Here is a 115,343-nt window from a genome sequence, read left to right as displayed (position 1 = left end):
ATTAGTGGTTAATAGGAATCACCACAGCCGCACCTGCTATACCATCTGCGCTGCTTACCTTCACTTTCAGCTGGCCGCTGGCATTCTTAGCCGCTTTGACAATCACCTGTGCCAATCCGTTATAAGCCGGCCTGGTAAGGCTTTTAAAAGAAATTAGAGAAGTAGCATCACCGTTATCTGTTGCCACAATTTCACCAGGTCCTTCTAACTGGAATGTCAATGCCGGATTGGATCGTGGTACCATATTTCCTTTAGCATCACTCACCTGCACGGTAATATAGCATAAGTCTTCACCATCGGCCTTAATACTGCGGGTTTCCGGCTTTAGCATAATTTTCTCTGCCTTGCCTGTGGTACGAATGGTATCATTTGCCCAAATCTTTCCGTTCTTATAAGTCACCACATGGATGACACCAGGTGCATACTTCACGCTGTCCCAAACCATCCTGAAATCCTCTCCTGCTCTCTTTTTACGGATCCCCTGACTTTTACCATTCAGGAATAATTCTGCCTGATCGCCGGAGGTATAAACCTGAACGGGAACGATAGAATCCACTCTTTCAGGCCAGTTCCAATGCGGCAGTAAATGTGCCATTGGCATTTCCGGACGCCACTGCGCCTGATAGCTGTAAAATCTGTCTTTGGGAAATCCGCATAAATCAAGGATACCGAAATAGCTGCTGCGGGAAGGAGGATTTTTTTTCTGCAATTCTTCCAATGCCTGCTGCAATTCTTTTCTTTTGGAGGTATCTGTTCTGAAGTTCAGCAGATTTGTTTCGTCAGAATTAAATGGCGTAGGTTCTCCCAGGTAATCAAATCCTGTCCAGACGAATTCACCCAGTAAGCGGGGATTTTTATGCAGAATCCTGAACTGTGTATCCGGAGAGCATCCCCAGCCAGGCCAGGCATTATCATAGGAAGATACCTGCCAGTTGTTGAATTTTTGGTTATGGAAGAAATATTCCCCTCTTGAACTTACACAGGAAGAAGTTTCGCTACCGATGGTGGGCATATCCTGGTAGCGTGGATCTTTGTCCCATTCTGCCTGGCGTCCGAAGAAGTAGTTCACACCCATGAGGCCAAGTGCAGTGGCAGCACCACTTTCCCTGCCACCATCCGGATCGTTGTAGGCATTGGATACCGGCCTGGTAGGGTCTTCTTTTTTAACAATATCTGCCAGCATTTTCGTCATAGCGGTATCGCGCTGGTCCATTACTTCGTTGCCTACCGACCAGATGACAACACTTGGATGGTTGCGGTCGCGGTGTACCAACGCCTGCAGGTCTCTTTCATGCCATTCATTGAACAGTTTATTATAATCGTTTTTGAGTTTTTTGTGCAACCACACATCAAAGGCCTCATCCCAAACCAGGAAGCCCATTTCATCCGCCAGCGCCAGCAGTTCAGGGGCAGGAGGGTTATGGGAAGTACGGATAGCATTGCAACCCATACTTTTAAGGATTGTCAGCTGACGTCTTAAAGCGGTATTGTTGATCGCTGCACCAATGGAACCCATATCATGATGCAGGCATACACCTTTAAATTCAACCCGCTTTCCATTCAACAGAAATCCGTTATGTGCCGTAAATTCAATCTTCCTGATTCCAAATACAGTATTGAATACATCCCTGGTTCCCTTATCATCCGTTACTATTGTCTGGGCAATGTATAAATGCGGATGCTCCAGGGTCCAGCGTTGCGGCTGTCTGATCAGGATACTGGAAGCCACATCCATTGAATCATTTGCGTTCAATTGCAGTGGCAAATTACTACCTGTTGCTATCTTTTTGCCGATCTTTTTTCCGTCTGCCGATTCATATATGGCGGTTTGTACAAATGCTTTCGTTGATGCATTACCGTTATTGGCAACGTTTACCTTCAGGCTAACGTTGGCATTACCACCGGTGGTATCAGCAGTAGTGATGTAGGTACCCCAGTGCGAAACGTGTACCGCATTTGTTTTCACCAGCCATACGTGCCTGTAGATACCGGCGCCGGGATACCACCTCGAATCCCAGTTTTCAGTATCGAGTCTTACCGCTACCACATTCTTTTTACCGGCATGAATGTAGGGTGTAATATCCATGCGGAAAGAGCTGTAGCCGTAAGGCCAGGTACCTACATATTGTCCATTCACCCATATTTTGGCATAGGCCATGGCGCCGTCAAAATCGAGGAATATTCGTTTATCCGTATCTGTTAATGGTAGTGTGAAATCCTTACGATACCAGCCGATTCCTTTCCAGGGTAACTTTCCGGTTTTTCCTGACAGCTCTATCCTGAAAGGGCCGGCTATAGCCCAATCGTGCGGTAAGGTAAGGGGCTGCCAGCTATTATCAGCGTAATCAAAGGCTTCTATACCAGCAGGTTCTTCCAGCCTGGTGCCTTCCGGCTGCAAGCCAAATCGGGCAAAGCGCCAGTTATCATCAAACTTTTCTGCCTGGCTATTCCCTTCTCTTACAATAGCAGATTGGCCGCTGGCAAAAAAACCGGCCAACAGCATTCCGGCAACACAACAAATTTTCCTAAACATATGCTATATAACATTATAATGTTCACTGCAAACAGCCATAGTAGCTGGTGACTGGCGCCACCAACATTCAACCAACACAACTGCGCTCAATTTCCTACTATTTTCCTGTTTTAGCTAGTCGTTAATTGTCGGATTCCGGTGCTATATTAGCCGGAAACATAGCATAATAAAGGGTTCAGGTATAGCGGGAAGTTTAATTACACCAAACCCTGCAGCTTCACATACTGTAATAACATAATCGTCTTTCCATCTTTTATCTCACCATTGGCTATCATATCCATCGCTTTATCTATGTGCAGTTCCATTACTTCTATCTCTTCCTGTTCATGCTCCAGTCCGCCCCCATCGCTGATTTTCATTGCCGGACTATATTCCGCCACAAAAAAGTGCAGCACCTCGGTTACAGATCCCGGCGACATATACGCCTCAAATATTTTGCGCACATCATGAATACGGAAACCGGTTTCTTCTTCGGCCTCTCTGCGGATACAGTCTTCCGGCTCGTTTTCATCCAGTAATCCTGCGCAGGCCTCTATCAGCATACCGCTGGGGTTTCCGTTGATAAAGGAAGGCAGGCGGAATTGATTCGTCAGGATAACGTGGCTGTTGGCGGGGTTGTACAGCAGGATCACGGCACCATTGCCGCGGTCATAGGCTTCGCGTGTATGCGTCTGCCATCCGGCATTTCTGGTTTTATAGTCGTAGGTTACCTTATACAGTGTGTACCAGTTATCTGATAAGACTTCTTTAGCAATTATTTTTACTTCGGGTTGCATATAAATGATTAAATTTGATCAATTTTGATTATTTTTATCAAATATAGATTAAAATGGGATATCCGGAGAGAAAAAGAAAGATTCTTAAAATCCTTGACAGAAAGGAAAGCATGGAAGTGCAGGAAATAGCAGATGAGCTGGGCATTTCGGCGGTAACCATCCGCAGGGACTTACAGCAGCTGGCCGATGAAGCACTGCTGATACGCACGCATGGCGGCGCCATGAAAGCACCGGAGAAACATCCGTTTACCGCTTTTGATGACAAAGAAAGCGTAGGCGTCTCCAGGAAAAAACATATAGGCAAACTGGCAGCAGCACTGGTAAAACCTGGTGATACTATTTTTATGGATTGCGGCAGCACCGTATATACCATGTGCCCTCACCTCAAAGACATCTCTCCCTTACGTATCATTACCAACTCCCTGCCTGTGGCAGCGGCTTTCATGGACATACCAGGTATACAGGTAAACCTTGCAGGCGGCGAAATGGACGGCAGCCGTAAAGCCATTCATGGCGACAGAGCTATCGCACATATCAACAGCTACCACGCAGATAAAGCCTTTATCGGCACGGATGGCCTGTCGGTGAAAAATGGGCTCAGCGCCTTCAGCGAAAAGGAAGCAGGCATCAGCACTGCCATGGCCGGCAGCGCAGACAAATTATATGTATTGTGTGATTCCTCGAAAATCGGAAAGGATAGCTACCTGAAATTTGCACCGCTATCGGTATTGACAGCCCTGGTGACAGACAAGGAACTCAGCGCCACGCAGGCCGCACAGCTGAAAGGAAAGGCAGTAAAAATCATTCATTAACAAACATCATCATCTACATAAAAAAACTACTTTATTAAAATATCCAGGACATTCCTTATCACTTCGTTTTCTTCATTCTTCCGCCAGATCAGGTACAGCGGCACTTCAAATGGTAAGGGTACAAACCGGACGCCCGGATAATTAGCCAGGGAATAAGAATATGGTATAACGGAAATGCCTAAACCCTTTTTGACCAGGCTCATGATCACTGATCCAAAGTCCGACTCAAAACGAACCGCCGGGTCAATCCCATAGGCAGAAAACACTTCTTCCATCTTCATACCAAAGGTTTCCCCATCTGTAAAGGTGGAGAGAATAAAACGCTCCTGCTGCAAGGTTTCCCGCGTAATATCAGCTGCAGCAACTATCGGATGGGCGGCAGGTACCATCAGCGCCAGGCTGTCGTGCCGTATGAGCACGGAGGTCAGCAACTCGTCTTCGTGCTTATGTCTGCTATAACATAAATCTATTTTAAAGGCCTTCAACATCTCTATTTCCTGGGAATGCCTGATCTGTACCAGTTCCACCTTGATCTCCGGGTATTCTGCCGTTACGCGCGCGAGAACGTCGGGTAAAATATCATAGGTAATCGACCCGGGATGATTGATGACAATATCTCCACCCTCTCCTTTATGAATTTTACGGGCATAGAGCGCCGAGGCATTCACCTGATCGATCAATGGCTTCCACTGCTGCTGCAGGAACTTCCCGGCAGGTGTCAGCTCCACCTTACGGTTGGATCTGTTAAACAGGGTCACCTGCAACTCGTCCTCCAGTGCTTTGATCTGCCTGCTCAATACAGACTGCGTAATGTTGACCTTGTAGGATGTCCGCCAGTAGTGCAGCTCCTCTGACAATTGCAAAAAATATTCTATTTGTTGTATAGTCATGCCAATTGATGCATTTTTTGCATCATTCCATTCAAAAATAGCATTTTTCAGCATTAAAAGCCGAAGTAGCTTTGTGGCAGAAAGAAACAGTAAAAGCGATCAAAGATGAGCTATCATATCAGGCCCTGCGAAGAAACCGATCTGGACAAACTGATTCAACTATGTGCAGCACATGCCGCATATGAACAGGCAGCATATACGCCAGACGGCAAAAAAGAACGGCTACACGAAGCATTGTTTGGCAACGACAAGACATTGAAATGCCTGGTTGCTGTTGTGGATGATGAAGTAATAGGTTATGCTACCTATACCTTCGACTTCTCTACATGGGATGCCCAACAGTTTGTTTACCTGGACTGCCTTTACATTGAGGAGGCATACAGGAACCTGGGCATAGGCAGGATACTGATGGATGAGATCCAGGCTGTAGGACATAGCAACAACTGTGTCAATATGCAGTGGCAAACTCCTGACTTCAATGAACGGGCCATCAGATTCTATAAACGCATCGGAGGCATCGGCAAAAACAAAGTACGCTTTACCTTACCGCTATATTAATTCACTTCAATCATGGAACCAATACAGATCGTACCTATCACCACAGCGGACGTACCTACGCTGCAATCCATTGGCAGGAAGATATTCTTCGAAACCTTCTCTCCTCATACCTCTGAGGAAAATATGGCACAATACCTGGAAGAAAAATTTTCGATAGAACAGCTGACTAAAGAAGTGAATACTCCAGGCTCCTTCTTCTATTTTGCACAACTGGAAAACCAGGTAATTGGTTACCTGAAACTGAATACCGGCACCGCTCAAACGGAAGAACAGGCCGACAGCGCGTATGAAATCGAACGCATCTATGTGCTCAGTGAATACCATGGCAGGAAAGTAGGTCAGATATTAGTAGAGAAAGCCCTGGAGATAGCCTTGCAGGAACAAGCGCCTTTTGTATGGCTGGGCGTTTGGGAAGAAAACCACCGTGCCCTGAATTTTTACAGGAAAAACGGATTTGAACCCTTTGATACACACGTCTTCAAACTGGGAGAAGACATTCAGACAGATATCATGATGAAGAAAATACTGGCATGATGAACAGGAAGACTACCTTTATATTATTACTGATACTGGGTACCGCCTTTTGGGGTATCTCTTTTCCCGTTACCAAAATGGCGATGGGAAATATTTCGTCTTCAACTTTCCTTTTCTACCGTTTTCTGTTTGCCACCACAGCGCTGTCTATTGCGTTGTCTAAGCAGCTGAAGCTGATCACCCCAAAGGTTTTCGCAGCCGGTGCCTCGCTGGCGCTGCCGCTGGCCTTCGGTATTATCTTCCAGACGATGGGGATTAAACGCACCCCTGCATCGCAGTGCGCCCTGATAGCAGGGAGTTCAGTGATCATTATTCCGGTAATAAAACTGGTGTTCTATAAAACATCGGTAGACCTGAAAGTATGGGCAGCAGCGTTCATCGCGCTGGCAGGCCTGATGATCATCTCCCTGAAAGAAAATTTTGCTATTGGCCTGGGTGATCTTTTTACCATTATCGGTGCTGGTGGGTTTGCAATTTATTTAATACAGGTAGAGAAATACGCGAGTACAAAAAACATCCTGCCTACCATTATCCCCATGTTTGCTACCTGCACCGGGATTGCAGCGGTATGGGCCCTGTTCGACCCTTCTGCCAACTGGATGCCTTCCACCCATACCTTCTGGATGGGAATAGGCTACTGTGCCCTGTTTTCGACAGCTTATATGTATACAGTATCCAATATGGCACAGAAATATATCAAGGCAGAAAAAGTAGCGATTATCTATCTGTTTGAACCGGTATTTGCCGCCATAGCGGCCATTTTCATCCTGGATGAAAGTCTGACATGGCGCCTGCTGCTGGGAGGATGCCTTATTTTCCTGGGCACCATTATTTCAGAAGTTAACTTCAGGAAGATAACAAAAACGACTAAACGAAAAGTAGACGACAGTTCGCTGGAAGAGGCCACCGCCATGGCCAATTAACAATTGCATGCTCCGTACCCATAAGGCGATGGAGCATGCAATCTATACTTTAATAGTTACTTAATTCTTCATCCAGGTCGCGGAGAAACTCGCCTAATGTCACTATAAATCCGGCTTTGGCATCTACCGGAAACACACTTACCAGGTATTTATTTTCTACAATCAGCGGTATCAGATGTTCTTCAAATTCCTCCAGTGAAAGGGCTATCACCTCAAAGGCTGCCCAATCCCCATTGTTTGACAGGCTTGCATATTCCGCCGCACTCCATACAGGTATTGCCTTTTCCTCTCCTACTGTTACCAGCGCCAGATTATCATCATTTTCCAGCACATAAACAGCTTCCCCATCAGCAATCCATTTCATCGTATACTGGTATCGTTCGTATGGTGGCAGCTTAATGACATTTTCCAACTCTTGCTGTGATATCTTCTTCATAAGCACTTACTATCGGTTTACCTGCAAAATAACGGAAGAATGGTATTAAAAAATCTGGAAAAACAACATTTAACTTTCTTTATATTTAGCTGATTTAATTACCTGATGATGACGTTTCTATATACAGCCAGAGCAAGATTCGATAAAGAAAGTGAACCTGACCACAGCCCCTGGACGAAGTACATTCAATGGAGCCGGCTATACCAGCTCACTGAACTTGTTTCTATGGATACCTGTCTGAATGAAGTATTAGTGGAGCCTGACCGCGACAATGATGATGATTGGAAGGAATTCGTGTTTAATGGCTACGCTGAAACGGGATGTTTCAAAACCCTTGAATATGTATTAGCTAAAACTGATACGAATAAACGTTTCAACCTGTTAACAGTCGTTATTCAACCTGAATCAGATTGTTCCCTGATTCAGCTGGACAACTACGACTTCCTCGGATATGACCTGATGGACGATTATTATGATACCAGCGCACTAAGTAACTGCAGCGGATTTGATGAAACATTTCTGCCATCAGAATTAAATAATTATGGGCTGATCAGTGACTATGAAAAAGCATGTTCGATATCGGATCGACTTTATGAAAACAATCCCGGTGAAGACCATGCAGATACGAATATTGTTGCTATCTGGCGACACCGGACAATAGGTTGGTGAATCAATCGCTCTTTAAAAATAATAAATACTATGCAACTTATCTCCCTAAAAAATTTTATTATAAATGGCTACTGGGGAAGCATTACGCTGGGGAGCTCTATCGATAGTGTAATACAGGAATTAGGAAAAAATTATGATTATACAGATTGTGGTGAGACACAGATCATACAATATGGATGGTACGAATTTTTCTTCCGGACAGATACCCGCAAGATATTTGGCATTCAAAACGATCATCTGATATCAGATTGCAGCAACCATGCTGATATGATTGATTATCAGGGCGAGCATTGGAAATTGGACACCTGGTTCCTTCGTCCGCAACAAAACATTACATTTGAGCAGGTTGTCCAATTACTACAGGATACCGGCATTCCTTTTAGTATCGAACCAGCCTATGCCGGATGCGATGAAAATATTATCAGATGCGTGGAAAGTATGGTGAGTTTTGATTTTGTTAATGAATATAGTGAACCGGTATTCGACAAGAAAGGTGAGCTGGTCAGCAACTCACCTGTAATTGCTATGCAACAAAAAGATTATTTCCTTAATGGTATAAGGTTATTTAATTTGGTATAAACTATGGCAACAAAACGAAAAACATTACCCAAAGATTTTGAAGAACAATTAAAAACCAAAAGCCTGCAGGAACTGACTGCCATTTTTGATCAGTGTTCCCTGGAGGCGACCGGCGGATACAATAAACAGACCGCACTGGCATTTGATGGTTGTCCACATGAACTGGCGGCATGGCTGATTCAACAGGGAGCAGATCTCCATACCCCTGATCTTTATGGAAATACCCCATTGCACAATCGTGCAGGAAGCCATTTTGGGAATATTGAAAGCCTAATAACGCTGGGAGCTGATGTAAATGCCAATCCGGACAGCAACGGTACACCCTTACATGCCGCCGCTCAGGCGCATAATGCCAAAAACACCACCATATTACTGCAACACGGCGCGATAGCTACATTAGTGAATAAGTCCGGGCAAACACCTTTGGAAGTAGCCCTGAATACCTGTAATAATATTGACATCATCCATACAGCCAGTATCTCCAGGAACTACCTGGAAGCAGGTATTAAAATTACCGAAGAGATGAAAGCTGCTGTATCTCGTATCGGGGAAAGGTTTGAGTTCCACCGGGCAAAATTTAACAGGGAATCTGTAGAAGAACATAGTAATGCATTACAGGAATTATATGTTCTGTTTGGCACCAAACCTATACCCAAACGCATTTTGCACGATGGCATATCTCCCATTACAACAACAGCAACAACCTGGCAAAAGCAACACGAGGAACTCTGGACATTATTGGTACCTTCAAGTGGCGCCGCAGATTCCATCCAGGGCGAGGTAATCCGCATTACCGGGCGAATTGGTAACGAGCTGGAAGGCAATGGAGGTATCAACTGGGATGCCGATTTTAAAAAAATGGCACAGGCACTGAATGATTATCTATCCCAGGGCACACCGCTATCGCCAGCTGAACTAACTGAGACGCAAGCACTCGTGGAACAGGTAATAAAAAAATCCGGAAACACCGCCCGGTTAAGTGAATTGGCTGTAAACTGGGTCAAATCAAACCCCACGCCGCTACGTCTCCCAAATGTCAGTTACAAACGCTAAACCGGTACGGTTCTTTTCACGCTCCTGAAGAGTGAGACTAGTCCGCTTTTCAGCCATTTTTTCCGGCCAAAAGTTAAGCAACCGTTAAGCCTCAAAAAAAATTACTTATTTAAATTCCAATTTTCAATATATTTATACATTCCCCCGGGAGTCCTTAGAGAACCAAATGAGAATAAGCCACATCATGTGACATGAATGCTGAACTCCAGGGTATTGGAACCATTTCTATCCGATTTCTTTTGAATTCCAATTTCTCTAAAACACAATACAGTGCAAACCATCACGGAAACGGCACATCAGGTGCAACTATTTGATTATGCCCATTGGACAGCTCAGCTCCCTGCGCTTAGCAACGAATACCAGGGTGCCAGTCCTTATCCTCACATTGTAATGGAAAACTTCCTCAACCCCGATGTCCTGAAAGAGTGTGTGCGGGAGTTTGACAAACTTAATGAAGGCGATGGCTGGATCAATTATGTTCATTATAATGAAAACAAAGCCGGACTCAATAACAAAGACCTGTTACCGGCAACCATCCAGCGAACCATCAACGAACTGAATTCCCCTGAATTCCTGGCGTTCCTCAGTGAACTGACAGGTATTGAAGGCCTCATGAAAGACGACATGATGGAAGGCGGTGGCATACACCAGTCTAAAAGAGGCGGCTTCCTGAATATCCATGCCGATTTCACCGTTCACCCTCACCACCGTAACTGGCAACGTCGTGTAAACGTACTCGTTTACCTCAACCCCGACTGGGAAGAAGAATGGGGCGGCAAACTGGAATTATGGGATACCCAGATGCAGGCATGTGAAAGAAAAGTACTGCCCATCTTTAACCGCTGCGTAGTATTCAATACAGATGCCGATTCCTATCACGGTCACCCGGAACCTACCAACTGTCCGGAAGACAAACACAGAAGGTCAATCGCGCTCTACTATTATACCGAAGAAGCGCAGCCATACCGTCGGGCTACCCACTATATGACACGTCCGGGAGAAGAAAAGAAGAAATTTATGGTGAAACTGGATAACACCATGGTGGCGGTTTATACAGACATCAAAGGTATGCTGGGGTCTAACGATAAAATCATCAGCAAAATCCTGCGTTTCTTTTCACGCAAGAAATAAGAAACCACTAAAAATAAAAAAGGCGTCTCTACTTTGCAGAGACGCCTTTTCTTTGTTTATTTCTGACTGAGCACCTTGTTACCCGTTTCTACCTCCCGTTTCAAAAACACAAAACCATTTTTCCGGTATAGCTCTTTCAATTGATCATATTGTTTATAATTCTCTACCCTATCTACCTTAGTCACAAAATACACCGGTTTGTCGATATTTCCTGTTAACAACCAGGCCTCATCATAGGAGTGCTGATTAGTCGGCTTTTCTTTATGGGTATAAAAGAAATGCCCATAGCTCCAGTATCCCAATGTGGTAACATAACAATCCTCTCCCTGTCGCTGCTCGAAAAATTCGATCGCTGCTGCCTGTGAGTATTTCTCTACTTTAGGGACGATGATCGCTGCTGCGAGGAAGATAACGATTCCTGTTCCTACAAAATAGGTAGCTGCCGCCTTTAAATATTGCTGTTGCTTCAGCTGGCGCCAGCCTATGACAAGCGCAACCAGCAGCAGTATACCCACAATACCTTCCCAGCCGCTCCATTTCACATCAGCCGCCATGTTGGCCTGTGCAAAAGTATCATGAACGTAAGGAATCAGTTGTTTGATATTTAAAGCAATCACTGCAACCGCAAGTATTACCACGCCAATGATTGTTCCAAGGATACTTGCAGAAATACCTGCATATTTCTTATAATCCATTTCCTTAATATCCCACTTATAAAAGGTGTAGGCAGCCAGGAAAGAGATCGGGAACCAGGCCAGCGAAGAATAATGGATAATGCGCGATTGTACAATGGTAAACAGGATCGTTACCACCCAGAACAATAACAGCATCCAGATCTTAAAATCTTTATCCGCCTTGCTGCTGTAGCGGCCTTTAAAGAAAGCCGGTATGGCAAAGAGAGAAGCCGGGAAACAGCCGATGAGCAATACCACAAAATGATAGCCGAAAAAGCCTTCCTGTCCGGCATCATGCGTCGTGAACAGGCGGTACTGATATTTCAGGAATTCCGTAATAAACCAGGGACCATTCTTTGCCGTTTCATACCCATACCAGGTTACTGTCACCAAAGCGGTAACAACCAGAAACAACAACGCATGCCACCAGTTGAAAAAGAACCTGAACCTGTTATATACAAAATAACATCCCAGCACCAGCAGGAACACCATCAGTGCCACCTGCCCCTTGGTAAGAATCGCCAGGCCCATAAAGACACCTGCCCATACCGTATAATATACCGGTTTTTTGTCCAGCCCTTCTTTTTCAAATCCATTCCGCTTCCAGTTGTACAGAATGAAATAATAGAGTGATAAGAAGGTAAACAGATTAAACCATGGGTCAATAATACCTGACTTAAAATACATATTGGGAAACAGGGATCCTCCGAAAGCCAATGCCCACAGGATACCAAATTTCCTGTCGTACAACCGGGTACCACATATGTACAGCACCACCAACGTTACGATCCCGCATAAGGCGTTCGGAAAACGGGCTGCAAATTCATTGATGCCGAATATCTTCATGGATATGCTCTGCATCCAGAAAAACATAGGCGGTTTTTCCCAAAATGGCTTGAAATTGACATAAATCCGGGTATAATCATCCAGTTTCAACATTTCCCTGGAACATTCAGCAAAATTTATTTCGTCCCAGTCAAATAGATGAACCCTTCCGAGAAAAGGAATGAAGAAAAGCGCCGCAATCACTGTCAGCAATAGGATACTCGAGAGTTTGGTTGTACGCATATGCCAATTGTGTAAAAGATAGTAATGAACAAATATAAATCCATTAACTATCAATTACAAATTATCAAATCTGTACCAAAACGCTATACCGAACAACCCGGAGGAACCATCGTCCTATTTGTTAACCAGCGAATCCTCCAGATTTATTACCCGACGTTGTGCATGTATAAACCCTTCCAGCTGTTTTGTACCCGGCAGCTTATCCCGTTGATACTTTTCAATGACGGGCAAAGTCTTTACTACTTTTACCATAATATAAAGGTCTGAAATCCTGTCCTCGTTCCTGGTAATGGTATCCATTAACGAATGATGCCTGGCACTAAAGGTTTTGTAATGTTTTTCACTGTCCGCCATCATTACCTTTAACTTATCCCGCAGCACGGTGTCCTTCATTTCTGACATAGTCCTGGCAGCATATTGATAATAGGCCGCTATTTTATCATCATACCCCCTAAATGAGGCCGTTGAGTCATCCTTGCTGCTGTTAAGGTCCTTCATCCCTTCTTCCAGCCTGGCTAAAGTGCTGTCTTTTTCTGCCAGTTCCATATAAATGCTCTCAATCAAATCATCAGGCCCTCTTTTGGACAAGATTTCATAGGATGATTTACCCTTATCCTCCAGGGCTTGGGGAGTCTGCGGCGGAGGTACCTTCTCCGGGCGGTTACTATCGCAGGAAGCCATTCCGAATACTAAAGCGAATAGGAGAAATATTCTGAGTGTCATATTAGAGATATAGGTTTTAAGATAAAATGTGACAATTAAAATAATATAAAATTCAGTTGGCCCGACACCTTAAATAGGGCAAGATAAATTTCTGCATACCTATTCCACATTTAACACTACTTTAAATGTACTACAGGATCTCCTCAAATGTCCGTAAACAGGCCATTTACACTTACAACGCTCCAATACCGGACTTTGATTGTCACCAGCAGGATATTAACTTGTGTTAAGTCAAAATGCACCGCTCTTACCAACAACCAGGAGATAAATTATTGACACTGTCTACCTTTTTTACTAATTAAAATTTAAATCGAATCCCCATACCCAAATGCAGTTACACATGATGAATGCAATCCGCTATACTATATTAAGTTCCACATTGTCACTCTTTCTGTCGGTACCCGCTATTGCCCAGCTAAAAGAGGTAAACGTAAATACCAGCGAAGTACAGACATTAAGAGTGGATCCTTTGAGCGCCAATGGCGGCAATGCCGCTGATATTTTTGAGGAAATAAAATATATCCCTTTAGAAACTACTCCCGAAAGTCATTTTGCCCAAATCGGTCAGCTGATCCTCATTCATGGACGCTATGTAATCTTAGACCCATCCACAAACTGTATCCTGATCTTTACGGAACAAGGGAAGTTCATCGCCAAAATAAAAGGTAAGAAAGATCTGCCAATACTTAAATTCCAGGTCAACAGATGGCGACATGAAATAGTATTCAGTAATGATTTTTTTGAAACACTTTCCTTTTATAGCCTGGATGGCACTTTTATCAGAACTCAGGAAAATAATGACCCGAAAAACACCGGCGTACTTAACTTCTGGTTTGATTATATTGCAGCGAATACCGTACTTAGTTACGACACCTACCGCGATACCAAACCAGACTCCAAATTTTACAGGCCTTATTCCAGATCATTAGTCCGTTATGCCAAAGAAGACGGCGCTGTTACGGCGACGGGATTTCCGTATAGTGAAGCAGAAGCAAGTATTGACGCCAGTTATACGCCAATGGCTCCGCTGTTTTACACAGGCAACGACACCACCCGTTTCTTCGCCAAACCGTACACCTACGATATCTACACGATATCTCCCAATGCCATTGTCCAGAATTACCATATGGTATTCCCGGCCAGCATGTCATGGCCAAATGACTTCTTAACAAATAACCAATTATATTCCAAGAGGATAAAATTCACACAAACTCATCCAAACATTATTGCCGAACTGAGTTATGTCTATAAAGTCAAGGATAACCTGGTATTCAGGTTATGGTTAATGGAGCATGGAAAAGAAAATTTTTTAATGCTAAACCTCGTATCAGGTAATCTTATTGCATATCAGCACATCTCTCCGGATATTTCTTCCTACTACCTACCACTGTACGACGAAAATGAGTTTATACATTTTGGTCTGAATTACTGTGATGGCACACATATTTATACCTGGCTCACCAGCCACAGCATGTTCGATGCTTATAAAAACAACCAGGAAAAGCATATTAAATACAATGACGAATTATCCGCCTACTTCTCCAAATCAGGAAAAGACGATAACCCCGTTATTGTACGGCTTAAATTAAAGAATGAGTTGTAATCATACTTATCATCGCTGAATGAACATCATCCGACTTATTACTGTACCGACGTTGCTACTATGCTTTTCCTTTAAATTATATGCGCAACAGAAAGATTCATCTGCCGTCATTACCAATGCCGGCAAAGCGACAGGACTGGTATTTGACCAGCAACACCACCATGTAATGCAGGCCGCTACTGTTTCTATCTACCTGGCAGAAAACGCAAAACTGCTACGCTTCCAGCTAACAAATAACTGGGGCAAATTCAATATAGACAACCTACCTGTCGGCAAGCCACTACGGCTTGTCGCCAGTAACGTTGGCTACAAATCTGCCACGAAAGACTTCATTATAACTGACACCATAAAACCTCATTCCTTCGATACGATCGTCGTAGAGCGACAGACAACAACCTTAAAGGAAGTAGTTATAACGGAGGCACCGCCACCTATTCAAATGCGTGGCGACACACTGGAATTCAATTCCGCCGCCTTTAAACTCGACACCAATGCCGTCGTAGGCGATCTGCTCAGAAAACTGCCAGGAGTAACCGTTTGGGGCGATGGCGCTATCACCGTAAATGGCAAAAAAGTCAGCAAATTATTTGTAGAAGGTAAAGAATTCTTTGGAGGTAATCCCAATATTGCACTGAACAATCTTGCTAAAGATGCAGTAAAGAAAATTCAGGTGTATGAAGATAAATCCATTCCTGACAAGGTGGACAAAAATACCTACATGAATGTTGTGTTGGGGAAAGATAAAAAAGATGGATATTTTGGAAAGATAGGCATAGGACGAGGTACCGGCCAACATACCGATGCTACCGGAATGATGAACTACTTCTCCCCTAAAAGCCAGGTGACAGTCGGCGGTGTTTATAACAACGTAAATAAAACTGCCGGTAACCTGGAAGCATTGACAGAACAAGCTTCCTTTCAGACAGATGAAGCCCGTAATCAATACCTTGCCGATTTCAGAAAACCAGGAAAAACAACCTTCTCCGCATTCGGTGCCACAGCTGCATACGACTTTGAAGACCATATAAGTAATCCTGCCGACAGCAATCTGCTACAGGCAAATTACTACTTCCATAACGGCAATACAGACATCACTCAGGCAACGCAGTCTGCCACTAAGATTGACGCAAATAGTACACGCTATCAAAACTCCAACTTCATCAATCATAATAATGCCGATAATCATGCCATTAACGGGAATTATCAGCGAAAAAAAGATTACGTCACCTTTACCGCTGATGTCGATGTCAACTATAGCAATACCGGCATGCATGTGATGCAGCAGGATTCCACCTTCAATGCAGCAAACACGCTAAAAAGCAACAGCTTTGATCAGCAGGACAGCAAAGCGGAAAGAACGAATGCTACAGGCGAATTCAGTCTCAATACCAAAAGATACTGGACAGGAAACGGCAGTGTACCACATTCGACAGACATGGACCTAACCTACACCTTTAACAGGCAGACCAGTAACAACACGAATACCCATCAAAATACATTTCTCTCCGACGACTCCGCTGCTAACAGAAAAATTGACCGGCTTTACCAACTTAAAAGTACGATCAACTCCCATGTAATTAAGTCAGTCATCAAAGGCTTTAATAAGCGCTGGAGATATTATCCTTTTGTTGACATCGACATCCTGAATCAACTTTCATTTCAGCAAAATGATAATAATAACATCGTCAGCGATAACCAACAAGGAAAATATCAGGTATATGAAGCGCTGACAAATATTAACAGAGAACGGAAATGGGACTACCAGACAGGGCTGAATATCGGGAAAACAATTACTAAACGCTGGGCCGGTAGTTACAGAAAGGACCTGACGATTAACCTCACTGGAAAAGTGCAATTCTTCAATCTGGACAATAGCTCGCAGAAAGACTTTCAGCAGATCAGTCGTTTCTATTCCTATTTCATTCCTGCTGTCAATATTAATCGTATTTTTGATCGTACAGGGTTATTTACCAAATCCTATTTCTTCAACTATAACACAACGGTCAGATTCCCTACCTTACAGGAACTTGTACCGCTGGTCGATGATATCAATGTTTACTACGTAGAAACAGGCAACACCCGGTTAACACCTGCCTATACACATAACTTATCATTTACGTATCACTTCAATAACAAATCTCCCAATGAATTCCGTAACGATTTACAAGCTGGAGCTGTATTTACAAAGCATGTAATTACGGGTAATGATTATATTGATAGTCTGGGAAGAAGTAATCATCACCTCATAAACGCTGATGGCAGCAATAGTTACAGACTGAACGACCATTTCGCGAAAGCATTTAAACTTGGTAACAGCCAGTTCCAATGGAGCACCGGCATCTCCTTTAACTATTCGGAAACGCCAGCGGTACTAAACGGGGTCAGTTATAAATACAAATCGTTGTTCAGCATATTCAGTACAGACCTGGCTTATGATTTCAATGATATATTAAAGGTGAAGATAGGAGAACAATATCAGAATAGTCAAAGCAAACAACATGATCTATACCACTACAACACCAAAAACCTGGTATTATTCTGTAATGCTACTCTAACTGTCATGCATAAACTGACATTACATACCAATGCTGATATTAACTCACTGACAACTAATTATACAGGCAACCAGGTTTTCACCATATGGAATGCTGATATCGCTTACAGATTGCTGAAAGGCGCCAATGCTGAGATTAAATTTGCCGCACTGGACCTCCTGCATCAGAATAAAAACCTGATCAATACCGCCATAGGAAATACGCTTTCCAGTCAGACGGTGAATACATTGCAGCAGTATTTTATGATTAGTGTAGCATATTACCCGAGGATGTTTGGGCTGAAGCGGAAAAAGGGTTAGTTATTGGATGAAAGATAATATATCCCTGATGCATCTATAAAGACCAGGGATACTGAATTTAAATCCCCTACCTTCGCCTAAACATCTTCCCCATGAGTTTCTTCAACAGAAAAACTACCTGGACAAATACCGAATTCATCCCCTTCAAGTTATGTATTGCCAGTATATACGTGATCGTTGGCGCTTATTTTCATGAATTCTTCAGCAGATATTATATCCTCTGGTGGAGCATTTTCGCAGTCACTGTTATCTGGACGGTTGCGCTGTGGCTGAAAAAGATGAAGCAAGACAAATAACTCTTCAAGACAACTTTCCATGGATTCTATCCTGATCTTTATTGCTAAAGCAGTACTTTAGCGGCATTCCTATTAATACCTGTACACATGAAAAAGCTACTGATCGCCGCCACGGCCGCCCTTCTTGTATCCGCTTCCGTATATGCCTATACGAACTACAGCAGCAAAACCGCTGCCGCTACCTGTACCGGGTCCAAAAACTGTAATGCCTGCAAAAACTGCAAATACTGTAAACATTGCGCCAAAGAAGGCGGTAGCTGCGGCGTATGTAAATAACTGATACCTTTCATGTAAAAGTCACCCTACTTCATTGCATTCAAAGGCGCAAGGCCTTATATTGCAGTAACTTAGTGACTATGAACATGAAAAAATTCAGAAACGCCACCATGGCGGCCTTACTCCTATGCGCCGCTACACCTGGCAATACTTTCGCCCAGAAAAAGCCCAATATTATTGTCATTTATGCCGATGACCTGGGTTATGGAGACATCAGCTGCTACGGCATGAAGAAAATCCATACCCCCAACATCGATAAACTGGCGCAGCAAGGCGTCCGGTTTACCAACGGCTATGCCACCAGTGCCACGTGTACGCCTTCCCGTTACGGCATCCTTACCGGCCGTTATCCATGGCGACAAAACAACACCGGCATCGCCCCCGGCGACGCTCCACTGATTATCCCCACCAATCATAAAACCTTACCCGGCATGCTCCAGGATGCCGGCTATAAAACCGCTGTCATCGGCAAATGGCACCTGGGCATCGGTACGCCCGGCACCACCACCAACTGGAATACCGAACTCAAACCAGGGCCACTGGAAATAGGCTTCAACTACGCCTTCATCATGCCGGCAACGCTGGACAGAGTACCCTGCGTGTTCGTAGAAAATCACCAGGTGGTAAACCTTGACCCTGCCGACCCTATCACGGTCAGCTACCAGTACAAAGTAGGCAACGACCCTACCGGTAAGGAAAACCCGGAAAAACTACGTATGCGCACGGACCCACGCCAGGGACATGATCAAACAATCATCGACAGCATCAGCCGCATCGGATGGATGACCGGCGGCAACAACGCCAGATGGAAAGATGAAAATATCGCCGGCATCATCACACAGAAAGCCATCAACTTCATCGGAGAAAATAAACAGCAACCCTTCTTCATCTACTTCGCCAGCGGCGATATCCATGTGCCACGGTACCCGCATAGCCAGTTCAGAGGCAAAAGCGGTATGGGACTCCGTGGAGATGCCATCCTGCAGCTCGACTGGACCGTAGGCCAGATCACGCATGCGCTCGACTCACTCGGACTTACACAAAATACCATGATCGTATTCAGCAGCGACAACGGCCCCGTACTAAATGACGGCTACCTGGACCAGGCCGCCGAACTCGTGGGCGATCACAAACCCGGCGGCCCGCTCAGAGGTGGCAAATACAGCTCCTTCGAAGCAGGTGCCCGTGTACCGCTGATCGTTAAATGGCCCGCAGCCATTAAGCAACCACTGGTCTCCGACGCGCTGATCGGTCAGATAGATTTCTTTGCCTCCTTCGCCGGGCTGACCCACCAAACCATCGCCGATGGCGACGCCCCGGACAGCTTTGATATGCTGGCACAGCTATTGGGCAAATCCAAAAAGAGCCGGCCGTATATTATTACGCAAGGTGGCCCGCTGTCGATCATCATGGGAGACTATAAATATATCACCCCGTCTAATGGCCGCAAACTGGCGGAAGACGTGAATATTGAGCTGGGCAACAATCCACAGCCACAACTTTATGATATCAGAAAAGATATCTTCGAAACAAAAAATCTCGCAGCCACAGATACCGCCAGGGCCAATGCCATGGCAGCAAAACTTGCTGCAGTAAAGGCCGCCAGCGGCAGCAGATAATATCATCTACCTCCATCCGCCGGTAAAATATAATACCGGCGGATGTTTGTTCTACGCCCCCTATATCTCTCCTGCTTATTCTATCGCCCGCTGATCAACCTTTTCAAGGGCTGGGTTGTTTTCTTTCTGGCACTGGTGACCACGACTTTGCTGCGACAATGCCACCGCCTGAAATAGATTAACCCTATTTCGTTATAAGATTAATCGATTGTAACTATATCTATAAAGTCCTAATTTCGGTTTCCCAAGACAGTTAGCAATCTGGCTGGTCCGAACAGGCCGAGGTCAGGAAAATTATTTCACTTATAGAATAACCTTTTAACAATGGAATCTAACGACATCAGCAAATGCCCTTTTCATGGAGCAAAAAAACAAGCCGTTGCCGGCGGCGGAACTACTAACCGCGACTGGTGGCCAGAGCAACTAAAGCTGAATGTGCTTCGTCAGCATGCTCCATCCTCTGATCCTATGGACAAGGATTTCGACTATGCCGAAGCATTTAAACAGCTGGACCTGGAGGCTGTAAAAAAAGACCTCCATGCTTTGATGACTGACTCACAGGATTGGTGGCCTGCCGATTTTGGGCACTATGGTCCATTGTTTATCCGTATGGCGTGGCACAGCGCAGGTACCTACCGCGTAGGTGACGGCCGCGGTGGCGCCGGAGCCGGACAACAACGCTTCGCCCCGCTCAACAGCTGGCCGGATAATGTTAGCCTGGATAAAGCCCGCCGACTCCTCTGGCCTATCAAACAAAAATATGGTCGCAACCTCTCCTGGGCCGATCTCCTGATCCTTACCGGCAACATCGCCCTCGAATCAATGGGCTTCAAAACCTTTGGCTTCGCCGGCGGACGCCCGGATGTATGGGAACCTGATACCGACGTTTACTGGGGCGCAGAAACAACCTGGCTCGGCGGCGATATCCGCTACGCAGGCGGTGATGAAGGTGTTGTAAAAGATGGTGGTGTCGTAATTGCTGATGATAAAGGTGATGGCCAGATGCACGGCCGCAATCTCGAAAATCCACTCGCTGCTGTGCAGATGGGTCTTATATATGTAAACCCCGAAGGACCGGACGGTAACCCCGATCCTATCGCCGCGGCGAAAGATATCCGCGATACCTTCGGCCGCATGGCCATGAATGATGAGGAAACCGTTGCCCTCATCGCCGGTGGCCACAGCTTCGGTAAAACACATGGCGCCGCTCCTGCAGACCATGTAGGCAAAGAACCCGAAGCCGCAGGCCTCGAAGAACAAGGCCTCGGATGGCGCAATAGCTACGGCTCCGGCGTAGGCGCCGATGCCATCACCAGCGGACTCGAAGTTACCTGGACAAAAACGCCTACCCAATGGAGCAACAACTTCTTCGAAAACCTCTTCGCATACGAATACGAATTAACCAAGAGCCCTGCCGGTGCTAACCAATGGGTGGCAAAAGATGCGGATGATATCATCCCGTTTGCTTTCGATGCTTCCAAAAAGCATAAGCCTACCATGCTCACCACTGACCTCTCTTTAAGATTCGATCCTGCATATGAAAAGATCTCCCGTCACTTCCTTGAAAATCCGGATGCGTTCGCAGATGCCTTTGCACGTGCATGGTTTAAACTGACCCACCGCGATATGGGCCCGCGTGCCCGCTACCTCGGTAAAGACGTTCCTTCCGAAGTGCTGATATGGCAGGATCCTATCCCTGCAGTAGACCACCCGCTGGTTGACAGCAAAGACGCAGAAGCACTGAAAGCTAAAGTGCTGGCCTCCGGACTCACCGTTCCACAGCTGGTATCTACAGCCTGGGCTTCTGCCTCCACTTTCCGTGGCTCAGATAAACGCGGTGGCGCCAATGGCGCTCGTATCCGCCTGGCACCACAGAAAGACTGGGAAGTGAATAACCCGGTGCAGCTATCCAATGTGCTGGACAAACTGGAAGCTATCCAGCAGGAATTCAACAAAGCACAAACTGGCGGTAAAAAGATCTCCATCGCTGACCTGATCGTACTCGCTGGTAATGTAGCGGTAGAAAAAGCGGCTAAAGATGCCGGCACCAACATCACCGTGCCATTTACCCCTGGCCGTATGGACGCTACCCAGGAACAGACGGATGTTGAATCTGTTGGCCACCTGGAACGTGTAGCCGATGGTTTCCGTAACTACCGCAAACGCTACTCCCGCCTGGTTTCTACAGAAGCCCTGCTGGTAGATAAAGCACAATTACTTACCCTCTCCGTTCCTGAAATGACAGTGCTGGTAGGTGGTATGCGTGTACTCAATACCAATGCTGATGGCTCTGCCAACGGCGTATTTACCAAAAATCCAGGCACACTTACCAACGATTTCTTTGTAAATCTGCTGGACATGAACACTGCCTGGAAAGCTGCTTCAGAAGATAAAGAACGCTACCAGGGTTATGACCGTAAAACCGGCAAACCTAACTGGACAGGCACCCGCGCCGACCTGGTATTCGGTTCCAACTCCGAACTGAGAGCAGTGGCAGAAGTATACGGCAGCGGCGATGCAAAAGAAAAATTTGTCAAAGACTTCGTAGCAGCATGGACAAAAGTGATGAACCTTGACAGGTTTGATGTGAAGAAATAAGTCTGATTTATTAGCAGATAATCTGGTCTGGCGGCGGGTATTATACCTGCCGCCTTTCTTTTATGCAGATGCCTGTGTTATTTTATTAATTATTATTGAGAGAAATCACCTTTAGATGAACCGATGCCTATTATTACTGAGCAGCATTTTATTCTTTTTTTTAGACAGCCACGCCCAACAGACAGTTATAGGCCGGTCGCTCCCTTCACAGCCAGATACGCTCAACGTCCCGGAATACTACATGGATGGGGTGAAATATCCCTCCATTGAGGCCATGAAGGTAGAACCTAATGATCTTTGTGAGTTTAGGATAGAAAAGAAACCGGGATCACAAATCCTTTATGGCACAGGCCCCGATTCATGCAAGATGGTCATTTTGATCACAAGGCCTTATGCCCGGCAACAAGCCTGGGAGAATATTTCCGCACTTTCACCTGCCTACAGTAAGGTTGTTCCAACAGCGGCGCAAGCGCTGAACGTAGTCTATATCGTCAACGGCAAACTGGAATCAGGGACCTGCCTGAATGCTCCACGAGAGGTTAACAAAAAGAACCTAATCAGCATCTCCATTATTAATAAAGACAAACTGCAAAAGAAATATGGGGTAATGGACAAAGATCACGGTGTTATCATTAAATACCGTAAAAATGCAGCCACCAGGCATTAGGCCGCATCATGCTTCGTCCAGCGTAATGCTTTCACATCATACCCAAGCGCTTTGGCTTTGGTAAGAAATCTCATTTTTACATTTTCCGGAATAGTGGTTGTGCGGGAGAAGATCCACAGGTAGTGCAGGCTATCACCGGCTATCAGTGCATAATCATAGGCATCGGTGATATCGATCACGTTATGACCTACATACATGAAAGGAAAGAATGATATCATGAAACGGCCTTCAGCCTTGTCTTTCACGAATTTCGCCTTGCCGTTGAAAATCTTCCATTTCTTCAGGGTTTCATCAAAGCCTTTGCTGTCTACTTCTATTTTCCCACCGGGTTTCAGTGAATAGGTGCTGCTGACATTGTTCATGTGGCTTTCAAACCGGTAATCCAGATGAGCCAGCTCATACCAGGTACCCAGGTATTTTTTAAGTATAAAAGGCCTTACCGCAGTAGCGCCTTTAGGAATGGAAACACTACGTCCTTTTACATAGAGGAATACTCCTGCCGCCAAAGCGGCGCCAGTGAGTAATTTCCGACGCATAATCATGGCTGTCCCAATTAAACTTTATGATGATCCCGGCACTGCGACTCTCTGCAGCTGCCGGCTATTTTTGTTGTAATTACTTACTTAAAAATGAAAGGATAACACCCGTATTTCGTACCGTAATGAACAACAAATTCCAATTTACTTTGCAAAGGTAAAATTCTCTTGCTGAATATCTTCAAACCATTTTCCATCTGCCGATTTTGTAAATACCAGCGCCTCCGTATAGGCCGCTGCTTCCCGGGCTGTCAGCTGATGACTCCAGGAAACCCGCTTTGCCGGCTGATTCCCCTTCCCGGTATTTTTATACTCGCCATAGTAAACGGTTTGCTCATTCTGCGGATTACCCCAGTTGTCCCAGCCCGCAGCCTTGATACAAGCCGGCAGCTCACAACGGAGAAATACCGTTTTGGCGTCACCGCGCCAGGGCCTGCCCAGACTCACCGCCGTTACGCTGCTATCGGCTGTTACCTTGCAGTCGGCAAACACATAGCCATAGGCATTTCCTTTGGTGGTACTGGCTGCCGTGATAAATGAATTAGCCTTACAATGAATGCGGCAGTTGCGGAAATACGCTGTAGCCGGCCCAAAGATAAAGTCGGTGGTACCCTCAATGTAGCAGTCTACAAATAATTGCCTGGACTGTTCTCCGCCGGTAAAAATCGTATCCTGATGCCCCAGGAACCGGCAGTTGCGGAATACTGCCCTGTCTGCATCCACATACAAGGCCACCGCCTGCCCTACCGGCCCTGCGGCATTAACGAAAGTGATATTCTCTGCCAGGAACCTGTTACCGGAAATTTTAGCGGTAAAGCTGGTAAAAGTAGTCAGCTTACCGCGGCCGCTATAGTCGTTGAAGGTAATAATCGTGCTGTCCACGCTTTCGCCCACAAACCGTACATCCGTATTCGTTGCCGGCAATTCTATCTTCTCATTATATACACCATTTTTAATATACAGCACGATCGGCATCAGCGGATATACCCGCATAGCATCAATGGCATCCTGGATATATTTAAAATCGCCGGAGCCATCTTTCGCCACTGTAAATTTATATTTATACTGATGCGGGTTAGCTGTTTGGGCACTGGCAACAACAGCACAAATGTTAATCAGGCATAATAAAATGGTAATACGAAGAAAGAATCGGTACATAACGTGGCATTTTTTTTATAACTGCCTAAAATAAGGATTAGGAAGATAAAAATGAAGCCCGTAGCAGGTTTGTTTTTAGAAAGATGTTAACGGCTACATTCAAATCCTTCCCACAATGCATGATCATAAACTTGCCAGCTGCTATCACTGATCAGTCGCTTATATACATACTCCCTGTCTCCCTGCATGCGATAATATTCCAGTGTATCTATACCGGAATTATCTTCCATACTCGCCGGTGGCAACATTCTAACGCCTTCCCGTAAGATAAGTGAATCATCTTTCCAGACATATTCTTCTTTAAAAAAAGTCGAATACCAGCTACCAGCCCAATAGGCACGTACTACATGCAATTCAGGCACATAAGTAAAATTCGGATGTTTACAATGTGGGTAAACTTTCAATGATCCATTGGCGTCACTCAGCACAGGTACGCCTACATAGTTGCCATTGGCCGGCTCGCCGGATACCAGCAAATCCGTATAGCCGTCGCCGTTCAGATCCGTGGTATCTATCCACCCTCCGAAATACCGGAAGGGCAGCGTATCAACCAACCACCATTGGCTGTTCTTACGGAGGAGCATACACGTAGTATCTGACTGATAGATACCTACGAGATCATGCTGCCAGCGGTATACCCGCAAATAAGCGCCGGACGTATACCCTACCAGTGTATCGGTAGTTATATCACGCCACAATCTGTTCAAACTATCTGGTAATGGTTTGAGTGTAAAAGTTTCAGGCATGGCAGTGCCATGGCAGGCTGCCAGGTACAGCGCTACAGCCAGCAAAAAGCGTTTCATAAGTATTGGGAATTATTTAGAAGCAGAGGGATTTATCTATCTGAAAATTGGTGGAAAATAATTGTAACAGAACGTTACGGAGGAGATAATAATTCAGGTAGATAATTTAGGAGGAGACGTCGATGTTTGTGTAACAAAATGATAATAGCAACCTGTTATCTTCAGGAGAATATACAAATGCAACGCGCGTGCAATTGCTTGACCATGGCCTTCTCTGGCCAGGTACATCGGATAGGAAATCATAAAGGGAGAATGTAATTCAAGGTATGTATTTCTTTAACATAAAAAAAATCTTACTGCAAAAACAGTAAGATTTTTTTTATGTTATCAATACGATCAATGCTTTACTATCAACCCCTGTTCCGGCACATACTTATCATACTCCATCTGTTCAGCAATTTTCTTCGCCACCTCTTCACCTCTCAGCCGCGCCACCAGGTGCAATGCGCCGTCTATTCCTGCTGAAATACCGGCAGTGGTAATCACTCTTCCATTATCTACATATCTTACATTATCCAGCACCTTAGTACCAGGCAACATATTTCGCAGATGCTGGATACTATTGTGAAAAGTAGTGACAGTAAGCCCGTCAAGTAACCCTGCATGTCCCAATACAAAGGCGCCCGTACATACCGAAAAATAACCTTGCGTCTGCGCATCCCTCGACTTGATCCAGTTAATCACCTCAGGGTCTTTGCCGGCTACTTCATCATCGCCGCCAAAAATGGCAAAGAAATCTGCCGCCGGTGCATCGGCAATGCTATAATCAGGAACCACTTTCATAATACGCTGTACGGTAACGGGAGACTTCGTTTTGCCTACCGTAAAAATATCGAAACCGGCATAGGAAAATACTTCCATCGGCCCTGCGAAATCCAGCACTTCTGTGCCTTCATAAAGGTAAAAGCAAATACTATATCGCTTAGGCTTCGCTTCTTCCGCCTTCTTATCTATCAGCTTCATATGACAATGCGGACAAACACCCGGTTTTGTGAAAGTAAGCGTATCACAGGCACCACAGGGCGGACAAACATAAACAGGGCCCTTTTGCTGCGCCAGCGCCCACAAAGGAAAACATAACAAAAAAAAGAGTAATCGTTTCATATAGAACTATTGTGTCCCAAAGGTAGGAGTGCCACCACCTATAAATAAGGACAACCACCAGTCAAATCAGGCCAACCTTCCCCTACCCGCCTGTTTCGCCAGCAACCGAAGCTCACCCTGACTGCTGATACCACTGGATTGCGCCACCCACGATAACTTGTGACCTTCTTTCAGCAGCTGCAACGCCTTTTCCTGGCGCAGCTCTTTGATATACTGCCCGATGGTAATGCCTGTCACCGTTTTAAACAGGCGGGTCAGATTACGGGAAGAACTAAATACCAGTGCTGCCAGATCATCAATAGTTATTTTTTCAGGCAGATGATGGGCAATATAGTCCTGCACCTGATGGACCTGGTGATTGATATGCTGCCGGTGTTGCAGATGCACGCTCTGTTGCGTAGCAGCCCCATCTCTGCGTATATAGATGACCATATCCTTCGCTACCTTGTACGCGAAAGCAGGGCCATGGTCCTGCTCTACCAGGTACAATGCCAGGTCAATACCGGTGGAAATCCCGGCACTGGTAAAGATATTGTCACTCTGCACGAATAGCCTGTTTTCCAATACCTGCGCTTTAGGGAAATGCTCCTGTAACGCAGCAGTATACCCCCAATGTGTTGTACAGGGCCGCCCGTCCAGCAATCCGGCTACCGCCAGCGCAAACGCTGCCGTACATACGGAACAAACGGTGGCTCCGGTAGCAGCTGCCGCCTGTACCCATGGTATCCATTTCATATCATCCGCATGGTTCCATTTAGACAGGTCCATGCCTGCCAGCATAAGTATATCCGATGACGTGATGGTGACAGCCTCCAGTGGCTCCAGGTTGGTAAAAGATAGTCCGCAGGACACGCCCGCCTGCGGATACGGGGACACGTACCGCAGTTCATATGGCTGTCCGCAGCAGCCCGACTCATAAAACACGGTTACAGCCCCGGCCAGGTCCATCAGGTGTACCTGGTCAAACAGAAAAAATATTACCCTTCTGGTTTCCATAAGGCTAAGATAATTAAGTTAAATGCGTCTTAAATCATTTGACTGCATATTCGCTACATTCATTTTTACCTTACTTTGGCAGTACATTTCCCCTATAACCCTGGCAGCAGTATTCACAATATCAATAACTGGTTTATGCGTTACCTCGTATTTTTAACCACCTTATTAACCCTGGCCCGTTTTGCCGACGCCCAACCCGCACCGGATTACCATCAGCAGCTTACTGTCATCGAACAGCAAATGGACGATGCATGGGCTACCTGTGATGTCCCGAAGATCATGAGCTACTATGCCTACAAAGCCGTACGGATGCCGGAATACAGCCATACACTTTATGGCCGCTCTGCTATTGAAACCTATGTCAGGGCATGGATGGATTCCGCCAAAGTGAGTAACTGCCAGCATGAAATAATAGATATCCAGGTGCTGAAAAATCACCTGATAGAAATAGGTAATGCCAAAGCCACTATTCTGCTGGGAAAAAATGAACCCTACCTCTACGAAACCAAATACCTGCACGTCTGGGATATTTCCAATCCGCAGCGGCCGGTGCTGATCGCAGAAATCCAGGGCTCAGTAAAAGACCTTGCCAGGAACGTATTACCAGCTATCAGCATTCTGCAGAAAGCTGTTCCCTCCCCTTCTAAAAGCAGCTTACTGGAACGCATCAACGAAAAGAATGAAATTTTTGCCCGTAACGTCATGACTGCCAACGGTGCCGCCATGGGCGCACTCTATACAGCCGACGCCATCTATATGCCCTATTACCGCAACCTGATCAGCGGCCGGGAGGCTATCAGTAACTATTATGTAGAACATGAAAGTCCAACCGTCACCAAAGACCATGTTAACATCGGTATTTCTTCCCTGATAGACCTGGGCGATTTTGTTATCGCCAACGGATTCTATCATGTGCACTGGAAAGCTGGCAGCAGCGAAGGTGATGTGGATGGGAAAAGTATCAATATATGGAAAAAAGATGGTGGGGATTATAAGATGTTCAGGCAGATGGTCGTGCACGATTAATCGTGCTGATAGCCCTTTCTGAGTATAGGTATATGTACGAAATAATAAAACAATGCACCGGCAAAATAGGCCGCTACGTCCATCCAGTCGCCGGTATACACCGATGATAGCCGCGGCATGATTCCTTCAAAAACGACGGATGTATAAAGCGCAATAAACAACAGATATCCCAGCGGGTAATGATAATCATCTCTCCTGACGATTACCCCGGCAATAAAAGCAGCACTTATATGCGCCATTACAGGCACCGCGATGAAGTCTGTCAGATGGTTATTCAGCCATCCGGTGGGCACGTGAAAAGCACGGCATAAATGAATGATGCCCCAGCAAAGCAGGTAACCCAGAAACAACGGGTCTGTCCATCTCTTCCAACTCATAATACAAAGGCGATGGCTGTTACCAGCAGTAAGCTGACGCTACCGAACATGATGGCAAACAGGATAAACCCCGAATTCTTTAGCGTACGCATCCATACAGGATCTGATTCTTTTACCGGTAAAACGCTGTTACGCAGGCGTTTCAATAAAGGTATCTCCTTTTCTCCGGCCTTCTCTGTTGACGTTTCCATAATTGTAATTTTATACTTTAGGACAAATGTACTAATTTTTATTAAAACTACCATTTATCGGACAAGAAAAGAAAATGGGCAAGTGCTTAATTATAATTTTTCATTTTCGATTTCCTGTATACAAGGAAGAACTCCTCACTGCCACGCCTATATTAAAAAAATAACGTTTCATGAGTCAGAAACTAAAAAAAAATATTAATGCACTTGAAAATGATGGAGGAAGCTACTATCTTAGTAGTTACTAAAAAACTGCTTGTAGCCATAGTAAATCATAAATACTACCAGAAGTGATAAGGAACAGATAAAATCCCTATTGCCAAAGTAAGGAACAACCCTATTGGGATGGTGTTTTGAACACATGATGACCTATGCAACCAGATCTGCTTATGTTTTAATTATTTGCTTGAGTAATAGAAAATCTATAAGGAAGATGTATTAAAAGCTGACTTTAAATCTGTAATTCCTGGCAGCAGGAACCGAAAATCAATTATTTATCAATAGCTGTAATTACCTGTAGCAACAACGATTGTAGCGCTACTAATGCTCCTATGCTGATAAGTACTAAACCGTAACCAATTATCACCAATTCTAAAACGTTTACCATGAGAAAAAAACTCAGGTTATTAACGATCCTGTCGTTAATAGCACTGTCGCTACCCCACCTGGTGTATGCACAGCGGGTAATTACCGGCACCGTTGTTTCCAGTGAGAAGGAAGCCCTGCCCGGTGTAACCGTTCGCATAAAAAGCAACAACGTCAACACCAGCACAGATGCACAGGGCCACTATTCTATTAAAGCCAACCCTGGCCAGATACTGGAATTCTCTTTTATAGGATACAAAAGCCAGACGGTGGCTATTGGCGGCGTTAATAAAATAGATGTTATACTGGAATCTTCAGAAACAGGACTCAACGAGGTAGTTGTTACTGCACTGGGTATCAAAAAGGAACGTAAAGCCCTCGGATACTCCGTACAGGAAATCAAATCCGGTGAGCTGATGAAAAACAAAGATCCCAACCTCATCAACTCATTAAACGGTAAAATAGCTGGCGTAAACATCACTAACTCCGGCGGTGCTCCCGGCGCATCTGCATCTATCATCATCCGTGGCGGTACCTCCCTCGGGCGCGATAACCAGCCACTGTTCGTGATCGATGGAGTACCCATGAACAACTCCACCGGCCAGGGTGATAACAGTGCCTTCGATGGCTCTGTCAACCTCTCCACCACCAACAGCAACCGCGCTATGGATATCAACCCGGAAGATGTGGAGTCTATCTCTGTGCTGAAAGGCCCTGCTGCCGCCGCATTGTATGGCCTCCAGGCAGCGGCTGGCGCGATCGTTATCACGACCAAAAAAGGTGCGGAAGGAAAAGCCATTATCTCCGTAACCCCACGCTATACTTCCAATAGCGTTAACAAACTTCCCAAACAACAAAGTAAATATAAACAAGGCTCTTCCTATACCGGCACTTTCAACGACCAGTCGGCTTTTTCATGGGGACCCGAATTTGCACCCGGCGAAAAAGTATATGACAACATGGGCGACTTCTTTCAGACCGCCCACGCTTTCGATAATAGCTTTAACGTTTCCGGGGGTACGAAAAACAGTAAGTTCTTCCTGTCTGCCTCTAACCTGAAACAAACAGGTATTGTGCCTACCACTTCCTACGATCGTTCTTCTGTACGCTTTAATGGCGAACAGGTGGTTGGCCGCTTTACTTTTGGCGCGAATGCTACCTATGCTATCAGTGAAACACAGAAAACCCTCACCGGCAGCGGCTTATGGGGATCCGGAGGTACTGGTTACATGGAAAGCATCATCATGTGGCCAAGAAATGACAACATGAAAAACTGGCTTAATCCGGATGGAACCAAACACCGCCTGATCCCGGGTATATCCCTGGATGATGATAATGACAACCCTTACTGGCTGATCAACAAAAACCCGCAGGCCGACCAAACCAATCGCTTCCTGGGTAGTGTATACACCAGTGTAAAAGTTACCAACTGGCTGGATGCAACCTATCGCCTCGGCCTCGATAACTTCACCACTAATTTCAGAAGTCTCACCAGCCCCGGCTCTTCTGTGAAGCTGGCCTGGCAGAATGGTATGCTGTCCGAGTCCAACAAGCGGTACAACTTTGTCAGCGGTAACTTCATGCTGAACTTCCATAAACAGATCAGCGATTTCGACCTGAGTTTACTACTGGGACATAATACCGAAGATTATAACACCAGAACTATTTCAACCCGTGCAGAGAACTTTATCATGCCGGGACTCATTTCGCTGAACAACGCTTCCAATGCGAACAGATACGCCTACGATAAAATCAGCAGAAAAAGATTAATGGGCATGTATGGTGAATTCCGCGCCGGATACCGGAATATGCTGTATCTCGGCATTACCGGCCGTAACGACTGGAGCTCTACCCTCCCGCTGATGTACCGCTCCTTCTTTTACCCAAGTTTCAGCGGCAGCTTTGTCTTCTCTGAGCTAATGAAAGATGATCCTATCTTATCCTTCGGTAAAGTACGCGCCTCATGGGCACGTGTAGGTAAAGACACCGACCCGTACGTAACAAGCACCGCACTGATCGGCCCTGAATTAACTATCGGTGGCGGTTACCGCAATGACCTGACACAGGGAAACCCTAGTCTGCGCCCTGAACATACCGATTCCTATGAATTTGGTACAGAAATGCGCTTCCTGAAAAACCGTATCGGATTCGATTTCACCTGGTATAATAACAGAAGCGTAGACCAGATCGTTTCACCAAGGGTAAGTAACGCTACCGGCTATATCCTGAAATCTGTAAACGCAGGTCTGATTGAAAACAAAGGAATAGAGCTGACAGTAACAGGTACGCCCGTACGTAAGGCGAACCTCAGCTGGGATGTTACGCTGAACCTCTCCCATAATACCAGCCGTGTAAAACAACTGCCTGGTGCTATTAACATCCTGTATGTCACTGATGTGCAGGTAGCCAATGCAAAACCAGCCTCTTTCCCTCAAGGCTATTTCATGGGACTGAGTGGTTCTAAATGGGTAACCGATGCTGCCGGCAACCTGATCCTGGATGCTAAAACCGGCCTGCCAACAACAAGTACAGATCTTACTTCCCTTATAGGTAACAGGGAACCTAAACTGATTGGTGGCCTGAATAACAGCATCACCTATAACAACTTCAACTTCAGCATGCTCTGGGATGTCCGTGTAGGCGGCGACGTTTACAATGGTACCGAATGGCTGATGACCTACTACGGCCTGAGTGAAAGAACACTGGATAGAGGGCAGTCTGAAACCTTCACCGGCGTTGCGTTGAACCAGACAACCGGTAAATACGAACCCGTTACCAAAACGGTAGTAAAAGATGAAAAGTATTACAGAGATTATTATCTGAAAAATGCACCTTTCTTTGTTGAGTCAGTTAACTGGGTACGTTTACGCTCGGTATCCCTCACCTACGCAATGCCAGCTAAACAGCTGAAACGCATCCCTTGGCTGAGAGGCGCTTCTGCAACTGTTTCCGCCACTAACCTGCTGCTGTTCACCAACTACAAAGGGATGGACCCTGAAACCAGTGCCGCTGGCGCAGGTGTTACAGGCTCTGGCTCTGCAGGCTTCGACTATGCCGGTGTTCCTGCCACTAAAGGATATGCTGTTGGCTTAAACTTCAAATTCTAAATCCCGGAGAATCATGAAAAAATTATTAATCATCATAGGCTTAGCCGTCACTTTTACCTCCTGCAAAAAATGGCTGGATGTCAACGATAATCCCAATTCGGCCACAACAGATGTTCCTACTGCCGAACTGCGTCTCCCACCACTCATCAGCCAGTTCGCTTGGGCATATGAGGCCATGGGCTCACGTTCCGCCTTCCTGACACAACAGGTCGCATATACCAATTCTCCAACCATAGCTAACTGGAAACTTACCACCTGGCTTTCTGAACCGTCTGGATCTGCCAGGTATCCATGGCAGACCTGGTACACTGCTGCTGCGGTAAACGTAGATCCCCTGATCACCGCCGCCAAAAAAGTAGATGCATGGCAATATATAGGTGTCGCCAAAATCATCAAAGCATGGGGATTTGCTACCATGGCCGACTTTTACGGCGTCCTGGTGTACGACCAGTTTGCTGATCCTACTACCTATACGCCTAAATACGAAGATGCATCCTACGTACAAACAAAGGTACTGGCACTGCTGGATGAAGCCATCGCCGACCTCCAGAAACCGCAAGGACCACAAGCCCCTGCGTTGTCAAAAGGTGATATCCTGAATAATGGTAATCTGGATAGCTGGATCAGGCTCGCCTATGGTATTAAGGCAAGATGCCTGAATCATCTTTCCAAAAAAGCAGAATACAACCCGCAGACAATACTTGACCTGCTGGCTAAAGCACCACAGGCAGATAACCAGAGTACCATCTTGCAATACGTAGATGAAGTGGGTGTAAAAGATGATTCTAAAGCATCACAGCAATATGGGAATATCGGCGCCTCTGCCTCTACCAGGTTTGCTAAACTGTATGTGGATTACCTGAATAATAATTATACCGGCGCTCCTACCGGCGCCAATAACATGCCGGATCCCCGTATAGATACCCTCCTGCCAAGAAGGAAGGTCGGAAACAGCTGGTACAGCACCGTAGGTGTAAACGTAGCCACATCAGCAGGCCCGTCAACATCACTCGCCTATACTAAAGCCACCGACCAGTTCACCAATGGCGACTCTGCTTATGTATGGATACTGAAGATCACCGCTATTTCAAAAGATACGCCACGTGTACTCTCTACAGGTTCCTGGTATACCGCCAGAGGTGCTAAGGCGCTGTTATTAACCAATGCGGAAATGCGTTTCATCGAAGCGGAAGTAAAGTTCCGTATGGGCAACAAAACGGATGCACTGACTGCCTACAAAGCAGGTATACGCTCCCACATGAATATCATGGGTATTAATCCGGCTTTAATCGACGCATACCTGTCCAGCACATCTGTGGTACAGGACCCGGGTTCACTAACCATGAGCCATATCATGATACAGAAATTCATCGCCATGTCTTTCTCTCCTGAAAACTGGGTAGACATGCGCCGCTTCGACTACTGTACCAGCGCTGGCGTATACAATGAAGCCGCTGGCATCTACAAAGGATTTCAGCGCCCGTTTGCCGTGAATACACAGGCTTACCCTGCCGCTACAGACTGGCCCCGCCGTTTTTGTATGGCCAGTTATGAAACAGACTACAACTTAACTGAAATGTTGAAAACAGAACCGGATGTAACCAAACCTACCTATCTCAGTAAACCAGTATGGTGGGATAAACCGTAATAAATTACCATCAATAAAAAAACCTACGCTGTTAGCGTAGGTTTTTTTTATTGTAAAGATGCTGAAATTATCTGCTATCCTGCATTTTCATCCGGCTGAAAGATCCCAAAGGTATTCCCTTCCGTATCCAGAAAATATCCCTGCCAGCAAATTTTAGGAACACCAAATTTAGGTAATGCCACTATGCCTCCTGCACCCAGGATCTTCGCTGCAGCGGCATCAAAATCAGCTACCTCAAAAGAGCAAACAAAGGCGTTTGTACCTTGCCCCGGTGCCGGTGCCGCTACAGGCCGCTGCAAAATGCCGCCCATAGTGCTGCCGGTATTCACCCAGATATACGGGATCGGTACCTGCGGCGCCTGAATCAACTCCCAGCCAAAGATTTTTACATAAAAATCTGCTGCGCGATTAACATCATCTGCCTGTATCTCAAAATAAATATTGTTAGCCATCGTAATTAGTTTATGCTTTTAAAAATTAAAAATCCATTGACAGCGTTCCCGCAAAAACATTATGATCCGAAAAAGGATTGAACGCATAAAATGTACCGGTAAATTTACCAAACAAATATTTAACCATCGGCCCCTTCTGCAAATCCAGCCCCGACTGATACAACCGTGTACGCTGTCCGGAAATGCCTAAAAATAATTTTCGTGTAACCGCATACGTTAGTTCGTTCCAGGAATACAAATAACTTTCATCCTTGCCCTCATAATTGATGATCAGCTCCTGCTCCGAATACAGTGTCAGCTTCCAATAGGTAAGCGTAAATTCCAATGCCGGCGCAAACGCATTTGTTTGCCCTACCACAAAACCTATCATAGGAGCGGCATCCAGTCGCAGCTTATTCCCCACGCCCAGCCAGTAACCCGCAAAGAAAGACGCCGTCCGCACATCTTCATAATTATAACGCGTCTCCGCATGTAACCAGTTATGGTCCACCGAAAACCCGGGCGATAAAATAACCCCTGAATGCGGCGTAACGGTAAACGAACCCGACACCGAAAAACTCCAGGAACTGTCTGCATCCGCTTCCTGCGCCAGCAGCGGCGCACAATCACATAATACCAGCACGGCTGCCAGGAATATGCCCGGTAATATCACGATGGATCTGAACAAGAAAAGGGGATTTTATCTCCCTTAAACCACTCAGTACCATATATTGTTTATCGCCCCGGCCTAAACAATTGCCCCGTACAGGTGTAATCTATATTACCCCTTCATTATTAAATGTTTGTTGCTATGAAAATCCTGAACCCATTATTACTGGTACTGCTGATACTCCCCTTTCGGATACACGCCCAGGAAGATCCGCTGCCATCATGGAACAGCGGCCCTGTCAAAGAACATATCATCGCCTTCGTAACCGCCGTATCCACTGTAGGAAGCCCCGATTTTGTACCGGTAGAAGATCGTATAGCCACCTTCGATAACGACGGTACGCTATGGGCAGAAAAACCGCTCATACAAGGACTTTTTGCCATATTCCGTATCAACAGAATGGTACTCCAGAACCCCTCCCTTAAAACAAAGCAGCCATTCAAAGCCGTTATGGAACACGATAAGCAATATTTCGAAAAAGCAGGCATGCCGGAAATCATGAAACTCTTCGAAGTTACCCACTCCGGCATGACAGCTACCGAATTCAGGAATGAAGTGGCCCTATTCTTCCAGACCGTAAAACACCCCACGCTTAAAACATCCCTCTACCAGGCCGTATACAAGCCACAGCTCGAACTGCTGGAATACCTCCGCATCCATGGCTTTAAAAACTTTGTATGCTCCGGCGGAACGGTAGACTTTATGCGCGTAGTCACAGACACACTCTACAATATCCCTTCGGAACGCGTGATCGGCTCCGAACTAAAATACCAGTACGTCGACAGCGCCGGCGTCAACGACATCATGCGGCTGCCAGGAATGTTTGTTTTCAATGATAAACAGGAAAAACCGGTGAGTATTCAGTATCATATAGGTAAAAGGCCGATCCTGGCCTGCGGCAACGAAGGCGGCGCCGGTGATGTATACATGCTCCGCTTCTGCCAGGGCAACCAGTACAAAACACTACAGCTGATCGTAAATCATGATGATGAAGAAAGAGAATTTTATTACCAGGAAAAAGACAATAAAACACTGAATATGGCCAGACAGTACAATTGGGACGTCATCAGCATGAAAAATGACTGGAATGTCATCTTTCCATGATAAACACTAATATCTGACCTGCAATATTTTTTTCGTATACTCATAACCGGTAGCATAGATTTCGTCGAACCTGCTGAATTCGAACATACCAAATTTACCCAGTCCCGCAGGCTCTATAAACTCATGGCACAACGCTTTATTTTTGAGTACCGATTCCCGTATCGCCAGGTGTAACGTACGCTCCAGGTTAAACAGGAATCCGCCGGAACTATCCAGCGGCACCAACGGGTTTACATGCACCCCGATAATATCCTCATACTTTCCGGCCAGCGGTTCTACCGGCAGATTGCCGGAGAGCCCGCCATCAACGTATTGCACGCCATCCAGCAGGATTGGCTGAAACAACATCGGCACAGACGATGCCGCCAGGACAGCCGGTATCACCGGCCCCCGGTCAAATACCTTCTGCTCCCCGCTGCTGAAATTCGTGGCAGTAATATAAAGCGGCACCTTCAGCTCCTCGAATTGCTGATGACGCAAAGTCTTCTCCAGGACCTCCTGCAATTTCTTCAGGGTCAGCAACCCCAGTTGCCAGTTCTTCCACTGCATAGACAGGCCCAGCTTGAACTCCTTGAATATGGCCCTGATCTCATCCGTGCTATAACCATCACATACCAGTGCTGCTGCAATAGAACCTGCACTGGTGGCAGCTATCGCCGAAGGTAATACCCCGATCTCCTCGTAAGCTCTCAATACGCCCAGGTGCGCATACCCGCGGGCGCCTCCACCCGATAATACAAATGCCCGCTTTTGTGTTTCCATAGTCATTGACCTAAATTAGTTATTCTGCTATAAGATAATTACATTATCTGTAATTCATATATTTACTACAGATTTCCTACAGGGATTATTAATACTTTTGTCGCATGAAAGTGCTTATCATCGAAGATGAACCTGAGCTGAGAACCGCCATACAACAGTACCTGGAACACCAGGGGTTCATCTGTGAAATTGCGATGGATTTCAGGGACGCCATCAATAAGGTCAATGAGTTCGATTATGACTGCATCGTAGCTGATATAGGCCTGCCATTCGGCAGCGGACTGGATGTAGTAAAAGAATTAAAACAGATGAGTTCAACCGCAGGTATTATCATTATATCTGCCAAAGATTCGCTGGAAGATAAACTACATGGACTGGAACTCGGTGCAGACGACTATCTCACCAAACCATTTCATCTTTCCGAGCTGAATGCCCGCATCAATGCCCTGCTGCGTCGCAAAAACTTCGATGGCAACACCCAGATACAATTTAACGAAATCACCATAAAACCGGCCTCCAAAACGGTGATGATCCATGATAAGATGATCACCCTTACCGGCAAGGAATACCAGCTGCTGATCTACCTGATCGCCAACCAGCACCGCGTCATTACGAAGTCGGCCCTGGCCGGGCACCTCTGGGGCGATGCCTACGATCAGGCAGGCTCCTACGACTTCATCTACACACACATAAAAAATTTACGTAAAAAAATGCTGGAAGCCGGCGGCGAAGATTATATCAAAACCGTGTACGGAACCGGCTATCGCTTCGGCTGATCAATAGCTGTATCATGAAACTACTGACACGATCCACTCTTCTCTTTCTCCTGATCATGCTGCCAACATTCGGTGCCGGCGCTTATTACCTGTATAAAAAATTCAACAAGGAAATAAAACATGAAACCGATGAAGAGCTGGTGAACGACAAAATCCAGTGGCTCCGCTACATCGATACCATCAGCGTAAATAACCCTATCCTGCAGGTCCAGACACCCGAATTCAGTCTTGCCCCTACCACCAAAGACGTCCAGTCAAAACATAAACTGAAGGGCATCAAAATCTTTCAGGAACCCGAAAACAGCTATGCACCTTTCCGTCAGCTGACGCAGGTAGTGGACATACACGGCCAGCATTACGAACTTACCCTACGTAAATCACTGATTGAAAAAGATGACCTGCTTAAAAATATTATCTATGTGATGCTGCTGGCATTCGGCGGATTGCTCTTCTTCGTCATACTGTCTAACTTTTTTATCAGCAAAAGAATCTGGCGCCCTTTCTACAACTCGCTGGATAAGCTGCACGGGCTTCAGCTCAGCCAGATGGAAACACCGCAATTTCCGGCCTCAGACACCCATGAATTCAATCAGCTCAATACAGTACTCAACAATATGACTACACGTATTTACCAGGACTATGTGAGCATGAAGGAATTAACCGAAGATGCAGCCCATGAAATGCAGACGCCGCTGGCCATCGTACAAAGCAAGCTGGAACTGCTGATACAGGACCCCGCCCTGACGGAAGAGCAGCTGAAAACCATTGCACAAAGCAGTGATGAACTACAACGCTTATCACGCCTGAACCATAACCTTTTACTGCTGGCCAAAATTGAGAACAATCAGTTTACCAGCACAACTTTAACAGATATTGCAGCTGTTGCAGATAAATACCTGCAGTTGTTTGAAGAATTAATTAAAGAGAAACAGCTCCAGGTAAACGCCACTATCGGCAACGCCCAATGGAAGCTGCATCCTGCGCTCGCCGATATCCTGATCAGCAACCTCCTGGGTAATGCCATCAAATACAACAGAGAAGAAGGTAGTATCCATATCCTGCTGGAAGCAGACAGGCTGGTTATTTCCAACACATCGGATTATCCTGAAATTCCTGCTGCCAACGTATTTCAGCGGTTCAAGAAAAACAACCAGGCCTACTCTAATTCCAATGGTCTTGGCCTCGCCATCTCCAGAAAAATTACAGATACCTGCGGTCTTTCGCTGACGTATAATTATGCAGATGATCAACATATTTTCACGGTAACAGCTACACGTTAAGCTGTTTCCACAGAATTACTCCAAAATCACTTACGTTCTTTGTACCCTAATATGATTTTTCCTATGCAATTGCAAGCAATTACATTGATAGGCCTGACCTGTTTATCGCTGACCGCAGCGGCACAACAGCCAGCACCTAAACCTACAACTGCCCCTGTTAAAGACACGATCACGAAAACCGTGGAACTGGATTCCGTTGTCATCAGCTCCACCCGCAACAACAGCCGGATAGAAAATCTGCCCATGAAAGTAGAAGTACTGGGTAAGGAAGAAATGATCGAGGAAAGTAGTATCAAACCCGGCAACGTAGCAAGTATACTCGGCGACCTCTCTGTCATACATGTACAAAACACCTCTGCCATCAACGGCAATAATGCGATCCGTATGCAGGGCCTGGATGGGAAATATACACAGTTACTCAGGGATGGATTACCTGTCTACGAGGGCCTCAGCGGCAACTTCGGCGTACTGGCCATTCCACCACTCGACCTGAAGCAGATCGAGATCATTAAAGGCTCTGTATCCACGCTCTATGGTGGCGGTGCTATCGCTGGTATGATCAACTTCATCTCCAAAAATCCAGGTGCTAAACCAGAACTCACCATACTGGCCAATACGACCACTCTGAAAGAGAATAACTTCAACGCCTATTACTCCCAGAAATGGGGCAAATTCGGCATGACCTTCTTCGGTGGTACCACCCTTCAAAATCCGGTGGATGTCAATAAAGACGGCTTCAGCGATGTACCACGCATACGTCAGTACGTAGTGCATCCGCGCTTCTTCTGGTATGCCAATCAATATACCACCCTCCAGCTGGGCTATACCGGCACCTTCGAGAAAAGAGAAGGCGGCGATATGCAGGTGCTGGACGGACATCCGGATGCTATCCACGTATATACGGAGGTCAACAACAGCAACCGCAACAGCGTAGATCTGCAGCTGACACGTCGCAACGTGGGTGGTGGCGTCCTCACCATCAAAGGCAATGGCAGCTTCTATAACCTCACCAACACCGAAGGAACTTTTATCCTGACGGGTAAACAGGCCAACAGCTACGTGGAAGCAGCCTATAGCAAGGCTTCTGAAAAGAATGACTTTGTGGCCGGCATCAACAATACCTCCGAAAACTATCGCAGGGGCAACCCGGACAGCTCCCTGATCGGCAACTACTCCTACAATACAACCGGCGCCTTCGTCCAGGATGGCTACCACTTCTCAGATAAATTCATGGCAGAGGCCGGCTTACGTACCGATTACCATAATGTTTTCGGATGGTACGTACTCCCACGACTCGCCCTGATGTATAAGCCAACTGACGATATCAATATCCGCCTCAGTGCCGGTACCGGTTATAAATCTCCGGCTATCTTCACCACCCAAACCCAGACCATCGGCTACAGGTACGTGCTGCCGCTGGCCAATGGTATGAAGTCTGAACGCAGTACCGGCGTGAATTTCGACGGCAACTGGCATACTGAACTCGGCAAGGTGGATATTACGCTCAACCAGGCCTTTTATTATACACATATCAACGATCCTATTCTGCCGGTTGCTGATAAAACCAGACCGGATATGTATGTGCTGCAAAACCAGCCATTTGCTACCAGGAGCCTGGGTACGGACACCTATATACGCATGGAATACAACCACGTAGAACTCTACCTGGGCTATAACCACACTTCCACACGCTATACCGACGACCTGAAAACGCATGTCGCCTTCGCACCGCAGGATAAGTTTGCCGGCACCCTCGCCTATGAACTGAAGGAAAAATGGCGTTTCGGTATCGAAAACAGCTGGATTGGTAATCAATACGATTACAATAATCAAAAGACACCTAACTACTGGTTCTGGGCAGCTATGATTTCCAGGAAAATCGGTGATCATATCACACTCGTGCTGAACGCTGAAAATATCTTCGATGCGCGTCAGGGCAAACACGAAACTTTGTATACCGGAACGGTTTCCAACCCGCAGTTCGTTCCGCTGTGGGGCCCTGTGGACGGCAGAGTTGTCAATTTCTCCGTAAAATTCGATCTCTAAAAAATTTAATCTTAATTTAATCCAACGGTGTACCTTCGCGCGGCAACTTTTTGAGCTAAAATGACACCTAATTTTAAAAGATATTCCGTTTTATTCGGATATGTAGCGCTATTCCTTGTTCTGTCTACATTAGTACGGCTGGCATTGTTAATATGGGCACTTCCCGACGCCGGCCTGAGCTTCGGAGGCATCATCAGTATTTTCGTGAAAGGCTTTGTATTCGACCTGGGCGTATCCCTGTTCTTTACACTGCTCTATTCCCTTTACCTGTTAGTGCTGCCGCAAAGACTCAACAATACTTTGTTCAACAGGATCTTCACTTACAGCGGATTTTTCCTCGCAGTGCTGATCACCATATTTTCTTTTTTTGCAGAATTTACGTTCTGGGGAGAATATTCGGCAAGATTTGATTTTATCGCGGTAGACTACCTGCTGTATACCTACGAAGTAATCAGCAATATTAATCAGTCGTACCCACTGCCGTTACTCATAGGCGGTGTAGTTGGATTCACCGCCCTGGTAACCTGGCTGCTGGCTAAAAGAGGGACTTTTAAAGCCAGTTTCCAATCATATACACCATTCAAAAAACGACTGCTGATGACCGGCGCATTGATTGGTGCCTGTCTGCTGCACGTCTATCTCATCAGCAATACCTGGGCAGAAAGCGGCAAAAACAGGTACCAGCAGGAATTATCAAAAGCAGGTATCTACTCTTTTGTTTCTGCCTATGTCAATAACGAACTGCCATACGATAAATATTACCTGGAAACAGGTAATAGTCAGGCTTTTGCAGATATGCGTTCCTTATTGCAGACACCTGATGCGAAATTCCTGGAAGATGGCAACAGCATCTACAGAAGCATAACTGATACCGCGCAGGTAGTCGGCAAACCTAATGTCATCATGGTGACCATCGAAAGCTTCAGTGCCGACTTCATGGCCCGTTTCGGTAACACACAGGGCATCACACCGGTACTGGACAGCATCGCCAAACAAAGTATCCTGTTTACCAACCTGTATGCTACCGGCACACGCACCGTAAGAGGCATGGAAGCCCTTACCCTGGCCGTTCCGCCAACACCTGGACAGAGTATCGTCAGAAGAAAAAATAACGAAGGACTGTTTTCACTGAGCACCATTTTTGAACAGGCAGGCTACGACCGTACCTTCTTCTATGGCGGCGATGGCTACTTCGATAATATGAACCAGTTCTTTGGTAATAATGGCTTCGATATAATGGACAGACTGCGTCACCGCTTCGTTGGCGACCAGTTCCCGACGAAACGTACCAACTACCCGGATAGCGCCGTTCATTTCGAAAACGCCTGGGGTATCTGTGATGAAGATATCTACACCGGCGTTATTAAAAATGCTGACGAGAAATATGCCGCCGGCAAACCTTTCTTCGACTTCGTGATGACCGTGTCTAACCACCGTCCGTTTACATATCCTGAAGGTAAAATCGATATCCCGTCGCATACCAGCAGAGAAGGTGCCGTGAAGTATACCGATTATGCCATCGGCGATTTCCTGCACCGTATCAAAGACAAGCCATGGTTTAAAAATACCATCATTATTTTTGTGGCAGACCATTGCGCCAGCAGTGCAGGTAAGAACGAAATTGAAGTAAGCAAATACCATATTCCGTGTATGCTGTATAATGTGCCAGGACAAGCACCAACAGAGATTCCAGCCATGTGCTCACAGCTGGATATTTATCCTACCCTGTTAGGACTCCTTCACTGGTCATACAATACAAACCTCTATGGCCAGAACGTATTGGCGGCAGACTACAAACCAAGAGCCATGATCAGCACCTATCAGCTGCTGGGTTACCTGGAACCGGGAAAACTGGTGATCCTTAGCCCGCAACGTAAGGCACAATCATTCAACGTGAAAGCCGAAACCGGCGACCTGCAGGCAATTACAGCAGACAGCGCCATGATCCGCAAAGCAGTGGCTAACTACCAGACAGCCTATTCGCTGTTTAAAACAGGTGGTATGCGAAAAAAATAACATTGACCATTTTTAAATAGAAAAAAGGCTGATCCTGTGTACAGGTCAGCCTTTTTTTTGTTCCGTGACTTCTGCACAACTTACGCACCGGAGATGTGCAATAAAAAAAGTTGGAAGTGATTGTATTTTTAGTAAATTTATCCTCCCAAGGAAACCACAAGACTATTTACTAAGGAAACCACAAGACATTTAGCAAGGATTCTAAGAAATAATTCCCCGCATAACTCATTGCCTCCTGTTTAGGGTGTATCAGACAAACTTGACAAATAATTTTCCCAGTGTTTAGGGCAAATGTCACAATACGCTGCCATGTTGCGGCCGTGATTGCTTTTGATTGAAAAACCAGAGCCTTTATTCAACTAAAACCAAATCGCTCATGCTGGCTTCAACCGTACCTGCATTGCTACCCATGGCTGTAGCGGAAGAAGAAATTGCGGAAATTGCTGACCTACAGCTGAAGTTAACGCAGCTCAACAGTATCATGGACACCTTATGTTCCATGCATCAGACAATGGCGCTGCACCGAAACCCCGGTTCCACGCTGGAAACCTTTCTGTATAACCTGATGAGTATTACTGAAAGCGAATGTGGTTTTGTAGGCGAAGTGAAATCCGATGGTACCCTCTTTCCTTCCATTATCACGCATGCCATCAGCCATGCAAACTGGGTCCGTGATATGAAAAAGAAATTCGGAAAGGAACAGGACAACGGCCTCCGGTTCCTCCAGATGGAAACCCTCGCCAGGCAAGTCATCAAAACTGAATTACCCATCCTGAACAACAATCCGCTCCCCGATGAACAGTCGATGGAGTTTGCTGACCATATCCCAAGACTACGCTCCTTTATTGGAATTCCTGTTCTTTACGACAAACAGCTGATCGGTATCATAGGGCTGGGAAATAAGCCTGGAGGCTATTCTACCACCACCTATGATATCCTGAAGCCCCTTGTTCAAACCTATGCCATTTTGCTTTTCGCCAACAACCAGGAAAAAGAACGCAACCGCATCGAAAAAGCAAATCGCCGCATGACGTCTGACCTGGAAGCACTGGTAACCACCCTGGACGATATCGTATTCGAACTCAATGAAAACAAAATCTTTACTAAAGTATGGTGCAACAATGAACGCCTGCTATTCAAACCTAAAGACCAGGTACTGAACAGACCAATCACGGAAGTGATGGGTGAACTCGCCACCATCTTCGACTCACTCGCTGATACCGTATTAGGTACCGGAGAACCAATGGAATATGAATATAAAGATATCCGCCAGGATATAAATAACTGGTACCGCATGAAGATGTCGCTCATAACAGCCGATCATCCCGATGCACCCAAACGCCTGCTTATCCTGGTAAAAAATATCAGCAGACGTAAGATGGACGAACTGGCCCTTCAACAGGCTAAAGCTGAACTGGAAAGAAATAATCATCTCCTCAATATCAGCCAGCAAATGGGCGCCATCGGTGGATGGGAATTCAATACCGCCACCAGTGAACTCTTCTGGACCAAACAAATCTATGATCTCAGGGAAGTACCCTACGATCATCCGATATCCCTGGCTACCTGCTCCATATTCTATCATCCGGACGACAGGGCCATATTTGAAGAACACAGAAAAAACCTCTTTGAAAACCATAAATCCTATTGCCTCGAATTACGCCACGTATCTGCCAATGGCACACCTACATGGGTAAAAACCGTTGGCATGCCGATCTTTACCAATGGCAAAATCTCCCACTTCAGGGGTATCATTATGGATATCACCAACCAGAAAGTAACAGAACTGGAACTGGTGAAAGCAAAAGAATTTGCAGAAAAAGCCGCCACTTCCCGCAGTGAGTTCCTTTCCGTGATGAGCCATGAAATCCGTACGCCCCTAAACGCTATTATCGGTATAGCAGGCATCCTGGAAGATAACCACCACGCAGATAATACAGAGGTGGTCCATAGCCTGCAATTTTCCGCAAATCACCTGCTGGGACTTATCAACGACATTCTTGATTTTAGTAAGATAGAAGCCGGGAAGATAGAACTGGAACACATACCTGTCAATCTCAATCAGCTGATACATGGTATTGCCGGCAATTTCCAGCCACTCGCCAAAGGCAAAGGCATCAAACTGTTTACAGCACTGGACCACGAGCTGCCGCCAATGATCCTCGGCGATCCTGTAAGACTCTCACAGATACTGAATAACCTCGTCAACAACGCCATCAAATTTACTTCCAAAGGCTCCGTCTGCATTGAAGTGCACCAGGAAGAACGACATGGCAACAGAATACATATCTGCTTCACGGTACGTGATACTGGTATCGGCATCCCTGCGGCACTGCACGACCGTATTTTTGAAACCTTCTCCCAGGCAGATGCAGCTACCGCCAGACAACATGGTGGCACAGGCCTCGGACTTGCCATCACCAAAAAACTGGTGGAAATACAACGCGGACATATCACGCTGGACAGTGCTCCCGGTAAAGGCAGTGCCTTTTCCTTTACACTGGGATTCGAAATACCTGTTGCACATCCGGTTGAACTCCGCTGTAAACAGTGGGCGCCAGGCTTCCTCGAAGGTATGAACCTGCTGGTCGTAGAAGATAATATTATCAACATCCGCATACTGGAAATGCAGCTTAAAAAATCAGGTGCAGGCGTTACGACAGCCACCAATGGCAAACAAGCCCTGGAAAGGCTAAAAGAACAAACTTTTGATGGTATCATCCTCGATCTGCATATGCCGGAAATGAATGGTTATGAAGCCATCCCACATATCAAAATGATCCAGCCCGATGCGTTTATCATTGTGCTGACCGCGGATATTATGCCGGAAGTAGCAGAAAAATTATCTATGCTGCATGTCACCGACTTACTGCCGAAACCTTATGCTGCCGCAGATTTGTATAAAGCATTAGCACACCATTATGCGTAATAAATAGTTGCCAAAGGCAGATGGCGCGGCCCCGCCGGGGCCGCGCCATCTGCCTTTATACCCGCCGCCTCCGGCGGCGGGTATAAAGGCACTAAAATTATCACCGGCATACTTCAAAAATCAAAACCGGTACCCTTACCATCTTCCCCCACCCATTACCTTCGCCCCTCACCTAACTCCCGGATATGCAAACATCACTATCGGTGCGCGATCAGCAGGTCATCTGGCATCCGTACACACAGATGCAGACAGCACCACCACCTATCGCCATCCTACGTGGTGAAGGCGCCCTCCTTTTCGATGAACAGGGCAATAGCTTTATTGACGCCACTTCCAGCTGGTGGGTAAATATTCACGGACACGCACATCCGCATATTGCCGCCAAACTGGCGCAACAGGCCTATGAGCTACAGCATGTGATTTTCTCAGGGTTTACGCACCCCGCCGCCGTAGAACTCGCAGAACGTTTACTTCCCATATTACCCGGGCAACAGCAACGGGTTTTCTATTCTGATAATGGTTCCACCGCCGTAGAAGTAGCACTGAAAATGGCCCTCCAGTACTGGGATAACCAGGGACAGCGAAGGAATAAATTCCTTGCCTTCAAAAATGCCTACCATGGCGACACTTTCGGCGCCATGAGTGTCAGCGGCCGTAGTGTTTTCACCAGGGTATTTGATGAACTGCTGTTTGAAGTAGTGTTTATAGATCTTCCCACAGCGGAGAATCTGCCGGAGCTGGTACGCCAGATAGAAAGCATCGGCGTGGGAAATATAGCGGCGTTCATCTTTGAGCCACTGGTACAGGGCGCCGGCGGCATGCTGATGTACGAGGCAGCACCGCTCGATAAACTGCTGGAATACTGTAAATCACAAAATATCCTGCTGATCGCAGATGAAGTAATGACGGGATTTGGTCGTACAGGGAAAAATTTCGCGATGGAAAACTGTACTACTACGCCGGATATGATCTGTTTGTCGAAAGGCCTTACCGGTGGCAGTATGGCACTCGGAGTTACTACCTGCACTACAGCTATCTACGAGGCATTCCTATCGAACGACAAGTTGAAAACGCTCTTCCATGGCCACTCTTTCACTGCCAACCCGCTGGCCTGCTCTGTAGCGCTGGCCAGTCTGGATATATTCCTGGACCCGGCCTGTACCGCCAACCGCCAGCGGATACAACATGCCCATACACAATTCATGCAGCAGCTGCAGCAATATCCGCAAATAAAAAACACAAGACTGCAAGGCACCATTATCGCATTTGATATTATTACTAATAACGCCGACGGATATACGAATAATATTGCGGCCATGTTGCATAGCTATTTCCGGGAATGCAGGGTGATGTTGCGGCCACTGGGCAATACGCTCTATATCCTGCCACCATACTGCATTACAGACCTTCAGCTGGAAACGGTTTACCAGTCGGTGATTACGCTGATAGCATCTCACTTGAAATAAAAAAGAGGCTGTATCAAAAGCTAATATCGGGCGAAAGCCCCCCGCGCGGCGCGGAACCCAACCAATCGATACCGAAGGTATCGATTGCAAATCCAACTTTGGTAAAACATACCTTGGTCAGATCATTTACTGGGAATATTACTATTGAAACAGCCTCTTTATAAACTATTTTTCTGTACTTACTTAACAGGAATGGCAACTTTTGCTTCATCCCATGCAATGTCAAGGGATTTAGGCCCAACAGTGTAAGTCAGTTTCTCAACTGGTGCTTTCACTTTTTCCAAAGGCACTGTTACTTCCAGTACATTTTTGTCCTTGATTTTATCATAGCTGTACGCGCCCCACTGCTTCAGGGTGCTGTTCAGGATGATTGTCCATTCTTTCGGTTCCGGAATGACAAACAGGGTGTAAGTACCTGCTTTTACAGGCTTACCACCAAAAGTCATGTCTTTTGCGAATGTGATTTCAGTAGCTTCGTCGGCACCGGCACGCCATACCTTACCGAATGGTTCCAGTTTGCCAAAAATTTCCCTGCCATTTTTGGATGGCTGACCGTACACTACTTTTATATCTTTACCTTCTGCGGTAACGTGTGGACTTTTACGCTGTTCCTGCTGAGCGAATGCTACAGTAGCAGTTGCAGTAAAAAAAGCTGCCATTAAGAATTTTTTCATTTGATTCGTGTTATTGTGTTAGAATAAGAGGATGAACCAATTTAGATATTAACAAGAATAAATATCTGTCATTTCTGATTAATGGTAAAATAACTCCACCAATTTAATGGGTTATTTTCCTTCACAAAGCTGACTTAATGTTGTAAGTCCCTGGTCCATAGCAGGTCCAAAGATTTTATCAGCCATAAATCCCCTCAGTTTCCACCACGGGAGCATTCCCAGATGGGTTTGCATATGCCAGAAGATAGCGGTTGCTTTGCCGTCGGCGGTAGGTTTCAACTCAATACCGGCATCTACCGGCTTCATATTTTTGACATCCATGGAATAATGGATACCTTTTTTAGGATCACTATCCAGGATGGTAACTTTTCCACTGCTGTGGCTACCTTCCCAGGTATACCAGGCGCCGGTACCACTTGTTTGCTGTGAGAATTGTATGGTGGCGGTACTATCGGGCTTAAACCAGGGATTCCATGGCGCCCAGGCTTTCAGGTCACCGATATGCGCATACACTACATCAATAGGGGCCTGGATCACTCCTGTACGTTCCACCACCGCTGTTGACGGAAGCAGTAAGGAGCCAAGGAACATCAGGCTTCCAAAAACGATAACACTGATAATTCCTAACTTAATAAATCTCATAATTTATCTTTTTGTTGCTAATCGGGAGAGGTTACTCAGCCCTTTTTCAAAATCCTTCCCTATCCATTTATCCAGCATCAGTCCTACCAGCTTACGGACCGGGTGCTGGCCCATATCCGTAACGGATCCCCAGGTCACCAAAGTACCGCCGGGAGCCGGTTCGAAACGGAAATAGCCCTTAGCTACTCCCATATTCATAAAATCTGTTTCTGTAGAGATAGATTGATTTTCCTTTGATGCGGTAATGACTACGCTTCCCCTGCCTATTTTCCGGTCTTTGCTGTCCCAGGTATAACCTGCCCCGGCGCCGCTGTCCTTCTCACCATAGGTGATCTTTACATTCGGGTCTATCTCTTTCCAGGGCGACCATAATTCCCAGTTCTTTATGACATTAACGAAAGGGAATATACGCTCGGGAGGAGCTGGTATCAGCAAAACACGCTCTACTTTCACCGAAGATGACAATAACATACTGAACACGAACAACGCCAGTATCAGTACGATCAATGCACCCAGGATAATAAAAAAGGCTTGCATCGGAAGGGTTTTAGAATAACAAAGCTAACAAAAGCCTGGCTACTCCCACCTAAATACTTTTACGGCTACCGCATAAACGATAATGCCCCACAGTGCCAGAATGCCGATGTCTGTACCAACATTCCACAGGTGCTTACCTTCGTACGCTACTTCACGCAAGGCGTCCGCCAGGTAAGTCAGGGGCATAATTTTACAAATAGGCTGTAACCAGCCAGGGAATGAATCTATTGGGAAGAATGTACCCGCCAGCAGGAATTGTGGCAGGGTAATGATGTTGGCGAATAAAGGAATCGTGCTTTCTGTTCTGGCGATACCACTTACGATAAAGCCAAAGCCCAGGAAAACAATCAGTCCGAAGGCGGATAATACCAGCATTTCCAGGAAGGTCACAAATCCGTTTACGAGCGTAAAACCGAATGCAAAGTGCCCCAGGGCAATGATGATCACGGAACTGATCAGCTGAAACAACGTGCGGCTCAAGCCTTCCGCGAAAAGTATATACCCTCTTTTGATAGGCGTTGCAAAGAAACGTTTCAGCACCAGCGTCTGACGTAATCCGTAAAACAGAAAGGCGGTGGTAAATACGGCGCCGCTCATCAGGGCAAAGCCCAGCTGGCCCGGCAGGATAAAGTCGATCGTTTTATAAATACGACCCGGCACCTCTTCCGGGATGATGGTCGCCACGGAAGGCCTTGGATATTCCTGGCTGTCCATACGGCCTATAACACCCCTCAGTGCTGCTACCAGGATGCCTCTTTTGTTGGCATCGGTAGCCGTGGAGGTTTTCACGTGAACATCATATTTCACGTGCCCTTCGGCATCCGGTTTGGATTCAATATTAAGAATAGCTACATAATTGCCTTTTTTGAGGTTTTCCGCCATTTCCGCATCACTGGCATCCGTGATCAGCTTCAATGTCTTGTTGGTTTCCAACGACTTATAGAATGCTGTATTGATATCCGTATGACGATCTACCCCTACTTTTATGGAAACAGTGCTGTTTCCGATAAATCCAAACACAAGGATAAATACCAGCGGAAAGGCCAGACTGAATACTACAGAAGACGGACTTCTGAAAGTAGCTCTCAGGCTTCCTTTTGTAATGGCAAACATGGCTCTCCACTGACTGTACTTAGCTCCGTTCATCTGATCTGCTTTTTTTAAAAAACCGCGTAAAACTACATAAAAAGAATTGGGAATTACGCATGATTTCTCAGCGCAATTCCCAATTTCAAGGAGATTTAAGAATATTTTCTAGTAAAACTTGTATTCAAAAGGCATTTTGGCCTGTATCTGACCATGTTGTGCCTTTACATCTTTGATTTGCTGGTAGATATCATAATTTTCGCCCAATTCTTTCTTCACCATGGAGGTTTGTACCTTATTACCCATGCTGCGCAGCACTTTGGACACAGAAGGTTTCACTTCAGGATATTCCACCAGGGTATAATTGCTCAGCTTAGCCACTTTGGCAGCACTGGCCAGGGCGTCGTTGATACCGCCGAGGCGATCTACCAGACCCAGTTTAACTGCCTGTACACCGCTCCATACGTGCCCCTGTGCAATGCTGTCTACAATGGCAGCATCCAGTTTTCTGCCGGCAACTACCCTCGATTTAAAGGTAGCATAGGTAGAATCAACACCATTCTGGATCAGGCGTTTTTCTGCGTCGGTCATCGGACGCGCTGTAGTACCCAGGTCAGCGTATTCGGCAGTTTTAACACCGTCGAAAGTTACGCCCAGCTTATGGTTGAAGAAATCGGACAAGTTGAACATCACGCCGAATACACCGATAGAACCGGTCAGGGTATTAGGTTGTGCGAAGATACTATCTGCCATACAGGAGATATAATAACCGCCGGAAGCAGCGTAGTCGCCCATGGAAACGATCACCGGTTTTACTTTTTTGGTGAGCGACAGCTCGCGCCAGATAACTTCTGAAGCCAGGGCACTACCACCACCGGAGTTTACACGGAAAACGACTGCTTTCACCTTGTTATCTTCACGTGCCTTGCGGATATCACGTACGTAGTTATCGCTGGCAATGGTACGGTCGCGCTGTGAGTCACCGCTAACGATATCACCTTCCGCATAGATCAGGGCAATTTTGCTGTCGCCGCTGCCATCACTCAGGGTAGTGGCGTCGGTATATTTAGTCAGGGAAACGAAGCTGATTTTAGCGTCTGCACCGATATTCAGTTTAGACCTCAGTTCTGCCTGTACTTCATCATCATATTTCAGTCCATCTACCAGTTTATATTTCAGTGCGTCTGCAGGTTCCTGGATCAGGGCCTGGTTAGCATAACCATGCAGGGTAGCGGTATCCAATTTGCGGGCAGCGCCAATATCGGTCAGGAAAGTACCATACAGCTCACCCAGGAACTGGGTGGTCTGCGCACGGTTGGCATCGGTCATTTTTGTTTCGCGCAAAGGTTCGGTAGCGCTCTTGAATTTTCCGCAGTAGAAAATTTCAGGCTTGATCTCCAACCTGTCGAGTGTACCTTTCAGGAACAGGATCTGACTGCTAAAGCCGTTAAAGTCCATACCACCTTTAGGGTTCAGGTATACTTTATCAGCGGAGGAAGCCACGTAATAATCCTGTTGTCCCATCACTTCACCATACGCATACACGAATTTGCCGGATTTTCTGAAGCGGGTCAGCGCCAGACGCAGTTCTTCATTGGTTGCAAAACCGTTTCCATTACCATTTACTTTAAGATAGATACCTTTGATATTGTCGTCATCGGTAGCATTCTCAATGAGGCGAACGGTCTGAAAGAGGCCGGGGATGTTACCGCCGTCGTCGCCCAGGAACTGTGCTAATGGGTTAATCTGTTGCTGTTCCTCATAGGCCTGGCTGGTTTCCAGGACAAGGACGCTGTTAGGAGCTACTGTAACTTTTTCAGGGGTGATAGCCTTTCCGATAAATACCATCAGGGTTATGATCCCAATCGCTGTAAACACGATCAATGCCAGCAGGGATGCCAGGAATACTTTTAAAAAACGCATGTTTTTGAGTTAAGTTGAAACTGGGTAGAAAGATACATTTTTTCAAAAATACGGAATATGGCTACTTTTGGGGCCTGAAATATACATGAATACAACAATATTACTTATAGGTGGCAATCTGGGCAACCCGGAAATCAACCTGGGAAAGGCAGTCCGGCTTATCAATGAGCGGATTGGCCAGGTGGTAAAAAAATCTGCCCTTTATCAGACAGCTCCATGGGGAGTAGTAGATCAGCCTGACTATCTCAATCAGGCATTGGTAGTGCATACCATGCAGGACGCATTAACGACCCTGCATACACTGTTAGACATCGAACGGACCATCGGAAGGGTACGGCAGGAGAAATGGGGATCCCGGGTGATAGACATAGACATGATCTTCTTTAATGACGATATTATCTCCCTGCCGGAACTAAAAATTCCACATCCCAGGATGCACCTGCGCCAGTTTGTACTGGTTCCTTTGCAGGAAATAGTACCAGACCACGTACACCCTGTACTACATAAAACAGTTAATGAACTGCTGCTGAGCTGCCCGGATGATCTGCCGGCAAACAAACTATAAAAGTCGATACATGCGCTATAAATTTATTACGGTTGAAGGAAACATCGGAGCGGGAAAAACAACACTGGCAAGCATGCTGGCCAAACATTTCTCGGCCAAACTGATCCTGGAAGAATTTGCTGATAATCCCTTCCTGCCCCTTTTCTATAAAAGCCCGGACCAATACGCCTTCCCGCTGGAACTCTTTTTCATGGCGGAACGCTACAAACAACTGAAAGATATGCTGCAGTCGCAGGATCTCTTCAGCGATATCACCGTGTCTGATTATCTCTTCATAAAAAGCCTGCTGTTCGCGAAAATAAATCTCCCGGAAGAAGAATATTCACTCTACCAGAAACTCTTTGATATCATCAATCCTCAACTGGTACAACCAGAATTACTCATCTTCCTGAACGCTCCTGTAAAAAAACTACAGGAAAACATAAAAAACAGGAACCGCAGCTACGAACAATCCATCCCGGACGAATACCTCCTGAGCGTACACGACGTTTACTGGCAGTATATCAAACAACACCCGGTTCGAACACTGGTCATCGACACCACTAAAGTAGACTTCCTCCGTAACCCGGAAGATTTCAACAATATCCTCAAAGCATTGGACCAGGACTATGAACCAGGCGTTCATTACCTGAAATTCTAAAACATATTTTTTGCAGAGCCCATAGGTCTGCAAACGAAAAAAGCAGTCTCGACTAAGTCGAGACTGCTTTTTTCGTTTGCAGATTTATTTACTGATATGCCCAGGATTTAGTTAAACGATTGCCTGAACTCCATCGGCGATACTTCCATTTTCCGCTTAAATATCCTGTTGAACGACTGCGGATGCTCAAACCCAAGCGCATACGCTATTTCGGCTGTACTCAAATCAGTATTCAACAACAACTCCCTTGCCTTCTCCATTAATTTCTGCTGTATATGCTGCTGGGTACTCTGCCCGGTATATACCCGCAACATATCACTCAGATAATCCGGCGACATATGCAGTTGTTGTGCAAGAAACTGCACGGTAGGCAGTCCGGAACGCTGTGCCTCCCCGTCATCCAGATAATGGGTCAGCAACTGATCTACCTTATCCAGCAAATCGTTATTGGCCACTTTCCTGGTCAGAAACTGACGATTATAAAACCGGTTGCTGTAGTTGAGCAGCAACTCGATATAAGAGATCAGCAAATCCTGACTAAATGCATCGATAGATGTCTGTAATTCATTTTCTATCTGCCTGAACAGATCAGTAATAATTGATTTTTCTTTATCAGAGAGGTGCAGTGCTTCCGACAATTCATAACTGAAAAACCGGTACTGCTTCATCTGCTGGCCCAGCGGATGCTTCGCCAGGAAATCATGGTGAAAGTAGAAAGACAGTCCCGTAAGCCCGCAGGAAACACCACCATCGGTAATTACCTGATTGGGACCGATAAATGCCATTCCGCCTTCCGAAAAGTCGTAGTAACGTTGCCCGTACCCGATCTTGCCATCAGCATGCTCAATAAAGGACACTTTATAAAAGCCATACCTGATCTGCCTTTCCCCTCGCGGAAAATTCGGTTTCATATCACTGAAGCGAATTACACTTACCAGCGGATGCAGTGGTGGCGCCACTCCTACTGCTTTGTGCAGGTCTGAGATAGCATCATATACCACCAGTTCGGGTTTGTCTTTAGCTTTCATATCCTAAATTTAAGGCGATTATTTTTATGGTAAGATAGGCGGCCTTTGTGAAGTTTTGCCATTAATCGTGGTTCCTCCCTGGTTGAGGTTTGCGGCAAATGGCAGCATAGGGTGCGGGAAGTTCAACACCGGCGTGGTCACCTCATCCAGCGCAGCCATTTCTTCGGCTGTCAGTGTTACGGAGAGCGACCGGAGATTGCCCTGCAATTGCTCCAAGGTACGGGCACCGATGATGGTGGACGTTACGCCTGGTCTTGCATTGACCCATGCGAGCGCTACCGCTGCAACGCTTTCCTGTTTTGCCTGCGCTATTTCAGCGAGTTTGTCCAGCACCACGTAGGTACTTTCTGACATTGGCGCCATCATCGTCCTGTTGCTTTGTTGCTGCCCGTTGTTGGCGCGGGTATATTTGCCGGACAATACGCCCTGCTTCAATGGCGACCATGGCATTACGCCGAGGCCCATTTCCTGTGCCATCGGGATCAGGTCCCCTTCTACGGTCCTTTCCAGCAGTGAATATTCTACCTGCAGACCTATAAATGGCGACCATCCACGGAATGCTGCCAGCAACTGCGCCTGTGTGATCTTCCAGGCAGGTATATCAGATACAGCGATGTAGCGCACCTTTCCCGACTGTACGAGGTCGTGCAGGGCGGCCATTGTTTCTTCAATTGGCGTAAAAGGATCGTAGGCATGTACCCAGTATAAGTCGATATAATCTGTCTGTAATCTTTTCAGGGAGTCTTCCAGTGCGGCGATCATGGCTTTTCTGCTGGTACCGCCGCTGTTGGGGTCGCCGGGGTGCATGCTGCCATAAAACTTGGTAGATAATACCAGTCCGTCGCGGCGTATGCCGGTTTCACGGAGGTAATCGCCGATAATTTTTTCAGAATGCCCTTTTGTGTAGATGTTGGCCGTATCAATAGTATTACCTCCCTGTTCCAGGTAGGCCGCCAGGATGCCTTTGGCATCTTCGGGGCTGGCACCGTAATTCCAGTCCAGTCCGAAAGTCATGGTGCCTAATGTCAACGGGCTAACGCGCAGTCCTGACTTTCCTAATGTACGATAGTTGCTTAAATCTGTCATAAGACGCTTTATTTTTATGATGTAAAGGTCTGTTAGTCAGATTGTATGACTGTATCCGTATCAGGGGAAGTTGTAACCGGATCCGGCGGGGCTATCTCGAGGAGATAGTTTTTGCGGCGATAAAGCCGCTGGTCCAGGCATGCTGGAAGTTAAATCCGCCGGTAACACCATCTACGTCCATTACTTCGCCGGCAAAGAATAATCCGGGAGCGATACGGCTTTCCATGGTATTAGGGTCTATCTCGCTCAGGGTAATACCTCCACAGGTCACAAATTCCTCTTTAAAGGTAGTTTTGCCTTTTACAGGAAATTCCATTGCCACCAGCAGTTTCTGCAGGCGGTTCTGTTCTTTGGACGGTACGTCGGCCCAGCGCATTTCTTCGTTGATGCCGCATTGCTGCAGCAGGAACTGCCAAAGGCGCTGTGGCAGCTGAAACGGATTGCGGTTATATATTTTTTGTTTGCCCAGCTCCAGGCGGAGCGCAGGCCAGTCTTCACGAAGGGAGTTTTCATTATAGGAAGGCAGCCAGTTGACAATAGCCGTAAAGGTATACTGCATATCCTGCAGTTCTCTGGCACCCCATGCGGACAGTCGCAGTATTGCCGGGCCGCTCATACCCCAGTGGGTAATCAGCACAGGTCCCTGCTGCTGTAATTTGGTGCCGGCAATTTTCACGGATGCTTCTGAAGCTACACCCATCAGGGAAGTAATGGGATTGCCCGGCATATTGAAAGTAAACAGGCTCGGAGCCGGAGGTACAATACTATGGCCAGTTTGTTCCAGCCAGTGAAACTTGCCTGCCTGTGCATAGCCACCAGCGGCTACACATACGAAGTCGGCGTCCATATGCTGGCCGCCCTGTAGCTGCAGTCGCCACCTGCCATCAGGTAATTTCTCCAGCGTACTTACTTCCTGATTTGTTTTAATATTAACAAGATATTTATCGGCTTCACGTAACAGACAGTCAATAATAGTCTGGGAGTCGTCGGTAACAGGGAACATGCGCCCATCTGGTTCTGCTTTGATTTTCACGCCTCTGTCGCCATACCACTGCAGTGTATCTGGCACAAAGAACTGCCCGAAGGCCTTTTTTACAAAATTGCCTCCACGCGGATAACGTTTAGTCATGTAGGTTATATCCGGTGCATTATGGGTAACATTGCAACGGCCGCCCCCACTCACTTTTACCTTCGACAACAGCTTACCTGTTTTTTCCAGTAACCATACCTCCAGATCAGGGGCCATACGTGCCGCATTCACCGCACAGAAAAATCCTGCAGCGCCACCACCAGTGACAATAAGCCTTTTACGCTTCAAACTCATTAAAATCTTGTTAAAACCTTCACAATTTCGCGCAATAATAAGTTTAATCTTTTGAACTTGCTATTTTTAGGGATTCCTTAGGACAATTAATTGTAATTAGTAATTTGTATACAAATTGACAACCATGAAATGGAAAATTCCAATAGCACTACTGACAGGGGTGATAACCGCCTTGGCTTTCCTCCCTGCCCCAACGGATTGGTCGGACAAAATTGTGAAAGCGCTGGAACAGTTCAGTAGCCGCTATCCGCAGGAAAAAGTATACCTGCATATGGACAAGGATTACTACGCCTCCGGCGAAACTATCTGGTTCAGAGCCTATATTACCCTGCAGGGCCTCCCTTCTACCCAGGCCACTAACCTTTATGTAGAACTGCTCGACAAGAACAATAATATCGTTCAGAAAAAACTTTTCGCCAGCGGCGGAGGTATCTCCACCGGCGATTTCGAACTTCCGGAAGCACAGAAACCAGGTCAGTACCAGATCCGCGCCTATACCGCCTGGATGAACAACTTCGACCCGGCTTACTTCTTTACCAAAACCATCGAAGTATTTGATCCTGCCAAAAAACTCGGCCCTGAATCCGATTCACTGGCACAGGATTTTGCCGTGCAATTCTTCCCGGAAGGAGGTAACTCCATGGAAGGACAGCCATCCACAGTAGCTTTCAAGGCCATCGACCAGAACGGCTACCCGATCGAAGTAAGTGGTGCAGTGAAAAACAGCAAAGGCGAGCAAATCTCTGTAATAAAATCCCTGCACGATGGGATGGGAAGCTTCGACTACAATCCGGTAGCAGGAGAAACCTACCAGGCTACCGTAAAAAGTGCCAAAGGACAAACAAAAACCGTTAATCTGCCCACAGCTCAGTCGAAAGGCCTGACGCTGAAAGTATATAACAAAGGCGCCAGGATCTTCTATCAGGCCGTTCCAGGCTCCGCCAACGATACCAGCTTCAACGACCTGCTGGTCCTCGCACAGATGAACAGCCAGATGGTCTATAAAGCCAACCTGGACGTAGGAGAAGGTCGTATCTCCGGCTTCATCCCTACCGGCGGTATTCCTTCAGGTGTATTACAGATTACGCTGTTCACCAGATCCGGACTGCCAGTGTCGGAAAGACTGGTATTTGTCAACAAAAAAGACAGAGTAGAGATGGATGTCCTGGAATCAGATGTTCACAGAGAACCAAGATCCAAAAACACCTTCGTACTGCGCCTGCCGGATACCATCAATACCAGTATCTCTGTAGCAGTTACAGATGCGGAAGCAGTACCGGTAGATATCAAAAACGCCAGCAACATCATTTCCAACCTCCTGATGACCTCCGATCTGAAAGGTTTCGTATACAACCCTGCCTGGTACTTCAGAAACGACTCTGCTGCCACCTTACAGGCCCTCGACCTCGTAATGATGACCAACGGATGGACAAGGTTCAGCTGGGAAAAAATCGTCAACAACGAATTCCCGCAAATTAAATTCCCGTACGAACAGGGACTGACAATGGACGGCAAGGCCACTTCCGGCACCGGCAGACCATTGACCAACGGCCGCATCGACATGATCATCAAAGTGCCTGCCGACAGCTCCAGCATGTTTGCACAGGCGCCTGTTGATGATAAAGGAGAATTCCATATCACCGGAATGGTATTCCCGGATACCGCCTACATCTACTACCAGGGCAATGATAATATCAGGAAAACCAAAGACGTGAGCGTTAAATTCAACAGCCACTTCTTTGAAAAAACTACCCTGATAAAAATTCCTTTCCCGCTGCGCGTACCGCCGGCAGTAGACAACAGCGCCCTGAAATCATTCCTGGCCAATGCCTCTGAAAGCAATAAAGTACAAAGGTCTATTGCCAACAGACAAGTATATCTGAAAGAAGTAAATGTAAACGCCAAAAAAGCTACACCTGCTGAAACTACCGAAAAACGCTACGTTTCCGGGCTGTTTGCAGGCGGCGATGGCATGACCTTCGATCTGACAAAAGAAACGGCTACTTCGCTCAACGTATTCCAATACCTGCAGGCAAAAGTTGCGGGTCTGAATATCACCGGCGATATCAACAATCCAAGCATCAGCTGGCGTGGAGGTGCTCCTGGCATCTACCTCAACGAAATGCAGACCGATATCTCACAGATATCTACCCTTCCTATGTCGGATGTAGCGCTGATCAAAGTGATCCGTCCTCCGTTTATGGGCATGGGCGGCGCCAACGGTGCAATCGCAGTATACACCAAAAAAGGTGGCGACAACACCCCTACCAATGATCCAAGCGTTCGTGGCTTCGAACTGTATAAAAAAGCAGGGTACAGCGTGGTTAAACAGTTCTATTCACCTGACTACAGCGTGAAAAAAGAAGTGCACGCATTACCTGATAAACGCCTCACCCTCTACTGGAGCGCAAACCTGCCGGTAGATACCCTCACCCATACCGCTAAATTTGAATTCTATAACAATGATTTCACGAAGAAATTCAGAGTAGTAGTAGAAGGTATGGCTGAAGACGGTGCTGTAGGCAGATTAGAACAAGAGTTTTAAAATTTATTATTATATTTTTTTAGAAAACGGCAGGTCGGTGACCTGCCGTTTTCTGTTTTTTCACCTCCCCGTTATCCATATACAAGCCCAATAAGTTTTAGCAGTAAATTAGCCACAAATAAGCGTCCATACTACGTTTCATCGATATTAATAATAATTTATTTATTGCTGGTATTATCTTCTCCGGAGAGAATAAAATATCATTCCCACCTATTACTTTCACTACTCAGTTACTTATCCAAAATTCCCGTTATGCAGTTTATTACATCAGGCCGCCAGTTCCTGGCCCTTATTTTTCTATCAATAATCATTAGCTTGAAAAGCCTTGCCGGCACAGGAAATCTGAAGGCAGGAACCAGCAAAATCAACATCACACCGAAAACAGATCAGTTTATCCACGACTCTGTATATGCGAGAAGTTTAGTGCTGGATGTCAATGGTGAGCGCATTGCCTTCGTATCGCTGGATCTGCCCATATTCACCAGCGACCGCGTAGAACAGGCCTGCAAACAACAATATAACATTGCCAGAGTAGTGCTGAGTTCTACACACAATCACTCCGCCCCGATGGTGGATAATAAAATAAACGTTTCGGAGAGCAGCCCTTTCCAGCCTTATTACGAGCAGCAAATCATTAAAGTGGTTGGGGAAGCAGTTGCTCATATGTTCCCCGCAAAAATAGCGGCCGGGAAAAGCACCTTCCCGCAACTGGGCTTCAACCGCCTGATCGTTCGTGAAGATGGCCGTGCCCGCGAATCATGGGTAGGCGACGATCATTACAAGGTAGAAAATCCTGAACGTATTCCTTTCGGACCTGTAGATCCCGAAGTAGGCGTACTAAAAATTACTGACCTCCAGGACAATCCACGGGCCATCGTAATGAACTACGCCATGCATGCAGATGTGGTATGCTTTAACTATGAAGTATCAGCAGACTATCCCGGCGTTGCAACACGCAAAGTGGAAGCAGCATTCGGCAACAATGTCAACTGCCTGTTTATCAATGGGGGTGCCGGCAACATAGAATCGCTGATGATCAGTCCGCGGAAATCAGGTTATAAAGACACCACCCATACCAACTACGCCCCCATGGAGCGCACCGGTGAATTACTCGCATGGGAGGTAATCAAACTTACCAAAAGCATTAGCATGCCGGCAACTACTGCCACTGATATAAAATATAAGGTAGATTCCCTGCATTTTACCGGACGTTATAACGTCAATCGCGCATATGATGTACACCTTATCACCCTGCTCATCAATAACCAGATTTCCATCGCTGTTTGTCCGGGTGAAATGTTTGTGCAGTTTCAGCTCGACTGGAAAGAGAAGATGAAACTCGCTTCCATGAATGGTTTCCTCTTTGGTTATTCCTGGAGTGGTGGTAAATGGCCCGGATACATTCCGGATGTACGCTCCGCCGCGATGGGCGGCTACGGCGCCGATGGCGATGATGTCATTCAGGTAGGTGCCGGCGAAAATATTATGACCAGGCATCTTCAAAACTATTATACCCTCAATGGCTCACTGCGCAGCTATTACAGTAATAAATAAGGCAATATTCCATCAATAGCAAAGGGCTGAGGAGTAATGATCTCCTTAGCCCTTTTTACAAAATGACAAGCAGGTTTATAATATTGTCAATGGTGTCATGACTCCCACAGAAAACCGATAGGTATTGCCATTTACCATGCCGTAGTTCTTCCTTGCATACGCCGTATAGTCGTACACGTGACCAACCATATTAGCATATACACGCAGGTTTACATTTTTCAGCGGGTATACTTCCACACCGGGAACATATCCCCAGGCGGTACGCAGCTTTTTATCTGCATTAGGATCGGGATTACCGTCCCAATAGGCGAAATCAACGAAGCCGGTGAAGGTCAGGTGTACCAGCTTACTGATTTGCCCATCGGCACGTACCCAGTGGCTCATATACCGTACCCCCTGCGCTGCCACACCATTGTGCACAAAGCCCGATACCAGCATATGTCTGTCCAGGTTTTCCAGGCTAAGTTTAAAGTCGTACTCCAGTATAAATCCAGGCAGCCTCAGCTGGTTACCAAAAGCGAAGTAATTCATATACTGATGCGTAGCTTCCTTAAATAAGCTGTAGGACCAGATCGTATTCAGTTTGCCGTTGAAGAAGCTGCCACGCCAGTTAAATACGGCGGCAAAAGGGAACTTTGACGCTGTAATACCGGGAATAGTATCGTACAATTCCTTAAAGGTTCTGGTACGGCTATTCAGCAACTGTATGGTGAATTCATTCTTCTTATTCGGAAGGAAACCGAGGCCTGTACCCGACAGAAAGTTATCAGAATATTTAATAATATCTGAATATTCATATATCTCAATCGGGTTGGCATCGAATTCATACCCGCCCCAGTCTGCAGATAGTTTACCTGCATAGATCTTCCATTTTTCGGTAGGATCGAAGCGCAGAAAAGCCATGTCAGTAGAGCGGCTGATATGATCGATCGACTGAGTTTCCGGATCACGGGTATAACGGTCGCGAAAGCGGAAAAAGAGTTTATCAGTAACTTTGCCTCTCAGCTCCAGGCGGAACTGCTCATTCTCGAATTTTGAGCCCTGGTAGGTTCCGTCAACAAACTCATTTCTCTCTGCAAATCTCATATCTGCAATCAGATCCATATTATCCAGCAGATAGGATTTAGGCAGCGTAATCAGGGGTTTATGAATCGTATCCGAATACTCTTGCTGCTGCGACATCGCAGTAAACCAAAACAATAATAAACCTGACAGCAGCAGATAACGTGTATACATTTCTGTTAGATTAGGGTCAGAAGATGAATGCCAGCATCGGATAAAATAAAAAGCTAAGGAGCAATCTACTCCTTAGCCGATTTACAAAAAGACAAGCAGGTTTATAATATAGTCAATGGCGTCATGATACCAATAGAGAACCGATAGGTATTACCATTTACCATTCCGTAATTTTTCCTTGCATACGCCGTATAGTCGTACACACGACCAACCATGTTAGCATATACACGCAGGTTTACGTTCTTCAGCGGGTATACTTCCACTCCGGGAACATATCCCCAGGCGGTACGCAGTTTTTTGTCCGCATTGGGGTCGGGGTTACCATCCCAAAAGGCAAAGTCAACGAAGCCTGTGAAAGTCAGGTGTACCAGTTTACTGATCTGCCCATCTGCCCTGACCCAGTGGCTCATATACCGTACCCCCTGCTCTGCCACACCATTGTGTACAAAGCCGGATACCAGCATTTTCCTGTCCAGGTTTTCGAGACTAAGTTTAAAGTCGTACTCCAGCATAAATTTCTTCAGCAATAGCTGGTTACCAAAAGCGAAGTAATTCATATACTGATGGGTAGCTTCTTTAAAGATGCTGTAAGACCAGATTGTATTCAGTTTTCCGTCAAGGAAGCTGCCACGCCAGTTAAATACAGCAGCAAAAGGAAACTTAGCCTCTGTAATACCGGGGATGGTATCGTATAGCTCCTTGAATGTTTTGGTACGGCTATTCAGCAGCTGTACGGTGAATTCATTCTTTTTATTTGGCAGGAAACCCACGCCGGCACCAGACAGGAAGTTATCAGCGTATTCAATGATATCTGAATATTCATATATCTCGATCGGGTTGGCGTCGAATTCATAACCACCCCAGTCTGCACAAAGCTTACCTGCATAGATCTTCCATTTTTCGGTAGGATCGAATCGCAGATAGGCCAGGTCAGTGGAACGGCTTATATTATCCACTGACTGCGTTTCCGGATCGCGGGTATAGCGGTCACGAAAACGGAAGTAGAGTTTATCGGTTACCTTTCCTCTCAGTTCCAGGCGGAATTGTTCATTCACGAATTTAGAGCCCTGGTAGGTACCGTCAATAAACTCATTTCTCTCTGCAAATCTCATATTTGCAATCAGATCCATATTATCCAGCAGAAAGGATTTGGGCAGAGAAATCAATGGTTTATGAAGCGTATCTGAATATTCTTGCTGCTGCGACATCGCAGTGAACGACAACAATAATAAAACAGACAACAGGATGTAACGTGTATGCATTTCAGTTAGATTATGGTCGTAAGATGAAACTATAACAGAATACTGGAGAAGAAGAACCCTGCCGCTATCGTAACGCCTACGGCTACTAATCCGGGTATCATAAAACTATGGTTGACGACAAATTTCCCTATATGCGTACTACCGGTACGGTCAAAGTTGATAGCTGCCAGCAGCGTAGGATAGCCGGGAAGTACAAAGTCGCCGTTAGCGCCGGGATACATGGCAACCAGGTGTGCAGGACTGATCCCCAGTGAAAGCCCCAGGGGCATCAACGCCTGTGTGGTGGCGGCCTGGCTGAACAGCAGTATACTCAGCGCGAATATTGCGATGGAGAATGTCCATGGTGCAGAACGTACCATATCACCTAACGAATGTTCAATCAGTGCCTGGTTGGTTTGCATAAAGGTGGCGCTCATCCATACCACCCCGAATACAGAAATAACCGCAGTAGCGCCGGCAGTAAACAGGCTTGCTTTAGCAACTGCACTGCTGGAGGTTTTACAGATCAGCATAATGGCGGCTGTAGCGCCCAGCATGATCAGTTCTATCATGGCGGCCATCTTGATATTACCCAACCCGTTCACCGCCATATTAGGGTGATTTGGCTCAAAGGAAGGCAACATATTAGGGAAGGCGCCTACCATTACGATCAGTAATACTGCCAGGCCAAAAATCAGTACAGATGTTTTAGCGCCTGGTAGTAATGGCTTCTTATCGGTAGTAGATTCCGCATCAATACTTTTGGCAAATTCCGGGTCTTTCATCTTTTCCAGGAAAACCGGGTCTTTGTCCAGCTCCTTACCTTTTTTCCAGCAAACGATCACTCCGGCGAGTATACCGATGATAGAAGAAGGAATCACCACCATTACCACTTTAGGTAACGTAACAGCACCACCCAGAATACCTACCAGTGCCGCAGTAGCAGCAGAAATAGGACTGGCAGTAACTGCAAGGTGGGAAGCTATTACCGAGATACTGAGTGCCCTTTCCGGGCGTATCCTTTTTTTGGTAGATACCTCCGCAATGATGGGCAGCAGTGAATAGGTAATGTGTGCAGTGCCGGCGAAAACAGAGAAAGCAAACGTAGTAAGCGGGGCTATCAATACTATCAGCGAAGGCTTGCTTCGCAGGATCTTTTCTGCCAGCCGTACCATGAAATCCATTCCCCCTGCCGCCTGCAATGCAGCCGCAGTGGTTACCACCGACAAAATAATCAGCATTACGTCGATCGGCGGATCTGCCGGCATCATTCTAAATACAAAAATGAAGATCAGTAATCCCACCATACCCATCACCCCCAAACCAATACCCTTCATCTGTGAACCGATCAAAATAGCGCCCAACAGGATGGCGAATTCAATCCAGACCATAGCAATAAAAATATACGGTGATATGATAGCGGCCTGGCCGCAGCTAATTGTTAGTATTCAAAGAAGTATTGCTGTATCTGAGCAGGACTGGAGGTTTTCAGTAATGCCAGCTGTAGGAGCACACGGGCTTTTTCAGGGTTCAGGTCATCAGATACAATTGTGCCCAGGGCTTTATCATCGGTTTCACCATCCAGGGTAACACGGCCACTAACGGCACGGGCAGCTCTTACCACCACAATACCTTTTGCTGTAGCCTGCTTTACTTTGGCTTCCACCGTAGGATAAAGATTACCATTACCGACACCGGCAATAACAATTCCTTTGGTGCCATCGCTCATTAGGCAGTCTACCAGATTGGGATCAGGATTGGAATATCCGTAGAGAATATCCACTTTAGGAAGTTCGTTTACATTACTGACATCAAAAACACTTTGTGTTGTATGTTTACGAATAGTATTGTGGTACCAGGCTACTTTTCCATCATAGATGTATCCCAGCGGGCCGGCATTGGGCGCCTGGAAGGTAGCAGTGCTGGTAGTATTTGTTTTGGTAACTTCGCGGCCGGAGAAGATTTCTTCATTCATGGCCACCAATACGCCCCTGCCGGCAGCAGATTTGCTTGCAGCGATAACAACGGCGTCATACAGATTTTTGGGTCCGTCGGCAGAAATAGCAGTAGCACTACGCATAGCGCCTACCATCACTACCGGCTTATTTGATTTAACAGTAAGATCTAGGAAGAAAGCGGTTTCGCCCTGTGTATCCGTACCATGGGTGATCACGATACCATCCACATCGGGGCGTTGTAATATCTGGTTAACACGTTTGGCGAGTTTCAGCCATACACTGTCTGTCATAGCCTGACTTCCTACGGAGGCTACCTGCTCTCCTTCCAGGTTTGCTACTTTCCTGGCCTCTGGAACGGCATTCAGCAGGTCTTCAATTGGCAGCTTACCGGCAGTATAACCGGCGCTGACACTGGAGGTGCCTGCGCCGGCAATAGTGCCGCCAGTAGCTAAGATCACAATATTGGGAAGGTTCTTGTCCTTTTCCCAGCTTCTGTCTGCAGCTACAGCCTTCGTTGTTTCTGCCCGTTGATTCTTTTTCTTTTGTGCCTGTACTTCCGAAGAAGTCAGCATACCTGCTCCGCAGGCTAACATAAAGCCATAAACGAAAAATGAAGAACGTAACATAATCAACCTGGTTTTTTTTATTGGATGAATTTTGGCCGGATAAGATTGTCGAAAGTGAAGATTTCATCCCATTTCTCCTGGGTGATATATTTCTTCTCTTTCACGACGATGTCATGTACAGATTTACCCGTTTCCAGCGCTTCTCTTGCTACTCCGGCAGATTTCTCATAACCGATAACAGGGTTCAGCTGTGTAACGATACCGATACTGTTCATTACCATCTGACGCGTATGTTCGCCGTTGGCAGTAATGCCTACAACGCATTTCTCACGCAGGGTATTGACAGCATTAGTCATATAGGAAATGGAGGTAAACAGCGCAAAGCCCAGTACCGGCTCCATTACGTTGAGCTGTAACTGGCCCGCTTCTGCTGCCAGTGTAACGGTAAGGTCAGCACCTATCACATAGAAGGCAGTCTGGTTCACCACTTCAGGGATCACCGGATTTACCTTTCCTGGCATGATAGAAGAACCTGGCTGCATCGGAGGCAGGTTAATTTCGTTTAGCCCTGCACGTGGTCCGGAACTGAGCAGACGTAAGTCATTACAGATTTTAGAAATCTTCACAGCAGTACGTTTCAGCACACCAGACAATTGCACATAAGCGCCGGTATCGTAGGTAGCTTCGATCAGGTCAGCTGCCAGCGAAAGATCCAGGCCTGTTACTTCACGAAGGTATTTGGTTACCAGCTCAGAATAACCGGCAGGTGCGTTCACACCAGTACCGATAGCAGTAGCGCCCATGTTAATTTCAGAGATCAGTCTTTTACTTTCTTCGATCCTTGGTGCTTCTTCACCCAGGTTGGTAGCAAAAGCCCTGAACTCATCGCCCATGCTCATTGGTACTGCATCCTGCAACTGGGTACGACCCATTTTCAGGATATTCTTAAACTCATGACCTTTCTGCTCAAAAGCTTCTCCCAGCAATGCCACTGATTCTTTGTAGCTGGTAAGTTTATTGATCAAAGCGATACGGAAAGCAGTAGGATACGCATCGTTGGTAGACTGTGAACAGTTGACATGGTTGTTGGGATGGCAATACTGGTAATCGCCTTTCTTGTGTCCCATCATTTCCAGTGCAACATTCGCAATTACTTCGTTTGCGTTCATGTTTACAGATGTACCTGCGCCGCCTTGGATAAGATCACTCAGGAACTGATCATCAAATTCACCTGCAATCACACGATCACTGGCTTTAATGATGAACTTCGCAATCTCCTTGTCCAATACGCCCAGATCGCGGTTGGCCATGGCTGCGGCTTTTTTCACATATCCCAGTGCCTGTACCATTGCAGGTTCTACTTTCAGCGGAATACCGGTGATATGGAAGTTTTCCAGCGCTCTTAATGTTTGGATACCGTAGTATACATCCTGTGGGATTTCCTTTTCACCAAGGAAATCATGTTCGATTCTTTTTGACATCAGTTAAAAGATTTAAAACAGGAAGGTAAATGCTTTTACAACAATGGGAGGCTCGAAATTGTTTGACATTGTGTGTTTATTGGTGATTATTTAATTTAACTTCATCAATGAACCGTCAATAAATTAGCGAACGTCTATGCTGAACCGTATTTCGATTATATTTTTTCTGATTTTTATTTTTTCGCGGGATAACCTGCGCGCACAGCATCTGAAGCCCGGTTTCGATGCAGCAGAATACGAACAGCTACTCAACATTATTCACCGTTCAGGAGATACCCCATGGACAAAAGTCAAGGCACCTCCCCCGGCCAACTGCCGTATGATTTACCGCTCACCGGTGGTAGGACTCCAAAACCGCTGGGACCTCTGGCTCCGCGATGATTCCGTTGCCATCATTGATATCCGGGGCACCAATGGCACCGCCGTTTCCTGGATGGAAAACTTCTACGCCGGTATGATACCTGCCACCGGGCAGCTGCAACTGAACGACTCCACCCGTTTTAATTATAAACTTTCTGTAGATCCGCAGTCATATGTCCATGCCGGCTGGATGATAGGCCTGGCAGCCATGGGCCCTGATATAGCCGCTCACGTAAGGGAATGCTACCGTAATGGGATACACGAATTTATTATTACAGGACATAGTCAGGGTGGTGCTATCACCTACCTGGTACGCGCTTACCTCGCCTACCTCGAGGGTATGCCGAAAGATATCGTGTACAAAACCTATAGTAGTGCTGCGCCTAAACCAGGCAACCAGAATTTCGCCTACGACTATGATTATATCACCCGCGACGGATGGGGACTGCGTGTAGTAAACCCGCGCGACTGGGTAGTAGAGACGCCATTTTCTGTGCAGACAACACAAGACTTCACGACCATAAATCCTTTCGGAGATATCAGCAAGGCGCTCAAAAGTCAGAAATGGCCGGCAAGGTCAGCGCTGAAATATATCTATGGAAGATTAGACAGGCCCGGACGCCGTACCAGCAGGCGTATGCAACGTATATTGGGAAAGATGCTCTATAAGCGGGTAAGAAAGGAATTGCCACAATACCAGCGACCTGATTTTGTGAAGAGTCATCATTACATGCCGGCAGGAACGCCGGTAGTGTTATTTCCGGTGCCAGGCTATGATGAGCGCTTTCCTTTCGACGGGAAAAACATCTTCCTGCATCATAACCTGGACAATTACAGCTGGCTGACGGAAAAAATCTATAGTAAATAAAGCAACGCTTTAGTCGTTGCTGCCGCTCTTTTCTCCGACAAACCAATGTTCCTTATCACGGAACATGACATTGAAGGTAGTCAGCGAGCCATAGATGCGGGTGATATACTGCTGCATATTGACCTTCTCTTCATCAGTCAGTACTTTATGACTGTTGATGCTTTGTTCCAGTACACGAAGTCTGTCGCGCAGCATAACGATTTTATGAAAGAACGTTTCAACAGGTAATTCTTTTGCTTTAAGGGAAGTATCGCCGGGTTGCAGGATGATGGTACCATTGCGCCATTTATCGCCCAAAGGCACTACTTCTGTAATGCCGCCCCAGAGGCGTAGAATTTTCAGCAGCGAGATTTCCATTTCACTGGCCGTTTCCACTTCAGCGGTTACGTTTTCGGCTACCAGTACTTCAAACAGCGGATCGGTTTTATCAATCAGTTTAACGCCGTGGTCCATAAAGGTAACCTGGTATTGTGCATATCTGACGCCAACGATCACACCAGGTCCGAAATGCGCGTGCTGTACCCTGGAGCCAACGCCTAATGTAAGTTCTTCCATTTTTTTTGACATCAAACTTAAACAATTTGAAATAAAAAAACGCTGACCTCTACCGGGTAGAGACCAGCGCTTGCTGTTTAGTTCAAACTTATAACACTATTCTTTCACCTTGTTAAGGAAATAAGATAATTTAAAGAGTAATTCGTCCTGTAAGCCGGCACGGAGTTTTGCTTCATCGTCCGTGATACCCAGTCTGCGCAGGCGCTGATAGTATACATAAGAACCACCGATCAGCTCCAGGCATTCCTGGATTTTATGCTTCACTTCTTCTTCTTTGGTTCTTTTTTCGAATTCTTTTTTAGTGAGAATTTTATCGACGAAGTAGAAGTTGTCTTTATCTTCTACCCATTTATTTCCTTCTCTGTGCTGAGGTTTATAGACTTCGAGATAGCAGTTGTCCAGTTTGAGGACATTACCGAATTCTGCGCGTATATCTATTACCGTTGGTTTTTCTGCAGATGGATTAGCCAGGCGTTTTTTGATATGATTGCTGATTTCAACGCCCAGGTCGTCGCTGCTCATCAGTATCTGGTTCAGTTCAGAGAACTCCAGGCTGATGGTGATCCTGTTATAGTTGCGGCCGTTCCTGATTTTACCGAACAGACTGGGAGAAGTATGTTCATCAAAGATGATATCTTCTACCTGTACTTTGGTGATGGTACGGTAATTAGGTTTGTAGCCTTCTTCGGCGGGGGTAGGTCTTTTGTTGACCAGCCTGGAAGTTTCCTGCCGGCGGCTGTGCTGGATATAATCGTCAATAAATCGCAGGCCGTGTTTTTTCAGTTTGGTGTAGAGTTCGTTGCTGGTGTAATTATTCATTTTACTCAGCAGAGTTAGATCGTTCCAGCTGTCGAAGTGCTGCATTTGTTTGAGTTCGTCGAGGATATCGTTGGCAGGGATATTCCGGCGGTAGTATAATTCTCCGATGAGAAAGATGGCATACTCATGCGCGGGATAGCCGAGTTCAGGCAGTACGTCATACGGGGATCTTTTCTGATCGTATGCGTTCTGCATCAACTCGATGTCGGACACAACGGGCGACAGGAGATATTTCCTGGCGGCCGACCTGAGTTTGCGGCTTACATAATCCAGCAGTTGGTCATTCACCTGGCCGTGGTGTACAAAATCATGTAAAATTTGTACGAAGCGCCGCGAGGTGGGTAATCCGAACTGTGAAAGAATATCGTTTTCCATGTCCAGCACATCCTCTTTTCCGGGCTCCTCCTTTGCAGGTTTTACCTTACGATCCAGTTGCTGGTAACGTTGATAGTACTCCTGTAGTTTCAGTTTAAGCTGATCCATAATATATATACAATTAAGAATTAAATACCTGTCTGAGCAGTCGTTTATTGAAGATGAAAGAAGAGAATTGTCATTTTTTTCTCTTCGGGAAAACAATTCCGGGCTAAATCAGTGCATAAGAACCTTATATGGGTACCTGATACACCACTTTTAAAATCAACTAACTGATCTTCAATAGTTTAATAAAACGGGAATGAAATGGGAAAGTGTACAAAGATACACAGAAAAATAAGAAAATCAGGCAGGAGAGATTGAATCTTATCAATTTTTTAAAGCGTGCAGATCCTTATCTGGCATGGGTTTTTTCTATAATTTATAAAGTCCTGATAAAAAATTTTAAAAACAATTTGGAAAATAAGAATACTTTCCATTACCTTTGCACTCCCAACAACAAAACGAACAAATGTTCAAAACGTTGTACAGACGGTGGTTGTAGCTCAGTTGGTTAGAGCATCAGATTGTGGTTCTGAGGGTCGGGGGTTCGAGACCCCTCATCCACCCGAAAAGAAAAAGGCTTCCAGACGGAAGCCTTTTTTCGTTTACTTACTTTTTACTTTTTTGAAGTTCTGCCCACCTCCGGCGGGCAGAACTTCAAAAAGAGCGGGCGCCGACGGCGCCCGCTCTTTTTGATGACAACAAAACGCAGTTGCATCATGATCACCTGTTGAAAATCTCCCGCACCATCTTCTCACAAAAAACAAGACAACAATTCTCACAAAAAAAATTTCATAACTGTTTGGAAATTAAAAAGACTTTCCCTTATCTTTGCAATCCCAACAACGAAACGAACGAATGTTCCAAACGTTGCACAGACGGTGGTTGTAGCTCAGTTGGTTAGAGCATCAGATTGTGGTTCTGAGGGTCGGGGGTTCGAGACCCCTCATCCACCCGAAAATGAAAAAGGCTTCCAGACGGAGGCCTTTTTTCGTTTATATCTGACCGTAACTAACTATCTTTACCGACATCATTTTTTTAGGTACATAGCCGATCATCTGTTCTAACCATTACAAGCACTTTAGCTCATGATTTATACACTTCCGCTTATCGCCGCTGTACTAGGCTGGCTTATGAACAGCTTTGCTGTGTCAATGCTGATAAAAAGCCTCGCCGCACGCCGCGAACAGCTGGCCGCTCAGTTAGGAAAAATCGCCGGACAACAATTCTCTTTCGCTGTCATCAAACAAAAACTAACTGATCCGGAAAAAATCAAAAGCATCATCCCCGTTGTTGAACAACACCTCGACGAATTTCTCCGCACCCGCCTCCCTAAAGCAATGCCGGTACTCTCCATGTTTATCGGCGACAGTACCGTCAACCAGATAAAAGGCCACCTCGTAACGGAACTGGATACACTCTTTCCCGTTATGATCAATCAATACCTCAACAATGTAGAGAATGATCTTAACCTGGAAAAAATCGTCAGCAATAAAATCGCGGCCATTTCCGACGAACAATTGCAGTCCGGCGTACAACAATTTCTTGGCAAAGAACTGACTAAGTTCAAACTGCTGGGAGCCGCCACAGGATTCATTATTGGCGTCATTTCACTTATACTTGCCTGTTATATTAAATAACTTTAAAATGCCGGCAGCCTGTCATCAGCTGCCGGCATTTTTTTCTCTGTTAATTACTGTTAAGACCTTTGGGCGCCCCTTTTCCCACGATTCCCCCGTATTAATTCCGCTCATCACAAAATGAAACCATTCATAATGTCTCCCCGATAATTTTGTTTTAACCCGGATAAAAAACTGGCTATATACACAGATGAAAAAATGCTATGCAATTATTGCTGGTATTATGTTGTGGCAGGTTCATTCCTTTGCACAGAACCCTGCAGGAAGTAAACCAACAGCCCCTCAACAGCAAGGAGCAGCACGAACGCAGGGACCAAGACCCAATATGCCGCAAATCGGACATCTTTATGGAAAATTGCTGGACGGCGCTACCAATAAGCCAATAGAATACGCTTCCGTTGCAGTACTCAAAGCGAAAGACTCCTCCGTGGTTACAGGGATGCTCACCAAATCCAATGGCGACTTCTCTCTCGAAAATCTCCCGTTCGGCCCGCTCGTAATCCGTATTAACTTCATGGGCTACACGACCATCACCAAAAAAGTAACCATCACCAAGGAAACACTGGAACAGGACCTGGGCAACATCAAACTGCAGCCCAATACTAAAATGCTGAACAGCGTAGAGGTAACCGGCCAGAAAAGCGCCTTCCAGATGGGTATCGATAAAAAAGTATTCAACGTAGACCGCAACCTCACCAGTGTTGGCGGTACCGCACAGGATGTTCTCAAAAGCGTACCTTCCGTAAACGTAGACCTCGACGGTAACGTAACAGTTCGTAACGCTTCACCAAATATCTTTATCGACGGTAAACCTTCTACCCTCACCCTCGACCAGATCCCTGCCGACGCTATCGAAAGCATTGAACTGGTAACCAACCCTTCCGCGAAATACGATGCAGAAGGTATGTCCGGTATTCTGAATATCGTTCTCAAGAAAAACAAAAAAGCCGGCTTCAATGGCTCTGTTAACGCAGGTATCGGCAACAACAATAAATACAATGCCGGCGGCAACATCGCTGTTCGCCAGGGCAAATGGAACGTATATGCGAACTATAATTTAAATGCCAATCAGAACTGGGGCGAAGGAACCACCAACCGTACCAACTTCGGCACCAAAGGTGATACCAACTACCTCCGCCAGAACAGCAACAGCACCAGCAAACCGCTGTTCCAGTTTGGTCGTATCGGCGCCGACTTCTCTATCGACAACCGTAATACGATCTCCCTGTCACAAAATATCGGTGGCGGTGACTTCAAAACAAATGAAGACCTGCAGAGCTTCTTTTCCGGCAACGACAAAATCGTAAACGGCAGAAACGACAGGCTCAATAACAGTTCCATGAGTTTCCGCAACTACACCACGGCGCTGAATTACCGCCACTCTTTTGCGAAACCTAACCAGGAACTGACTGCTGATGTCAACTACAACAAAAGCAACAACAGCAGAATCGGCGACTATATCACACAGGCACAAGACCCTTCAGGAACCGCACTCGGACAGTCGGTACGCCAGAACAATACCACCAATGGCCACACCACTTTCGTCACAATGCAGTCTGACTACACCAACCCAATCGGTAAAAACGGTAAGCTGGAAGTAGGTGTGAAAGCCACGCTCAGAAACTATGACAGCAAATACGATGTATTCAACCAGGATACAATTACCAATACTTTCCCGCACGTAGATTCATTGTCTACCAACTACTCCTACAAAGAGCAGATCTATGCAGGATATGCCAATTTCGCCAATACCATTGGTAATTTCGGCTACCAGGCAGGATTACGTGTAGAACAATATATTTATGCCGGCGAAAACCAGGGCGTTACCTATAAGCCTACCAAGGCTACTCCTGGCTTCTTCCCAAGCCTGTTCCTCTCCCAGAAACTGCAGCAGGACCAGGAATTACAGCTGAATTATTCCAGAAGAGTAAACCGCCCGAACTTCTTCCAGCTCATTCCTTACAGAGACTACAGCGATCCGCAAAACCAGCGTGAAGGTAACCCTAACCTGAAGCCGGAATACACCAACAGCCTGGAGTTCTCCTATGTGAAAAACTGGAAAACCGCGAACTTCCTCGGAAGCGTCTACTTCCGCAATACCAATAACCTGATCACTACCCTGAGTACACCGATCGGTAAAGATACCCTGCTGACACAGTTCACCAACGCCAACAGAAGTAATTCCTACGGCGCAGAGCTGACCATGAAAAATCAGATCATTCCGGGATGGGACCTTACTACCAACGTAAACCTCTACCAGACAGATATACAGGTAACAGACGGCGATCATACCTTCAACAACAGCGGTTTCAGCTGGATGGGTAAAATCAACTCAGAAACAAAACTGCCTTACAATTTCACCTTACAGGTGAATGCTACTTACCAGGCTCCTACTGTTGCACTGCCTAACAACGGCAGCGGCGGTGGTGGTGGAGGCGGCCGTGGTGGCGGAGGCGGCGGTATGATGATGATACCGACTTCTGCACAAGGTACCATCAAAGGATTCAGCATGGTAGATGTAGCCGTTCGTAAAGACTTCCTGAAAAATAAGGCACTCTCTGTAACAGCAAGCGTGTCCGACATCTTCAACACACGTCAGTACGAACTGAACCAGGTAACACCAACATTCGCACAGGATTACATCCGCAAACGCGAATCAAGAATATTCAAAGTCAATGTAAGCTATCGTTTCGGTAAACTCGATTCGAATCTCTTCAAGAAGAAAAAGCGCAGCGACAATGGCGATAATCAGATGAATGATATGCAAGGATTCTGATACCGATAAAGAAGATGGATGCAACCAATAGCCGGCAAAGCGCTACCACAGCGCAACGCCGGCTATCATTTTTTGACTACCACTCATCACATACCCCTGAAATTTATGGCAGCAGCGAGTACTTTTGAACCGATCAAACCAAAAGAATAAAGCTAGTATCCTGCATGCGAAAACACTTATCACTGTTGTTGGTGTTGTTGCTGTTGCTATGTAACGTTTATGGACAAACGACTGCTCCCCAGCCTTTGAAAATCTCCGGGAAAATTGTGGACCTTACCACCACAAAGCCTGTAGAGATGGCGTCCGTAGTGTTGCTAAACAGCACCGACTCTTCCGTCGTAACCGGTATGTACACCAATGCTACCGGCAATTTCAGCTTCAATAATGTTGCTCCCGGCGTATATGTTATACGCGTTACTTTCATGGGTTATCAAAAACTCGAGAAAGCCGTTCGCGTAAGCGAAGGCAAAAATACTTTTGCCGGCACCCTTCACCTGAACAGAGCCGGAAAAGAACTGAATACCGTTGAAATCAAAGCCGAAAAACCTGCATTTTCCATGCAGATAGACAGACAGGTTTTTGATGCGGGAGATATGATTAACGCAGAAGGTGGTACCGGTACAGATATACTCAAAAATATCCCCAGCGTAGATGTTGATATAGACGACAATGTTACACTGAGAGGTAAAAGTGTGACTATTTATGTAGATGGAAAACCTTCGCCGTTTGGTGATGCTAAAACAGCACTTCAGATGATTCCGGCCGAAAGTATCGACCGCGTGGAAGTCATCAACAATCCCTCTGCTAAATTCGAAGCGCAGGGCGGCGGGGGTATTATCAACATCGTACTGAAGAAAGATAAAGCCATCGGCTATAACGTCATGTTCAATGTTGGCGCGGCTACCCGCGGACAGCTCAACGGTAGCGCCAATGCAAGTCTGCGTATCAAACGCTTCAACTTCTTTGCTAATTACAACGGCAGATATGAAGACCTCAGCGGCAGTGGTATCAGCCGCAGGGAAAATCTTATCACCGACTCATCGAACACGCGTTATTTCACGCAAACCAGCCGTAACAATAACTTCAACGGCAACAACGGTGGCAGGTTCGGAATGGATTACTTCCTGGACGATCATAACACCATCACCATTGCACAAGGTCTGAACTACAGCTACGGCGGCAGTTTCGATAACATCAACCTGAATAACCTGGACGATAAACGCAACCTGCTGACCTATGGCATTCGTAATAACATCAGCCATTACAACAATAATAACAACAATACCAGCATCTCCTATAAACGCACTTTTGCAAAGCAAAACCAGGAACTGACGGCCTATGTCAGCTACAGCGATAATGCCAGCAACGGCAGCAGCCAGTACGGGAGCAATTATTATCACGCCAATGCGGATACCACCTACCGTACCAGCAACCAGCATAACAACAGCTTAAACGGCAATAAATTCTGGAACCTCCAATCGGACTATACCAGCCCCATTGGTAAAAAAGGTAAGCTGGAAACCGGCGTGAAAGCGACGATGCGCAGCATCAACAACGACTACCTGGCACTACTCTATAATCAGGACAGCCTGGCTTTTATCCCCAGTCTGGATCTCTCCAATAAATATAATTATGAAGAAGATATCTATGCAGGCTACTTCAACTTTGCCAATGCCATCGGCAACCTGGGCTACCAGGTGGGTGCCAGGGCTGAGCAGTCGTACCTGAGAGGATATTCATTTACCAAATCTTCCCGTGTAGACAGATCTTTCTTTAACATCTTCCCGAGTGTGTTCCTGAAATATAATCTGCCTGCCAACCAGAACCAGAACCTGGTATTTAATTACAGCACGCGTATAGACCGTCCTAACTTCGATCAGCTGCTACCTTATATCAACAACAGCGATCCGCAGAATATCCGCACCGGCAACCCGGACCTGCGTTCGGCGCTGACCAACAAATTTGAACTGAACTATTCCGCCTGGTACCCGCAAACCAATAACTACCTGAGCACAGGTATCTATTTTGCGCAAACGAACGACAACATCGATCGTATCAGCACCCTGGACACCATTACCGGTGTTACCACCACCAAACCTATGAACCTGGCCACTTCCAGGAATATGGGCGCTAATTTTTCCTATAGCTGGAAAATTACCAAATGGTGGAAGTTCAATTCCAACGTTAACCTGGAATACAATACCATCAATAGTGTTACTATTAAAAACGAAAACTACACCCTTGGCCTCAGTGGCAATATGCAGTTTCGTTTACCACTGCGGATTACAACAGAACTGAGCGGGCATTACCGCAGTCCGCGTATCCAGCCGCAGGGAACATTCAAGGCCATGAACGGCATAGACTTCGGCATACGCAAGGAAATGCTCAAGGGTAACAGGCTGGTGGTAGCAGTGAACATCTCCGATGTACTGAATACACAGCAGTTCAACTCACATTACGAGACGCCTACATTTATCCAGGACTACGACCGTAAACGCGCCACCCGCTTCGTACGCCTGAATCTACGCTATCGTTTCGGCAAGATGGACCCGAATATGTTTAAAAAGAAAAAACATACAGAAGAGGAAGAGAAACAGGAAGAGGAGCCACCGAAGCCAAATCCGGAGCGTGGAAGATTATAGTTATAAAGGAAAAAGCCTGTATCTACTGAGTAGATACAGGCTTTTCTCTTTATAAATTAAAAAATAAATACTTATTTCTTTCCTGCCAGCATAGGCACAAAGGAGAAGTTATCGAACAGCTCCTGTTCTACTTCTGTGTCGCTGACTTTGGTAATACGCAGCATACGCTGTACTTCCTGTCCGCCTACGGGGATCACCATTTTACCGCCAATTTTCAGCTGCTGCACCAGTTTTTCAGGGATCTGCGGTGCTGCTGCAGTGACCAGCACCTTATCGAATGGTGCATAGGAAGGAAGGCCTTCATAGCCGTCGCCATAAAAGAAGCGGAGGTTAGGGTATTTGGATTTAAACTGGAAGTTTTTCACCTGGTCGAATAGGCGTTTTTGCCTTTCTATGGTGAATACATTTGCCTTCAGCTCTGCGAGAACGCAGGCCTGGTAAGAGCTTCCGGTACCGATTTCCAGTACTTTTTCGTATGGTTTTATTTCCAGCAGCTGTGTTTGATAGGCCACCGTATATGGCTGAGAAATCGTTTGGCCTTCACCGATAGGAAAAGCCCTGTCTTCATAGGCGGCCAGTTCAAAAGCTGTATCAAGAAAGAAATGCCTTGGAATATTGCCAATAGCTGCAAGTACGTTCTCATCAGTTATTCCTTTCTGGCGGATACCTTCTACTAATTGTCTGCGTAACCCTTTTTGTTTATAGGTGTCTTCATACTGCCTCATAGCCGCAAAATTAACCAATACCTGCGATTTTCAATGAATTCGGGATTTTGAATTTCCCACATTGGTTTTTTTATTTTTACTTTACAAACTATTTGAGCCGTTCGGCTCCCAAAACAAGATGACCATGGATATCAATATTCAAAACAAAGTGTCACAATGGCTGAATGGCAATTATGATGCTGAAACGGTGGCCACGTTAAAGAAAATGCAGGCTGAAAACCCCGATGAACTGACAGAAGCGTTCTACCGTAGCCTGGAATTTGGTACAGGCGGATTACGCGGTATCATGGGTGTTGGTACCAACCGTATGAACAAATATACCGTTGGGATGGCTACCCAGGGTTTTGCTAACTACCTGAAGCAGAGCTTCGAAGGCGAAATTAAAGTGGCGCTGGCGCACGATAGCCGCAACAACTCCCGTTTCTTCGCCGAAACCGCTGCCAATGTGTTTGCTGCCAATGGTATTAAAGTATATCTCTTTGAAAGTCTGAGACCTACACCGGAACTCTCTTTCACTATCCGCCACCTGCAATGCCAGGGCGGTGTGGTATTAACTGCCTCTCATAACCCACGTGAATACAACGGTTATAAAGCTTATTGGAACGATGGCGCCCAGCTGGTACCGCCTCATGATAAAAATGTGATTCGTGAAGTGGAGAAAATCACCTCTCCTGACGAAGTGAAGTGGACCGGTGGCGAAGCCAATATTACCCTTATCGGTAAAGAAGTGGACGAAGCTTACCTCCAGGAACTGCAAGGCCTCAGCATCAACCCTGAGATCTGCAAACAACAGCACGACCTCAACATCGTTTATACACCCATTCATGGTACCGGTATCACTATGGTACCCGAGATCCTGAAACGCTATGGCTTCGATAATGTTCATATCGTAGAAGAACAGGCGACGCCTAACGGCAACTTCCCTACAGTGGTATATCCAAACCCTGAAGAGTCGGAAGCCATGAGCCTTGGTCTGAAAATGGCCAAATCACTCAATGCCGACATTCTCCTCGGTACCGACCCCGATGCTGACCGTGTAGGCATCGCCGTTAAAGACAACCATGGCGAATGGATTCTCCTCAACGGTAACCAGACCGCAGCGCTGCTCTTTAACTATATCGTGGAAGCACGCAAGGAAAGAGGCTTACAGGAACCAAACGACTACATCGCCAAAACGGTGGTAACCTCCGACCTGATCGATGTTTTTGCCGCTAAAAACAATATTAACTGCTATAATGTATTAACCGGATTCAAATGGATCGCTGACCTGATCCGCCGTAAAGAGCCACAGGAGCGCTTTATCTGCGGTGGTGAAGAGTCCTACGGTTATATGATCGGTCGTAACGTACGCGATAAAGATGCAGTATCGTCTGTAGCCATGATCTGTGAAATGGCCGCTGTAGCACGTAGCAAGGGCAAAACCCTGTTCGACCAGCTGGTGAGCATCTACACAAAATATGGTTATTATAAAGAACACCTGATCTCCATTACCAAAAAAGGAATGAAAGGGGCTGATGAAATCGCAGACATGATGCGCGGCTACCGCGAAAATCCGCCTGCTACCATCAATGGTTCTCCGGTAGTTACCCTCTTCGATTATCAGCTGCAACAGATCAAGGATATCAAATCCGGTGAAATCAAACCGATCGATCTCCCTAAATCCAACGTACTACAGTTTTTACTCGCAGATGGCAGCAAAATTTCTGCCCGTCCTTCAGGTACCGAACCTAAAATTAAATTCTATTTCAGCGTAAACGCGCCACTGACAAGTGCTGCCGACTTTGATAAAGTTACCGCCGAACTGGATGAAAAAATAAATGGTATTATCTCAGACATGAAACTGAAATAATACAATGCTACCCGCAGTTCCGCCAGGACTGCGGGTTTTCTTTTTTTATTTATGACCCGCCGATTATGCATATTACCTATCCTATTCCTGTTGCAAACCGGCAAGGCGCAACAGCGCCCCTCCTTTTTCTCTATCCCTGACACAACCATACCGGCCCGCGTGGCCATACTCAGCGGTGCTACCGCAGTGGTTTACGGCAGTAGCCTTGTTGCACTCAATGCCGCCTGGTACCGTGGCTATCCCAAAAGTTCCTTTCACTTCTTTAATGATATTCACGAATGGAACCAGATGGACAAGTTCGGGCATATATTCAGTGCCTATTTCCTTGGAAAATACAGCAGGGAAGCCTGGCGATGGAGCGGGCTGCCGCGAAAGGAGCAAATTTGGATCGGTGGCCTGAGTGGGCTGGCGTTTCAATCTGTCATAGAAGTACTGGATGGCTATAGCAGTGAATGGGGCTTTTCCTGGACAGATATGGCCGCCAATACCATTGGCTCCGCCCTCCTGATCAGCCAGGAGCTGGCCTGGAACGAACAACGTATCCAGATTAAATTCTCCTCACACCTCCAAAGCTATGATGACCCCATACTGAAGGACAAAGCCAGGGACCTTTTCGGAAATTCACTCCCGGAGCGGATTCTGAAAGACTATAATGCGCAAACCTACTGGCTGTCTGTGAATGTACATTCCTTCGCCAGGGAAAGTAACTTTCCGCGATGGCTCAATATTGCAGTGGGTTATGGTGCAGAAGATATGTTTGGCGGTACCGATAATTCCTGGACAGACGACCATGGCGTATTCCATGACTATAGCCCTATCCGCCGGTACAGACAGTTTTACCTGTCGCCGGATATAGATTTCACCAAACTGAGGACAAAGAAGAAAGGCGTAAAGGTGCTGTTCCAGGTATTGAACATGATAAAATTCCCCGCCCCGACGCTGGAAATTAACAGTAAGGGCTATATGAAATTACACGCGCTCTACTTCTGATCAAAGGCATGTATACGCCCTGTATCAGGCCAGTGCTTTGCTTAGTTATTATTATGCAGATGATTATATTATTGCAGATAGGCAGATATGATCTCCTCCCCTTCCATGTCGACCATTACAGACTCCTGTAAGGTAGTAGCCAGGGAATAGCCCACGAAGTCTACAGAAAGCGGGAAAGATTTATGCTTTCTGTCTACCAGTACGGCTGTCTGGATTTTTTCAGGCAGAAATTCAAGTAATGGTTTCAAAGCGTACAGCATGGTACGGCCGGAGTTGGCTACATCATCCACTATAATCACCACTTTCCCATTAAAATCAACCTGTTCTGAAACAGTTACCGCTCCCGGGTGTTGTTTATCCAGACGCAGTTCGATGATACGTGTTTTCAATGGCGATATCTGTTGCAAGATAGCGGCAATCTTACGGGCAATGACCAGGCCTCTGTCCCAGATACCCGCTAAAATGATTTCGTTCCCATCGCTGTTATGTTCATAAATTTCGTAGGCGATGCGTTCAATCTTCTTCTGTATGATGTCTTTGGTAAGAATTACGTTCCTGCTTTCCATGGGCCAAAAATAGTGAAAATACCCATCTGCGTTATACGATCAAAAAAAAACATAAATTAGGGAGTCAAATCTGAAATAATGCAAATTGTACAAGAGTTGTTATTTGTAATTGCTTTTGGGATAGCAGTTTACCTGTTCTCCCAACAAGCGCGGCAGATAAGGAAGAATATTCTGCTGGGGCGGGATGAGGACCTTACCGACCATCCTGATCAGCGTTGGAAAAACGTATTGCTACTGGCTTTCGGTCAGAAGAAAATGTTCCGTAACCCGCTGGTGGCCGTGCTTCACTTCTTTGTGTATGCCGGTTTTGTTATCATCAACCTTGAGATCCTGGAGATTATCCTGGATGGCATCCTGGGCAAACATCGTTTATTCGTGCCCGTATTAGGCAGCCTTTATCCTGTATTGATCGGACTTTTTGAGATCCTGGCAGTGCTGGTACTTGTATCCTGCGCCATTTTCCTCATCCGAAGAAACATACTTAAGCTCAAACGCTTTATCAGTAAAGATTTAGATGGCTGGCCACGTTCCGACGCCAACTATATCCTCATCACCGAAATTGTGCTGATGACACTGTTCCTGACCATGAATGCGGCAGACCAGAACCTGCAGCTGCGTGGCTCGGAGCATTATGTTGCGACCGGCCATTTCTGGGTTTCCGGAATGTTTGCCTCCATATTCAACGGTATGTCTGATTCATCGGTAATGGCGGTAGAACGCACTTGCTGGTGGTTACATATCCTGGGTATTCTGGCATTCCTGAACTATCTCCCCTACTCCAAACACCTGCATATTATACTGGCATTCCCGAATGCCTTCTATGCGAGCCTGGAACCTAAGGGCGAAATGGAGAATATGCCTGCCATCCAGCGCGAGGTACAATCCATGTTGCAGCCGGAACTGGCTACAGAAGCGCCTGCAGAAGGTGCAGAGATTCCTAAGTTTGGTGCAAAAGACGTTCAGGACCTTACCTGGAAAAACCTGCTGGATGCCTACAGTTGTACAGAATGTGGCCGCTGCTCCGCTGCCTGCCCGGCGAATCTGACCGGCAAGTTGTTATCACCACGAAAAATCATGATGGATACCCGCGACCGTGTAACGGAAGTAGGTAAAAATATCAAGGCCAATAACGGCACCTTCCAGGAGGATGGCAAAACGCTGCTGCGCGACTACATCACCGAAGAAGAGCTGCGGGCCTGCACTACCTGTAACGCCTGCGTACAGGAATGCCCCGTGAGTATCAGCCCGCTCGATATTATCCTGCAGCTGCGCCGCTACCTGGTGATGGAAGAATCCAGTGCACCGGCAGAATGGACAGGTATGTTCAGCAATATTGAAAATAATATGGCGCCATGGAAATTTGGCCCGGACGACCGTGAGAACTGGATCAACGAAATGAATAGTTAATACTAAAAATATCAGGGATGCATATAAAGACAATGGCAGAATATGCCGCCAATGGAGAAACACCTGAAGTACTGTTCTGGGTGGGTTGCGCCAGCAGCTTCGACCAGCGTACACAAAAGATTACCAAGGCATTTGCCACCATCCTCGATAAGGTAGGTGTCAAATTCGCTGTACTGGGAAGAGAAGAAAGCTGCACCGGCGACCCTGCACGCAGGGCCGGTAATGAATTCATCTTCCAGATGATGGCCCAGAGCAACATACAGGTACTCAACATGTACGAAGTAAAAAAAATCGTCACTACCTGTCCGCATTGCTTCAATACCATAAAAAATGAATATCCTGCGCTGGGAGGCAACTATGAAGTAATCCATCATACCACCTACCTGCAGCAGCTGATAGACGAAGGCAAGATCAAAGTGAAGGAAGGCGGCAGCTTTAAAGGCAAAAAGATTACCTACCACGATTCCTGCTACCTGGGAAGAGCCAATGAGATCTATGAAGCCCCAAGAAAAGTACTGGAAATACTGGATGCAGAGCTGGTAGAAATGAAACGTTGTCGCAGCAAAGGCCTCTGTTGTGGCGCCGGCGGTGCACAGATGTTCAAGGAAGAAGAAAAAGGCACCAACCGCATCAACTTTGAACGTGGCCAGGAAGCAGTGGATACCGGTGCCTCCGTGGTAGCCGCCAACTGTCCGTTCTGTATGACCATGCTCACCGATGGCGTAAAGGAAGCTGGCAAGGAAGATTCAGTACAGGTGCTGGATCTGGCAGAAATCATCGCAGAAAGCCTGAAATAGTGTTGAATTGACTAATTTTGCAGTATGATGAACAAGATTAATTTCCCTGAAGGATTTTCTCCAGCTTCCAGGGTTTGGATATACCAGAGTAACAGACCATTCAACGAAAGGGAAGTATTGGAGATCAACGAACAACTGGACCAGTTTACCGGGCAGTGGAACGCCCACGGCGACCCTGTAAAGGGCTGGGGTGGCGTTATCATGGACCAGGTTATTGTACTGATTGCCGACGAAACGAATGTGACCGTCAGCGGTTGCAGTACAGATAGCTCCGTACGCGTGATTAAAAGCCTGGAAAGGCAGTATGAGATCAACCTGTTTGATCGCCTGCTCCTAGGTTTTGTGGTGAAAGACAGGGTACAGCTGCTGCCGATGCAACAGGTAGCCTATGCGCTGGAAAAAGGTTATATCGATGAGAATACCCTTTACCTGAACAATACCGTACTCACTAAGGCTGACCTCGATAGCAAATGGCTTATCCCGTTGAAAGACAGCTGGTTGGCTGCCAGGTTAGGCATTACTGCGTAATATCAGCAAGATAACTTTACTTCAAGACCAGTTTTTATTAAACTGGTCTTTTTTTGTGGATATCCCCGGGCTGGCGGCCTGAAAAATCCAATAGGATTCCCACACTGCCGATGCCGGTACAGGCACCTTATTTCAGCCCATAGTAAACTAATGACAATATGTCATTTTTCGGGTTTTATTCCTTATGTTTGCCGTCTTAAATCAGAGAAAAGGAATGCTGGATCAGATCACAAAGGAACACGACGAAGCTCGCCAGGGAGAAGCATTCTCCCCTGTTGCCAACCAACCCAATACGTATAATAAAAGATTTTATATAGAAAGCTACGGCTGTGCAATGAATTTCAATGACAGCGAGATCGTAGCCTCCATACTTAATGGTGAAGGTTTTGGCCCTACCCGCAACATGGAAGAAGCCGACCTGATCCTGGTAAATACCTGTTCTATCCGTGAAAAAGCGGAACAGACCGTACGTAACAGACTCAAAGAATATCGTTTTCATAAGAAAAGGAACCCGGGGTTGCTGATTGGCATATTAGGCTGCATGGCCGAACGCCTGAAAGCAAAGCTCCTGGAAGAAGAACACCTGGTAGACCTGGTCATCGGCCCGGATGCCTATCGTAGTCTGCCTGCACTAATCGCAGAAGCAGAAGGCGGCCAGAAATCAGTGAATGTATTGCTGAGCCGTGAAGAAACCTACGGAGATATCAGCCCGGTAAGACTGGATAACAACGGGGTTACTTCCTTTGTATCTATTATGCGCGGTTGTAACAACATGTGTACTTTCTGTGTAGTACCGTTTACCCGTGGCCGTGAGCGTAGCCGTGATGCCTATAGCATTGTCCGTGAAGCCCGCGAGCTGTTCGATAATGGTTACCGCGAAGTAACACTGCTTGGCCAGAACGTAGACTCCTACTACTGGACCAACGACTCCGGCGAAGAAACCGTGACATTTGCACAGTTGCTGGAAAGGGTAGCACAGATAGATCCCTTGCTGCGTATACGTTTCAGCACCTCCCATCCTAAAGATATTACCGATGAGGTACTCCACACGATGGCAAAATATGAGAACATCTGCAATTACATACACCTGCCGGTACAAAGCGGCAGCACACGTATATTACAGCTCATGAACCGTACGTATACCCGTGAGTGGTATATGAAGAAAGTGGAGCGTATCCGTGAAATCCTGCCTGACTGCGGTATTTCTACAGATATTATCACCGGATTCTGTACGGAAACAGAAGAAGAACACCAGGAAACGATGGCCATGATGGAGTTTGTCCGTTATGACCTCGCATATATGTACTATTATTCCGAGCGCCCTGGCACATTGGCCGCACGCCGTTACCAGGACGATATCCCGGAAGATGTTAAAAAGAGAAGGCTGGCGGAAATAGTAGCATTATTCCGCGGGCACTCGCTCGAAAGCATGCAACAGGATGTTGGCCGTACCTGCAAAGTATTGGTAGAAGGCTTTTCCAAACGTTCAGAAGATGACCTCTACGGCCGTAACGAACAGAATAAAGTGATCGTCTTTCCAAGACAAAACTTTAAGAAAGGCGATTATGTTATGGTGAGAGTAGAAAGCTGCACCAGCGGCACACTCAAAGGTGTAGCGGTATAAGGCTGAGCGTATTTTAAACAATCCAAAAGAGGCTTAATCAGATATGGATATACAGGCGATTAAAAACAGATTTGGCATTATAGGTAACAGTCCCGCGCTGAACTACGCGCTCCAGGTGGCAGTACAGGTTGCCAACACGGATCTTACCGTGTTGATCAATGGAGAAAGCGGTGTTGGTAAGGAAGTATTTTCTCAGATCATCCATGCATTAAGTGCACGTAAACATAACCCGTTCATTGCGGTGAACTGTGGCGCTATCCCCGAAGGGACCATCGATTCCGAACTTTTCGGTCACGAAAAAGGCTCCTTTACCGGCGCAGTAGATAACCGTAAAGGTTACTTTGAAACTGTAAACGGCGGTACCATATTCCTGGATGAAATCGGCGAAATGCCGCTGGGAACCCAGGCACGCCTGCTGCGTGTACTGGAAACCGGTGAATATATCCGCGTAGGTTCTTCCAAAGTACAGAAAACAGATGTACGCGTTATTGCCGCCACCAACAGGGATCTCCTCGAACGTACCCAGCAGGGAAAGTTCAGGGAAGACCTCTACTACAGGCTTAACACCGTACCTATCCGCGTGCCTGCGCTGCGCGACAGAAAAGAAGATATTCCGTTGCTGTTCCGCAAATTCTCTGTGGACTTCTCCGAGAAATATAAAACACCTTCCATCCAGCTGGACGACGAAGCACGTAATATTCTTGTCAATTACCCATGGAGAGGTAATGTAAGAGAACTCAAAAATATTGCTGAACAGATATCGGTATTATCTACCGACAAACTGGTAACAGCAAATGACCTGAAACGCTTCCTGCCGGAACAGCCGGAAATTAACAGGCTGCCTATGCTGGCATCACCACAACAGCAGTCTGGTGGCGACTTTGCCAGCGAAAGAGATATCCTCTACAAACTCTTTTTTGATATGAAAAAAGATGTGACAGAGGTGAAAAAGATGTTTTTTGATATTCTGCAGAACCCGAATGTGGTACATAACCACGATTACCATCCTGCAGATAATCATGTGCTGCACAGCTACCCTGCCACTACCGATATTACACCGCAGGCGCCGGTCATGAACAATCCGCAACCTATCATTATCCAGGACAATAAGATAGATCACCACGAAGAAGTGGAAGAAACACTCTCTATTGCCGATAAGGAAAAAGAGCTGATCGTTAAAGCCCTGAAAAAACATAAAGGTAAACGTAAAGACGCCGCTTTAGACCTGGGCATTTCCGAAAGGACCCTGTACAGGAAACTGAAAGAATATAATATCGCAGAATAGGCAGATAACCAATAGCCAATAACTAATTTTTTCATGAGGAAACTATTTCCATTATTAATCGTTGTTGCCATAGCTACGCTGTTTCATGGATGTTCCGTGAAATACTCTGCCAATGGTGCAAGTATTGATAAAGAAGCTAAAACAGTAAATGTCCGCTTCTTCGAAAACAGGGCGCCCATCAACAACCCTACCCTGGGTCAGCGTCTGACACAGAAATTGCGTGATAAGATCCAGTCGCAGACGAAACTGGTACAGGTAAGTGAAACTGATCCGCGTGCGGATTATGAATTCAGGGCACAGATTACCAGCTACGTATTTTCCAACGCCGCGGTTACTGATGTTGATAAATCTTCCCGTTCAAGGCTCACTGTTACCGTGAACGTTCAGTTTATCAAACGTGTTACTGATAAGAAAGGATTCACACAGTCGTTTACGCGCAGCGCGGACTTCCCTGCTTCTGCACTCGCCAGCAGCGTGGAAAATGGCCTGTTGGACAACGAAATTATTCCTAACATTACTGACGATATTTTCAACCGCGCCTTCGCCAACTGGTAATAGAGATTTCCGTATATAAATTTATACATTTCGGATTTTTATTATATTAGCAGCTTATGACGCCAAACAGGATCATCGAACAACTCTTTCACGTACCTGACTTACACCAGGTAGATGAAGCAGCCTTACAGAAGCTGGTAACGGAATATCCATATTTTTCCACTGCCAGGGTATTGCTGGCCAAGAAAGATTATAGTCGCCACAGCAACCTGGGCAGTCATGCTGTGAAAACCGGGAGTCTTTATAGCTTGCCTGCTCACCACTATTATCATTTTATTACGGCCTCGCCGGTATTAATGGAGATAGAAGAGCGGTTACCGGCCATTTTGCCAGACTATGATATTCGTGTTCCTGTGGTAGAAAAGCCTGCGGAGACGCAGGAAGTGGCTGCAGCATTCCATGCGCCGGAGGATGCAGAGATTGCGTTGAGTGAATCAGCCGCCTTACCGCCTGAAATGCATACGGAGGCCCAGGAAGAGCCACTGGCAGATGAACTGAATGCTGGCCTGGCACCAGAAGCGCCTGTCGCGGAGGAGCCGGAAGTACATTATCCGAAAGTACATGTGGTGATGCCGTCTGCCAATACAGGTGGTATCCAGCAGATAGACCTGCTGCAGGCAAGGGTTGCCGCAGAAGAGGCCGCTGCTTCCCCGCTGCCGGATTATATCGGCAGTGAAATACAGGCAGCAGCGCCGGCGGAAATCATGGAAGCCGCAGCAAAGGTGGATCAGCCGGCGGAAGAACAACAAATAAGCGCCGACGCTCCGGCTGCGTCCATGGAAGGACCAGTGGCGTTGACAGAAGAAAATAAGGAAACAGCACAGCATATAGCACCAGTTGCAGTGCCGGAAATGTCCGACACTCCGGTGAATGCGCCTGAGGCAGAAACGGCAGTCGAGGGTACAGCGCATGCATCGGGGGAAACCGAGCCGATAAGAATTTTTCCTTTGGAATTACCTACAGAAGAAGCAACAGAACTCGTATTTCAGCCATTATTTGCAGATGATTATTTTGCCTATAAACGCCTGAAAAATCCGGATGAAGCAGATGAATTGAATAAGCAGGGGGAAGCAGACATGAAAAGCTTTACCTCCTGGTTACGCCAGATCAAAGACAATTTCACCGGCAGAAACAGTAAAGACTGGTACCACCAGCAGCTCAACAAGATCTATGATGAAGATACCGAGCCGGAAATCTCTGAAACAGTAGAGAAAATGGCCATGAATTCCATCATCATCAATAATGACATCGTTTCTGAAACTTTGGCGGAAATCTGGGTGCGCCAGCAGCAGTACCAGAATGCCATTCAGATATATAAAAAATTAAGTTTGCTTAATCCCGACAAAAACGCTTATTTTGCGCAAAAGATAAAAGAATTAAAGTCACTAACTGACAAAAATAAATAGTAGTTTCTATGCTGATAGTTTTTGGTATCCTTATTCTCCTGGCCTGTGTGTTATTAGGTCTCTTCGTTCTGATCCAGAATCCTAAAGGTGGCGGTTTATCCGGTTCTTTCGGAGGAATTGGTAATCAGGTGATTGGCGTACGTCAGACTACGGATGTGCTTGAAAAAGGTACCTGGGTGCTCGCTGCCATCATCGCAGTACTCTGCCTGACTTCTCCACTGTTTATCGGTAAAACCAATACCGGTACCAAAATGGAAAAAAGCGCATTAGAAAGAAGCCTGGGTAACCAGCCGGCTCCTGTTCAGCAACCTGCTCCTCAGGCACCAGCACCTAATCCTGCGCCTTCTACTCCGTCTAAATAATATTATTTTTACGTAATATAACAGTAAACCTCGCCGTTAAAAGCGAGGTTTTTTGTTACCAGTACTATCTATGGCAAAAAAGAAGCAATCTGGAAAAACCTCCGGCCTTACCAGGCGAATCCTGTTAATTGCAGGCTGCCTGATCGCCGGCATTCTCGTCTATGTCAGCTACCGCGTCTTTGGCCCTAACACAAGAGCGTTTGGCGATAACAAGTACTTTTATGTCCGCACAGGAAGCACCTACAATGATGTATTGAAGGGCTTGCAGGACCAGGGCATCGTTCGCAATACCGGCAGCTTCAACTGGCTGGCAAAGGAACTTGGCTACCCTTCCCGCGTAAAAGCCGGCAGGTACAAGATTAACCGCGGCATGAGCAACTTCGAAATAGTGAAGCTGCTGCGCTCCGGAAAACAGGCGCCGGTAACCCTTGTCATCAATAAACTGCGCACCAAAGACGATTTCGTCAGGAAAGTATCCACCAACCTCGAAGCCGACTCCAATGCCCTGCGCGCCATCCTCCGTGACCAGGTCTATCTCCGCCAGTTCGGGCTCGACACCAACACCGTGATGTGTGCCGTAGTGCCCAACTCCTACGAGTTTTACTGGAATACCAACGCCGAAACCGTTTTTAAAAAACTGGAAAAGGAAAGAGAAGAATTCTGGACAGATGAAAGAAAGGCCAAAGCCGGAAAACTCGGCCTCACCCCTACCCAGGTTACCATCCTGGCATCTATCGTAGAGGAAGAAACCAATAAAAATGACGAAAAACCGCTGATTTCCAGCGTTTATCTCAACAGATACCGTAAAGGTATGCGCCTGCAGGCAGATCCTACCGTTAAGTTTGCCCTGCAGGACTTCGGACTGAAACGCATACTTGAAAAGCATACGCTGTTCGATTCGCCTTACAATACCTATCATTATGCCGGCCTGCCTCCGGGCCCAATCTGTACCCCTTCAGAGAAATCTATTAATGCGGTACTTAACACACCGGATACAGATTATCTTTATTTTTGCGCCAGAGCCGATTTTTCGGGTTATCATGCTTTTGCTGCCACCTATGCAGAACATCTTGAAAACGCGAGAAAATACCAGGCAGAACTCAATAAAAGAGGGTATTAATTTATTCATCACACAATCAACATCATCTTGGCATTTAAACCTGAAAACCTCATCTTCAGATCTACACCTTACAGAAAGCTGGTTGACCGGACCAAAACACTTATCCTGCCCGGCTTTGAAGGAGTGCCATTATATGATGTCCTGAAATATTTCGGCCAGGAAGTTAAAAACAGAGGCCTCGGTGACAGAGCCCGCGCCATCTCCTTTAACTTCCTGCTGGCCGTACCTCCTTTCTTTATCTTCCTGTTTACATTGGTGCCTTATATTCCAATGAAAAACATAGAGCCCACGCTCTACGACCTTGCACAGGACCTTACGCCCAACTACAACACCTACATGATCGTCCGGGAAATGATCCATGACTTCCTCCATACGCAACGTAACGGGTTGTTGTCTGTGGCCTTCCTGATGGGTTTCTTTTACTCCTCCAACGGTGTAATGGGCATCCTGCGCTCCTTCAATAAAATGGAGCGCTCCGGCTTCCGCAGGCGTAAATGGTGGCATACCCGGCTGATCGCCATGGAACTGACAGGTATCGTGGTAATCATTTTATTGTTGACCGTAGTCCTTACCATCATCCAGGGATCTGTGCTACGTAGCACTTTCAACTGGCTGGGTATTCATAATACCTTTATCCGCGGTCTTGCAGAATATGCCAGGTGGATCATCATCATTGCACTGTTTTACTCCGTAAATGCCGTGTTATACCGCTTTGGCCCCGCTACGCTGAAACGCTGGCGATTTATTACCGCAGGCGCCACTGTGGCTACTGTAGGTATGATCCTGGTCACTGTAGGCTTCTCCTATTTCGTGAATAATTTCAGCAATTACAATAAAATCTATGGCTCCATTGGTACCATTCTGGTACTCATGCTCTGGGTATTTTTTAACTCCTTCTTCCTGCTCGTAGGATTCGAATTAAATGCCAGCATTCACCATGTCAGTGAAGAAAAGCGAAAGAGCCACCCTGAGCAGGCCCATCCGGCAATTGCCAGATAAGACAGGCATCTCCCTAAATAAATCAATTTAAACAGATATTATTTTTTCTGCAAGTGTTGCTTTACATTTGTAAAAATCTTGTCGAGAGATTAACCGAAAAGCTGTGCATTTATTTACCGTATCCTGTCACTGATTAGTGGCCCTTACCAGCTTTTCGTTACGTTAATCTTGCCAACTAGTGAACTTATGCATCATCCGAATGAAAAGCCGGCATTCACCCTGCGCTGCCTGTTAGTGCTGCTATGCCTTATCCTGCCTTTATTGAGTAAAGCCCAGCAACCAGTAGTGACCTTACCTGTTGTGGTCCATATCATTTCCAACGATCCGCAAAGCATTACGGATGCAATGATACAGGCAGGGATCAAAGAGCTGAATGAAGCCTACAGTGCCAGCGGCGCCTTTACCGGCGGCCGTACCAATACAGGTATACAGTTTTGTCTGGCCCATACCGCACCGGACGGTAGCAGCACTACCGGTATTACACGGGTAAAATCCTATCTGACCGACTTCGACGACGACCTGGAAGCAGACCGCATTACCAAACTTGGCAGATGGGACGGCAGCAGGTATATCAACATCTGGCTGGTGAGTGATATCAAATCAGAATTCATGCAGTTGTTTGAATGTGGTAAATGGACAAGACTGAAAAAAGGCGGCTATGCCGGACCTGGTGGCGATGTTGTCGTTTCGAGCATGGGCGCAGGAATCCTCGCACATGAAATGGGGCACTACCTCAACCTGCTGCATACTTTCGGGAACATGGACTGTAAAAATGATGACTGTACCAAAGATGGGGACCAGGTGTGTGATACCCCTCCGGATAAAACTATCACCGGCGGATATCTCTGCATAAATCCTCCCAACTCCTGCAGCACCGACACCCTTTCCGGCTTCAGTGTTGATGTGCCCGACCTCCCTGATAACTTCATGGACTATGGCAATGGAACAGGGTGTATACTGGGCTTTACACAAGGTCAGGCAGACAGAATGCATGCCTTTATCAATGCGGGTCTGCCCGGTATGATCAACAGTACTCTCTGTAACGATCCCTGCACCGGTGGCGTCGTTGCGGCATTTACACGCGATAGGGACTACCCGCTTACCGGCGACAATGTAACATTCACCAATACCAGTACCGGCGCCGCCTCCTGGCAATGGCTCGTAGATGATGTAGTTGTTTCTACCGCAACTGATTTCACACTAAATGTAACGGATAAACGCAATTATTATGTAACCCTCAAAGCCACTACCGGCGCATGTAGTACGTTGTACACCGATGTGGTGGAAGTAAGCTGTGGTGTGGTGGCAAGGTTTACGCCAAGTAAAAGAAAAATTGCATCCAAAACAGGGGAAGAAACAGATCCGATCACGTTTACCAACATGTCCAGGAATGCGACTTCCTACAAATGGTATATGAGCAGTAACAGTGGAATGCCTGAACAGGTTGTCTCTACAGACCAGGATTTCACCTATACCTTCCCGGAGCCCGGCATCTATGATGTATGGCTGATTGCCACGGATGGCAGCTGCACCGATACCACCAAAAAATTACATATTACCGTCGATGATCCTACACCAGATGTAGCCATATATGTTACCAAAGTAGAATGCTTCCAGCAGGACCAATTGAAAGTATCTTTCTATCTGCATAATTTCGGTTATAAGACCATCAGCAAAGGCATGCCCATTGCGTTTTACGACAGACCACCATCAGATCCCGGGGCAGTACAACTGGGTAGTGTATACCTGATGCCCGGCGACCTTACCGGTAAATGCAGCACTCCACTTTATACAACTACCGTTAATGCAGGCATCGCCGGCATCGATAGTATTGTAGTGGTAGCCGCAGATAATGGCAGCACTATTCCGCTGGCATTACCCAACACCGGAATGACGGAACAAAACTACAAGAACAACCTGGCTACCTTTAAAAACATTCGCTTCAAACCTGTACTGGATGTATCGGATGTACTGGTGAAACCATTGGCCAGCGTTGATCTGACAGCTAAGACCGTGCATGGCACCGTCAGCAGCATGAAGTGGGTACCTACCGATAATTTAAGCTGTGATAACTGCGCTACTACCACCTTTACGGCACCATATCGTCAGGATACCGTTACCATCCGGCAGGTAATCGCCTTTAGTAATCTGGGGTGCTACGACACCGCTACTGCTACGATACATATTCCTGTGGCAGATGATTATACTGCTAAAATAGATCAGCTCACCTGTGCCAGCGATAACAGACTGCACGTGCGTTTCACGGTTTGTAACAATTTCATTCAGGGAAATATACCTGCAGGACTGGTGATCCGCTTCTATGACGCAGATCCTGATCTGGGGCTGGCCCATCAACTAGGCAACGACTTTACCACTACCGGTTTTAGTACAACAGCATGTAATACCTACGAGCACTTTATCAGCAATTCAGCCACAGGAAAGGTGTATGTAAAGATAAGCACAGACAGGCTGCTCAAATATCCACCGGCATCCGGCATCGAAGAAGCAGATTACGACAATAATACCAGCAATACTGACTACACTCCTCCTGTGCTAAATCTGATGCCTGCTGATACTACCGTGTTCAGAAAAGCTGCATTTCCTTTGTATTTCAATACAACTTTAGATCAGCCTTATACTACCACCTGGTCGCAATCACCAACGTATACGTATAGCCTTAACTGTTATAACTGCGCAACACCGCTGGCTACTATGAAAGACAGTGATCTTATCAATCTGACATTGGTAAATCAGTATGGATGTATTTTAAGAGATACCGCCAATATTCATATTTTCCCGCCGGATTTTACCGTGGAGTTACAGGATGCGCAATGTTTTGATGACACCAGAATGATAGTGAGTTTCAAAATATGTATGCACAACGGTTATGATAGCGTTTGGGCAAAATTGCCGGTTGCATTTTATGATGCGGGTACCGGCAAACTCCTGGGCAACGTTTTTTACACGATGGCACGTCAGCCGGGGAACTGTTATGTATATACACACCTGCTGCCAAAGCCTCAAAATGGCACAAAAGTAGTAGCTGTAGTAAATAATAATGTCCAGATAAATGAGTCTGGTATACCTGAAACTGTTTTTAAGGAAACGGATTACAATAACAATTCAGCCAATGCCATGTACATTCCTTTCAGTGTAAAGGTGGCACCTACTATCAGTGATGTACTACGTCCGGCACAGGTACCTTTGGTAACAACTGTGACCGGAGGCACACCATTCTCCTATACCTGGACGCCGGCAGAAGGTTTATCCTGCACGACCTGTCCGCAGCCAGTAGCTACCATTAAGTCATCGCTGAATTACCAGGTAGCAGTACAAAACAGTTTTTACTGTATAGCCACTGCTGCCACGTCTTTCAAGTCATCTATCCTTGAAAGAACAAGTATGCCTACTGCCTTCACTCCCAATGGCGATGGACAGAACGACATCTTCTATGTGATTGGTTCAAGAGATATTGCGATGGTAAAAAACTTCACCGTTTTTAACCGTATGGGTAACAAGATTTTTGAAACCAGTAATACCCCTGCCAACGATAAAGCTTATGGTTGGAATGGCATGGTAAATGGTCGTCCGGCAAATATGGACAGCTATGTATACTTTGCATTGCTCACTTTTACCGACGGAACTACACAGTTAATAAAGGGATCTTTTGTGTTATTGCGGTAAAAGACAAGTTGAAATGTATAATTTTACATACCGGCAAATACAGTACGTATTGTAAATCAATAGCTGTTTGTTATTTGCCGGTATGCAGCTAATATATCTGCATATTTTAACCTATCTTTCTGTTAATAATTGTCACCGTTTAACACCTATTGTTGGACCTGAAAATAATTTTTTATGTTTAAGTCCGCGTTTTATTTATCTCTGTGTACTGTCATTCTTACTTCGTTCCGGTCGGCCCGCGATGCCAATCTGGATTTAGGCGCACCTATTCCTAAAGCAGAAACGCGATTAACCGATATCTCCGGTAAAGAAATCTCCTTAAATGCTATTAAAAACAGTAACGGACTGCTGGTAATTTTCGTTGCCAATCAGTGTCCTTATATGCTGCGCAATAAGGAGCGGTTGCAGGCTGTTTGCGCCTTTGCACAAAAGAATAATGTCGGCGTAGCCATGATCAATTCCAATGAGGCCAACAGAGCAGAAGGCGAATCACTCGCTGCCATGAAAGCATATGCGGGACAACACCAGTTTTCCTGGTATTACCTGTTAGATAGAAATGCAGAACTGGCAGATGCTTTTGACGCCAACCACACACCGGAATGCTTCCTTTTCGATAAAAGCGGCAAGCTGGTTTATAAAGGCGGAATTGATGATAGTCCGGGTAATGCAGAAGCCGTGAAAGCACATCTGCTGCGCAATGCCATGAATGATATGCTGGCGGGGAAAGCAGTTAGTATTGCTTCTTCAGCGGCGCTGGGCTGTAATATTAAGCGTAAGTTGTAATTTTTTATTTTTCCGGAAAGATATTTGAAGCGCCTTTACTGGCGCTTTTTTTTCTTAAAATTATACCTGCATTTATCCTTCTTCCTGATTTTGGGCCGCGCCTTCGGCGCGGCCCAAAATCAGGAATGGGTGCGGGCCTCCGGCCCGCACCCATTCCTGATAATCGCAGTTTATTCTATTCTCCAACAAAGAAAACAGCGTTGGAAAACAACAACTTCCCATTCTCCCAGAAACTTCTGAATAAAGGATTATCGGCTAAAATCACCACACTGCCACTTCCCATTTCCTTTACACCAAATACTAATCCGTCCATTAATTGTTTGCGTGTTTCGGCACCGACAAAACCACTGAGGTAATTATCTTTCTTCAACACACCTACATTCCAGCCGTCTCCGTCTAAGAAATCATAGATTTTATTATCTGTTTTGAGGGTATAATATCTCGAAGGAAAACCAAATGCCAGCGGATGCGTAGTATCCAGGTCTACCCGGTAAATGGCACCGGGAATAAATTGTCTGACGCTTTCTCTTTCGCGGTTGGCGTAAGGTTTCAGTCCATCGTAATTTTTCTGTTTATCGGGAGAAAAGTCGGCTTTTTCTTCATTTTTCTTCAGTTGTATGCCCCAGTCAGCATTGGCCAGCTGTGCTGCTGCATTTTCAAAAGCGATCAGTTTACCGCCTTTTCTTACCCAGCCACGTAGCGATTCTGCAGCTGTTTTATCATTCAGGATACCATAGTTTCCATCAGGTAAAATCAATACATCTATATCCTGCCAGCTGACTTCATTTACATTTCGTTCATTCACCAGCGTTATAGGGTAATCCAGCTGCTGTTCAAAGAAATGCCATATCTCGCCAACACCCAGGGAAGATACATTATCGCCCACGAGCATCATGACGCGGGGAGGTTTGATGTAACGGATTTTATCAGAGCCGAAGTCGGTGCCTTTGTCAACAAAACCGGTACTCACAGCATCCAGAGAGATACGGAAATGATTCGCCTGCGATGTTACATAGTTATCGAAATCCAATGCAGCGTTGCTGTTGCCATTACGTGTAATGATCAGCGTGCCGGCTGAGAAATCCTTTCCGGCTGCGGTGAAGGCGGTTTCAGTGAATCTAACTTTAATACCACGCTGCAATAAGGCTGCCAGAAATTTAGCGTCACGAACACTGTTCCACTGCGCCAGGTAAGCATAGGGTTTCTGTGCTGCCAGTGGTTTATTATTTTTCACTACCGGCGAATCGTTGGCAGGCGTAAGGTTTTGCTTCACTGCATAAGAAGGCAGTCCATATGCATATGGCAGCGCCCAGGCCGTGATATCGTAGGTTACAGAATCGGTCAGATGAGAGATTGGCTCAAACAACACCCGGAGCAAGGTAGAATGCGGCTGATATGCACTGATCACCAGGTCTTCCCGGTCGATGGTAAAGTTTTCTGTTTTTCCATTGAAATAGTTGAAACCATTGGCAGTGCCAACGGTGGCGCCATAGCCGAATACGATATTATTTTTCCGTAAGAGGTCTGTGAGGGTGTTCAGCTTTTCCGTGTTGCCGGCGGCTTTCACTACATAGGCCTTGTAAGCGCCCTGTGGGTTTGTTTTAGCATCCTGGTAAAAGCGTTTATATTCACTCAGGATCCTGGCAGATTGCGCTGCTGCTACTTCTATGGTAGACATGCCCGTTGTAAAGTGATGCGCTATTCTGTCGCTCAGGGTGAGTGAATCGCCGTCGCTTTTGAGGACAGACACGCCTGCGCGGCCGCTGCCACCCTGCTCATAGGTCATACCGATCGCCCCATTGTACATAGGGTAGGTATCTCCATAACTGGGATAAAACAGGTCAAAACGTTCTTTGGTAAAATATAACCATCCTTCCTGGTCGAAATATCTGGCGTTATTCTTTCCGATCATTACCTGCAATTCCCTTTGCCATGGTGTGATTACATCATGAAAAGGCTCTGCGGCAGGTGCAAAATAATATGGTGCATCGATTTCCTGTTCATGGAAATCAACGTGTAACTGCGGCATCCACTGGTTATAGACAGCCAGTCGCTGCTGCGATTCCTGTTGCGTTTGCCATGCCCAGTCGCGGTTGAGGTCAAAGTAATAATGATTGGGTCTTCCACCTGGCCATGGTTCGTTATGCTCTCTGGAATACTGTGCCACATTTGGTTTCCGGTTCCTGTTGGCATTGTAGAAGTTGACATATCTGTCGTGGCCGTCGGGATTGAGGCAGGGGTCTATGACTACTACCACGTTGTGGAGCCATTCCTGCGTTTGTGCGTTGCTGTTATTCACCAGCTCATATAATGTTTTCATGGAAGCCTCTGTAGATACGGCTTCGTTTCCATGTACATTATAACTGAGCCAAACAATTACCGGCTGTGTGGCCGCAGTAGTCGTTTGTCCTTTGGAGATGCCTACGCTTTGCTGGCGTATCTGGTCAAGTTTATCAAAATTTTCAGGGGCGGTGATCACTGCGATGAACAGCTGGCGGCCTTCATAGGTGGTGCCGTATTGTTCCAGCTTCATATTTTTGACGCTGGCAGCCACCGTTTTGAAATATTCTGCCACCCGGTACTGTGGTGTAAACCGGGAGCCGAGCGGGTATCCCAGGAATGCATCGGGGGTAGGTACCTGGGCGATGGCAGGTATCATACTGCATAATATCGCTGCCAGCAAAAAGTATTTACGCATAGAAAAAGGAATAAAATATCAGGTAAAGTACCGTAATTTCATGAAATTAGCGGCTAATACTAAATTAAAGCGTTTTTCGATGCGTTTTCTGCTTATGTTCAGCATCGCCGTTGGCGGTATGCTTTCAGCCTGTGCCCAGCAAGGGAATGGCTTACACCCTTACGACTATACTATTACCAAGAATATCACGGTCCCTAAAGGCGCGGTAGTATCCGCACATCCGCTGGCCAGCGAAGCGGGCACCTATATACTGCAGCAAGGCGGCAATGCCGTTGATGCCGTCATTGCCACCCAGCTGGCATTGGCAGTCGTATATCCCGGCGCCGGCAACCTCGGTGGCGGCGGCTTCATGGTAGCCCACCTGAAAAATGGTAAAAATATCGCCATCGACTACAGAGAAACCGCTCCTGCCAAAGCCAGCAGGGATATGTACCTCGACAGCGCCGGCAATGCCATCACCAAACTGAGCCTCGACGGACACCTCGCCGCAGGCGTTCCCGGCACCGTAGCCGGACTGTTTGCCTCGATGAAATATGCCCGTCTGCCATTCGCCAGACTGATCGCACCCGCCATACAGCTGGCAGAAAAAGGGTATGTCATCACGGCACAGGAAGCCAAAAACCTGAATGATACCAGGACTGAATTTTTGCAACTCAACACCGCTCCTACTGCCTTTGTGAAAGATCAGCCATGGAAAGCCAGCGACACGCTTTTTCAGCCCGAACTGGCCCATACCCTTAAACTGGTACGCGATAAAGGCATGGCAGGCTTCTATGAAGGAGAAACCGCTGCCAACATCGTTGCTGAAATGCAACGCGGCCACGGCATCATGACCCTCGCCGATCTCAAAAACTATAAAGCCAGAGAAAGAACAGCTCTTACTTTTAACTATAAAGGACAAACCATCGTTACCATGCCGCTGCCTTCATCAGGAGGTATCTGCCTGCAGCAAATGATGATGATGGTAGAAAAATATCCCGTAGCCACCTGGGGCTTCCAGTCACCACAGGCCATGCAGCTGATGATAGAAGCAGAACGACGCGCCTATGCCGACAGAGCTGCCTTCCTCGGCGACCCCGACTTCGTAAAAGTGCCGGTAGCACAGCTGCTGGATAAAAAATATATCGCTGCACGCATGGCCGATTATGTACCCATGAAAGCCGGCAACAGCGACAGTACCAAAGCTGGTCTATTTAAAGAAAGTGAACAAACAACCCATATCAGCATTATGGATGCGGAAGGCAACGCCGTTTCTGTGACCACTACACTCAACGGACACTATGGCTCCCGCACCGTTGTGGGCAAATCCGGGTTCCTGCTGAATAATGAAATGGACGACTTCTCTGTAAAACCCGGTGTACCTAATATGTACGGCCTCGTGGGCACAGAAGCCAACGCCATCGCACCAGGCAAAAGAATGCTCAGTTCCATGACACCTACCATCGTACTCAAAAATAATATGCCCGTCTATACACTCGGAACGCCCGGCGGATCTACTATTATCACGTCTGTTTTCCAGACACTGATGAATACCATAGAGTTCAATCTGAATCCTGATGATGCGGTGAATAAGCCGAAATTCCACCACCAGTGGCTGCCTGATGTTGTTTATGTGGAGAAAGGATTCCCGGAAGAAGGTATCAAAGCACTGGAAGGTATGGGCTATAAAGTGACGGTACGCGGCCCTATCGGGCGTACGGAGCTGATCAAAAAATCTGTAACTACCAAAAAACTGGAAGCTGCCGCCGATAAACGTGGCGATGACAGCGCTGCCGGTTACTAAAAATATAGATTATGTCTATCGGAACCATCTATCTTGACAGCGTTCAAAAACGCTTCCAGACCCATAAAGTCCTGGGTGATAAAACACTGGCCAGGCTCAACGATAAACAGCTGCACTGGCAGCCGGAAGGGGAACCCAACAGCATCGCCATGATCATAAAACACCTGCATGGCAATATGTTATCTCGCTGGACCGACTTCCTCACTACGGATGGAGAAAAGCCCGGACGACACCGTGATGCTGAGTTTGAAGACGACAACCTGTCTAAAGATGAACTGCTTGCCTTATGGGAAGCCGGCTGGAAATGCCTGCTGGACACGCTGGCCAGTCTCACGGAAGCTGATCTGGAAAAAACAGTCTACATCCGCCAGGAGCCACATTCAGTGATAGATGCCATCAACAGGCAGCTGGCACATGTTCCCTACCATGTAGGACAAATCGTATGGATAGGTAAAGCCCTGCTGCAGGACCAGTGGGAAAGTCTCTCTATCCCGAAAGGAAAATCTGATGACTTTAATAAATCTATGTCTGGTAAACGTTAGTATGAATACAGCATTAAAATTTCGTATATTGATTGCCGTTATATCCGCAGTGATACTGCAGGCGTGCAATACCGGGAAAACAAATGATCTCCTGCTTCATAAAAAGTGGAAGGTATATGATGTAAAGGTACCTGAAAATGATCCTTACAACCTGACCCAGGTAACGCAGGCCAGAGACCTGAAAGACGGATATTACAGTAACGTATACTATCAGTTCCTGGACAACAACGTATTTGTAGCCACCATCGACAACAAACCCGATTCAGGCAAATACCAGCTCCTCAGTAATGGTAAAGTGATTTCTGTCACCGCCTCCAATGGCGACCGTAAACATGAAAACCTGGTAACAGTGGTAAAACTGGACGATACACATTTTGATATGAAAGTGGTATCCGGTGATTTTCACTTTATACTTTGCACCAGGAATGAGTAGTAGCATAAACTACGAACTATGTTGCATACTTCGCATACACCAGGAAGAACGGTGCTGATGGACAACCGGGAGTGTCTCTTTTTTTCAGGATTCTCCTACCTGGGGCTACATCAGCACCCTGCCTTTAAAGCCTATATGGCCGAAGGGATAGAAAAATATGGTACCCTGTTTCCTTCCTCAAGAGTGAGTAACTTACGTTTAAGCCTGTACGAAGAAATCGAACATGCACTGGCTACGCAGCTGCAACAGCAGTCTGCTGTTGTTTTCAGCTCCGGCTACCTCTCCGGACAAGCCGCCATTCATTATGCCACCACCTGCGGGGAACTATTATACGCGCCGGGCACCCATCCTGCATTATGGCATCATACCCCTGCCCTGCCGGCGGCCTCGCGGACAGCATGGGAGCAGGAAACCATTACCCGTGTTAATGATCACCCGGATAATACTTACGTCATTGTAAGCGATACCATGAACCCGATCACGGCCACGGTGTATAATTTCGACTGGCTGACGCAACTGAAACATAAAGTACTGGTGTTACTGGACGATTCGCATGGGATAGGAATACTGGGGCCACAGGGAAAAGGAAGTATTCACCAGCAGCCACACGGAGCAAATATAAGGTACCTTGTAACAGCCTCCCTTGCAAAGGCCTATAGCGTGGAAGGTGGCGTGGTAGCAGGTACTGCCGCTGATGTTGCCGCCATGAAACGTACGCCGTATTTTACCGGAAGTACCCCCATGATGCCCGCCAGCGCCCATGCATGGCTCCAGGCGGCCGCATTGATCAGCGAACAGCAACATCTGCTCAAAAAAAATACAGAGACCGCAACACACTACCTGAAAGATATACCGCATACGCATCATCCCGAACTAGCCATCTTTATCTTCCCGCAATATGATAACAGGCAGTCACTGGCAACTTATCTTGCAGACAAAGACCTGATCATTTCCAGTTTTCCCTATCCGCTGCCACATCATGCACCTGTACACCGCGCCATTATCTCAGCCTTGCACCAGCAACAGGATATTGCGACATTATACCAATTCCTGCACACCTACTATCAATAACGTTATTTCTTCAGCCCCTGGTGGTATAAACCCCAGTTCTTTAATTCGTTTATCATAGGTTTGATAGACTCCCCTATCGTTGTCAGCTTGTACTCCACTGTTGGCGGTACCGTCGGGTAAATTTTCCGCTCTACCAGTCCATCTTCTTCCAGACTCCTCAACTGGGTAGTAAGCATTTTTGGCGTTATCCCTCCCAACATTCTTTCCAGTTCCTTGAACCTTAAAACACCGTTGGATGTCAGGGCATGAATGATGGGCATCTTCCATTTTCCACCTAAAAGGTCAACAGCATACTCCACCGGGCAAATTATTTCATTTTTTTTCATAGCTGAAAGTTAATCTCCTAAAAAAGCTATACAAAAGTATACTAATATACTTTGTATATACTACTTTCAAAAGTATACTTTTGGATTTACATTTGTATTGTAATTACAAAAAAGCATAAAAAATACTTTTGATCCTTAAAATATTCATACGATGAATTCCCAGACTACCCAAACAATATTAACCCACGAAGTACTTACACAAGTAAATAACGAAAGAGCCTTTTTTGAAACATTCGGCCAGAAATACCCTGCGGATCCGACAGTAACCGTTACTGAAACCAGTATTGCAGGCGTGAAGAGCTACTGGTTCAAACCCGCAGTGGCTAAGGAGAATAACATAATTATCTTTTTACACGGTGGCGGCTATACGATAGGAGGAATAAAGTCCCACAAACCAATGGTAAGTCATTTTACTGCGGCGCTGCGGACAAACGTGCTGTTTGTTGAATATTCCCTGGCACCGGAATATCCGTTCCCGACTGCTAACAATGAAATACTGGCTGTTTATAAAGAACTGTTGCAACGCTACCCTGGTCATCACTTCAGCTTTATTGGCGACAGTGCCGGCGGCGGACTGGCAGTAGCTGCCACCCATGCTATTGCGGCAGAAAAATTACAAAGTCCGGCAGCAGTGGTGCTTATTTCTCCATGGCTGAACCTGAAAGCCAATAATGCATCTTACCAGACAAGACAAGCATTAGACCCTATCTTCACGCGTGAAATAATAGCAGGTTATGCCCGTCTTTATGCAGCAGGAGCGGTTAGTCTGGCAGATCCCGACGAGCTGGAATTCGGTCAGTTCCCACCAGTTTCCATACTGGCAGGCACCAACGAAATATTATTCGACGATGCTAAAAACTTCTACGAAAAAATCAAAGAGGTGCAGCCAAAAGCACAATTCAAGGAATACAAAAATCAGTTGCATGTATGGCCGCTGGCTGATATTAATAGCGACGCATCTAAAGAAGCACTCCGTGATATAGTAGCGTTTATGCAGGACTAACGGGATAGCATAGATGAAGTTGACTGCTGTTACGTTCAACAATTTCATTAATTTTGAGCGTGCTTCGTAGCAATGCATGTATCACAGCATGCCACCCCGAGCCGCTCATGCCATTTTTATCAATCAGAAACATTATCAACATCATCTATGCAAAATTCAGACAACTCCTTAAAGCGTAAGTACAATTTTCTATTCTACTATACCATTATCAGCTCCTCTCTTTTCCTGGTGTTTATTCTTTCTTCCTTTATCGGGAAAGATAAAAATTTAACTGCCGACGAGATTACCGTAAAAAGAATCACGGTAGTTGGCGAAGATAACCTGCCAAGAGTGGTGATCAGCAATGAAACAAGGCAGCATTCCGGCAGAATGGATGGCAAGGATTATCCTAAAAGAGAAAGACCTGCCGGTATGATTTTCTTCAATAACCAGGGAGATGAATGTGGTGGACTCGTATATGCCGTAACTAAAGAGAAAAACAGCACCAACTCCGGCATGTCCTTTACGATGGATAATTACCGCGACGACCAGGTGATACAGATCCTGAACGACGAAACCTACGAAAACGGTAAAGCTAAAATCCAACGCGGTATCACCATCAATGAGTATCCGCTGGGCACCAATATCGAAGATAGAAATGCCAAATTCAAAGCCCTCGAAAGTATTGCTGATCCTAAAGAAAGAGATGCAAAAATGGAAGAGGTTTTCGAGAAGGAAGGCCCGAAAAGAAGACTATTTATCGGCAGAGGCAGAAATAATGATAATGGTTTATTCCTCTACGATGCCAAAGGAAAACCGAAAATGAAACTCTATGTGGATAAAAACGGTAATCCTAAAATTGAAGTAATAGATTCTACCGGACAAACTAAAAATATTATCCAGTAGCTTCATAAAGATATCATAATCAATAAGGCTGAATAAAGAAGTTCTTTTCTTTATTCAGCCTTATTTTTATTACGACACATATATTTTCGTATATCCGTTACCGATATATAAACATGTTACAACATTCTTATTAAAATTATTTTTTTACCACAGCGTTTATTTTAATTTTTTTACTAATTTCGATACCCGCTGCATGGCAGCAAACTGTCTGATGTACTAACCCTGCCAGCAATGCCAGGCCCTTAACCCGTTTTAGCCCTTTATTCAACCATAGAATATCTTAAACATCAATCATCATTATGCAAACCTCAGACAGTTCAATGAAACGCAGGTACACCTTCGTATTTTACTATGCCATCATCAGTACATCCGTATTTTTATTGTTTATCCTTTCTTCTTTTATATCGAAAGATAAAACCTTAACTGCGGATGAGATTACCGTAAAAAGAATCACCGTTGTCGGGGAAGACGGCACCAGTCCCAGAGTAGTTATCAGCAACGAAACGAGGCAGCATTCCGGACAACAGGAAGGCATTAAATGGGACCACAGAGACAGACCCGCAGGCATGATCTTCTTTAATAACCAGGGAGATGAATGCGGCGGACTTATTTTTGGTGTCAACAAGGAAAAAAACAACATCAACCATGCAGTATCCTTAACCATGGATAATCACCTCAATGATCAGGTGATTCAGCTTATCAATAATGAAAACTATGACAATGGCAAAAGCAACATTTTCCGGGGTTTGGTGATCAATGAATATCCTGAAAATGCGGTTACTGTCAGCACACTTATCTCAAAGGTAAAAGCATTGGACAGCATTAAAGATGCAGCTGAAAAAGCAGCAAAACAGCAGGCCTTATTCGAAAAGGAAGGCGCTAAACCAAGATTGTTCATCGGCAGAAAAACCAATGAAGACAACGGTTTGTTTCTCTATGACTCTAAAGGAAATCCTAAAATGAAACTCTATGTTGACAAAGCCGGCAATCCTAAAATTGAAGTAATCACCGCTGACGGACAAACTAAAAACATACTCCAGTAATCCACCTTTCATATTATGCAAAACACAGATAATTCATTAAAACGTAAATACAGCTTCTTATTCTATTATACCATTATCAGCTCCACTCTTTTTCTGGCATTCATCCTCTCCTCTTTTATAGCGAAAGAAAATAAAATAACTGCGGATGAGATTACCGTAAAAAGAGTAACGGTAGTTGGGGAAGATAATCTTCCCAGAGTAGTTATCAGCAACGAAACGAGGCAGCACCCGGGAAGAGCTGACGGGAAAGAACTACCCAAAAGAAGCAGAAACGCCGGTATTATTTTCTTTAATAATACCGGCGAAGAATGTGGCGGAATCAGCTTTGGTGCAAAAAATAAAAATAATGTCATCGACCATAGCGTGTCTATGATGATGGATAACTACCGCAACGACCAGGTGATCGTACTTGAGAATGAAGAACACTACGAAAATGGAAACGCAGCCATCAACAGAGGCCTGGTGATCAATGAATACCCTGCCGGCGCGGCTCCCCTGATGGAACTCGTAGACAAGTTACATGCACTGGATAGTATCAAAGATGCTGCAGCAAAAGAAACAGCATTTAATACCCTCCTGGAAAAAGATGGCCCTAAACGCAGACTGTTTATCGGAAGAAGCCAGGACAACGACAACGGCCTGTTCCTCTATGATTCAAAAGGAAAGCCTAAACTGCTGCTATATGTTGACAAAGCTGGTAATCCGAAAATTGAAGTAATAGATTCTACAGGACATACAAAAAATATTCTCCAGTAACCCAACTTTAATATTATGCAAAACACAGATAATTCATTAAAACGTAAATACAACTTCTTATTCTATTATACCATTATCAGTTCCTCGCTCTTTTTTGTATTCATCCTCTCCTCTTTTATCGCTAAAGAGAATAAAATTACTGCGGATGAAATCACGGTAAAAAGAGTAACAGTAGTAGGGGAAGACGGCACCAGCCCCAGAGTAGTTATCAGCAACGAAACAAGACAGCACTCCGGCAGAATGGATGGCAAAGATGTAGAACCAAGAAAAAGAGACGCTGGTATTATCTTCTTCAACAACGAAGGAGATGAAGTCGGAGGCCTCAGTTTTGGGGTAGAAAAAGATAAAAATACGACCGACCACGCCGTATATATGACCATGGACAATCATAAGAACGACCAGGTCATATTTTTGCGCAATATCGAAAATTATGAAAACGGCAAAGCCACTATCGACAGAGGATTAGAGATCAGGGAATATCCTGCTGATGCCGCCCCCCTCATGAAGTTTATAGAAAAAATAAAGCAGCTGGATAGCATTAAAGATCCCAAAGCGCGGGAAGCCGGATATGCCGAATACCTGGAAAAAAACGGTGCCAGGGAAAGGCTCTTTATTGGAAGAGACGCTAATAATGACAACGGATTATTCCTCTACGATGCAAAAGGAAACCCGAAAATGAAATTATATGTAGATAATAACGGTAACCCGAAAATTGTAGTCATAGACTCCACCGGGAAAGCCAAAAATATTATCCAGTAAGCAATAATTACTGCCAGTTTGGAAGGATGTATCAAAAGGGAATAACTTTTGATACATCCTTTTGCGTTATTTTCATCTGACGTAAAAATTAATCCGTTTAATAACCATATGAAAAAAATAGTCCTGTTCCTTCTCTGCCTTGCCGGCCTGCAAACTCAGGCCCAGCAGTCTTCCCTGTTGTGGAAGGTAACCGGCAACGGCATTACTAAACCATCCTGGCTGTATGGCACCTTTCACCTGATTTGCCCGGAAGACCTCCATATTTCTGATGCGGCAAAGACTGCGATAAAAAGTGCTGACACATTGTACCTGGAAATTAATATGGAAGACCAGCAGGACCTTACTGCGGCACAGCAGATGATGATGCCCAGTCCGGGTTTTCAGCTGAAAAATGTGATGTCGGCAGATGATTATGCTTTCCTGGTACACTATATCCAGGATAGTATGCATATGTCGGAGGCCGTGATTGCGCACCTGAAACCTTCCGTACTAATGATGCTGCTTGCCATGAAAGATATTAAATGTCAGGCCAGCAGCGTGGAAGAAGCGCTGACAACCATCGCCAAAGAGACTTCCAGGCCGCAGAAAGGTTTGGAAACTGCCGTTTATCAGCTGCAGCTGCTGAACCAGATCCCCGACAGTGTGATCATTGCCTCCATCATCGACGACCTGAAACACGACCAGGATAGTAAAGAGAAAATGGATAAGATGACCAAAGCATATGTCCGTGGCGATCTTAATGAGTTATATGATGTTTCTAAAACCGAGGAGTCCTTTAAGCAAATAGAAGAAAAGTTGCTGAAGCAGCGAAACCTTAATTGGATACCGCAGATAAGCAATGCAGTAAAGCATTCCAGCCTTTTCATCGCGGTAGGCGCCGGCCACCTGCCTGGCCCTGACGGCGTGATCAACCTGTTACGCAAACAGGGATATAAAGTGGAGCCAGTAATGTAAAATATATTATAACAAAAAAGCTTTCCGTTACCGGAAAGCTTTTTTGTTAATTTTTATAGATCGCTACTTCAATTTTTCCATCTGCCGTGACCGTACCTCTGTACATCCCGGCCGTATTGAAAGGCATCGCGATATTTCCTTCTTTGTCGATGGCTATCAATCCGCCATCACCGCCGAGTTGAGGCACCTGTTTCATGATCATTTCCGCAGATGCTGCTTCCACAGACATGCCTTTATACTCCATCAGGTCGCTTACCGTTTTCGCTACCACCAGGCGGATGAAGAATTCTCCCCAGCCGGTGCAGCTGATGGCACAGGTAGCGTTATTGGCGTAGGTGCCCGCGCCGATGATAGGGCTATCACCGATACGGCCAAACTTTTTGTTGGTCATACCACCGGTAGAAGTAGCGGCAGCGAGGTTCCCCGCCTTATCTACGGCTACGGCTCCTACCGTACCGAATTTATGGTCTTTATTTTCTATTCCTAATTTTGTCGCCGGCTTGTGCACAGCAGAATCATGGTCCAGCTGCATTTGTGTAGAATCCGCCGCTTTTACTTTCTGTAAAGATTTCCAGCGGTCTTCTGTATAGAAATAGGAAGGATCTACGATTTCGCAGCCTGCCTGTTTGGCAAATTTCTCAGCCCCCGGTCCTACCATCATCACATGTTGGGATTTATCCATCACGGCTCTGGCAGCGGTGATCGGGTTACGAATGGTGGTTACACCTGCAACGGCGCCGGCTTGCAACGTCTTTCCATTCATGATGGCAGCGTCCATTTCGTTGCGGCCTTCGTTGGTAAATACCGCGCCTTTACCAGCATTGAAAAGTGGATTATCTTCCATCACCTCTACGGCTGCCTCTACTGCATCTACGCTGGTACCGCCTTTACTCAGTACTGCATACCCTGCCTGGAGGGCCTTTGTCAGGCCAGCCTTGTAGGCCGCTTCCTTTTCAGGTGTCATCGATGATTTAAGAATGGTACCAGCTCCGCCATGGATCACCATAACGTAGCGTACTTTTTGTGCAACAGAATCTTTCTCATAAACAGCTGCCTTGGAGGTAGCAGCACTGCCCAGCGCCAGAAAGGCTACAGGTAACAGCAAACGCTTAAACATATTTCCCATGATTTGCAGTAAATGTAGTGAAATCCGCGGGCTACTTTGGCATATTTGAATGAAAATGCAGGTTGTGAATGACGTCCTGATACAAACAAGGCCACACCGTCAGCAACGAAGGGATGCTGTCTCTCATAGAAACCGGCGTTTCCAGCGAACATTCCTGCCTGTTAACAAAGCCAAATATTACCGAATCATTGCGTACAGCAACTTGAAGGTTGCCCCCCGGGTTATCGTAAAATCCCAAAGGCTTTTTACCGGCATAAATCCATATGCGTGTATACTTATCCGTAGAGGCTATATCTCCCATTGTAGCCCCAATTTCTATAATATCCAGCATTGCCCATGGCTGCTTTGATGCAACGCTGCCCAGGTACTCAGCGGAGAAGCCAACAGTATCATTACCTAATCTTCCACCAACATAATAGCTGGTGTCCTTTTTGCGTGCTGACAATACCTGCTCCAGGGAGCGGTGGAATATACTATCGGAAAAATCAATGTAATGTTCAATTATGCCGCCTGCGGACGATAAAGCCCTGGCCTTCTTTTCCCTTGTGGGTTGGGCACAGGCAGATAAAAACAGTAAGAATAACAGGACGCGGAAATACATAGTACATGCTAACTTATATGAATATACGAAAATTTAAAGCCTACGCAAAAATCCTCTACATATATTATAAATAAAAAAATACACTGTAATACGACGTAATGCAGATCGTACCCGAAGCGAAGGATATCAACTCCTCGGTGCATATCGATAAACTCAGCAACATCCACTTCCAGGGAATTAAATCCGGGGGCTACCTATCCTGAAAAGTATAGGATTCGATGTAAGCCCCAAATTTTTCATCCCAGAATGGTAGCGTTATTTGAGAGGGAAAACTGTCTCTAAAATTAATGGCAGTTGTCCCATAAGGTGCCGAGCAACTATCTGAAGTGAATAATACAGCATCTTTTTTTATTTGAAAATGCAGGAAATCCATGTGGTTATATAACCCAACCGCTTTTCCTTTATGAAAAAAGTATAACATATTACTTGCATGCGGGCATCCCACCCATGCAAATACAGCGAATACATGCAGAATATCAACAGGTTCCTTGTATCCTTTTGTCTGAATACACCCCAGATAACGCGTTCGATAGGATATAGTATCCAACTTATACCTTCCTGCAACATAATAGCTGGTGTCCTTTTTGCGTTCTTTCAAAGCAGGTTTTACTGTCAGGTCAAACATACTATCGGCATAATGCTCACCGGCAAGATATTCCGTATCATCTGCCACTTGAACAGGCGCTGCCGAATCACTTACCGGCATATCGGATGATAATAATGGCTTTGCAACTTTCTTTGGAGCGGGAGTACAGCTGAAGATAAGCAGTAACAGGGATATAAGTAATCGGAGCTTCATGGTATATGCTAACTTGTATGAATATACGAAAATACAAACCTCCGCAAAAATCATCTACATATATTATAAATAAAAAAATATACTGTAATACACTGGTATTGGCAGATTCTTACATTCTTTTTGTCGGTGGCTGCATTGCCACTAACAACTATTAATTATTTTTGCCGGATAAACTTAACCGCCTGAAAAAAATACGGAAAATATTATCAGTTATTCTGTTCTGTTTGTTGGGCCTCATCATACTGATCGGGATACTGGTAAACATCCCGGCAGTACAGAATTTCCTGGTAGGGCAAGTAACAAGTCGGCTGTCGGAGCAACTACACACCAAGGTGGAAGTCCGTCATGTGAACATCCGGCTGTTCAACAGCCTTGACCTGGAAGGTGCATTCATAGAGGACCACAACAAAGACACCCTGCTGTATGCCGGCAGGTTGCAGCTCCGTATTACAGACTGGTTCTTCTTTCAGGACAAGCCAGTGATCAAATTCATCGGCCTCGACAGCGCACAGGTCAACCTCCTGCGGCCTCGCAACGACTCCGTCTGGAATTATGAATTTATTGCAGATGCCTTCGGCGGCGGTAAATCCACCTCCTCCGGCCATAGCGGCAACATCTCCCTGGACCTTAAAAAACTCGACCTCCGCGATATCCGTATCAACCAGGTAGATAAATGGGTAGGAGAAGATATGTACGGACATGCCAAACGCATCTACATAGACGCTAAAAACCTGGACCTCCAAAAACATAATATCGATATCCAGGAAGTTTCCCTGGACCAGCCCAATTTTATCCTCACCAGCTATTCCTCCTCTCCCTTGCGCCATCGCAGGCCCAGAGTGAATACGCCTGTTGAATACGACTCCACCAAACTTCGCTGGAACGACGCCAACTGGAAACTGATCGTAAAAGAAATATCTATTAAAAACGGTCTGTTCGGGGTAGACTATCCCGAAGATTCTGCTAAAGTAGAACCCGGCTACTTCGCACCACAGCATATACGCTTCGAACAGATAAATCTCGCCCTTACCAATACCAGCCTGGTCAAAGACAGTATTATCGGCGACCTTACCTTCTCTACCCGCGAGCGTAGCGGCTTTGAAGTGAAAAAGCTGAAAAGCAGATTTAAAATGTCGCCGGTAGAAATGGAGTTTTCCCACCTCGACCTGGAAACCAATAAAAGCCATATCGGCGATTATTATACCATGGAGTACGCTGATTTCGACGATATGAGCGATTATATCGATCTCGTTACCATGCGGGCCAACTTCAAAGACTGTGTCGTGTCTTCCGATGATATCGCCTACTTCGCTCCTTACCTCTCTACCTGGAAAAAAGAAATTAAGATCAGCGGCCATGCCCGCGGACCGGTAAGTAACCTGAAAGCACGTGATATCGACCTGCAGGCAGGCAATACCACCCGCCTGAAAGGATCGCTGGAAATGCGCGGCCTGCCGGATATCTACGAAACATACATCGACTTCCATGCCGACGAACTCGTGACCACAGGCAACGATGTCATGCAGATCGTACCCGAAGCGAAGGATATCAACTCCTCCGTGCATATCGATAAACTCAGCAACATCCGCTTCCAGGGAAGTTATACCGGCTTCATCAACGACTTTGTAGCCTATGGTAAATTCCAGACCAACCTGGGCACCGTCAATTCGGATATCAACTTCAAAACCAATAAAGACGTACCTGTTTACTCCGGTAGCGTCAATACCAATGCCTTTAACCTGGGTACGCTCCTCGGTGTCAGCGACCTCGAAGAAATTACTGCCAACGCCAAGGTAAATGGCGCCGGATTCAACTTCAAAACACTGAAAGCCTCTCTGGACGCAGATATACAAAGTATCTCCCTCTACGGATATACGTACGAGAATATCAAGACCAAAGGCGATATGAGCAGGAAGTTCTTCAACGGCTCCCTCACCGTAAAAGATCCCAACCTGGATATGGACTTTGCCGGCACCATCGATTTCAATGCCGCCCTGCCCATCTTCAATTTCAATTCAGAAATCCGCAAAAGTGACCTGAAAGCCCTGCATATCGTCAGCGACAGCATCACCCTGCAGGCTAAAATGGACCTCAACTTCGCCGGTAGCAACATCGATAACTTCGAAGGTAGCGCCAGAATGCACGAAGTATCTATATATAAAGATGGTAACCGGCTGGAGTTCGACTCCCTCGCACTAACCACCGACATGCAGGGAGACCAGAAAACCCTCAACGTGGCAGGTAGCGAAATTCAAGGCTTTGTAAAAGGTAAATACAGCTTCCTCGAACTGCCGGACGCCTTTCAGGCATTGCTTTACCGCTACTACCCCAGCTATTTCAAAGAACCTAACAGCAGCAATATTCATGAAGACTTCAACTTCGAATTCAGGTTCGGAAATGTTGCCAAACTCATAAAAGGATTTACTAATAAAGTGGCCGGCTTCGATCAGAGTGTCGTTTCCGGAAACCTGAACACCACCACCGGCGACCTGGGACTCAATATCATGGTGCCGGAAGCCTCCTTCCTGAACTACCACCTGGTAGACTGGCAGATCAAGGGAGACGGGAATGCCCGCAAAGTAAACCTGAGCAGCAGTGTAGGGAAATTCATGAACGGCACCAATACCATTCTTGAAAACCCACTCATCCTCGCCAGCTCCTCCAATGATACCTCTTATATAAAGATGGACATGCAGGCACAGGACACCAGTGCACTGGATGGCTTCTATGCCCGTGTGATCACCGTTCAGGAAGGTATTAAGGTAAATTTCCTCAATAGCGCCTTTACCGTAAACGAAAGACAATGGAATGTAACACCAGGCAATGAAATCTACTGGAGCAAGCACTTCCTCACGGTAAAGAACCTACGCGTAACCCGCAACGATCAAAGTATTACCGTTGAAACCAACGAATTCAATCCGGATGAGTCCAGGTTTATCATCACCCTTAAAAACCTGAACCTGGCAGATGTAATACCAGCACAGCTGGTAGCCACCCGTATTGAAGGCGTTACCGACGGCACTATTAATATCTCCGATCCTACCCAGAACCTGGATATCGACGCCGCATTGCGTACCCGCGATCTGCGTATTGACAATGATTCCATCGGATTCTTAACAGTAGATGGCAGCTATCAGCAACAAACCGGTGCAGTCAACTTCTCCGTAAAATCCAATAACGAAGGCCGCAACTTCCTGGCAGAAGGCCGTGTAGGCCTGACCCATAACGACAAAAACCTGGATGCCAACCTTCGGTTCGGAGGCACTGACGTCAGCCTGCTCAACAAATACCTGGTAGGTTATGTGTCGGACCTGAAAGGGTCTGTTACCGGTAACCTCGCCGTGAGCGGCACCACCGACCTCCCAAGTGTAAAAGGCCAGCTGGCATTGGATTCTGTAGGCATCACCGTGGATTACCTGGGCACCCGTTACAAAATACCTA

At 46.2% G+C, this 115,343-nt stretch carries 96 protein-coding genes and 2 tRNA genes (1 of these 98 running past the window's edge); 60 read left to right on the top strand and 38 right to left on the bottom strand.

The window, feature by feature from the left end; translation table 11 throughout:
- Position 1: 1 nt before the first annotated feature.
- Together galB and nudK are read right to left on the bottom strand one after the other, a co-directional pair.
- Positions 2–2,533: a beta-galactosidase GalB gene (gene galB, locus F3J22_RS11320; RefSeq protein ID WP_205195184.1), complete on the bottom strand. Its 2,532-nt coding sequence runs from the start codon at positions 2,531–2,533 to the stop codon at positions 2–4.
- Positions 2,534–2,730: 197 nt separating this feature from the next.
- A complete protein-coding gene (gene nudK, locus F3J22_RS11315) occupies positions 2,731–3,309 on the bottom strand; it encodes a GDP-mannose pyrophosphatase NudK (RefSeq protein WP_167017151.1) in 579 nt (192 codons plus the stop codon).
- A gap of 53 nt (positions 3,310–3,362) precedes the next feature.
- Here nudK and F3J22_RS11310 point away from each other — a divergent pair, with 53 nt between their 5' ends.
- Complete coding sequence (locus F3J22_RS11310; RefSeq protein ID WP_167017149.1) at positions 3,363–4,121, top strand: DeoR/GlpR family DNA-binding transcription regulator; 759 nt, start codon at positions 3,363–3,365, stop codon at positions 4,119–4,121.
- 26 nt (positions 4,122–4,147) lie between these two features.
- Here F3J22_RS11310 and F3J22_RS11305 read toward each other — a convergent pair whose 3' ends face one another.
- Entirely contained in the window at positions 4,148–5,011 is an 864-nt protein-coding gene (locus F3J22_RS11305; protein WP_167017147.1) for a LysR substrate-binding domain-containing protein, read from the bottom strand.
- A 105-nt stretch (positions 5,012–5,116) separates the two neighbouring features.
- Between F3J22_RS11305 and F3J22_RS11300 the strand changes: the two genes are divergently transcribed.
- Genes F3J22_RS11300 through F3J22_RS11290 form a run of 3 tightly spaced genes read left to right on the top strand, consistent with a single transcriptional unit; the run spans position 5,117 to position 7,026 of the window.
- A complete protein-coding gene (locus tag F3J22_RS11300) occupies positions 5,117–5,569 on the top strand; it encodes a GNAT family N-acetyltransferase (RefSeq protein WP_167017145.1) in 453 nt (150 codons plus the stop codon).
- Positions 5,570–5,581: 12 nt separating this feature from the next.
- Positions 5,582–6,103, top strand: a complete 522-nt coding sequence (locus tag F3J22_RS11295) for a GNAT family N-acetyltransferase (protein WP_167017143.1) — start codon at positions 5,582–5,584, stop codon at positions 6,101–6,103.
- Positions 6,100–7,026: a DMT family transporter gene (locus F3J22_RS11290; RefSeq protein ID WP_205195183.1), complete on the top strand. Its 927-nt coding sequence runs from the start codon at positions 6,100–6,102 to the stop codon at positions 7,024–7,026. Before F3J22_RS11295 ends, F3J22_RS11290 begins: the two co-directional genes overlap by 4 nt.
- A 49-nt stretch (positions 7,027–7,075) precedes the next feature.
- Here F3J22_RS11290 and F3J22_RS11285 read toward each other — a convergent pair whose 3' ends face one another.
- Positions 7,076–7,462, bottom strand: coding sequence for a DUF2750 domain-containing protein (locus F3J22_RS11285; protein WP_167017141.1), 387 nt, complete (start codon positions 7,460–7,462; stop codon positions 7,076–7,078).
- 108 nt (positions 7,463–7,570) lie between these two features.
- Here F3J22_RS11285 and F3J22_RS11280 point away from each other — a divergent pair, with 108 nt between their 5' ends.
- From F3J22_RS11280 to F3J22_RS30840, 4 genes are all read left to right on the top strand, one after another.
- Positions 7,571–8,131 (top strand): hypothetical protein, encoded by a 561-nt coding sequence (locus tag F3J22_RS11280; protein WP_167017139.1) that lies wholly within the window; start codon positions 7,571–7,573, stop codon positions 8,129–8,131.
- 30 nt (positions 8,132–8,161) lie between these two features.
- A complete protein-coding gene (locus F3J22_RS11275; protein ID WP_167017137.1) occupies positions 8,162–8,710 on the top strand; it encodes a hypothetical protein in 549 nt (182 codons plus the stop codon).
- 3 nt (positions 8,711–8,713) lie between these two features.
- The gene (locus F3J22_RS11270; RefSeq protein WP_167017135.1) at positions 8,714–9,763 is read left to right on the top strand and encodes an ankyrin repeat domain-containing protein; all 1,050 of its coding nucleotides are present in this window, start codon (positions 8,714–8,716) and stop codon (positions 9,761–9,763) included.
- A 270-nt stretch (positions 9,764–10,033) separates the two neighbouring features.
- On the top strand, positions 10,034–10,894 hold the full coding sequence (locus F3J22_RS30840; RefSeq protein ID WP_370459411.1) for a 2OG-Fe(II) oxygenase: 861 nt from the start codon (positions 10,034–10,036) through the stop codon (positions 10,892–10,894).
- A 56-nt stretch (positions 10,895–10,950) separates the two neighbouring features.
- On the opposite strand, the gene F3J22_RS11260 is transcribed toward F3J22_RS30840, so the two are convergent.
- Together F3J22_RS11260 and F3J22_RS11255 are read right to left on the bottom strand one after the other, a co-directional pair.
- On the bottom strand, positions 10,951–12,636 hold the full coding sequence (locus F3J22_RS11260) for a glycosyltransferase family 39 protein (RefSeq protein ID WP_167017133.1): 1,686 nt from the start codon (positions 12,634–12,636) through the stop codon (positions 10,951–10,953).
- A gap of 114 nt (positions 12,637–12,750) precedes the next feature.
- Positions 12,751–13,359 carry a hypothetical protein gene (locus F3J22_RS11255; RefSeq protein WP_167017131.1) on the bottom strand — a complete coding sequence of 203 codons (609 nt, stop codon included), beginning with the start codon at positions 13,357–13,359 and terminating at the stop codon, positions 12,751–12,753.
- A 340-nt stretch (positions 13,360–13,699) separates the two neighbouring features.
- Between F3J22_RS11255 and F3J22_RS11250 the strand changes: the two genes are divergently transcribed.
- The 7 genes from F3J22_RS11250 (at position 13,700) to F3J22_RS11220 (ending at position 23,272) form a co-directional block, all read left to right on the top strand.
- Positions 13,700–14,962 (top strand): 6-bladed beta-propeller, encoded by a 1,263-nt coding sequence (locus F3J22_RS11250; RefSeq protein WP_167017129.1) that lies wholly within the window; start codon positions 13,700–13,702, stop codon positions 14,960–14,962.
- A 19-nt stretch (positions 14,963–14,981) separates the two neighbouring features.
- Positions 14,982–17,816 carry a hypothetical protein gene (locus F3J22_RS11245; protein ID WP_167017127.1) on the top strand — a complete coding sequence of 945 codons (2,835 nt, stop codon included), beginning with the start codon at positions 14,982–14,984 and terminating at the stop codon, positions 17,814–17,816.
- Positions 17,817–17,908: 92 nt separating this feature from the next.
- A complete protein-coding gene (locus F3J22_RS11240) occupies positions 17,909–18,112 on the top strand; it encodes a hypothetical protein (protein ID WP_167017125.1) in 204 nt (67 codons plus the stop codon).
- Between the two features lie 87 nt (positions 18,113–18,199).
- The gene (locus F3J22_RS11235; RefSeq protein WP_167013029.1) at positions 18,200–18,388 is read left to right on the top strand and encodes a hypothetical protein; all 189 of its coding nucleotides are present in this window, start codon (positions 18,200–18,202) and stop codon (positions 18,386–18,388) included.
- A gap of 80 nt (positions 18,389–18,468) precedes the next feature.
- Complete coding sequence (locus tag F3J22_RS11230; RefSeq protein WP_240155036.1) at positions 18,469–20,007, top strand: arylsulfatase; 1,539 nt, start codon at positions 18,469–18,471, stop codon at positions 20,005–20,007.
- A 324-nt stretch (positions 20,008–20,331) separates the two neighbouring features.
- Positions 20,332–22,605, top strand: coding sequence for a catalase/peroxidase HPI (katG, locus tag F3J22_RS11225; RefSeq protein WP_167017123.1), 2,274 nt, complete (start codon positions 20,332–20,334; stop codon positions 22,603–22,605).
- A 115-nt stretch (positions 22,606–22,720) separates the two neighbouring features.
- On the top strand, positions 22,721–23,272 hold the full coding sequence (locus F3J22_RS11220; RefSeq protein WP_167017122.1) for a hypothetical protein: 552 nt from the start codon (positions 22,721–22,723) through the stop codon (positions 23,270–23,272).
- On the opposite strand, the gene F3J22_RS11215 is transcribed toward F3J22_RS11220, so the two are convergent.
- The 5 genes from F3J22_RS11215 to F3J22_RS11195 all read right to left on the bottom strand — a co-directional run bounded on the left by F3J22_RS11215 (position 23,269) and on the right by F3J22_RS11195 (position 27,869).
- Positions 23,269–23,808 carry a lipocalin family protein gene (locus F3J22_RS11215; RefSeq protein WP_167017120.1) on the bottom strand — a complete coding sequence of 180 codons (540 nt, stop codon included), beginning with the start codon at positions 23,806–23,808 and terminating at the stop codon, positions 23,269–23,271. The genes F3J22_RS11220 and F3J22_RS11215 overlap by 4 nt on opposite strands.
- 144 nt (positions 23,809–23,952) lie before the next feature.
- Entirely contained in the window at positions 23,953–24,966 is a 1,014-nt protein-coding gene (locus F3J22_RS11210; RefSeq protein WP_167017118.1) for a pectinesterase family protein, read from the bottom strand.
- A gap of 86 nt (positions 24,967–25,052) precedes the next feature.
- Complete coding sequence (locus F3J22_RS11205; protein WP_167017116.1) at positions 25,053–25,769, bottom strand: FG-GAP repeat protein; 717 nt, start codon at positions 25,767–25,769, stop codon at positions 25,053–25,055.
- Positions 25,770–26,105: 336 nt separating this feature from the next.
- Positions 26,106–26,873, bottom strand: coding sequence for a DJ-1/PfpI family protein (locus F3J22_RS11200; RefSeq protein ID WP_167017114.1), 768 nt, complete (start codon positions 26,871–26,873; stop codon positions 26,106–26,108).
- 66 nt (positions 26,874–26,939) lie between these two features.
- Positions 26,940–27,869 (bottom strand): GlxA family transcriptional regulator, encoded by a 930-nt coding sequence (locus F3J22_RS11195; protein WP_167017112.1) that lies wholly within the window; start codon positions 27,867–27,869, stop codon positions 26,940–26,942.
- Positions 27,870–27,944: 75 nt separating this feature from the next.
- Between F3J22_RS11195 and F3J22_RS11190 the strand changes: the two genes are divergently transcribed.
- The gene (locus tag F3J22_RS11190; RefSeq protein ID WP_167017110.1) at positions 27,945–28,895 is read left to right on the top strand and encodes a nuclear transport factor 2 family protein; all 951 of its coding nucleotides are present in this window, start codon (positions 27,945–27,947) and stop codon (positions 28,893–28,895) included.
- Here the strand turns inward: F3J22_RS11190 and F3J22_RS11185 are convergent.
- Both F3J22_RS11185 and F3J22_RS11180 read right to left on the bottom strand, forming a co-directional pair.
- Positions 28,892–29,272 (bottom strand): hypothetical protein, encoded by a 381-nt coding sequence (locus tag F3J22_RS11185; RefSeq protein WP_167017108.1) that lies wholly within the window; start codon positions 29,270–29,272, stop codon positions 28,892–28,894. The genes F3J22_RS11190 and F3J22_RS11185 overlap by 4 nt on opposite strands.
- Positions 29,269–29,463, bottom strand: coding sequence for a hypothetical protein (locus tag F3J22_RS11180; protein WP_167017106.1), 195 nt, complete (start codon positions 29,461–29,463; stop codon positions 29,269–29,271). Before F3J22_RS11180 ends, F3J22_RS11185 begins: the two co-directional genes overlap by 4 nt.
- A gap of 602 nt (positions 29,464–30,065) precedes the next feature.
- Here F3J22_RS11180 and F3J22_RS11175 point away from each other — a divergent pair.
- Together F3J22_RS11175 and F3J22_RS11170 are read left to right on the top strand one after the other, a co-directional pair.
- On the top strand, positions 30,066–33,152 hold the full coding sequence (locus F3J22_RS11175; protein ID WP_167017104.1) for a SusC/RagA family TonB-linked outer membrane protein: 3,087 nt from the start codon (positions 30,066–30,068) through the stop codon (positions 33,150–33,152).
- 13 nt (positions 33,153–33,165) lie between these two features.
- The gene (locus F3J22_RS11170) at positions 33,166–34,800 is read left to right on the top strand and encodes a SusD/RagB family nutrient-binding outer membrane lipoprotein (RefSeq protein ID WP_167017102.1); all 1,635 of its coding nucleotides are present in this window, start codon (positions 33,166–33,168) and stop codon (positions 34,798–34,800) included.
- A gap of 74 nt (positions 34,801–34,874) precedes the next feature.
- On the opposite strand, the gene F3J22_RS11165 is transcribed toward F3J22_RS11170, so the two are convergent.
- Both F3J22_RS11165 and F3J22_RS11160 read right to left on the bottom strand, forming a co-directional pair.
- Positions 34,875–35,252, bottom strand: a complete 378-nt coding sequence (locus F3J22_RS11165) for a VOC family protein (protein ID WP_167017099.1) — start codon at positions 35,250–35,252, stop codon at positions 34,875–34,877.
- A 25-nt stretch (positions 35,253–35,277) separates the two neighbouring features.
- Positions 35,278–35,919, bottom strand: coding sequence for a hypothetical protein (locus F3J22_RS11160; RefSeq protein ID WP_167017097.1), 642 nt, complete (start codon positions 35,917–35,919; stop codon positions 35,278–35,280).
- A 123-nt stretch (positions 35,920–36,042) separates the two neighbouring features.
- On the opposite strand from F3J22_RS11160, the gene F3J22_RS11155 reads away from it, so the two are divergent.
- Positions 36,043–37,005 (top strand): HAD family hydrolase, encoded by a 963-nt coding sequence (locus tag F3J22_RS11155; RefSeq protein WP_167017095.1) that lies wholly within the window; start codon positions 36,043–36,045, stop codon positions 37,003–37,005.
- 6 nt (positions 37,006–37,011) lie between these two features.
- Here F3J22_RS11155 and F3J22_RS11150 read toward each other — a convergent pair whose 3' ends face one another.
- On the bottom strand, positions 37,012–37,767 hold the full coding sequence (locus F3J22_RS11150) for a patatin-like phospholipase family protein (protein ID WP_167017093.1): 756 nt from the start codon (positions 37,765–37,767) through the stop codon (positions 37,012–37,014).
- 104 nt (positions 37,768–37,871) lie between these two features.
- On the opposite strand from F3J22_RS11150, the gene F3J22_RS11145 reads away from it, so the two are divergent.
- The 6 genes from F3J22_RS11145 (at position 37,872) to bioA (ending at position 48,280) form a co-directional block, all read left to right on the top strand.
- Positions 37,872–38,543, top strand: coding sequence for a response regulator transcription factor (locus F3J22_RS11145; protein ID WP_167017091.1), 672 nt, complete (start codon positions 37,872–37,874; stop codon positions 38,541–38,543).
- Positions 38,544–38,557: 14 nt separating this feature from the next.
- Positions 38,558–39,823 (top strand): HAMP domain-containing sensor histidine kinase, encoded by a 1,266-nt coding sequence (locus F3J22_RS11140; protein WP_167017089.1) that lies wholly within the window; start codon positions 38,558–38,560, stop codon positions 39,821–39,823.
- A gap of 63 nt (positions 39,824–39,886) precedes the next feature.
- Positions 39,887–41,869 (top strand): TonB-dependent siderophore receptor, encoded by a 1,983-nt coding sequence (locus F3J22_RS11135; protein WP_167017087.1) that lies wholly within the window; start codon positions 39,887–39,889, stop codon positions 41,867–41,869.
- A 60-nt stretch (positions 41,870–41,929) separates the two neighbouring features.
- The gene (locus F3J22_RS11130; protein WP_167017085.1) at positions 41,930–43,885 is read left to right on the top strand and encodes an LTA synthase family protein; all 1,956 of its coding nucleotides are present in this window, start codon (positions 41,930–41,932) and stop codon (positions 43,883–43,885) included.
- Between the two features lie 376 nt (positions 43,886–44,261).
- On the top strand, positions 44,262–46,814 hold the full coding sequence (locus F3J22_RS11125; RefSeq protein WP_167017083.1) for an ATP-binding protein: 2,553 nt from the start codon (positions 44,262–44,264) through the stop codon (positions 46,812–46,814).
- Positions 46,815–46,999: 185 nt separating this feature from the next.
- Positions 47,000–48,280, top strand: a complete 1,281-nt coding sequence (gene bioA / locus F3J22_RS11120; protein WP_167017081.1) for an adenosylmethionine--8-amino-7-oxononanoate transaminase — start codon at positions 47,000–47,002, stop codon at positions 48,278–48,280.
- A 179-nt stretch (positions 48,281–48,459) separates the two neighbouring features.
- Here the strand turns inward: bioA and F3J22_RS11115 are convergent, their stop codons facing one another.
- The 5 genes from F3J22_RS11115 to sppA all read right to left on the bottom strand — a co-directional run bounded on the left by F3J22_RS11115 (position 48,460) and on the right by sppA (position 53,142).
- Positions 48,460–48,954 (bottom strand): DUF2911 domain-containing protein, encoded by a 495-nt coding sequence (locus tag F3J22_RS11115; protein WP_167017079.1) that lies wholly within the window; start codon positions 48,952–48,954, stop codon positions 48,460–48,462.
- 111 nt (positions 48,955–49,065) lie between these two features.
- Entirely contained in the window at positions 49,066–49,596 is a 531-nt protein-coding gene (locus F3J22_RS11110; protein WP_167017077.1) for an SRPBCC family protein, read from the bottom strand.
- A 3-nt stretch (positions 49,597–49,599) separates the two neighbouring features.
- Complete coding sequence (locus tag F3J22_RS11105) at positions 49,600–50,133, bottom strand: SRPBCC family protein (protein ID WP_167017075.1); 534 nt, start codon at positions 50,131–50,133, stop codon at positions 49,600–49,602.
- A 39-nt stretch (positions 50,134–50,172) separates the two neighbouring features.
- Entirely contained in the window at positions 50,173–51,279 is a 1,107-nt protein-coding gene (locus F3J22_RS11100) for an ABC transporter permease (RefSeq protein ID WP_167017073.1), read from the bottom strand.
- 108 nt (positions 51,280–51,387) lie between these two features.
- A complete protein-coding gene (gene sppA, locus F3J22_RS11095) occupies positions 51,388–53,142 on the bottom strand; it encodes a signal peptide peptidase SppA (RefSeq protein ID WP_167017071.1) in 1,755 nt (584 codons plus the stop codon).
- A gap of 85 nt (positions 53,143–53,227) precedes the next feature.
- On the opposite strand from sppA, the gene folK reads away from it, so the two are divergent.
- A complete protein-coding gene (gene folK, locus F3J22_RS11090) occupies positions 53,228–53,707 on the top strand; it encodes a 2-amino-4-hydroxy-6-hydroxymethyldihydropteridine diphosphokinase (RefSeq protein ID WP_167017069.1) in 480 nt (159 codons plus the stop codon).
- 10 nt (positions 53,708–53,717) lie between these two features.
- A complete protein-coding gene (locus F3J22_RS11085; RefSeq protein ID WP_167017067.1) occupies positions 53,718–54,347 on the top strand; it encodes a deoxynucleoside kinase in 630 nt (209 codons plus the stop codon).
- A 107-nt stretch (positions 54,348–54,454) separates the two neighbouring features.
- Here the strand turns inward: F3J22_RS11085 and F3J22_RS11080 are convergent, their stop codons facing one another.
- From F3J22_RS11080 to F3J22_RS11070, 3 genes are all read right to left on the bottom strand, one after another.
- Entirely contained in the window at positions 54,455–55,375 is a 921-nt protein-coding gene (locus tag F3J22_RS11080; RefSeq protein ID WP_167017065.1) for an AraC family transcriptional regulator, read from the bottom strand.
- A 24-nt stretch (positions 55,376–55,399) separates the two neighbouring features.
- Positions 55,400–56,461 (bottom strand): aldo/keto reductase, encoded by a 1,062-nt coding sequence (locus tag F3J22_RS11075; RefSeq protein ID WP_167017063.1) that lies wholly within the window; start codon positions 56,459–56,461, stop codon positions 55,400–55,402.
- Positions 56,462–56,552: 91 nt separating this feature from the next.
- Positions 56,553–57,785: an NAD(P)/FAD-dependent oxidoreductase gene (locus F3J22_RS11070; protein ID WP_167017061.1), complete on the bottom strand. Its 1,233-nt coding sequence runs from the start codon at positions 57,783–57,785 to the stop codon at positions 56,553–56,555.
- A 124-nt stretch (positions 57,786–57,909) separates the two neighbouring features.
- Here F3J22_RS11070 and F3J22_RS11065 point away from each other — a divergent pair, with 124 nt between their 5' ends.
- Positions 57,910–60,330 carry an MG2 domain-containing protein gene (locus tag F3J22_RS11065; RefSeq protein ID WP_167017059.1) on the top strand — a complete coding sequence of 807 codons (2,421 nt, stop codon included), beginning with the start codon at positions 57,910–57,912 and terminating at the stop codon, positions 60,328–60,330.
- Between the two features lie 252 nt (positions 60,331–60,582).
- Positions 60,583–61,884: a neutral/alkaline non-lysosomal ceramidase N-terminal domain-containing protein gene (locus tag F3J22_RS11060; protein WP_205195182.1), complete on the top strand. Its 1,302-nt coding sequence runs from the start codon at positions 60,583–60,585 to the stop codon at positions 61,882–61,884.
- Positions 61,885–61,959: 75 nt separating this feature from the next.
- On the opposite strand, the gene F3J22_RS11055 is transcribed toward F3J22_RS11060, so the two are convergent.
- The 5 genes from F3J22_RS11055 to aspA all read right to left on the bottom strand — a co-directional run bounded on the left by F3J22_RS11055 (position 61,960) and on the right by aspA (position 68,366).
- Complete coding sequence (locus tag F3J22_RS11055) at positions 61,960–63,120, bottom strand: porin (RefSeq protein ID WP_167017058.1); 1,161 nt, start codon at positions 63,118–63,120, stop codon at positions 61,960–61,962.
- A 101-nt stretch (positions 63,121–63,221) separates the two neighbouring features.
- Complete coding sequence (locus F3J22_RS11050; protein WP_167017056.1) at positions 63,222–64,382, bottom strand: porin; 1,161 nt, start codon at positions 64,380–64,382, stop codon at positions 63,222–63,224.
- A gap of 29 nt (positions 64,383–64,411) precedes the next feature.
- A complete protein-coding gene (locus tag F3J22_RS11045; RefSeq protein WP_167017054.1) occupies positions 64,412–65,752 on the bottom strand; it encodes an anaerobic C4-dicarboxylate transporter family protein in 1,341 nt (446 codons plus the stop codon).
- Positions 65,753–65,802: 50 nt separating this feature from the next.
- Entirely contained in the window at positions 65,803–66,945 is a 1,143-nt protein-coding gene (locus tag F3J22_RS11040) for a type II asparaginase (RefSeq protein ID WP_205195181.1), read from the bottom strand.
- A 17-nt stretch (positions 66,946–66,962) separates the two neighbouring features.
- Complete coding sequence (aspA, locus tag F3J22_RS11035; protein WP_205195180.1) at positions 66,963–68,366, bottom strand: aspartate ammonia-lyase; 1,404 nt, start codon at positions 68,364–68,366, stop codon at positions 66,963–66,965.
- A 136-nt stretch (positions 68,367–68,502) separates the two neighbouring features.
- On the opposite strand from aspA, the gene F3J22_RS11030 reads away from it, so the two are divergent.
- Positions 68,503–69,594 (top strand): alpha/beta fold hydrolase, encoded by a 1,092-nt coding sequence (locus tag F3J22_RS11030; RefSeq protein WP_167017053.1) that lies wholly within the window; start codon positions 68,503–68,505, stop codon positions 69,592–69,594.
- Positions 69,595–69,603: 9 nt separating this feature from the next.
- Here F3J22_RS11030 and F3J22_RS11025 read toward each other — a convergent pair whose 3' ends face one another.
- Together F3J22_RS11025 and F3J22_RS11020 are read right to left on the bottom strand one after the other, a co-directional pair.
- The gene (locus F3J22_RS11025) at positions 69,604–70,149 is read right to left on the bottom strand and encodes a hypothetical protein (protein ID WP_167017052.1); all 546 of its coding nucleotides are present in this window, start codon (positions 70,147–70,149) and stop codon (positions 69,604–69,606) included.
- Between the two features lie 96 nt (positions 70,150–70,245).
- Positions 70,246–71,451 (bottom strand): hypothetical protein, encoded by a 1,206-nt coding sequence (locus F3J22_RS11020; RefSeq protein WP_167017051.1) that lies wholly within the window; start codon positions 71,449–71,451, stop codon positions 70,246–70,248.
- Between the two features lie 426 nt (positions 71,452–71,877).
- On the opposite strand from F3J22_RS11020, the gene F3J22_RS11015 reads away from it, so the two are divergent.
- The 5 genes from F3J22_RS11015 to F3J22_RS10995 all read left to right on the top strand — a co-directional run bounded on the left by F3J22_RS11015 (position 71,878) and on the right by F3J22_RS10995 (position 78,443).
- Positions 71,878–71,951: transfer RNA gene (locus F3J22_RS11015), tRNA-His, on the top strand.
- 315 nt (positions 71,952–72,266) lie between these two features.
- A tRNA-His gene (locus F3J22_RS11010) sits at positions 72,267–72,340 on the top strand.
- A 178-nt stretch (positions 72,341–72,518) separates the two neighbouring features.
- Positions 72,519–73,025, top strand: a complete 507-nt coding sequence (locus F3J22_RS11005; protein WP_167017050.1) for a DUF445 domain-containing protein — start codon at positions 72,519–72,521, stop codon at positions 73,023–73,025.
- A 190-nt stretch (positions 73,026–73,215) separates the two neighbouring features.
- On the top strand, positions 73,216–75,801 hold the full coding sequence (locus F3J22_RS11000) for a TonB-dependent receptor domain-containing protein (RefSeq protein WP_167017049.1): 2,586 nt from the start codon (positions 73,216–73,218) through the stop codon (positions 75,799–75,801).
- A gap of 164 nt (positions 75,802–75,965) precedes the next feature.
- Complete coding sequence (locus F3J22_RS10995; protein ID WP_167017048.1) at positions 75,966–78,443, top strand: outer membrane beta-barrel family protein; 2,478 nt, start codon at positions 75,966–75,968, stop codon at positions 78,441–78,443.
- Positions 78,444–78,514: 71 nt separating this feature from the next.
- Here the strand turns inward: F3J22_RS10995 and F3J22_RS10990 are convergent, their stop codons facing one another.
- Positions 78,515–79,168, bottom strand: coding sequence for a protein-L-isoaspartate(D-aspartate) O-methyltransferase (locus F3J22_RS10990; RefSeq protein WP_167017046.1), 654 nt, complete (start codon positions 79,166–79,168; stop codon positions 78,515–78,517).
- A gap of 124 nt (positions 79,169–79,292) precedes the next feature.
- Between F3J22_RS10990 and F3J22_RS10985 the strand changes: the two genes are divergently transcribed.
- Positions 79,293–81,017, top strand: coding sequence for a phospho-sugar mutase (locus tag F3J22_RS10985; RefSeq protein WP_167017044.1), 1,725 nt, complete (start codon positions 79,293–79,295; stop codon positions 81,015–81,017).
- Positions 81,018–81,068: 51 nt separating this feature from the next.
- Entirely contained in the window at positions 81,069–82,007 is a 939-nt protein-coding gene (locus tag F3J22_RS10980) for a DUF2279 domain-containing protein (protein WP_167017042.1), read from the top strand.
- A 68-nt stretch (positions 82,008–82,075) separates the two neighbouring features.
- Here the strand turns inward: F3J22_RS10980 and F3J22_RS10975 are convergent, their stop codons facing one another.
- On the bottom strand, positions 82,076–82,573 hold the full coding sequence (locus F3J22_RS10975) for a phosphoribosyltransferase family protein (protein WP_167017040.1): 498 nt from the start codon (positions 82,571–82,573) through the stop codon (positions 82,076–82,078).
- Positions 82,574–82,651: 78 nt separating this feature from the next.
- On the opposite strand from F3J22_RS10975, the gene F3J22_RS10970 reads away from it, so the two are divergent.
- The 12 genes from F3J22_RS10970 to F3J22_RS10915 all read left to right on the top strand — a co-directional run bounded on the left by F3J22_RS10970 (position 82,652) and on the right by F3J22_RS10915 (position 97,123).
- The gene (locus F3J22_RS10970) at positions 82,652–83,980 is read left to right on the top strand and encodes a (Fe-S)-binding protein (RefSeq protein WP_167017038.1); all 1,329 of its coding nucleotides are present in this window, start codon (positions 82,652–82,654) and stop codon (positions 83,978–83,980) included.
- Between the two features lie 17 nt (positions 83,981–83,997).
- On the top strand, positions 83,998–84,777 hold the full coding sequence (locus F3J22_RS10965) for a (Fe-S)-binding protein (protein WP_205195179.1): 780 nt from the start codon (positions 83,998–84,000) through the stop codon (positions 84,775–84,777).
- Positions 84,778–84,801: 24 nt separating this feature from the next.
- Positions 84,802–85,305, top strand: a complete 504-nt coding sequence (locus F3J22_RS10960; RefSeq protein WP_167017036.1) for a hypothetical protein — start codon at positions 84,802–84,804, stop codon at positions 85,303–85,305.
- Between the two features lie 214 nt (positions 85,306–85,519).
- Entirely contained in the window at positions 85,520–86,929 is a 1,410-nt protein-coding gene (gene miaB, locus F3J22_RS10955; protein WP_167017034.1) for a tRNA (N6-isopentenyl adenosine(37)-C2)-methylthiotransferase MiaB, read from the top strand.
- A gap of 43 nt (positions 86,930–86,972) precedes the next feature.
- On the top strand, positions 86,973–88,214 hold the full coding sequence (locus tag F3J22_RS10950; protein WP_167017032.1) for a sigma-54-dependent Fis family transcriptional regulator: 1,242 nt from the start codon (positions 86,973–86,975) through the stop codon (positions 88,212–88,214).
- 33 nt (positions 88,215–88,247) lie between these two features.
- A complete protein-coding gene (locus F3J22_RS10945; RefSeq protein ID WP_167017030.1) occupies positions 88,248–88,769 on the top strand; it encodes an LptE family protein in 522 nt (173 codons plus the stop codon).
- Positions 88,770–88,825: 56 nt separating this feature from the next.
- Positions 88,826–90,175 (top strand): hypothetical protein, encoded by a 1,350-nt coding sequence (locus F3J22_RS10940; protein WP_167017028.1) that lies wholly within the window; start codon positions 88,826–88,828, stop codon positions 90,173–90,175.
- Between the two features lie 8 nt (positions 90,176–90,183).
- Positions 90,184–90,537, top strand: coding sequence for a preprotein translocase subunit SecG (gene secG, locus F3J22_RS10935; protein ID WP_167017026.1), 354 nt, complete (start codon positions 90,184–90,186; stop codon positions 90,535–90,537).
- Positions 90,538–90,607: 70 nt separating this feature from the next.
- Entirely contained in the window at positions 90,608–91,657 is a 1,050-nt protein-coding gene (gene mltG, locus F3J22_RS10930; protein WP_167017024.1) for an endolytic transglycosylase MltG, read from the top strand.
- A gap of 27 nt (positions 91,658–91,684) precedes the next feature.
- Complete coding sequence (locus tag F3J22_RS10925) at positions 91,685–92,656, top strand: YihY/virulence factor BrkB family protein (protein ID WP_167017022.1); 972 nt, start codon at positions 91,685–91,687, stop codon at positions 92,654–92,656.
- 186 nt (positions 92,657–92,842) lie between these two features.
- Complete coding sequence (locus F3J22_RS10920; RefSeq protein WP_167017020.1) at positions 92,843–96,340, top strand: M43 family zinc metalloprotease; 3,498 nt, start codon at positions 92,843–92,845, stop codon at positions 96,338–96,340.
- Positions 96,341–96,514: 174 nt separating this feature from the next.
- Entirely contained in the window at positions 96,515–97,123 is a 609-nt protein-coding gene (locus F3J22_RS10915; protein WP_167017018.1) for a redoxin family protein, read from the top strand.
- A gap of 175 nt (positions 97,124–97,298) precedes the next feature.
- On the opposite strand, the gene F3J22_RS10910 is transcribed toward F3J22_RS10915, so the two are convergent.
- Positions 97,299–99,821: a M14 family metallopeptidase gene (locus F3J22_RS10910; RefSeq protein WP_167017016.1), complete on the bottom strand. Its 2,523-nt coding sequence runs from the start codon at positions 99,819–99,821 to the stop codon at positions 97,299–97,301.
- A 79-nt stretch (positions 99,822–99,900) separates the two neighbouring features.
- Between F3J22_RS10910 and ggt the strand changes: the two genes are divergently transcribed.
- The 4 genes from ggt to F3J22_RS10890 are packed head-to-tail and all read left to right on the top strand — an operon-like array spanning position 99,901 to position 103,650.
- Positions 99,901–101,604 carry a gamma-glutamyltransferase gene (gene ggt, locus F3J22_RS10905; protein WP_167017014.1) on the top strand — a complete coding sequence of 568 codons (1,704 nt, stop codon included), beginning with the start codon at positions 99,901–99,903 and terminating at the stop codon, positions 101,602–101,604.
- Positions 101,605–101,615: 11 nt separating this feature from the next.
- Positions 101,616–102,146, top strand: a complete 531-nt coding sequence (locus tag F3J22_RS10900; protein WP_167017012.1) for a DUF1572 family protein — start codon at positions 101,616–101,618, stop codon at positions 102,144–102,146.
- A 1-nt stretch (position 102,147) separates the two neighbouring features.
- Positions 102,148–102,579, top strand: a complete 432-nt coding sequence (locus F3J22_RS10895; protein WP_167017010.1) for a hypothetical protein — start codon at positions 102,148–102,150, stop codon at positions 102,577–102,579.
- A gap of 18 nt (positions 102,580–102,597) precedes the next feature.
- Positions 102,598–103,650: an aminotransferase class I/II-fold pyridoxal phosphate-dependent enzyme gene (locus F3J22_RS10890; protein WP_167017008.1), complete on the top strand. Its 1,053-nt coding sequence runs from the start codon at positions 102,598–102,600 to the stop codon at positions 103,648–103,650.
- A gap of 2 nt (positions 103,651–103,652) precedes the next feature.
- Here F3J22_RS10890 and F3J22_RS10885 read toward each other — a convergent pair whose 3' ends face one another.
- Positions 103,653–103,976, bottom strand: a complete 324-nt coding sequence (locus F3J22_RS10885; RefSeq protein WP_167017006.1) for a helix-turn-helix domain-containing protein — start codon at positions 103,974–103,976, stop codon at positions 103,653–103,655.
- A 151-nt stretch (positions 103,977–104,127) separates the two neighbouring features.
- On the opposite strand from F3J22_RS10885, the gene F3J22_RS10880 reads away from it, so the two are divergent.
- The 6 genes from F3J22_RS10880 to F3J22_RS10855 all read left to right on the top strand — a co-directional run bounded on the left by F3J22_RS10880 (position 104,128) and on the right by F3J22_RS10855 (position 109,376).
- On the top strand, positions 104,128–104,979 hold the full coding sequence (locus tag F3J22_RS10880) for an alpha/beta hydrolase fold domain-containing protein (RefSeq protein ID WP_167017004.1): 852 nt from the start codon (positions 104,128–104,130) through the stop codon (positions 104,977–104,979).
- Between the two features lie 147 nt (positions 104,980–105,126).
- Entirely contained in the window at positions 105,127–105,864 is a 738-nt protein-coding gene (locus F3J22_RS10875) for a hypothetical protein (RefSeq protein WP_167017002.1), read from the top strand.
- Between the two features lie 320 nt (positions 105,865–106,184).
- Positions 106,185–106,907, top strand: a complete 723-nt coding sequence (locus F3J22_RS10870; RefSeq protein ID WP_167017000.1) for a hypothetical protein — start codon at positions 106,185–106,187, stop codon at positions 106,905–106,907.
- A 15-nt stretch (positions 106,908–106,922) separates the two neighbouring features.
- The gene (locus F3J22_RS10865) at positions 106,923–107,663 is read left to right on the top strand and encodes a hypothetical protein (RefSeq protein ID WP_167016998.1); all 741 of its coding nucleotides are present in this window, start codon (positions 106,923–106,925) and stop codon (positions 107,661–107,663) included.
- 15 nt (positions 107,664–107,678) lie between these two features.
- On the top strand, positions 107,679–108,422 hold the full coding sequence (locus F3J22_RS10860; RefSeq protein ID WP_167016996.1) for a hypothetical protein: 744 nt from the start codon (positions 107,679–107,681) through the stop codon (positions 108,420–108,422).
- A gap of 108 nt (positions 108,423–108,530) precedes the next feature.
- On the top strand, positions 108,531–109,376 hold the full coding sequence (locus tag F3J22_RS10855; protein WP_167016994.1) for a TraB/GumN family protein: 846 nt from the start codon (positions 108,531–108,533) through the stop codon (positions 109,374–109,376).
- Between the two features lie 46 nt (positions 109,377–109,422).
- On the opposite strand, the gene F3J22_RS10850 is transcribed toward F3J22_RS10855, so the two are convergent.
- The 3 genes from F3J22_RS10850 to F3J22_RS10840 form a co-directional block, all read right to left on the bottom strand.
- Positions 109,423–110,493, bottom strand: coding sequence for an isoaspartyl peptidase/L-asparaginase family protein (locus F3J22_RS10850; protein ID WP_167016992.1), 1,071 nt, complete (start codon positions 110,491–110,493; stop codon positions 109,423–109,425).
- Between the two features lie 40 nt (positions 110,494–110,533).
- Positions 110,534–111,103: a hypothetical protein gene (locus F3J22_RS10845; RefSeq protein ID WP_167016990.1), complete on the bottom strand. Its 570-nt coding sequence runs from the start codon at positions 111,101–111,103 to the stop codon at positions 110,534–110,536.
- 190 nt (positions 111,104–111,293) lie between these two features.
- The gene (locus tag F3J22_RS10840) at positions 111,294–111,902 is read right to left on the bottom strand and encodes a hypothetical protein (RefSeq protein WP_167016988.1); all 609 of its coding nucleotides are present in this window, start codon (positions 111,900–111,902) and stop codon (positions 111,294–111,296) included.
- 224 nt (positions 111,903–112,126) lie between these two features.
- Here F3J22_RS10840 and F3J22_RS10835 point away from each other — a divergent pair, with 224 nt between their 5' ends.
- Positions 112,127–115,343, top strand: the 5' portion of a protein-coding gene (locus F3J22_RS10835; protein WP_167016986.1) for a translocation/assembly module TamB domain-containing protein. It continues 1,577 nt past the right edge of the window; only the first 3,217 of its 4,794 coding nucleotides appear in the window; it begins with the start codon at positions 112,127–112,129; the stop codon falls past the right edge of the window.

This window comes from Chitinophaga sp. Cy-1792, assembly GCF_011752935.1.
Lineage (GTDB): Bacteria > Bacteroidota > Bacteroidia > Chitinophagales > Chitinophagaceae > Chitinophaga.
The sequence above is the reverse complement of the archived record's forward strand: the minus strand, read 5'-3'. Positions and strand labels throughout refer to the sequence as shown.

Bases quoted from the DNA above. Each gene is read 5' to 3' on its own strand.
- F3J22_RS10985 (WP_167017044.1), top strand. From the start codon at position 79,293: ATGGATATCAATATTCAAAACAAAGTGTCACAATGGCTGAATGGCAAT.
- F3J22_RS11255 (WP_167017131.1), bottom strand. From the start codon at position 13,359: ATGACACTCAGAATATTTCTCCTATTCGCTTTAGTATTCGGAATGGCT.
- F3J22_RS11310 (WP_167017149.1), top strand. From the start codon at position 3,363: ATGGGATATCCGGAGAGAAAAAGAAAGATTCTTAAAATCCTTGACAGA.
- F3J22_RS11210 (WP_167017118.1), bottom strand. From the start codon at position 24,966: ATGTACCGATTCTTTCTTCGTATTACCATTTTATTATGCCTGATTAAC.
- F3J22_RS10885 (WP_167017006.1), bottom strand. From the start codon at position 103,976: ATGAAAAAAAATGAAATAATTTGCCCGGTGGAGTATGCTGTTGACCTT.
- F3J22_RS11305 (WP_167017147.1), bottom strand. From the start codon at position 5,011: ATGACTATACAACAAATAGAATATTTTTTGCAATTGTCAGAGGAGCTG.
- aspA (WP_205195180.1), bottom strand. From the start codon at position 68,366: ATGTCAAAAAGAATCGAACATGATTTCCTTGGTGAAAAGGAAATCCCA.
- F3J22_RS11030 (WP_167017053.1), top strand. From the start codon at position 68,503: ATGCTGAACCGTATTTCGATTATATTTTTTCTGATTTTTATTTTTTCG.
- F3J22_RS11140 (WP_167017089.1), top strand. From the start codon at position 38,558: ATGAAACTACTGACACGATCCACTCTTCTCTTTCTCCTGATCATGCTG.
- F3J22_RS11060 (WP_205195182.1), top strand. From the start codon at position 60,583: ATGCAGTTTATTACATCAGGCCGCCAGTTCCTGGCCCTTATTTTTCTA.
- F3J22_RS10855 (WP_167016994.1), top strand. From the start codon at position 108,531: ATGAAAAAAATAGTCCTGTTCCTTCTCTGCCTTGCCGGCCTGCAAACT.
- ggt (WP_167017014.1), top strand. From the start codon at position 99,901: ATGCGTTTTCTGCTTATGTTCAGCATCGCCGTTGGCGGTATGCTTTCA.
- bioA (WP_167017081.1), top strand. From the start codon at position 47,000: ATGCAAACATCACTATCGGTGCGCGATCAGCAGGTCATCTGGCATCCG.
- F3J22_RS10950 (WP_167017032.1), top strand. From the start codon at position 86,973: ATGGATATACAGGCGATTAAAAACAGATTTGGCATTATAGGTAACAGT.
- sppA (WP_167017071.1), bottom strand. From the start codon at position 53,142: ATGCGTTTTTTAAAAGTATTCCTGGCATCCCTGCTGGCATTGATCGTG.
- F3J22_RS10980 (WP_167017042.1), top strand. From the start codon at position 81,069: ATGACCCGCCGATTATGCATATTACCTATCCTATTCCTGTTGCAAACC.
- F3J22_RS11205 (WP_167017116.1), bottom strand. From the start codon at position 25,769: ATGAAACGCTTTTTGCTGGCTGTAGCGCTGTACCTGGCAGCCTGCCAT.
- F3J22_RS11295 (WP_167017143.1), top strand. From the start codon at position 5,582: ATGGAACCAATACAGATCGTACCTATCACCACAGCGGACGTACCTACG.
- F3J22_RS11020 (WP_167017051.1), bottom strand. From the start codon at position 71,451: ATGGATCAGCTTAAACTGAAACTACAGGAGTACTATCAACGTTACCAG.
- F3J22_RS10920 (WP_167017020.1), top strand. From the start codon at position 92,843: ATGCATCATCCGAATGAAAAGCCGGCATTCACCCTGCGCTGCCTGTTA.
- F3J22_RS10845 (WP_167016990.1), bottom strand. From the start codon at position 111,103: ATGTATTTCCGCGTCCTGTTATTCTTACTGTTTTTATCTGCCTGTGCC.
- F3J22_RS11065 (WP_167017059.1), top strand. From the start codon at position 57,910: ATGAAATGGAAAATTCCAATAGCACTACTGACAGGGGTGATAACCGCC.
- F3J22_RS10990 (WP_167017046.1), bottom strand. From the start codon at position 79,168: ATGAGGCAGTATGAAGACACCTATAAACAAAAAGGGTTACGCAGACAA.
- F3J22_RS11045 (WP_167017054.1), bottom strand. From the start codon at position 65,752: ATGGTCTGGATTGAATTCGCCATCCTGTTGGGCGCTATTTTGATCGGT.
- F3J22_RS11115 (WP_167017079.1), bottom strand. From the start codon at position 48,954: ATGAAAAAATTCTTAATGGCAGCTTTTTTTACTGCAACTGCTACTGTA.
- F3J22_RS11135 (WP_167017087.1), top strand. From the start codon at position 39,887: ATGCAATTGCAAGCAATTACATTGATAGGCCTGACCTGTTTATCGCTG.
- F3J22_RS10870 (WP_167017000.1), top strand. From the start codon at position 106,185: ATGAAACGCAGGTACACCTTCGTATTTTACTATGCCATCATCAGTACA.
- F3J22_RS11050 (WP_167017056.1), bottom strand. From the start codon at position 64,382: ATGCATACACGTTACATCCTGTTGTCTGTTTTATTATTGTTGTCGTTC.
- F3J22_RS11025 (WP_167017052.1), bottom strand. From the start codon at position 70,149: ATGGAAGAACTTACATTAGGCGTTGGCTCCAGGGTACAGCACGCGCAT.
- nudK (WP_167017151.1), bottom strand. From the start codon at position 3,309: ATGCAACCCGAAGTAAAAATAATTGCTAAAGAAGTCTTATCAGATAAC.
- F3J22_RS11085 (WP_167017067.1), top strand. From the start codon at position 53,718: ATGCGCTATAAATTTATTACGGTTGAAGGAAACATCGGAGCGGGAAAA.
- F3J22_RS11215 (WP_167017120.1), bottom strand. From the start codon at position 23,808: ATGCGTCGGAAATTACTCACTGGCGCCGCTTTGGCGGCAGGAGTATTC.
- F3J22_RS11240 (WP_167017125.1), top strand. From the start codon at position 17,909: ATGAGTTTCTTCAACAGAAAAACTACCTGGACAAATACCGAATTCATC.
- F3J22_RS10915 (WP_167017018.1), top strand. From the start codon at position 96,515: ATGTTTAAGTCCGCGTTTTATTTATCTCTGTGTACTGTCATTCTTACT.
- F3J22_RS11245 (WP_167017127.1), top strand. From the start codon at position 14,982: ATGAACATCATCCGACTTATTACTGTACCGACGTTGCTACTATGCTTT.
- secG (WP_167017026.1), top strand. From the start codon at position 90,184: ATGCTGATAGTTTTTGGTATCCTTATTCTCCTGGCCTGTGTGTTATTA.
- F3J22_RS10860 (WP_167016996.1), top strand. From the start codon at position 107,679: ATGCAAAACACAGATAATTCATTAAAACGTAAATACAACTTCTTATTC.
- F3J22_RS11275 (WP_167017137.1), top strand. From the start codon at position 8,162: ATGCAACTTATCTCCCTAAAAAATTTTATTATAAATGGCTACTGGGGA.
- F3J22_RS11000 (WP_167017049.1), top strand. From the start codon at position 73,216: ATGAAAAAATGCTATGCAATTATTGCTGGTATTATGTTGTGGCAGGTT.
- F3J22_RS11165 (WP_167017099.1), bottom strand. From the start codon at position 35,252: ATGGCTAACAATATTTATTTTGAGATACAGGCAGATGATGTTAATCGC.
- miaB (WP_167017034.1), top strand. From the start codon at position 85,520: ATGCTGGATCAGATCACAAAGGAACACGACGAAGCTCGCCAGGGAGAA.
- F3J22_RS11130 (WP_167017085.1), top strand. From the start codon at position 41,930: ATGACACCTAATTTTAAAAGATATTCCGTTTTATTCGGATATGTAGCG.
- F3J22_RS11170 (WP_167017102.1), top strand. From the start codon at position 33,166: ATGAAAAAATTATTAATCATCATAGGCTTAGCCGTCACTTTTACCTCC.
- F3J22_RS11260 (WP_167017133.1), bottom strand. From the start codon at position 12,636: ATGCGTACAACCAAACTCTCGAGTATCCTATTGCTGACAGTGATTGCG.
- F3J22_RS11220 (WP_167017122.1), top strand. From the start codon at position 22,721: ATGAACCGATGCCTATTATTACTGAGCAGCATTTTATTCTTTTTTTTA.
- F3J22_RS10880 (WP_167017004.1), top strand. From the start codon at position 104,128: ATGAATTCCCAGACTACCCAAACAATATTAACCCACGAAGTACTTACA.
- F3J22_RS11040 (WP_205195181.1), bottom strand. From the start codon at position 66,945: ATGTTACGTTCTTCATTTTTCGTTTATGGCTTTATGTTAGCCTGCGGA.
- F3J22_RS11280 (WP_167017139.1), top strand. From the start codon at position 7,571: ATGACGTTTCTATATACAGCCAGAGCAAGATTCGATAAAGAAAGTGAA.
- F3J22_RS11155 (WP_167017095.1), top strand. From the start codon at position 36,043: ATGAAAATCCTGAACCCATTATTACTGGTACTGCTGATACTCCCCTTT.
- F3J22_RS11180 (WP_167017106.1), bottom strand. From the start codon at position 29,463: ATGGAAACGTCAACAGAGAAGGCCGGAGAAAAGGAGATACCTTTATTG.
- F3J22_RS11300 (WP_167017145.1), top strand. From the start codon at position 5,117: ATGAGCTATCATATCAGGCCCTGCGAAGAAACCGATCTGGACAAACTG.
- F3J22_RS11185 (WP_167017108.1), bottom strand. From the start codon at position 29,272: ATGAGTTGGAAGAGATGGACAGACCCGTTGTTTCTGGGTTACCTGCTT.
- F3J22_RS11105 (WP_167017075.1), bottom strand. From the start codon at position 50,133: ATGCAAGCCTTTTTTATTATCCTGGGTGCATTGATCGTACTGATACTG.
- F3J22_RS10910 (WP_167017016.1), bottom strand. From the start codon at position 99,821: ATGCGTAAATACTTTTTGCTGGCAGCGATATTATGCAGTATGATACCT.
- F3J22_RS10945 (WP_167017030.1), top strand. From the start codon at position 88,248: ATGAGGAAACTATTTCCATTATTAATCGTTGTTGCCATAGCTACGCTG.
- F3J22_RS11290 (WP_205195183.1), top strand. From the start codon at position 6,100: ATGATGAACAGGAAGACTACCTTTATATTATTACTGATACTGGGTACC.
- F3J22_RS11175 (WP_167017104.1), top strand. From the start codon at position 30,066: ATGAGAAAAAAACTCAGGTTATTAACGATCCTGTCGTTAATAGCACTG.
- F3J22_RS11230 (WP_240155036.1), top strand. From the start codon at position 18,469: ATGAACATGAAAAAATTCAGAAACGCCACCATGGCGGCCTTACTCCTA.
- F3J22_RS10975 (WP_167017040.1), bottom strand. From the start codon at position 82,573: ATGGAAAGCAGGAACGTAATTCTTACCAAAGACATCATACAGAAGAAG.
- F3J22_RS11270 (WP_167017135.1), top strand. From the start codon at position 8,714: ATGGCAACAAAACGAAAAACATTACCCAAAGATTTTGAAGAACAATTA.
- F3J22_RS10840 (WP_167016988.1), bottom strand. From the start codon at position 111,902: ATGAAGCTCCGATTACTTATATCCCTGTTACTGCTTATCTTCAGCTGT.
- F3J22_RS10970 (WP_167017038.1), top strand. From the start codon at position 82,652: ATGCAAATTGTACAAGAGTTGTTATTTGTAATTGCTTTTGGGATAGCA.
- F3J22_RS11285 (WP_167017141.1), bottom strand. From the start codon at position 7,462: ATGAAGAAGATATCACAGCAAGAGTTGGAAAATGTCATTAAGCTGCCA.
- F3J22_RS10940 (WP_167017028.1), top strand. From the start codon at position 88,826: ATGACGCCAAACAGGATCATCGAACAACTCTTTCACGTACCTGACTTA.
- F3J22_RS11070 (WP_167017061.1), bottom strand. From the start codon at position 57,785: ATGAGTTTGAAGCGTAAAAGGCTTATTGTCACTGGTGGTGGCGCTGCA.
- F3J22_RS11195 (WP_167017112.1), bottom strand. From the start codon at position 27,869: ATGGAAACCAGAAGGGTAATATTTTTTCTGTTTGACCAGGTACACCTG.
- F3J22_RS10960 (WP_167017036.1), top strand. From the start codon at position 84,802: ATGATGAACAAGATTAATTTCCCTGAAGGATTTTCTCCAGCTTCCAGG.
- mltG (WP_167017024.1), top strand. From the start codon at position 90,608: ATGGCAAAAAAGAAGCAATCTGGAAAAACCTCCGGCCTTACCAGGCGA.
- F3J22_RS10900 (WP_167017012.1), top strand. From the start codon at position 101,616: ATGTCTATCGGAACCATCTATCTTGACAGCGTTCAAAAACGCTTCCAG.
- F3J22_RS11250 (WP_167017129.1), top strand. From the start codon at position 13,700: ATGATGAATGCAATCCGCTATACTATATTAAGTTCCACATTGTCACTC.
- F3J22_RS11150 (WP_167017093.1), bottom strand. From the start codon at position 37,767: ATGGAAACACAAAAGCGGGCATTTGTATTATCGGGTGGAGGCGCCCGC.
- F3J22_RS11100 (WP_167017073.1), bottom strand. From the start codon at position 51,279: ATGAACGGAGCTAAGTACAGTCAGTGGAGAGCCATGTTTGCCATTACA.
- F3J22_RS10895 (WP_167017010.1), top strand. From the start codon at position 102,148: ATGAATACAGCATTAAAATTTCGTATATTGATTGCCGTTATATCCGCA.
- folK (WP_167017069.1), top strand. From the start codon at position 53,228: ATGAATACAACAATATTACTTATAGGTGGCAATCTGGGCAACCCGGAA.
- F3J22_RS11145 (WP_167017091.1), top strand. From the start codon at position 37,872: ATGAAAGTGCTTATCATCGAAGATGAACCTGAGCTGAGAACCGCCATA.
- F3J22_RS11055 (WP_167017058.1), bottom strand. From the start codon at position 63,120: ATGTATACACGTTATCTGCTGCTGTCAGGTTTATTATTGTTTTGGTTT.
- F3J22_RS10850 (WP_167016992.1), bottom strand. From the start codon at position 110,493: ATGTTTAAGCGTTTGCTGTTACCTGTAGCCTTTCTGGCGCTGGGCAGT.
- F3J22_RS10890 (WP_167017008.1), top strand. From the start codon at position 102,598: ATGTTGCATACTTCGCATACACCAGGAAGAACGGTGCTGATGGACAAC.
- F3J22_RS11080 (WP_167017065.1), bottom strand. From the start codon at position 55,375: ATGAAAGCTAAAGACAAACCCGAACTGGTGGTATATGATGCTATCTCA.
- F3J22_RS10865 (WP_167016998.1), top strand. From the start codon at position 106,923: ATGCAAAACACAGATAATTCATTAAAACGTAAATACAGCTTCTTATTC.
- F3J22_RS10965 (WP_205195179.1), top strand. From the start codon at position 83,998: ATGCATATAAAGACAATGGCAGAATATGCCGCCAATGGAGAAACACCT.
- katG (WP_167017123.1), top strand. From the start codon at position 20,332: ATGGAATCTAACGACATCAGCAAATGCCCTTTTCATGGAGCAAAAAAA.
- galB (WP_205195184.1), bottom strand. From the start codon at position 2,533: ATGTTTAGGAAAATTTGTTGTGTTGCCGGAATGCTGTTGGCCGGTTTT.
- F3J22_RS11125 (WP_167017083.1), top strand. From the start codon at position 44,262: ATGCTGGCTTCAACCGTACCTGCATTGCTACCCATGGCTGTAGCGGAA.
- F3J22_RS11110 (WP_167017077.1), bottom strand. From the start codon at position 49,596: ATGAGATTTATTAAGTTAGGAATTATCAGTGTTATCGTTTTTGGAAGC.
- F3J22_RS11075 (WP_167017063.1), bottom strand. From the start codon at position 56,461: ATGACAGATTTAAGCAACTATCGTACATTAGGAAAGTCAGGACTGCGC.
- F3J22_RS11235 (WP_167013029.1), top strand. From the start codon at position 18,200: ATGAAAAAGCTACTGATCGCCGCCACGGCCGCCCTTCTTGTATCCGCT.
- F3J22_RS10875 (WP_167017002.1), top strand. From the start codon at position 105,127: ATGCAAAATTCAGACAACTCCTTAAAGCGTAAGTACAATTTTCTATTC.
- F3J22_RS11005 (WP_167017050.1), top strand. From the start codon at position 72,519: ATGAACAGCTTTGCTGTGTCAATGCTGATAAAAAGCCTCGCCGCACGC.
- F3J22_RS10995 (WP_167017048.1), top strand. From the start codon at position 75,966: ATGCGAAAACACTTATCACTGTTGTTGGTGTTGTTGCTGTTGCTATGT.
- F3J22_RS11200 (WP_167017114.1), bottom strand. From the start codon at position 26,873: ATGAAACGATTACTCTTTTTTTTGTTATGTTTTCCTTTGTGGGCGCTG.